This window comes from Arsenophonus sp. aPb, from assembly GCF_029873475.1.
Taxonomy (GTDB): domain Bacteria; phylum Pseudomonadota; class Gammaproteobacteria; order Enterobacterales; family Enterobacteriaceae; genus Arsenophonus.
Map to the genome: position 1 here is coordinate 3114260 of NZ_CP123499.1, position 103666 is coordinate 3217925.

General features: G+C 37.2%; 76 protein-coding genes (1 of these 76 only partly in view). 38 read left to right on the forward strand and 38 right to left on the reverse strand.

From position 1 onward, the window contains the following. On the forward strand, nt 1-499 hold the 3' end of the coding sequence (locus QE177_RS14040; RefSeq protein ID WP_280550570.1) for a hypothetical protein. It extends 728 nt beyond the left edge of the window; only the last 499 of its 1227 coding nucleotides appear in the window; its start codon lies off the left edge, out of view; its stop codon occupies nt 497-499. Between the two features lie 153 nt (nt 500-652). Then, nucleotides 653-1276, forward strand: a complete 624-nt coding sequence (locus QE177_RS14045; RefSeq protein WP_280550571.1) for a sel1 repeat family protein — start codon at nt 653-655, stop codon at nt 1274-1276. Nucleotides 1277-1534: 258 nt separating this feature from the next. Here QE177_RS14045 and typA read toward each other — a convergent pair whose 3' ends face one another. The 6 genes from typA to QE177_RS14075 form a co-directional block, all read right to left on the reverse strand. Then, nucleotides 1535-3358, reverse strand: a complete 1824-nt coding sequence (gene typA, locus QE177_RS14050) for a ribosome-dependent GTPase TypA (protein WP_280550573.1) — start codon at nt 3356-3358, stop codon at nt 1535-1537. Nucleotides 3359-3569: 211 nt separating this feature from the next. After that, nucleotides 3570-4619, reverse strand: a complete 1050-nt coding sequence (locus QE177_RS14055) for a hypothetical protein (protein ID WP_280550576.1) — start codon at nt 4617-4619, stop codon at nt 3570-3572. Between the two features lie 196 nt (nt 4620-4815). Beyond that, nucleotides 4816-5220 carry a hypothetical protein gene (locus QE177_RS14060; RefSeq protein ID WP_280550578.1) on the reverse strand — a complete coding sequence of 135 codons (405 nt, stop codon included), beginning with the start codon at nt 5218-5220 and terminating at the stop codon, nt 4816-4818. An 89-nt stretch (nt 5221-5309) separates the two neighbouring features. After that, complete coding sequence (locus QE177_RS14065; protein WP_280550580.1) at nt 5310-5771, reverse strand: hypothetical protein; 462 nt, start codon at nt 5769-5771, stop codon at nt 5310-5312. A 132-nt stretch (nt 5772-5903) separates the two neighbouring features. Next, nucleotides 5904-8540, reverse strand: coding sequence for a phosphoenolpyruvate carboxylase (gene ppc / locus QE177_RS14070; RefSeq protein ID WP_280550582.1), 2637 nt, complete (start codon nt 8538-8540; stop codon nt 5904-5906). A 394-nt stretch (nt 8541-8934) separates the two neighbouring features. Then, nucleotides 8935-11376, reverse strand: a complete 2442-nt coding sequence (locus tag QE177_RS14075; RefSeq protein WP_280550584.1) for a bifunctional aspartate kinase/homoserine dehydrogenase II — start codon at nt 11374-11376, stop codon at nt 8935-8937. Nucleotides 11377-11797: 421 nt separating this feature from the next. Between QE177_RS14075 and metJ the strand changes: the two genes are divergently transcribed. Then, nucleotides 11798-12115 carry a met regulon transcriptional regulator MetJ gene (gene metJ / locus QE177_RS14080; protein ID WP_280550586.1) on the forward strand — a complete coding sequence of 106 codons (318 nt, stop codon included), beginning with the start codon at nt 11798-11800 and terminating at the stop codon, nt 12113-12115. A gap of 164 nt (nt 12116-12279) precedes the next feature. On the opposite strand, the gene rpmE is transcribed toward metJ, so the two are convergent. Next, nucleotides 12280-12495, reverse strand: coding sequence for a 50S ribosomal protein L31 (gene rpmE / locus QE177_RS14085; protein ID WP_026823326.1), 216 nt, complete (start codon nt 12493-12495; stop codon nt 12280-12282). 224 nt (nt 12496-12719) lie between these two features. On the opposite strand from rpmE, the gene priA reads away from it, so the two are divergent. From priA to rraA, 7 genes are all read left to right on the forward strand, one after another. After that, nucleotides 12720-14909, forward strand: a complete 2190-nt coding sequence (priA, locus tag QE177_RS14090) for a primosomal protein N' (protein ID WP_280550589.1) — start codon at nt 12720-12722, stop codon at nt 14907-14909. Nucleotides 14910-15133: 224 nt separating this feature from the next. Further along, entirely contained in the window at nt 15134-16162 is a 1029-nt protein-coding gene (gene cytR, locus QE177_RS14095; RefSeq protein ID WP_280550591.1) for a DNA-binding transcriptional regulator CytR, read from the forward strand. A 70-nt stretch (nt 16163-16232) separates the two neighbouring features. After that, a complete protein-coding gene (gene ftsN / locus QE177_RS14100) occupies nt 16233-16979 on the forward strand; it encodes a cell division protein FtsN (protein WP_280550593.1) in 747 nt (248 codons plus the stop codon). A 119-nt stretch (nt 16980-17098) separates the two neighbouring features. Then, entirely contained in the window at nt 17099-17629 is a 531-nt protein-coding gene (hslV, locus tag QE177_RS14105) for an ATP-dependent protease subunit HslV (protein WP_026823330.1), read from the forward strand. Nucleotides 17630-17639: 10 nt separating this feature from the next. Continuing rightward, a complete protein-coding gene (gene hslU, locus QE177_RS14110) occupies nt 17640-18971 on the forward strand; it encodes an HslU--HslV peptidase ATPase subunit (RefSeq protein WP_280550596.1) in 1332 nt (443 codons plus the stop codon). Nucleotides 18972-19061: 90 nt separating this feature from the next. Then, a complete protein-coding gene (locus QE177_RS14115; RefSeq protein WP_280550598.1) occupies nt 19062-19985 on the forward strand; it encodes a 1,4-dihydroxy-2-naphthoate polyprenyltransferase in 924 nt (307 codons plus the stop codon). Nucleotides 19986-20094: 109 nt separating this feature from the next. Further along, entirely contained in the window at nt 20095-20613 is a 519-nt protein-coding gene (rraA, locus tag QE177_RS14120) for a ribonuclease E activity regulator RraA (protein ID WP_280550600.1), read from the forward strand. 121 nt (nt 20614-20734) lie between these two features. On the opposite strand, the gene zapB is transcribed toward rraA, so the two are convergent. Beyond that, on the reverse strand, nt 20735-20977 hold the full coding sequence (gene zapB / locus QE177_RS14125) for a cell division protein ZapB (protein ID WP_280550602.1): 243 nt from the start codon (nt 20975-20977) through the stop codon (nt 20735-20737). Between the two features lie 325 nt (nt 20978-21302). Between zapB and QE177_RS14130 the strand changes: the two genes are divergently transcribed. The 3 genes from QE177_RS14130 (at nt 21303) to QE177_RS14140 (ending at nt 28674) form a co-directional block, all read left to right on the forward strand. After that, a complete protein-coding gene (locus QE177_RS14130; RefSeq protein WP_280550604.1) occupies nt 21303-22115 on the forward strand; it encodes an MIP/aquaporin family protein in 813 nt (270 codons plus the stop codon). 48 nt (nt 22116-22163) lie between these two features. Beyond that, on the forward strand, nt 22164-23690 hold the full coding sequence (gene glpK / locus QE177_RS14135) for a glycerol kinase GlpK (RefSeq protein ID WP_280550607.1): 1527 nt from the start codon (nt 22164-22166) through the stop codon (nt 23688-23690). Between the two features lie 334 nt (nt 23691-24024). Beyond that, nucleotides 24025-28674, forward strand: a complete 4650-nt coding sequence (locus tag QE177_RS14140) for a M66 family metalloprotease (protein WP_280550609.1) — start codon at nt 24025-24027, stop codon at nt 28672-28674. 34 nt (nt 28675-28708) lie between these two features. Here QE177_RS14140 and emrD read toward each other — a convergent pair whose 3' ends face one another. After that, the gene (gene emrD / locus QE177_RS14145) at nt 28709-29881 is read right to left on the reverse strand and encodes a multidrug efflux MFS transporter EmrD (RefSeq protein ID WP_280550611.1); all 1173 of its coding nucleotides are present in this window, start codon (nt 29879-29881) and stop codon (nt 28709-28711) included. Nucleotides 29882-30201: 320 nt separating this feature from the next. Here emrD and fpr point away from each other — a divergent pair, with 320 nt between their 5' ends. Then, the gene (fpr, locus tag QE177_RS14150; protein ID WP_280550613.1) at nt 30202-30948 is read left to right on the forward strand and encodes a ferredoxin--NADP(+) reductase; all 747 of its coding nucleotides are present in this window, start codon (nt 30202-30204) and stop codon (nt 30946-30948) included. Nucleotides 30949-30970: 22 nt separating this feature from the next. Here the strand turns inward: fpr and QE177_RS14155 are convergent, their stop codons facing one another. After that, complete coding sequence (locus QE177_RS14155) at nt 30971-31393, reverse strand: DUF805 domain-containing protein (RefSeq protein WP_280550615.1); 423 nt, start codon at nt 31391-31393, stop codon at nt 30971-30973. Between the two features lie 52 nt (nt 31394-31445). Between QE177_RS14155 and QE177_RS14160 the strand changes: the two genes are divergently transcribed. Then, complete coding sequence (locus QE177_RS14160; protein WP_280550617.1) at nt 31446-32081, forward strand: DUF1454 family protein; 636 nt, start codon at nt 31446-31448, stop codon at nt 32079-32081. A 116-nt stretch (nt 32082-32197) separates the two neighbouring features. Further along, a complete protein-coding gene (gene tpiA / locus QE177_RS14165) occupies nt 32198-32968 on the forward strand; it encodes a triose-phosphate isomerase (RefSeq protein WP_280550619.1) in 771 nt (256 codons plus the stop codon). Nucleotides 32969-33226: 258 nt separating this feature from the next. Here the strand turns inward: tpiA and QE177_RS14170 are convergent, their stop codons facing one another. Further along, complete coding sequence (locus tag QE177_RS14170) at nt 33227-38011, reverse strand: inverse autotransporter beta domain-containing protein (protein ID WP_280550621.1); 4785 nt, start codon at nt 38009-38011, stop codon at nt 33227-33229. A gap of 188 nt (nt 38012-38199) precedes the next feature. Then, a complete protein-coding gene (locus tag QE177_RS14175) occupies nt 38200-42651 on the reverse strand; it encodes an inverse autotransporter beta domain-containing protein (RefSeq protein WP_280550623.1) in 4452 nt (1483 codons plus the stop codon). A gap of 1063 nt (nt 42652-43714) precedes the next feature. On the opposite strand from QE177_RS14175, the gene QE177_RS14180 reads away from it, so the two are divergent. Further along, nucleotides 43715-44614: a 3-methyladenine DNA glycosylase 2 gene (locus QE177_RS14180; RefSeq protein WP_280550625.1), complete on the forward strand. Its 900-nt coding sequence runs from the start codon at nt 43715-43717 to the stop codon at nt 44612-44614. Between the two features lie 102 nt (nt 44615-44716). On the opposite strand, the gene QE177_RS14185 is transcribed toward QE177_RS14180, so the two are convergent. From QE177_RS14185 to QE177_RS14205, 5 genes are read right to left on the reverse strand one after another with little or no spacing between them, the layout of a single operon-like run. Beyond that, nucleotides 44717-45418: a molecular chaperone gene (locus tag QE177_RS14185; RefSeq protein WP_280550627.1), complete on the reverse strand. Its 702-nt coding sequence runs from the start codon at nt 45416-45418 to the stop codon at nt 44717-44719. A 30-nt stretch (nt 45419-45448) separates the two neighbouring features. Further along, a complete protein-coding gene (locus QE177_RS14190) occupies nt 45449-46528 on the reverse strand; it encodes a fimbrial protein (protein ID WP_280550629.1) in 1080 nt (359 codons plus the stop codon). A 13-nt stretch (nt 46529-46541) separates the two neighbouring features. Beyond that, nucleotides 46542-49064, reverse strand: coding sequence for a fimbria/pilus outer membrane usher protein (locus QE177_RS14195; protein WP_280550631.1), 2523 nt, complete (start codon nt 49062-49064; stop codon nt 46542-46544). Nucleotides 49065-49085: 21 nt separating this feature from the next. Next, a complete protein-coding gene (locus QE177_RS14200; RefSeq protein WP_280550633.1) occupies nt 49086-49784 on the reverse strand; it encodes a molecular chaperone in 699 nt (232 codons plus the stop codon). A 51-nt stretch (nt 49785-49835) separates the two neighbouring features. After that, a complete protein-coding gene (locus QE177_RS14205; RefSeq protein ID WP_280550636.1) occupies nt 49836-50423 on the reverse strand; it encodes a fimbrial protein in 588 nt (195 codons plus the stop codon). 998 nt (nt 50424-51421) lie between these two features. On the opposite strand from QE177_RS14205, the gene QE177_RS14210 reads away from it, so the two are divergent. The 3 genes from QE177_RS14210 (at nt 51422) to blaOXA (ending at nt 54596) form a co-directional block, all read left to right on the forward strand. Continuing rightward, a complete protein-coding gene (locus QE177_RS14210) occupies nt 51422-52051 on the forward strand; it encodes a bifunctional 4-hydroxy-2-oxoglutarate aldolase/2-dehydro-3-deoxy-phosphogluconate aldolase (protein WP_280550639.1) in 630 nt (209 codons plus the stop codon). Between the two features lie 295 nt (nt 52052-52346). Next, entirely contained in the window at nt 52347-53525 is a 1179-nt protein-coding gene (locus QE177_RS14215; protein WP_280550643.1) for a hypothetical protein, read from the forward strand. 234 nt (nt 53526-53759) lie between these two features. After that, nucleotides 53760-54596: a class D beta-lactamase gene (blaOXA, locus tag QE177_RS14220; protein WP_280550646.1), complete on the forward strand. Its 837-nt coding sequence runs from the start codon at nt 53760-53762 to the stop codon at nt 54594-54596. A 75-nt stretch (nt 54597-54671) separates the two neighbouring features. Here blaOXA and QE177_RS14225 read toward each other — a convergent pair whose 3' ends face one another. Then, a complete protein-coding gene (locus QE177_RS14225; protein WP_280550648.1) occupies nt 54672-55037 on the reverse strand; it encodes a metalloregulator ArsR/SmtB family transcription factor in 366 nt (121 codons plus the stop codon). A gap of 156 nt (nt 55038-55193) precedes the next feature. After that, nucleotides 55194-56690, reverse strand: a complete 1497-nt coding sequence (locus QE177_RS14230; RefSeq protein ID WP_280550650.1) for an MFS transporter — start codon at nt 56688-56690, stop codon at nt 55194-55196. 110 nt (nt 56691-56800) lie between these two features. Between QE177_RS14230 and QE177_RS14235 the strand changes: the two genes are divergently transcribed. From QE177_RS14235 to QE177_RS14280, 10 genes are all read left to right on the forward strand, one after another. Then, nucleotides 56801-57346 carry a TetR/AcrR family transcriptional regulator gene (locus QE177_RS14235; RefSeq protein ID WP_280550652.1) on the forward strand — a complete coding sequence of 182 codons (546 nt, stop codon included), beginning with the start codon at nt 56801-56803 and terminating at the stop codon, nt 57344-57346. Nucleotides 57347-57546: 200 nt separating this feature from the next. After that, nucleotides 57547-58773: a hypothetical protein gene (locus QE177_RS14240; protein WP_280550654.1), complete on the forward strand. Its 1227-nt coding sequence runs from the start codon at nt 57547-57549 to the stop codon at nt 58771-58773. 593 nt (nt 58774-59366) lie between these two features. After that, the gene (locus QE177_RS14245; protein WP_280550656.1) at nt 59367-60482 is read left to right on the forward strand and encodes a hypothetical protein; all 1116 of its coding nucleotides are present in this window, start codon (nt 59367-59369) and stop codon (nt 60480-60482) included. Nucleotides 60483-61144: 662 nt separating this feature from the next. Next, complete coding sequence (locus tag QE177_RS14250) at nt 61145-61711, forward strand: spore coat protein U domain-containing protein (protein ID WP_280550657.1); 567 nt, start codon at nt 61145-61147, stop codon at nt 61709-61711. A 26-nt stretch (nt 61712-61737) separates the two neighbouring features. Continuing rightward, nucleotides 61738-62271, forward strand: coding sequence for a spore coat U domain-containing protein (locus QE177_RS14255; protein WP_280550659.1), 534 nt, complete (start codon nt 61738-61740; stop codon nt 62269-62271). A gap of 17 nt (nt 62272-62288) precedes the next feature. Continuing rightward, entirely contained in the window at nt 62289-63068 is a 780-nt protein-coding gene (locus QE177_RS14260; protein ID WP_280550661.1) for a molecular chaperone, read from the forward strand. Between the two features lie 2 nt (nt 63069-63070). Beyond that, nucleotides 63071-63514: a hypothetical protein gene (locus QE177_RS14265; protein ID WP_280550663.1), complete on the forward strand. Its 444-nt coding sequence runs from the start codon at nt 63071-63073 to the stop codon at nt 63512-63514. Between the two features lie 284 nt (nt 63515-63798). Then, nucleotides 63799-64482, forward strand: coding sequence for a fimbria/pilus outer membrane usher protein (locus QE177_RS14270; protein WP_280552296.1), 684 nt, complete (start codon nt 63799-63801; stop codon nt 64480-64482). After that, entirely contained in the window at nt 64425-65519 is a 1095-nt protein-coding gene (locus QE177_RS14275; RefSeq protein WP_280550664.1) for a fimbria/pilus outer membrane usher protein, read from the forward strand. Before QE177_RS14270 ends, QE177_RS14275 begins: the two co-directional genes overlap by 58 nt. Continuing rightward, nucleotides 65512-66477 carry a spore coat protein U domain-containing protein gene (locus QE177_RS14280; protein ID WP_280550665.1) on the forward strand — a complete coding sequence of 322 codons (966 nt, stop codon included), beginning with the start codon at nt 65512-65514 and terminating at the stop codon, nt 66475-66477. The genes QE177_RS14275 and QE177_RS14280 overlap by 8 nt, the downstream gene beginning before the upstream one ends. A gap of 60 nt (nt 66478-66537) precedes the next feature. Here the strand turns inward: QE177_RS14280 and QE177_RS14285 are convergent, their stop codons facing one another. The 9 genes from QE177_RS14285 to fdnG all read right to left on the reverse strand — a co-directional run bounded on the left by QE177_RS14285 (nt 66538) and on the right by fdnG (nt 79062). Next, entirely contained in the window at nt 66538-67704 is a 1167-nt protein-coding gene (locus QE177_RS14285) for a nucleotide sugar dehydrogenase (RefSeq protein WP_280550666.1), read from the reverse strand. Nucleotides 67705-67734: 30 nt separating this feature from the next. Next, complete coding sequence (locus QE177_RS14290) at nt 67735-68730, reverse strand: NAD-dependent epimerase (protein WP_280550668.1); 996 nt, start codon at nt 68728-68730, stop codon at nt 67735-67737. A 163-nt stretch (nt 68731-68893) separates the two neighbouring features. Then, complete coding sequence (locus QE177_RS14295) at nt 68894-69901, reverse strand: zinc-binding alcohol dehydrogenase family protein (RefSeq protein WP_280550670.1); 1008 nt, start codon at nt 69899-69901, stop codon at nt 68894-68896. Nucleotides 69902-70047: 146 nt separating this feature from the next. Beyond that, entirely contained in the window at nt 70048-71913 is a 1866-nt protein-coding gene (selB, locus tag QE177_RS14300) for a selenocysteine-specific translation elongation factor (protein WP_280550672.1), read from the reverse strand. Then, a complete protein-coding gene (gene selA, locus QE177_RS14305; protein ID WP_280550674.1) occupies nt 71910-73304 on the reverse strand; it encodes an L-seryl-tRNA(Sec) selenium transferase in 1395 nt (464 codons plus the stop codon). Before selA ends, selB begins: the two co-directional genes overlap by 4 nt. A gap of 19 nt (nt 73305-73323) precedes the next feature. Then, on the reverse strand, nt 73324-74256 hold the full coding sequence (gene fdhE / locus QE177_RS14310) for a formate dehydrogenase accessory protein FdhE (protein WP_280550676.1): 933 nt from the start codon (nt 74254-74256) through the stop codon (nt 73324-73326). Nucleotides 74257-74409: 153 nt separating this feature from the next. Beyond that, a complete protein-coding gene (gene fdoI, locus QE177_RS14315; protein WP_280550677.1) occupies nt 74410-75060 on the reverse strand; it encodes a formate dehydrogenase cytochrome b556 subunit in 651 nt (216 codons plus the stop codon). Further along, a complete protein-coding gene (fdxH, locus tag QE177_RS14320) occupies nt 75041-76003 on the reverse strand; it encodes a formate dehydrogenase subunit beta (RefSeq protein WP_280552297.1) in 963 nt (320 codons plus the stop codon). Before fdxH ends, fdoI begins: the two co-directional genes overlap by 20 nt. Nucleotides 76004-76014: 11 nt before the next feature. Continuing rightward, nucleotides 76015-79062 (reverse strand): formate dehydrogenase-N subunit alpha, encoded by a 3048-nt coding sequence (fdnG, locus tag QE177_RS14325; RefSeq protein WP_280550679.1) that lies wholly within the window; start codon nt 79060-79062, stop codon nt 76015-76017. Between the two features lie 187 nt (nt 79063-79249). Here fdnG and fdhD point away from each other — a divergent pair, with 187 nt between their 5' ends. From fdhD to QE177_RS14355, 6 genes are all read left to right on the forward strand, one after another. Next, entirely contained in the window at nt 79250-80056 is an 807-nt protein-coding gene (fdhD, locus tag QE177_RS14330) for a formate dehydrogenase accessory sulfurtransferase FdhD (protein ID WP_280552298.1), read from the forward strand. A 350-nt stretch (nt 80057-80406) separates the two neighbouring features. Then, complete coding sequence (locus QE177_RS14335) at nt 80407-81147, forward strand: Slam-dependent surface lipoprotein (protein ID WP_280550681.1); 741 nt, start codon at nt 80407-80409, stop codon at nt 81145-81147. A 162-nt stretch (nt 81148-81309) separates the two neighbouring features. Further along, entirely contained in the window at nt 81310-82569 is a 1260-nt protein-coding gene (locus QE177_RS14340; RefSeq protein ID WP_280550683.1) for a porin family protein, read from the forward strand. A 35-nt stretch (nt 82570-82604) separates the two neighbouring features. Further along, nucleotides 82605-85748, forward strand: a complete 3144-nt coding sequence (locus QE177_RS14345) for a TonB-dependent receptor (protein ID WP_280550685.1) — start codon at nt 82605-82607, stop codon at nt 85746-85748. 57 nt (nt 85749-85805) lie between these two features. After that, a complete protein-coding gene (locus tag QE177_RS14350; protein ID WP_280550687.1) occupies nt 85806-86546 on the forward strand; it encodes an energy transducer TonB in 741 nt (246 codons plus the stop codon). Nucleotides 86547-87469: 923 nt separating this feature from the next. Next, nucleotides 87470-87895 (forward strand): GNAT family N-acetyltransferase, encoded by a 426-nt coding sequence (locus QE177_RS14355; protein WP_280550689.1) that lies wholly within the window; start codon nt 87470-87472, stop codon nt 87893-87895. Nucleotides 87896-88007: 112 nt separating this feature from the next. On the opposite strand, the gene QE177_RS14360 is transcribed toward QE177_RS14355, so the two are convergent. The 4 genes from QE177_RS14360 to QE177_RS14375 form a co-directional block, all read right to left on the reverse strand. Then, a complete protein-coding gene (locus tag QE177_RS14360; protein ID WP_280550690.1) occupies nt 88008-89279 on the reverse strand; it encodes a cytosine permease in 1272 nt (423 codons plus the stop codon). 269 nt (nt 89280-89548) lie between these two features. After that, on the reverse strand, nt 89549-89986 hold the full coding sequence (locus tag QE177_RS14365) for a hypothetical protein (protein ID WP_280550691.1): 438 nt from the start codon (nt 89984-89986) through the stop codon (nt 89549-89551). A 217-nt stretch (nt 89987-90203) separates the two neighbouring features. Next, nucleotides 90204-90434, reverse strand: a complete 231-nt coding sequence (locus QE177_RS14370; protein WP_280550692.1) for a helix-turn-helix domain-containing protein — start codon at nt 90432-90434, stop codon at nt 90204-90206. A 567-nt stretch (nt 90435-91001) separates the two neighbouring features. Further along, a complete protein-coding gene (locus tag QE177_RS14375; protein WP_280550694.1) occupies nt 91002-92951 on the reverse strand; it encodes an FAD-dependent oxidoreductase in 1950 nt (649 codons plus the stop codon). 632 nt (nt 92952-93583) lie between these two features. Here QE177_RS14375 and QE177_RS14380 point away from each other — a divergent pair. Together QE177_RS14380 and QE177_RS14385 are read left to right on the forward strand one after the other, a co-directional pair. Continuing rightward, entirely contained in the window at nt 93584-94996 is a 1413-nt protein-coding gene (locus tag QE177_RS14380; protein ID WP_280550696.1) for a nucleobase:cation symporter-2 family protein, read from the forward strand. A 1468-nt stretch (nt 94997-96464) separates the two neighbouring features. Continuing rightward, complete coding sequence (locus QE177_RS14385) at nt 96465-96962, forward strand: TIGR00645 family protein (RefSeq protein ID WP_026822405.1); 498 nt, start codon at nt 96465-96467, stop codon at nt 96960-96962. 449 nt (nt 96963-97411) lie between these two features. On the opposite strand, the gene QE177_RS14390 is transcribed toward QE177_RS14385, so the two are convergent. From QE177_RS14390 to rpmH, 6 genes are all read right to left on the reverse strand, one after another. Further along, the gene (locus QE177_RS14390) at nt 97412-98290 is read right to left on the reverse strand and encodes a hypothetical protein (RefSeq protein WP_280550698.1); all 879 of its coding nucleotides are present in this window, start codon (nt 98288-98290) and stop codon (nt 97412-97414) included. A gap of 832 nt (nt 98291-99122) precedes the next feature. Next, the gene (gene mnmE, locus QE177_RS14395; RefSeq protein ID WP_280552299.1) at nt 99123-100487 is read right to left on the reverse strand and encodes a tRNA uridine-5-carboxymethylaminomethyl(34) synthesis GTPase MnmE; all 1365 of its coding nucleotides are present in this window, start codon (nt 100485-100487) and stop codon (nt 99123-99125) included. 113 nt (nt 100488-100600) lie between these two features. Beyond that, nucleotides 100601-102238: a membrane protein insertase YidC gene (yidC, locus tag QE177_RS14400; protein WP_280550700.1), complete on the reverse strand. Its 1638-nt coding sequence runs from the start codon at nt 102236-102238 to the stop codon at nt 100601-100603. Between the two features lie 2 nt (nt 102239-102240). Further along, complete coding sequence (gene yidD, locus QE177_RS14405) at nt 102241-102501, reverse strand: membrane protein insertion efficiency factor YidD (RefSeq protein ID WP_071846856.1); 261 nt, start codon at nt 102499-102501, stop codon at nt 102241-102243. Next, nucleotides 102465-102824, reverse strand: a complete 360-nt coding sequence (gene rnpA, locus QE177_RS14410; RefSeq protein WP_026822410.1) for a ribonuclease P protein component — start codon at nt 102822-102824, stop codon at nt 102465-102467. Before rnpA ends, yidD begins: the two co-directional genes overlap by 37 nt. A gap of 13 nt (nt 102825-102837) precedes the next feature. Further along, nucleotides 102838-102981: a 50S ribosomal protein L34 gene (gene rpmH / locus QE177_RS14415; RefSeq protein ID WP_004906236.1), complete on the reverse strand. Its 144-nt coding sequence runs from the start codon at nt 102979-102981 to the stop codon at nt 102838-102840. Between the last annotated feature and the right edge of the window lie 685 nt (nt 102982-103666).

Genomic DNA, 103666 nt, shown 5'->3' on the forward strand with positions numbered 1-103666 from the left:
AGAGCTATTTGGTGAAGATAGCCTGTTAGCCAATGGTACAAAAGCAAAAGATGGTTTTTCTGCTTTAGCGCCATTTGATAATAATTTGGATGGATTGATAGATAAAAAAGATAATTTATGGTCTGAAATAAAAATATGGCAGGATAAAAATACCGATGGCATAAGTCAAGCTAATGAATTAACCGCAATGGAGTCAATTGGAATCAAGTCAATTGAATTAAATGCTAAACAAACTAATTTTTATGATAAAAACGGCAACTTCCACCAATTAATGGCAAAAGTAAACTGGGATAACAATAAGCAAACTGATATTACTGATGTTTTGTTTCATCAAAATAACCTGAATAACTACACGTCGGGTTTACAGCAAACACTTGCTCAAATTATCGATGCGATGGTCAGTTTTTCCCCTTTAACCCACCATGAATTTGCATTAATAACATCTAAACATTACGAATATAACACTAGTGTTTTTCTGGTGCCTAATAATCTGAGCTAATAATAATAATGAAAATTTTCCGTATAGTGATGATGGGAATGTTGATTATGGTTGAACCAGCATGGGGGCAAAACTACCTTGCACCAAGAGATAGTCGCTTATGAGATAACTATAATGAGCTAGAATTTCGTAATATGCCTGGTTTATCCAAATATGCCCCCTCGCCCAAAAACACGGAAAGACGTGGTTGCGCTTTTTAAAAAGGGAAAAAAAGAAAACGATGAATATAGTAATTATGCTCTGTTTTCTTTATTTTCCATAGGCTGTTTTGAATTAGGTAAACTATATCAAGAAGCTAGAGCAGAAGAAGAGTGTCATATCGCGAACCATTTTTTAAACAAGACATTAGAAATTAATCCTAATAATGTAGTAGCTTTATATTATTCTGCTACCAACTATAAAAAAGGATACGGCGTCAAAAAAGATATTTTAAAAGCAATAGATTATTATGATAAAGCGTATCGCATTGGTGGAAATAAAATTTTTACCGCTATTGACTCACTTTTTGTTATTTTCTTTTATGGGAAACGTGGTGTCCAACAAGATCTCAATAAAGCTAAACACTATATAGAAATAGCGGCAAAAAATGGTAGCCAGAAACACCAACATTTTTTAAATAACTGGGATACTCATGTTTTTCTTTTAAAGACACAGCAAGGATCGGATAAATGTTTAGAAAAAAATAGGGACGAGCCGAAGTGGGTAAATAAGTGTATTCAGCGTTCTGAAAAGGAACTAGCTGAGTACATTGAAAAAAAACAAAGCAACTCAAACTGAAAAGTGGCAAGAAAATGCCTACCAAGATCCATCTGATTGACAGCGCATTAGTATCTGATTAAGCGCGCCCACTACGAATGAAATTAATCCTAATAAAATTCATTTAATTCTAAAAAATTTGCTAATTACAGCATATAGAATCAATTTAACCACAAACAATAAACCCCATTCTTTATGGTTAATATTATATAACCAATAAGAATTAAACAAAGGTGTTATATAACACCTTTGTTTGCATCAAAAAGCCAATGATTTTATTTAGACTTCTTTATTTCGGTGGGCACGACGGCGGTCGTTTTCTGTCAAATAACGTTTTCTTAAACGAATTGATTGTGGGGTAACTTCCACTAATTCATCATCATCGATAAACTCTAATGCCTGTTCTAATGTTTTCTTGACCGGCGGAGATAACGTAGTCGCTTCGTCTGTTCCTGAAGCACGCACATTGGTCAATTTTTTACCGGTTAAACAGTTAACAGTCAAGTCATTAGAGCGGGAATGGATACCAATAATTTGTCCTTCATAGACTTCAGCACCATGACCAAGGAATAACTTACCCCGATCTTGTAAACTATAAAGCGCATAAGCTACTGCTTTACCTTGACCATTTGAGATCATGACACCATTTTGTCGGCGACCGATTTCACCAGGGCGTACATCATCATAGTGACTAAAGGTTGCATACAGCAAACCTGTCCCTGATGTCATGGTCATAAACTCAGTTCGAAAACCAATAAGTCCACGACTTGGAATAATATAATCAAGCCGTACCCGTCCTTTACCATCAGGCAACATATCGCGCAGTTCACCTTTACGTTCACCTAATGCCATCATAACATCGCCTTGGTGCCGCTCTTCAATATCGAGGGTAACCTGTTCAAAAGGTTCTTGTTTACGACCTTCAAATTGACGGAAAATAACTTTGGGTCGAGAAACGGCTAATTCGAAACCTTCACGACGCATGTTTTCAATTAATACTGAAAGATGCAGCTCACCGCGACCGGAAACACGGAAAGCGTCGGGATCTTCAGTCTCTTCTACCCGTAATGCAACGTTATGCACTAACTCTTTTTTCAGGCGATCTAAAATTTGACGGGAAGTTACATATTTTCCTTCGCGGCCACAAAACGGTGAAGTATTAACACAAAAATACATACTTACCGTTGGCTCATCAACGGCCAGAGCTGGTAATGCTTCAATATTATTTGGATCACATAAAGTATCTGAAATATTTAATTCACCCAGACCCGTTAAGGCAATAATATCACCGGCTTGAGCGATTTCAGAATCGATACGCTCTAATCCTAAATGCGTTAATACCTTACCCACTTTACCACTACGTGTTTTGCCTTCATTATTGACAATAGTGATGGTTTGATTTGGTTTCACTGCTCCACGCTTAATGCGACCAATACCAATAACACCCAGATAATTGTTGTAATCAAGCTGAGATATTTGCATTTGGAAAGCGCCCGCCAGATCAACTTGCGGCGGAGCAACATATTTTACTATTGCTTCATAGAGTGGCGTCATATCTGCCGCCATTTCATTATAATCGGTTCCAGCAATACCATTTAAGGCTGAGGCGTAAATGATCGGAAAATCAAGCTGCTCATCAGTCGCTCCTAAGTTGACAAACAGATCAAAAACTTGATCAACTACCCAATCAGGCCTAGCACCCGGACGATCAATTTTATTGACCACCACAATTGGTTTTAAACCGTGGGCAAAAGCTTTTTGCGTGACGAAGCGGGTTTGCGGCATCGGGCCGTCCATTGCATCAACCAATAGCAACACACTATCAACCATTGACATAACCCGTTCAACTTCACCACCAAAATCAGCATGGCCCGGGGTATCAACAATATTAATTCGATAATCATGCCACTTGATGGCGGTATTTTTTGCCAAGATCGTAATGCCACGCTCTTTTTCCAAGTCATTGGAATCCATCACACGCTCATCGAGGTTATTACGTTCACCAAAGGTGCCAGATTGTTGTAATAATTTATCGACCAGTGTCGTTTTTCCATGATCGACGTGGGCGATGATGGCGATATTTCTTAAATTTTCAATAGACACAAATTGTTACCATATTATCTAACTGGAAAGGATTAAATGACTCTGGTCAAGCAGTGGCTTGCCGGTAGGCATCTACACATATGCTGTTATTTTACACATAATATTGGCGGAGTGAAATAAATGTGAACTGCATCAAGTTAAATAATCCGCCTAAATGGACAGATTATTACTTGAAAGGCATTTTATACGATTGAATAAAATTATTCCTCTGTTAGTTGGCAAATGCGTTTCTTACATTATAAATGACCCTTCTTGCAACCGTTAATGACAATAAATTTTCCTCTTTGAGAAGATGTCTAGAGTAACTTTTTTGACACCAATCATTGTTAAATATATCAATAGAATTATTATGTTCTAAGCTACTAAAGTAGGCTTGATAACTATTAAAATAACTTTCTAGTGTACAATAAATATCTTGCTGCTGGTGGTTGGTTAAAAATTTATTTTCTCTATTTATTACTATATCAATAACATCCTCAATAATTTTCTTTTTATTATCCACTTGAAAATAAAATTCAGCTAATGGCTCAATACAATGTTCAATAATGATGTTTTTTTCTTGTCTAATAAAAGAATGAAGCGGAAAATGAAGCAGAGAATAATAAAAAGAATCTTTTTTTAATTGAATAAAATTATCAGCCGCCTTAGACAAACTATTTGAATATAATATCGATTCGGGTGTGACCATATTTGTTAACACCATAACTAATAAATCAGATTGACGTTCGTTAAAATTCATACCTAAAAAAACTTTGTCAGCAATTTCTTTTTGCAAAATAGCTTGCTTATCTTGGTCTAACTGATGATAAAGATAGGAAAATGTGTGCATTGCTTTAGAAAAATTGATTTCATTATTATTAAGCAACAAGAAACCATTATTTCTTAACTCAATCAAATAATTAGCCTTACCCTCTATTTCGGAAAGTAAAGTTTCAATCATTCTTGCTGGCGATTCCAAGTTAAAATCTCGCGGTTTATTTAAATCAATACTTTTTTCTATTTCAGAAATATTGATAGAAATTTTATTTTCAATATCTAATCTGGCTTTAATAAAATGGCAAAGATTATCAAAATTTTTATTATAAATTTCAGAACGTTTCGCTGTTGCAAAAGGGAATAAAAGGGTATTACGAATATCATTCATTTTCTTTATAATATCGTAGCTCTTTCTGACCGCAAATCTATCGTTGGCACTCTCTGTTTTTCCTATAAAGACATCACCGCTAATAATCCTCTGATGATAATTTCCAATATTTGGCATGCAAAATCCTTTTACTTGTAAGTATGCTTGTTTCCATGATCATAATGAGTATTTCATACTCAATAAGGTAAGCAAATTCCTCATAGCAAAAAATAGCTGCTAACGCAGCTAATTTGGCTTTTTTTTGCTAAAGTTGGTTAAGATAAATAAAACCATTAATTAAAAAACTTTCTAAGCTATCAACCCAATCAGATTGTTAGCTTGTTAAAATATTTGCTATTTTCATTTTAGAAAAGCCATCATAATTTTCATGACACCAGGTATTTTTGAAAATATCAATAACGTTACCATTATTCGATTCACATGAATAATTGATGAAATAATCTTCTGCTATTTGACTAAACTCTTCATCTTGCTGCAATATTAACTTTTTCACATCAGCAATAATTTTCTTTTTACCATCATCATTAGCTAAAATATAGAATTCGGTAAATGGTTTAATACAAGTGTTAATATCTTCACTTTGGTCTAGTTTTTCTTTGCGCAAAGTAAAATTTTCAAGGTTTTTTTGTATAAAGATATCTTTCAATAAAGGATCAGATTGCGATTGCTGTAACTGATTTAGATATAGTACAAACTTAGGCTCTACTACTTTTTCCATAGCCTCAGTTAATAGATTAAAATTTTCATTATTTTGGGAAAAAATACTAGTGACTATTTTTTCTTTTAAAATATTACTATTCTCTGGGCTTAATCGTTGATAAAGATAAGATAATGTATAGATCGCTTTGGAAAATTTTTCTCAATATTTTCAGATAATACAAAATCATTATTTTTTAAGTTAATTAATTGGACTGAATTATTTTTTATTTCGGCAAGTAAAGTATTAAAAAGCACCGCTGTTCTTTCTGACTTTAAATAACTGCTCTTAGTTAAATCAATAGTTTTTTCATGACCACTAAAATTGGTCGCAATTTTACCTTTAATATCGATATTACTTTTTATAATGTGGCAAAGAGTTGCAAAATTTTTATCATATCTGGCTGATGCTGAAAGCTGTAAATCTGACGGAATCATCGTGTTACGAATATCTTTAACCACATTAATAACACTACATTTTAGTTGTTTTAATCGACTACCTATATTATCTGTTTTTTTTATAAATGGATTAAGATCATTTATCCTCTGATAACTGCTAATATTATTTAGCATAATGAACTCCTTTCATTATTAAGTATGCTTATTTTCATGAGCATAATGAGTATTTCATACTCAATAATGTAAGCAAACTCACCATTGAAAAAATAGCTGCAAAAGCAGCTAATTGGTTATTTTGAACAAAATTTAGCCGGTGTTACGCATACCAGCAGCAATGCCGGCAATCGTCACCATTAGCGCTTGTTCAATATAGGGATCCGGTTGTTGCTGTTGTCGAGAACGATGCAATAACTCCGCCTGTAAGACATTTAAAGGATCGGTATAAACATTTCTTAAGGCAACGGATTCTGCAATCCACGGTAGATCCGCCATTAATGTTTTATCTTTCGAGATAGCAAGTACACTGTTAATATCTTGCGCCAGCTGTTGACGTAGCTCTTTACCTAATGGCCAAAGCCGTTTTTCAACCAGCCGCTGATCATAATATTCAGCTAACCATAAATCAGCTTTAGCAAAAACCATCTCTAACATCGCAATGCGAGTCTTAAAGAAAGGCCAGTCATGCCACATATCATCAAGCACTGATTTCATACCACTATCAATCACATGCTGCAATGCTGCCCCTGCGCCTAACCAAGCAGGTAACATTAAGCGATTTTGCGACCAGGCAAAAATCCAGGGAATCGCCCGCAGTGTCTCTACGCCACCGTCCTGACGACGTTTTGTCGGCCTAGACCCTAGTGGTAATTTAGCTAATTCAAGCTCTGGTGTAGCAGCGCGAAAATAGGGAACAAAATCCGGTTTTTGGCAGACATAATCGCGATACATATTACATGAGATATCAGATAATATTTCCATAACCGCACGCCATTCGGGTTTTGGTTCTGGTGGTGGCAATAAATTCGCTTCCAGTATTGCGCTAGTATAAATAAATAAACTACTCATCGTCACTTGTGGTAAGCCGTACTTGAAGCGGATCATTTCTCCTTGCTCGGTGGCTCTTAATCCGCCTTTTAAACTACCGGGTGGCTGAGACAGCAATGCTGAATGTGCCGGTGCTCCGCCGCGTCCAACGGTACCCCCACGACCATGGAATAGAGTTAATTTAACTTTTTCTTTGTCACAAAGTTTAATCAGCGCTTCTTGAGCGCAATATTGAGCCCACGAAGCCGCCATCACACCGGCATCTTTGGCTGAGTCCGAGTAACCAATCATGACCATTTGTTTATTATCAATAATCTGACGATACCAGGGAATGGTAAGCAATTTTTGCATTACGCTTTCAGCATTATTTAAATCATCTAGGGTTTCAAATAGTGGCACCACTGGCAGTTTTAATGAACATCCGCTTTCTTTGAACAACAATTTTACCGCTAATACATCAGATGGTACTTTTGCCATGGAGATAACATAAGCGGCTATAGCGTCCGTCGGTGAATCGGCAATCACCTGGCAAGTCGCTAATACTTCTTGTGTTTCTGCACTAGGCTGCCAATTTTTCGGACAAAGTGGCCGTTTAGAACTGAGTTCAGCCAATAGAAAAGTCTGTTTTTCTTCCTCTGACCAATTTTTATAGTCGCCTAACTCAAGGTAATGGAGCAGTTCTGCTAATGCATCAGTATGGCGGCTACTTTCCTGCCGGATATCAATCCGTACTAATTGCAAACCAAAACAACGAATGCGGCGTAAGGTATCCAGTAATTGTCCATTGGCGATAATTGGCATACCGCAAGCAATCAGGGATTGATAACAAGTGTAAAGTGGTTGCCAAAGTTGTTGATTATCATAAAGATAGTCTTCAGGTGGCAAGACCTTTTCACCTTTAATACAACTGTCCAGATAATCGAGTGTATTACGTAAACGACTACGTAAACCTTTAGCAATCTGGCGATAAGGCTCATCAATATCATCACCACCGGCTAATTGTCGGAGTTCAGGCGTTGCTTCTGACATCGATAATTCAGAGACCAAGATTTGAATGTCAGCTAAAAAAAGTTCAGCTGCTTTCCAGCGACTCAGTAAAAGGGCTTCTCTAGTGACATCGGCGGTAACAAAGGGATTACCATCACGATCTCCCCCCATCCAGGAAGTGAAGCGGATCAAATTCGTGTCAACAGGCAAATTAATCGCCAAACTCGTTTCAAGCTGTTCATTAAGTTCACGTAAAAAAGCAGGAACACCTTCCCATAATGAGTTTTCAACAACCGTAAACCCCCATTTAGCCTCATCAATCGGCGTAGGACGATTTTTACGGATTTCATCAGTATGCCAGCACTGTGCAATTAATTGACGTAAACGTCGCATAATATTATTACGTTCATAATCCACTAAATCATCATGATCTAACTGTGCTAGACAGCTATTCACTTCAATCAATTTGTGAATTAAAGTGCGGCGCGCAATTTCTGTTGGATGAGCGGTTAATACTAATTCAATCGATAATTCATCGATCGCTTTTGTTATCACCTTATTAGTAAATCGTTTTTCTTTTAAGCGCGCAAAAAGATTGGCTAATACCTCAGGATTACTGGATGCTTCACCATGAGGAGAAATGCTGTAGTATTGCTCTGCAACATTGGCTAGATTAAGAAATTGATTAAATGCCCTGGCGACAGGCAACAGTTCATCATTAGAGAGATTTTGTAATGTTTTCAATAAAGCTTGACGTTGTGCTTTATTTCCTGCCCGAGAAGATTTTGATAATTTACGGATAGATTCTACTTTATCTAAGATATCCTCACCTAAAGCATCTTTAATTGTATCTCCTAATAACTTACCTAACATACTCACATTACTGCGCATCGCTGAATATTGTTGATCCATTAAGACTCCTAACTTTCACTGCCTAAAACTTATTTATGCATTATATAAGTTGAAACAGTTTTATCAGTAGATAATTAGCTTTTTCATGCTAATAACATAATCGTAAATAATAACATTCTCTTATGATATAACGGATATTGGCTTTATCATCAAACCTAAACCTATATCAAAAAGTATGGCATCTTTATAAAAGTTTATAATTGACTTATTGCCACTATGAAACGTATTTGAGTTCAAGCTAGGGAGTAATTCCAGCAGATTATTAGATTGACGACTAGCTAATATTATTAACTGTCCAGTACTACTTACCCAACTAAGCAGAGTAATGACGCCTCTGCTTTTGTTGGCTATCTGTGCATACGAAAGCACTACGGCTATGCCGTTATTATGGCGATCAAAGCAATTGTGACAAACGATTCAGATCAGACTGAATTGCGCCCGCCGTCACATCACGTCCAGCACCTGGCCCTCTGATTACTAATGGATTATCACGATACCAACGACTTTTAAGGGCAAAAACATTATCACCGGGTAACAAGGCTGCCAAGGGATGATCGGGTAAAATAGCTTCCACACCGACTTTGGCTCGTTTCTTTGTGGCATCAAAGCGAGCAACATAACGCAAGACCATGCCCATTTCCTGAGCAGCCTGGAGACGTTGTGCCATTTGTTCATTAATAATCATACTATTTTCAAAAAATTCATCCAGATCACCAGTTGCCGCTTCGGCAGGAACTAATGACTCGACCCGTACCTGTTCAGGTTCAATTTCATAGCCAGCTTCTCGTGCCAAAATGATCAATTGACGCATTACATCTTGCCCAGAGAGATCAATTCGTGGATCTGGCTCGGTTAAGCCTTGCTGCCAAGCTTGCTCAACCAATTGATTAAACGGTACCGTGCCATCAAATTGTAAAAATAACCAAGATAAGGTAGCAGAAAAAATACCACTAATAGAAAGGATTTTATCACCACTCTCTTTTAAATCACGGACAGTATAATTTATTGGTAATCCCGCCCCAACTGTCGCATTATACAACCAATATCGGCCTGTTTTCGCAAAAGCATCACGGATCTGTCGGTAGTCGTTGCTCGCCAAAGCACCGGGTATCTTATTGGCACTGATTAGATGAAAACCATAACTAGCAAAATCAAGATAATTTTTTGCTAATAGGTCACTGGCTGTTATATCTAATACAACCAGATCATCAAATGGATGATCTCTCATCCAAAGAAAAAGCGCTTCATCTTGATGTATTGTGGCTTCCTGATCAAAAAAAGCTAATACTCTACTTGGATCGATGCCCTCATAATTTAACAGGCTACGGCAACTATCAACTACACCGGCGAGAATAAATTCGAAATCACTACGGGCGGAAATTATTTTTTGCTCGCTGGCAAACAATTCCAACCAGCGAGAACCAATATTACCTTTACCAAACAGAACTAAGCCAATACGTTTTTCCGCCCGAAATAAGCTCTGGTGTAATCCCTGCACTAAATGTGATGTTTGAGTCGCGCGTAAAACAGCTACCAGACTTATTTCTTCTTCAGAGTGCCAAATAAATTCAACCGGTTGATCTTTTAATTGTTGATAGAAACGATGACTATGCAGCGGATTTTTACCCACACCGGCCCCGACAAGGGCAACCAAAGAAAATTGATCACGTAACGATAAATCTTCTACTACCGCCATCTCCTTCAATACTGCCAGAGCACTAGCGGCCACCTCTGAGGTATAACATAACTGGATCAATTTTCGATCTGGATGTAAGCCAGTCGCTAATGGCCGCAATTGTCTTCGCTTTAGCAATAAATCGATTTCTTTATAGGTTTGACTAAAATTTTGCGGGTTTGCCAGATTTAATTCAACCAGACAAACATCATCATGACTGGTAACAATTTTGACGCCCGTTCCTGATGCCAAAACACGCTCTATTTTTGTCGAACCCTGTTCAGGCTGATAACTACATCTAAGTTGTAAATCAATATTAGTGACAGAAATTGGCTGTAACGTGCGAGTATGAAGTACCGGTGCGGCTAAACGCGCTAATTCGCTGGCTTCATCAAGGCGTAATAATGGCAGCAAACAAGCATCTTTGACTTTGCGCGGATCAGCACTGTATACACCAGCAACATCACTCCAAATAGTTACTTTATTAACCTCCGCCAACGCCCCTACTTGGGTTGCTGAATAATCACTACCATTACGCCCTAATAATACCGTTTTACCTTGTTTACTTTGTGCAATAAAACCAGTCACCACCAACCGTTTATTGGGATATTGTTGCAAAAGCTGTTGTAATAATGGGCGTGAGAGGGTTTCATCTACCTGGGGTTGAGCAGCAAATTCTGCACGCAAGAAAAGTCGTGCATCTAACCAATGGCTTGGCAAACCAAATTCTTCCAATACCGCGGACATCAAACGTGCAGACCAAATTTCTCCATGACCAACAATTTCTGCATAAATATCATCATGAATTGTTTTATCGACAAAGGTGCTTAAGCGATCAAGATCAGCTAAAAAAGCTAACTTTAATATCTGGCCTTTTTTGCCTGGTAATAGCCCAATGATCAGATCCTGTTGATAACGGCGTATCTCCTGCCGCACCTGATTGGCTAAAACACGATCAGTTTGACTTAATTTCAGCCAATCAATTAACTGATTGGTTGTTGTTCCTGCCGCAGATACCACCATTAAATCGCCTGGCTGGCTATAATTTGCCATGATATTAGCGACTCGCTGATAAGATTTCACATCAGCCAAACTACTACCACCAAATTTATGTAATTGACGATGGTGATATTTTACTGCTCCTGCTGTCACTGCATTCATGATAAAAAGTTACCTCTTCGCTACTCGCTGAAACGCGTTACCTAAATCTTCAATAGCTACTGAAAAACTTAATAAATTTTTATTGGTAGTTGCTAGCTTACATCAAATAATGCGCTGCTAATATAGCACTTAACCAATGACATATGGTTAACATTGTTGATTTAGCTAACATAATATCCATTCAATAAAAGAATTGGAAAGCTAATCAAACATAACCAAATGGACATCAAGATGTTAATACATCTGGAAATCCAAAATACTTTACGTTTAAATCAAGTAGTGGGATAATTATCAATATTAAAAAATGACAATAAACGATAGAATATTAGAAACTTATTAAACAAATTTTTGCCAACTAAGGCTATATTTATACAGCAACTAAATAAATTCTTCTATTGATTGACTTAACTTAAGGTATCCCATGGCTGAGTGGAATGGTGATTATGTTAGCCCTTATGCTGAACATGGTAAAAAAAGCGAGCAAGTAAAAAAGATCACAGTATCTATCCCATTAAAAGTACTTAAAATCTTGACAGACGAACGCACTCGTAGACAAATTAATAATTTACGCCATGCGACAAATAGTGAATTGCTTTGTGAAGCATTTTTACACGCGTTTACTGGGCAACCGTTACCAAATGACGATGATTTACGCAAAGAGCGTGATGATGAAATTCCAGAAGCTGCAAAAGTCGTTATGCGCCAAAGAGGTATTGATCCAGACACATGGGAATATTAATTATTTGCCTTATTTTTAAAGATCAAATAATTAAAGCTTTTTGTAAAAACTGTTTTGGTTTAATTGAATAATTTTGGTTTTATATAACAGTAACACTCCGATATTAAGCGAAGTGTTACTCCTATATTATCAACATGATTTTGGCTTGTTTCATTGAGCCATTATTATTTTTTCATACCTGGAATATTGAATCGCTGCTTGAAGCGATCAACACGGCCGCCGGCAGCCACATCACGCTGTTTACCTGTATAGAATGGATGGCATTTACCACAAACATCCAAATTCAGATTATGATTAACAGTTGATTTAATTTTCATTACATTACCGCAAGAACAAGTCGCAGTAACTTCTTCATATTTAGGATGAATATCTTTTTTCATAGAAAACCTCTAGTTAGGCCGCATCGCTATCTAACCCTAACGCTAGACACCATACGTCAAATCGATTAACAATAGTGCTTAGTAATCATCAAAATTACTAATAAAGGTGGCGGATCATACAGAAAATCTGCTTATAGCGCAATGAAATCTATTTAAATAATGTGATACTCTATCTTTTATGTCTTATAAATAATATCTATGACAATGATTAGGAACACTTAATAATGGCTATTGTTCAAGTGGCGCTCCCTGTTCCGCTGATGCGCGCTTTTGATTACCAATCCAATCTCCCTTTACCCATCAAAGGTAGTCGGGTATTGGTACCTTTTGGTAAGCGTACTATCTTAGGTATTGTACTATCGCATAGTCAAAATAGTAAACTCAGTTGTGAACAATTAAAAACCATTGAACAAGTTTTAGATCAAGAATCACTCTTTTCGGACAGTTTATGGTCATTACTCCTCTGGGCCTCTCAGTATTATCATCACCCGATTGGTGAAGTACTATTTCATGCGCTACCGGTTTTACTACGGCAAGGCAAAGCAGCAACATTTTCTCCGCTATGGCAATGGCAAATCACGCAGCAAGGTAAAATTTTTGCCCTAAACCAGCTTAAACGAGCACCAAAACAGCAACAGGCACTCGCATTACTACAGCAGCAGCCCCTATATCGGCACCAGATAGTAGAATATGAATTGAGTGAGAATGCGCTACAAGCACTAAAAAAAAGAAACTTAATTCAACTAGTAGCCATCAAACCAAAAATAGACAGTTGGCATGCTGATTTTCACATCGGTGGTGAAAAACCAAAACTCAACCTAGAACAATCAACAGCGGTAGGGGCAATAAGTTCTCAGCCAACATTTACGCCTTGGTTATTAGTGGGGATCACGGGTTCTGGTAAAACAGAAGTCTATCTCAGTGTCATTGAAAATATTTTAGCTCAAGGTAAACAAGCATTAGTCCTGGTTCCCGAAATTAGTCTTACTCCCCAGACTATTCAACGATTTAGTGAGCGATTTAATGCTCCCGTAGATGTGCTACATTCCGCATTAAATGATAGTGAGCGATTGGCAGTCTGGTTGCGTGCACAAAAAGGACACAGTGCGATCGTGATTGGTACGCGCTCCGCATTATTCACTGCTTTTGCCAATCTGGGCTTGATCATTATTGATGAAGAGCACGATAACTCTTACAAACAACAAGACGGATGGCGTTATCATGCCCGTGATCTGGCTGTTTTGCGTGCCAAAAAAGAGAACATTCCAATTATTATGGGCACAGCAACACCCTCGTTAGAAAGTCTCTATAATATTGAGCAAGGAAAATATCACCGCCTAGATCTAACCCAACGCGCTGGAAACGCTAAACCGGCAAGTCAACATTTACTCGATTTAAAAGGCCAGCCATTAAAGTATGGTATGTCAAGACCATTAATTCAGCGTATTGAAGATCATCTGGCAGCAAATAATCAGGTGATGCTATTTTTAAATCGTCGCGGCTACTCACCAACATTAATTTGCCATGATTGTGGCTGGATTGCCGAGTGTTCACGTTGTGATCATTATTACACACTACACCATCATCAACGTCAGCTACGTTGCCATCACTGTGATAGTCAATTGCCAATCCCGATACAATGCTCACACTGTGGCTCAACGCATCTGCTGCCTGTCGGTTTAGGAACGGAACAGTTAGAAGAGGCGATTAACCAGCTGTTTCCTGATATACCGGTTACCCGCATTGACAGAGATACCACTCGGCGTAAAGGAGAATTAGAAAAACAACTAGCAGCTGTCTATACAGGTGGTGCTCGGATTTTGATCGGCACCCAAATGTTGGCTAAAGGACACCATTTCCCTGATGTTACTCTGGTTGCCCTACTGAATGTCGATGGTGCACTTTTTTCCAGTGATTATCGGGCAACGGAAAGATTTGCTCAACTTTATATCCAAGTAGCTGGACGGGCTGGCCGAGCCGGTAAGCATGGCGAAGTTATCCTACAAACCTACCACCCTGAACATCCATTATTATCGACATTATTAGAAAAAGGATATAACGCATTCGCGGCAGAAACACTAGTGGAACGACGTGATGTTTTTTTGCCTCCGCATAGCAGTCATATCATGATCCGTTCAGAAGATCACCATAACCAGTCTGCACCTAATTTTTTAAACAAGCTCCGTCAATATATAGAACAACATAACATGCGCGACTCACAACTTTGGTTAATGGGTCCTATACCTGCGATCCATGCTAAGCGGGCAGGCCGTTTCCGTTGGCAATTACTACTCCAACATCCTTCGCGCGCCTATTTACAACAATTCCTTTCGCATATATTACCTGAAATTATGGCCTACCCTGAGAGTCGAAAAGTAAAATGGAATATTGATGTTGATCCAACCGAAAATTAGTCGTTTTGATTACTCATCTACACCTATCTAATTAAATAAAATTAGCTTTATGCGAAGCTATTCTATAAATAAATCTAATTAAACGATTCAGACAAATTTATTTAAAAATTTGGCGGCTAACGTGCTTAAAATAAGTAAACGCAAAGATTAGATCGACGCGATTAACGATTAACGATTAACGATTAACGATTAACGATTAACGATTAAGAATGCGAGGTGGGGCTATGGAACAAAAGATAAATTACCACAACGCAACGATGAAAGATGTTGCTAATGCAGCCGGCGTGTCTACTGCAACAGTTTCACGAGCATTCACTAAGCCAGATCAAGTTTCTGTCATGACGCGCCAGAAAGTTGAACAAGCTGCCTCGAAAACAGGTTATGATGCCTATTTCCTGACAAAAAATATAAAATCAAGCAAACCTAAAACCATTTTTGTCGCTATACCCGATATTACCAATCCTATTTGTCCTGATATTATTAGTGGCATTGAGCAAGTGGCTGCTGAACAAGGATATATGGTACTCATTGGTAATTGTAAACATTATCAAAAACAACAACACACACTTATTGATATATTTATTAGCCAACAAATTGATGGCATCGTGTTACTCAATGCTGATATTCCGTTTTACCTCACTAATAGAAAACCGAAAGATTTTCCTCCAATAGTTGTTGCAAATGAATTTGTACCTGAATTCAAACTTGCTACTATAAATATTGATAATCTAACTTACTCTTTTAACGCAATTAACTATTTACAAAAACTGGGGCATAAATATATTGCTTGCATAACAGGCCCAGAAACCTTTCGGTCTTGCCAATATCGTTTGCAAGGTTACATGCAAGCGATACAGCGGGCAGGTAATAAGGTGCGACCAGAATATATTATTAACAGTGATTTTAGTTACCAAGGTGGAGCCGGAGGCATAAAAAAACTTTTTGCATTACCTAAGCCACCTAGCGCAATTTTTTGCCATAATGATATTATGGCTATCGGTGCAATATGGCAGTCCAAGCGTATGGGGCTAAAATTACCAAGAGATTTATCTATTATTGGATTTGGCAATCTCAACTTTGCACAATATAGCGAACCCGCTCTCACCACAATCGAGCAACCTCGCTTTGAAATTGGTCGCCAAGCAATGTTACTACTTTTAGCGAAAATGCAAGGCCATGGAATAGATAAAAATGCAAAATTGCTAGACTGTCATTTAATTATCCGTGATAGTGTTTGTCCACCGAAAGACTAGTCAAAAGTAATTAGGTTAAGTAACCTATAACGAATTAATGTAACTTTTTTATTAATCAGCGAATTGAAAAGTGGCACAGAAAGATTACGTAAGACGAGGACGCACAACGTCCCGTAAAAATAAACATTCAGGCAAGAAAAAATCAAATCAAGGATTGCCGAAAACAACCCTTGCTGTCGCTATTGCCATCGTCGTTATCTTTATTGGTGGCTTATATTTCATTACGCAAAATAAACGCGTTCCTGTGCTTAACAGAACAATCTCACCTAACACCAATCAGCCCGTTAGCAGTCTACCGCCTAAGCCAGAAGAACGTTGGCGTTACATAAAAGAGCTGGAAAAGCGGGGCACTGATCTGCCAAACTTTAACCAATCAAACAAATCAAATATCAATAACACAACTGAGTTAACCAATGAGCAACGTCAACTTCTGGAGCAAATTGATGCGGATAGACGCAATCCTGTCACTAATCTATCCGAAGTGCCTAATAATGATAATGTTCCCCGCTCACGCGTCATCATTAATGGCCCGCCAATAGAATCACCTGCGAGCTTAAAACCCATACCACAGACACAAAAACCAACGGAAAGCCAACAAAAAATAGTGGTACAATGCGGTTCATTTAAAAACCTGGAGCAAGCAGAATCGATTAAAGCCAATCTGGCATTCTCAGGTTTAGAAAGTAGAATTAGTTCGATTGATGGCTGGCATCGTGTCGTACTTGGGCCTTACAACAAAGAAACAGCAGAAAAAATGCGTGACCGAGCTAAATCTGTCGGCGTATCCGGCTGTATACTTCGTACAAGTAAGGGTTGAAAAATGATTATTATCCCCCATTTACATTCCTAATAGCGTAAATACAGACTTTTTATGTAATAAAAAAATTAAAAAGTATGTTTACATACTCCCCTAATAAAATAACCAAGGGCTGACTCATGACTACAATCGTAAGTGTTCGCCGTAATGGCCAAGTTGTAATTGGTGGTGATGGACAGGCGACGATGGGTAATACCGTCATGAAAGGCAACGTCCGTAAAGTGCGCCGCCTTTATAATGATAAAGTTATCGCGGGCTTTGCGGGCGGTACTGCTGATGCATTTACACTGTTTGAACTTTTTGAACGAAAACTAGAACTTCACCAAGGACATCTAACCAAAGCCGCTGTTGAACTGGCTAAAGATTGGCGTACTGATCGTATGCTGAGAAAACTTGAAGCGCTTTTAGCTGTTGCAGATGAAAACAGCTCATTAATCATTACAGGTAATGGAGATGTTATTCAACCAGAAAATGATTTGATCGCCATTGGTTCTGGTGGTGCCTATGCACAAGCCGCTGCGCGTGCCCTGTTAGAAAATACAGAAATGAGCGCACGTGATATTACAGAAAAAGCGTTAAATATAGCGAGTGATATCTGTATTTATACCAACCATAATTTTAACTTTGAAGAACTCTCTTCAAAATCTTAAGGATTTAAACATGTCTGAAATGACGCCTCGTGAAATTGTCAATGAATTGGACAATCATATTATTGGTCAAGACAAAGCAAAACGTTCTGTCGCTATTGCGCTACGTAATCGTTGGCGTCGTATGCAACTTGATGAAGCATTGCGCCAAGAAGTAACGCCGAAAAATATTTTGATGATTGGTCCAACCGGGGTTGGTAAAACGGAAATTGCTCGTCGTTTAGCAAAACTGGCAAACGCTCCCTTTATTAAGGTCGAAGCAACAAAATTTACTGAAGTCGGTTATGTAGGTAAAGAGGTTGATTCTATTATTCGTGATTTGACTGACGCTGCTGTCAAAATGGTACGCCTGCAGTCTATCGAAAAGAATCGTTACCGTGCCGAGGAACTGGCCGAAGAACGTATTCTTGATGTTTTATTGCCACCTGCTAAAAATAATTGGGGACAACCCGATCCCCATGTAGAACCCTCTACCGCACGTCAATCTTTCCGCAAAAAACTAAGAGAAGGTGAGCTAGACGATAAAGAAATTGAAATTGAAGTTGCTACTTCACCAGTAGGCGTTGAAATTATGGCGCCTCCGGGCATGGAAGAAATGACCAGTCAGTTGCAATCTATGTTTCAAAATCTGGCCGGGCAAAAACATAAACCCCGTAAGATGAAAATCAAAGAAGCCTTCAAAATATTAATAGAAGAAGAAGCTGCAAAATTGGTTAATCCAGAAGAACTAAAACAGCAAGCAATTGATGCGGTTGAACAACACGGCATTGTTTTTATCGACGAAATCGACAAAATTTGCAAACGTGGAGAAACTTCTGGCCCAGATGTCTCTCGAGAAGGGGTACAACGCGATTTGTTACCTTTAGTTGAAGGCTGCACTGTTTCTACTAAACATGGTATGGTGAAGACTGACCACATTTTATTTATCGCTTCTGGCGCATTTCAGGTTGCAAGTCCATCTGATTTGATCCCGGAGCTGCAAGGCCGATTACCGATCAGAGTTGAACTACAAGCGTTGACGGCAGAAGACTTTAACCGTATTTTAACTGAACCAAATGCGTCTTTAACTATACAATATAAAGCATTGATGGCAACCGAGGGTTTAAACATTGAATTTACACCAGAAGGTATTGGTAAAATTGCTCAAGCAGCATGGCAAGTCAATGAAAAAACAGAAAATATTGGTGCTCGTCGATTACATACCGTTCTTGAGCGATTGATGGAAGATATCTCTTTCGATGCCAGTGAGCGCAATGGTCAAGACATTAAAATTGACGCTGATTACGTGGCTAAGCATCTAGATGAGCTAGTTGCTGATGAAGATCTGAGTCGATTTATTTTATAATCTGGTATCGTTAACTTTGCTGATGATAATCTTGCATGGGGGGCTAAGCCTCCCATTATTTTTATAACAACAAACTTGTGGATTAATTACATGAATTTAATCACATCAAGAAACCCTATACAGATGCAGGCGTGGCTGGAAAGCTTACGTCCGAAAACACTTCCCTTGGGTATTGCACCGATTATAACGGGTTCTGCATTAGCTTATTGGTATGGTGCTTTTACACTCTCAATTGCATTATTAGCTCTACTCACTGCTGCTGCACTACAAATTCTATCTAATTTGGCGAATGATTATGGTGATGCTGTTAAAGGCAGCGATACCGAGCAACGATTAGGGCCATTACGAGGTATACAAAAAGGCATTATTAGCCTAGCAGAAATGAAAGTTGCCCTAAAAATAACTATCTTTTTTTGTTGTCTATTTGGCTTAACTCTGATCATAGTCGCTGGTAAAACGCCAAAGGATATTGTTGGCTTTCTGATACTTGGCGTTATCGCTATAACAGCCGCCATTACCTATACAGTAGGTAAAAAACCTTATGGATATCTGGGACTGGGCGACGTTTCAGTGCTGATCTTTTTTGGTTGGTTGAGTGTAATTGGAACTTATTATCTACATACTAACCACTTTAATTTGATGACATTATTGCCAGCAACCGCTTGTGGATTACTGTCAGTAGCAGTACTCAATGTTAACAATATGCGCGATATAGAAAATGATATTAAAGCTGGTAAAAATACTTTAGCTGTTAGATTAGGCGCCAAAGGCGCCCGACAGTATCACGCGGCACTCATCTTAATTGCAATTTTCTGTTTAATACTCTTTAGCTTGCTATATCTTCATCACTGGACGGGTTGGTTATTCTTGCTCGCTATGCCGATGTTATTAAAGCATATAAAGAAAGTTATTCATGATACCACCGCTGAGGGTATGAAACCTTTATTGGAAAATATGGTAAAAGCGGCGTTACTGACCAATATTCTATTTTCTGTTGGACTTATTTTAAATTAATTATTGTCATTTTGATTTTTCTCAGTGTTTTTATGAGCTATGTTTTTGCAAAAAACAACCAGATAGAGATATACTGAATTTCCCGTGTACTTAAATAGACCGAAATCCTATGAAATATGATACTTCCGAGCTGTGTGATATCTACCAAGAAGAGGTCAATGTGGTAGAACCTTTATTCTCTAACTTTGGCGGGCGTACTTCATTTAGTGGTCAAATCGTGACAGTCAAATGTTTTGAAGACAATGGCCTCATCTACGATTTACTAGAAGAACCGGGGGAGGGTCGGATCCTATTAGTTGATGGTGGAGGCTCCGTACGTAAGGCGTTAATTGATGCTGAATTGGCAAAATTTGCCATGAAAAATCAATGGGAAGGCATTGTCATTTACGGCGCAGTACGTCAGGTTGATGAATTAGCAGAATTAGATATTGGTATTCAAGCAATTGCTGCCATCCCTGTAGGTTGTACCAGTGACGGTACCGGAGAAAGTGATGTTCGCGTCAATTTTGGTGGCGTTACATTCTTTACAGAAGATTATTTGTATGCAGATAATACCGGCATTATCCTCTCCGAGCATCCATTACTTTTAGACGATGGGCCAAATAACGATCAAGATATTGAAGATTAATACCTTTTAGTTGAGAGCAAACATCGTTGAATTGTTCAATATCTATCGATTAAGTAACAATAAGGGCAACAAATTTTGCCCTAATTGTTATTTTTTTCTAATACAATAAAATGTTGGACGATTACTGAACATCTTCCATTCGACCTAATAGACCGCGTAAACGCTCTTGCCAGGCATGCTGTTCTTGTTTTAAATTCTCATTTTCATGAGCTAATGTTCCATGTTGTTCTTTAGCATTCGCGACTTCTTGATACAAATTATTATTTTTCTCTTTAAGTTCATTAACTTCCATCTGTAAAAGCTCAATGGTTTCTAGAGCTTGTTGAACTTTAGCTTCTAATTTTTCAAAAACTTCAAATGACATTCTTTCGTCCCCTTTTTTAGCAATGCTACGATTGTAAGTAGCCTTCTTACGCCTGTCTAGTTGAAAGCTCTCGATAAATGCCGATCTAACCTTAATTATTTCTATTTATCCAACCAATTGCAAAAAAATACATCAAGTAGAATGTCAGTTCGATCACTTTATCAGAGCGATTTCGATCAATTTTTTGACGTGATCCAACAATATTTGATCCCTTTATTTCCGTTTACGTTCATTTAACGATAAATTCATTCAGAGCTTTCTCAGGAAATAATAAAGGAAGACAAATTTTATTGCCTAGTATTCATACTTTTTGCAGGATAAACATATGAGTAAAATTACTTCACCTACGCTTACAGGTCAATGTATCTCTGAATTTTTAGGTACCGCATTACTTGTATTCTTTGGTTTGGGTTGTGTTGCTGCTACGCGTATTGCAGGCGCACAACTAGGTTTATGGGAAATTAGTCTTATTTGGGGGTTTGGCGTGGCTCTGGCCGTTTACCTTACAGCAGGTATTTCAGGAGCGCACTTAAATCCGGCTATTACCATTACTTTTTGGTTATTTGCCCATTTTGATAGAAAAAAAGTACTACCTTATATTATTGCACAAATGTTGGGAGGTTTTATCGCGGCCGCTCTCGTTTATGGGTTGTACTTCGAACTATTTCTAGATTATGAAAAATTACACCAAATAGTTCGGGGTTCACAAGAAAGCTTATTCACTGCGGGCGTTTTTTCTACTTATCCAGCAGGGCAAATTAGCGTCCTACAAGCGTTTGTAGTTGAAGTTGTTATTGCTATTATTTTGGTTTGTATGATATTAAGTTTAACTGATGATAACAATGGCATACCTCGTGGCCCATTAGCACCGCTACTTATTGGTATCCTAATTGCGGTTATTGGTGGTTCATTTGGTCCACTAACCGGCTTTGCATTAAATCCTGCTCGTGATTTTGGTCCCAAATTAGTGGCTTATCTCGCTGGTTGGGGTGATATTGCCTTAACCGGTGGACGCAGCTTCCCTTATTTTGTGATTCCTTTAACAGCACCTTTTGTTGGCGCTATTATCGGTGCTTTTGCTTATCGCAAACTGATTGGCTACCATTTACCTGCTATGACAAATCAAAACAAAAAATAAACGCAAAAATAATCCAAAATATATAATGAAGTAAATTGGACAATTATCATGACAACAGAAACACCAACAAAAAAAAAATATGTTATCGCACTTGATCAAGGTACTACGAGTTCACGCACCATTATCTTTGATCATGATGCTAATATTATTAATATTTCTCAGCGTGAATTTCCTCAAATTTATCCAAAACCAGGTTGGGTAGAACATGATCCAATAAAAATATGGGCAACGCAAAGTGCTACTTTAGCTGAAGCATTAGCAATTTCTGATATCCGCAGTGATGAAATCGCCGGTATTGGCATAACTAATCAACGAGAAACCACCATTGTTTGGGAGAAAGAAACCGGCAAACCCATTTATAATGCAATTGTTTGGCAGTGCCGTCGTACTGCTGATTTCTGTACCGAACTAAAGCGGGATAACCCAGAGCTAGAGAAATATATTCGTAAAAATACGGGTCTGGTTGTTGACCCCTATTTCTCCGGTACCAAACTTAAATGGATCTTGGAGAATGTTGATGGAGCCTATGAACGAGCAAAAAATGGTGAGTTACTCTTTGGCACTATCGATACTTGGCTAGTATGGAAAATGACGCAGGGGCGTGTCCATATTACGGATTATACTAATGCATCTCGCACTATGTTATTTAACATTCATAAGCTGGAATGGGATCAAAAAATCCTCGATGCCTTTAATATCCCACGCGCCATACTACCAACAGTACGTCCATCATCAGAAGTTTATGGGCAAACTAACATTGGTGGTAAAGGGGGAACTCGTATACCAATAGCTGGAATGGCTGGTGATCAACAAGCTGCTCTCTATGGCCAGCTGTGTGTCCAACCGGGCATGGCTAAAAACACCTATGGAACTGGCTGCTTCCTATTAATGAATACCGGCAAAAAGGCTAAAATTTCCGACCATGGCTTACTGACTACCATTGCTTGTGGGCCACATGGTGAAGTGAACTATGCGCTAGAAGGTGCGGTATTCATGGCAGGTGCCTCAATACAGTGGTTGCGTGATGAATTGAAATTGATTGATGACGCTAACGACTCTGAATATTTTGCTAATAAAGTCAAAAATAATAACGGTGTTTATGTTGTTCCTGCGCTAACTGGTTTAGGCGCACCTTATTGGGATCCCTACGCCCGCGGTGCGATTTTTGGTTTAACTCGCGGTGTCAATCGTAACCATATTATTCGTGCAACATTAGAATCTATTGCCTACCAAACTCGTGATGTCCTTGAAGCAATGCAGAAAGATGCTGACACACGCCTGAGTTCATTACGCGTTGATGGTGGTGCTGTCGCCAATAATTTCTTAATGCAGTTCCAATCTGACATCCTAGGTGCATATGTAGAGCGTCCGATTATTCGTGAAAGTACTGCATTAGGTGCCGCTTTACTTGCTGGACTGGCGGTCGGTTTTTGGCAAGATTTGGATGAAGTTAAAGAAAAGATGCGGATTGAAAAAACGTTCACCCCTGGAATTGAAACCACTGAACGTAACTATAAATATAGCGGTTGGAAAAAAGCCGTTTCTCGTGCTAAGGAATGGGAAGAACACACATAATTCCAATTAAGAACGATAAATAATAAAATAGCAGTAAATTATTACTGCTATTTTATATAAAAATATTATCAATTCGATACTAATAATAAATAAAGAATAAACTATATAATTTCTGACTAAGATTAGAAAAAACAAGTTATTTTAATTGTCACTTTTATGCCTATAATATAAAAAAATAATAAGCTGTCATTATTTTATTTATATAGGGTGTTTATCATGAAAAAATAAATCTATTAGTCTTTCAATTATAATTTTGCCTGAGAATATCTCATCGAATATTAATTTTTCGATGTATTAGATTGATTATTAATTAAATAACACAATAAAATAAATTATGAATAACAATCCTTTTATTACTTCAAAAAACCATAGTCAATTACATGTAAATATAAAAAACTTATTATTACAAAAAAAAAATCAATATATAAATTTGTCTGGTAATATTTCACTCAGTCAGACTTCATTTGAAAAATTTAATAACAATCCCACTCAATGTAAAAATATGACTTCCAGTACATTAGAAAGTGAAATATTCACCGCTGGATCACTAACTATAAACACCCAAACTAATTTGGTTTTTATTCAGATCAAATATGGCAATCAATATTATAATGCTAAATATGATGAACAAGGCAATTGGCAATTAAATCTTCCGGTTACAGACGAAACAAATCTACCTATTCCGGTCGAAATAACAGTTTATGGTCAAACAGAAGCTCCCTTATGGCATAAAGAATTCACTTTAACTGCACTGAACTACCAGCAAGATCAGGTTAACAGTCGCAAAAAAAGGGAGTCTCCGTCCTTTTCAGCAAGGGTACCTTTAATATCATCAAATAATTTTACTAACCAAAAGTGGCATTTTGGCCAACAAAAAATGATTTTTGCTTATCAAATGCTCAATTTTACCGATCAAGTGGCCAGACAAGCCAAGGTCTTTTCTATCCGTATGCGAGACAATTTTGGTAATCTAATATTAGATCTTGCCTATATGCCATTAGAAAATATTACTTCAGGTACCACACTTGCTGCTGCTATGGAGAAGCATATCAATCGTCATTTACCTGAAGACATGGGTGTGCAAGTGACTTACCATAATCGCCAGTTGATCATTAGCGATCCACAACAACGAACCATTGAAACGTTAGTATTAGGTAAAACCGCCGCTATCACGCCAATTATTTTATCGGAAAAGCTATTACCCTCTGGCCACGCAAATTATCACCTTTTTTACGATGCTACACAACGCCATCGAATAACCCATTTTTCTTTTACTATAAATGGAACAGAGGAAAATGACTCTCTTTTCTACACCGATATTAACTTAGAACTCCCTCCTGAATTTGATAATCAACAGTTGGCAGAAATATTAAAAAACAAACTCAACAAACTTATGGCGAGTGATGACATCCAGATCCAATGGAACAGTAACGGTCAATATCTGGCAATCAGTGATCGTCAAGGCCGTCAGATAACCAACTTTGTATTACAAACCCATCGTAGCTATGATCAGTTAATAAAGATGGCAGATATTGTCACACCTAATAGCCGTCATACCCAGGCTAAACTTGGCATTATCCGTGGTCAACTGCCACAATCAATGGTTAATGAAGAGTGGTTATGGCAATTACTGGCAGCGCCTCATTTCGGCACAGCACAAATAGATAGCACAACAGGACAATGGGAATATCAGCCAACTGACGATGAGAGTTTTCAGGGATATGATCAATTTCATCTTCAGGCCGTGGGTAAAGAGGGTAATACCAGCCATCCTATTGCTGTCATTTTGCAACACGATCAGGCCCCCATTCCTTTTTTTCCAACCGTAAAAACCTTCACACTAAAAACACCTGATTATCAGGAACCTATCGCTAATCACCAGCCTATCCCTGCTGATTTTAAGCTACATGATGTTTTTATTGCTCAAACCCATGTTCTTCGTCCTCAAGATCCTTATTTGCAGTTGATCCAAAATCGTTGGGCATTAATTAAACTTAATGCCAGTAGCGCGTCTGGCGCACCGGCACCAGATTTTAGCGTTATCGTTCATGGCGCTGACGGTCACGAATTAGGCCGTGTCCTATTAACCGGTGATAAAAAGCTACCCACATCGCTTGATTTACCCAGTCAGGATAATCTTGTTACCTTAAGGGGTCATAATGATCAGGACAGCTATATTGCACCACTCAAAGAAGAATGGATAAAACCAGGAATTTCGATTACTCTGACAGCTAATGGCCAACCCCTTGCTTTACCTCATTACCAAGAAGAAACGTTTGCATTTGAACCTAAAGTTGGGGCTGATCTAAATTTACCTCTGCGTATCATGCGCATAGCACACCATACTGACAATGACTGGACTATTAATGACCAGATTGATCAATGGGGAAATGATATAGTCGCCCGACTACCCATCAAACAATTAACTCTTTATTCCTATCCTAGTGTCCCTTTTGACCAATTTGCCTCTTTTAAGGATGGATTTTATGCCGTTTATACCGGCAATAAAAGCGAGCCAGGCAGTGATCCTCATGCAGGTAATGGCGGATTTAAAGGCGCTATTTCAACCAGCTATAATTTAGCTAATCGTTTACGGCGAGCTAATGTTGGTAATAATGAAATAAGCTATGTTGCTTTCTTCCCCGATCCCTATGGTGGGTTAGGCGGTGGTCAACAAGGTGGTGGTAGTGCGAGCGCTGGTGTTTTCATTCATGAAATAGGCCACGCGTTGGCTCTTCCCCATAGCATAGATGATCCTAACTACCCCTATAAATCAGGTTACCAAGCAAGTTGGGGTTATAATCAAGTCACTCAACAATATTTGCCAAACTTTTCGATTGATAAAAACCATAATCCCTATCCTAATACTGATCCAATGAACACTAGTTTAGGTTCACGATTACCTGGGCAGGTGTTTGCCGCCTTTTCTGATTATAATACTTTGAAAAATTATCAATTTGTCAAACAGCAATATCAATGGTATCCCAATCAGATCAGTGGTGAAGATAGTGAAGATGGTGGTTTTGCCGGGGAAGGTTACTATCAAGTATGGGACGACACTCTTCAGCGATGGGTTACAGTGACACAGGATAATCATATAAGCTATAAAGTCAGTGAAGAAAACGTTGCTTATCAGCATAATCAACCCGTTTATTGGATTACCGGTCATCTGGTACAACAGAATGGAAAAACACTGAAACTGAATACAGAGCCGCATCCACAGAATCAGCTAACGGTTTTTACAACCCAGGGCAACCTGCCTCAGCCCTATCACAATTTTCTGACTAAAAAAGGGCGTCCATTACAGCAAAATTTTCCCTATGCAATTAAAGTGACTTACGCCACAGAGCAAGGATTATTGACTGAGTTACTGCAAATACCGGCAACTTCAGTACAATCGCTAAGCTTACATATTGCCAATAAAGGGGAGCTGGTGCGTTTTGAGATCCTTGAAGCTCCCTCAGGCCAATTAAGTGATCGTGCTGTTTATCGTTATACTAACCCTGAAGCGCTTGCTAATACTCTATTTGATCATCGTAGTGAATTTAGCATTTCACACCCATTGCGTTTAATTAACTACTGGCAAGGTAGAGCAATTAACTGGTCAATCACAGCAGGGGATAAGTTAATTGATGAGAATGATAAAGTAAAAGTGACACAATATCGTCCGGCCAGCGCATTAAAAGCCGAATGGTTTGAAGGAAGAGTACTTAAAAAGCAAATTTTTCCGCTCACACTTCCTCGGGAAGATATTGTTTATTCATCCCTTTTTAATACCCGTCATCAACAGACAAAAACCATTGCAACAGAATCATTAACATTGCCTGAATCTTTTCAACATGGGACTATTAACTGGCATTCCTCTAATCCGGAAGTTATTAATCATCAGGGTCAATTAATTGGTCATGGGGCAACAACCATTACCGCAACCATAACTTATCCATCAGGATTAAACCAAACTTTTAAACATCACTATCAGATTCCAGATCGATCGCAACATGGTGGATTAAATTTAAGTATTTATGATCTCAGTCAGCTAGATTTAGGTAATAAAAGTCTAACGCAACCCCAATTTGATAAACTACTAAATGAAAAAAATTGGTTAGAGAAGGCTCCTCTTTATGCCAAACAGTGGCAAGCAGACTCACCTAAGTATTGGTTGGGAAAAAGAAAATTTGGCCAATTTGATGCCGATTTTAAGTCTAACGTGTTAAATGGCAAACATCTAAAACCCACATTGTGGCTTTTTTCTGGCTTTTTGGCGCCAACTGAAACCAAGCATTATTATTTAAGATTTAAAGCAGATGATATAGGGCGGGTTTATATCCAAGACAAAAATCGAACTCATACACTCGACTACCGAGATTTCCAAAAAATCTATCTAGAAGCTGGCAAACATTATCCCATTTGGCTGTTCTGGAGCACCAATAGTCACACCGTTGGTGATCAATATTGGGATACTATAGAATTAACCTGGCTTCCTGAAGGAGAAAAAAACTACCAGCCAATACCAAAAGAAAATCTCATTGCAATGCCAGTTAATCCATCAGAAAGTTACCCTCGCGATTGGCTACCTAAACCCTTACAGTTAACTACCGATCAAACAGCCACTGTGGCAAAACCAGCTGACACTTTCATCCCAATCCAATTATTCAATCCCAATCATTCCATTTTAGATATTGAAGAGCATATTCTTTATAACGGCGAAAATAGTGAAACAGAGCTGGCAGATATTACCAATTATCAGGAACAGATGACAATCACTGCCTCAATTAAACAACAAGCCTCTGATAACCGAGAAAACAAAGCAGTAAAAACAATGGATACAGCAGAAAAAGATAGATCCATATTAGCTGAATTACTGACAGATCAGCGCTTTTCCCAAAGTAAAGAAGGAACAATTAGCGCTACATTGCTTGAAGAGCGCGTTTCTCACCAACCAAAATCATATTGTCATTGTGTAACAGAAGCCATATTCCACTAATTTTATTATCAAAATACATTTATTGAATGGGTATTTATTTTTTATCCATTTTATATGCCAGAGGCAACCAACATAATAAAATAAGGATAGACATAGCAAACATCATCATCCCCAAACTGAATTGTCCAGTTTGGGGTAAATGTGCCGATAACCAAGCCGCCACACCAGAACCCACATTTTGTAAACCACCAACCAATGCACCGGCGGCCCCCGCTAAATAAGGAAAAGGCTCCATTGCTCCAGTGGTTGCTAATGGAAATAACATACCTGCGCCAAAGAAAAAAAGTCCGGCAGGGATCAGCAATGACCACACATTCATAAATCCAAACCAACCCGGTAACCACATGATAATAGCCGCAGAAACACAGCATAATACTGCTTGCCACATTAACTGATAAAAAGTTCGTCCTTCACGTCCGGCATACCAAGCACCTAAAAATGCCGCAGGAATAGGCAAGATAAATAGAATACTGACGGTAATACTATTTAAACCTAATACGCCTCCCAATAATACGCCGCTACTTGATTCAAATACCACAACACCAGCCAATCCACCAACCAATATTAACAAGTAAGCATCAAAGGTAGGATTTGATAACAACGAATAATAAGCAGAAAGCATATTTCTTTTTTCAGAAGCTGGTGGACACGTTTCAGGCAACCATTTCCACATACTGATCAAGACAAAAGCACCTAACAAAAACAGGAAAATATAAGTTGCATGCCAGCCTAAAAAATAGGCGATCACTCCGCCAATCATAGGTGCCAATAAAGGACTCACTAATATTCCCATATTCAATATGCTATTCGCATAACGCAAGGCTGTTCCAGTATAGAGATCACGCGGCATAGTTCTTGCCATTACGCCAGCAACGCCGACACCTAAGCCTTGCAGCGCACTTGCGATAATCAAGATCTGCAATGAAGGCGAGAAAATTGCTATTATCGTGGCGATCAAATAAATAATTAAGCCGACTAAAATAACAGGGCGACGACCAATGTGATCGGAAATAGGCCCATAAAATAGTTGCGAAAAACCATAAAATAACAGATAAGCGCCCATTACACTTTGTACCGCACCATCAGGTTCAGCAAAATAGGCAGCAATTTCTGCAATAACGGGGACATAAATTGTCTGCGTCATCTGTCCGACGGCAATTAAAACAATAAGCATTAATAGCAAATTGAAGTGTTCTAATTTTCTCATTTTATATAAAAATCAATCGATTAAAAAAGGTTATAATATCTTTGGGGTACAGAAAAACAGTCCCAGCAAATTTATACGTTAATATCAATTAATCTAACAAATTTAAAAAAAAATTCGAGTTAAGCGATTAAATTATTTACCCACCTTGCCGAATCCCATTGACTTATTTTGTAAAGATAACTGTACAATTTTATATCATAATGAAAGAGACATAATTTAATTAAATAGTTAAAACACATTATCGATAATGGTTTTGGCTAAATTTGACATACTATGACCAAACATTAACGCTTTATTTGACACATTGGGAGGCCAGTAGTATGGCAAATTGGGTAACAGGAAAAATTATTAAAAACCACAAATGGACAGACTCATTATTTAGTTTGATCCTCGAAGCGCCAATTAAACCGTTTATAGCTGGACAATTTGCTAAACTTGCCCTGGAAATCAATGGCCAACGTATCCAACGTGCCTATTCCTATGTTAATGCCCCCTTTGATAATCAATTAGAATTCTATCTCGTCACCGTACCAGAAGGAAAACTCAGTCCCCACCTCGAAGCATTAAAACCCGGTGATCCTATCTATATCACTGAAGAGGCGGCAGGTTTTTTTGTATTAGAAGAACTGCCTGATTGTGAAACGCTTTGGATGCTATCGACAGGTACCGCAATCGGACCTTACTTATCTATTTTACAATCAGGCGAAAATTTAGCGCGCTTTAATCAAATGATCTTGGTACATGCGGTACGCTACGCTGAAGATCTGAGTTACTTAGCATTAATGCAAACCCTGGAGAGAAAATATCAGGGAAAATTGAAGATCCAAACCATTGTCAGCCGAGAAAACCAAACTGGTTCATTGACTGGTCGTATTCCAGCGCTAATTGAGAGCAGACAGCTAGAACAGGCAGTAAAGGCAAAAATTGATCCCTTAACTAGCCATGTTATGCTTTGTGGTAATCCACAAATGGTTAAAGATACCCAACAGCTACTAAAAACACAAAGAGGTATGGATAAACACTTACGCCGTAAAGCAGGACAAATCACCAGTGAACAATACTGGTAAGCAAAGGGTAAACAAATATTAATCAGTTGAGATAGTCAACTTGCTCAGTTTTTTTACCATAACGATTTGCTTTATCGAAACCTTTAAAACTACCACAATCTAAAAATAATATGGTAACAATAAATAAAGGTAGAAATCGTCCAATACCCCACTGCCAAAAAGGCGTTAATAAACTAACATCAATAGAAAATAGTAAAAAAGCCAACAATAATAACAACAACCAACCACCAGATTTATCACGATCATGTAGACGTTTGGTAAAAATTGCTGCCAATGGATAGAGCAATAATATGACTAATAACAGGAGAATATAAGGAGAAAATAAGAAAAAGGTTTGCAAACTAAATGTCATCAGCATTAATAAAAACCAAATAACGATACCAAACCAAAATGGTTTTCGACCAATCCGCCCTTTGAATGAGAGTGCCCATTGTTGTAATGTCATTTATTTATCCTAATTAATCCCTTTATGATGAAATTAATACTGCCGAGTAACGATGATGAAAAACTACGATCGCAAATTTGAGTCAACACTAGCATTAGTATTTATTGCATCATTGCCACTATCCCCTGTGCTGGCAAAAAAATTACCTGTTATGCCTGAAACAGAGGTTTTGGTTGCTTATTTATCACCAGATGCTCCCCTATTCAATGAAACTATTCCCATATTTCGTCAAAAATATAATCAAGATAATCCCAGCTATCCAATACATGAATTTAAAGTGATTAAAAGCAAGGATATTAGCTTACCTTATATTCGCGCAGCCAGTCGAATTAATAGCAAAATTTACTCCTCTGCTGTGCTTGAACGGGGAAGTGAAAAAATTAAAAGTCTACAGCTAACCTTACTGCCACCCGAAGATGTAAGGAGCTATAAAATTAATCGACAATTATTCGAACGTTACATTATGGCAATTATTAATCACTTCGAAAAAACCACTTCGATTAACAACCTATCTCAATTAACCGCTGTATTAGATCGTATGTTAGAGCAACATAATCAAGTGCAGAGTGATGAAACCATAGTAGGCGCTATTCGTTATATTTTAGTAAAGAGCAAAGATAATATGATTACTTTCGCTATTGAGCCGGTTAAGCTTTCACTAAATGATGATAACATCACATATGAATGACGAAAAACAAAGTGATTTAGTCATAGCATCTTTATACTATCCGTTTGCAGAAACTGAATAATGATTGATTGTCTTTATCTCATTTATTAATAAATATTTTTTAGTTGGAGGAAAACATGCGGCATCCATTAGTCATGGGTAACTGGAAACTCAATGGCAGTACCAAAATGGTTAAAGAACTGATTGAAAATTTGCGTCATGAATTAAATTGTGTCACTGGCTGTGATGTCGCAATTGCACCACCAGCGCTTTACCTGGCGCAAGCACAACAAGCTTTAGCTGGAAGCAAGATAGCACTTGGCGCACAAGATGTTGATGTCAATTTGTCCGGTGCTTTTACCGGTGATACTTCAGCTGAAATGCTAAAAGATATTGGTGCAAAATATATTATTATTGGCCACTCTGAACGTAGAACTTATCATCAAGAAAGCGATGAGTATATCGCGCGGAAATTTGCCGTATTAAAATCGCAAGGATTAATACCGGTGCTATGTATTGGTGAATCTGAAGAAGAAAACAGCGCCGGCAAAACTGAACAAGTCTGCGCTTGTCAAATCGATGCGGTATTAAATAGCTTAGGTGCTAGCGCATTTGAAAATAGTGTTATTGCTTATGAACCGATTTGGGCGATTGGTACTGGCAAATCAGCTACTCCAGCCCAGGCGCAAGCAGTACATAAATTTATTCGTGACCATATTGCCAAGCAAGATCGCGCCATTGCCGAACAAGTCATTATTCAGTATGGCGGTTCAGTGAATGCCAACAATGCTGCCGAGCTTTTCAGTCAACCTGATATTGATGGCGCATTAGTCGGCGGAGCATCGCTAAAAGCCGATGCATTCGCGGCTATTGTCAACGCTGCTGCCGCAGCAAAAAGCTCCAATTAACATGTTGATATTATTAAAATAATTTAAATTTAACCTGCAATGCAAACCCGGTTCTAACTGTTCATTTATAGAACCGGGTGAGTAATTATCGATAAATCCCATACCCATAAATTTATCTTACCCAATGCCTAATTTGAACTAATAACCAAAAGGTTTATGCAGCAAAATATTTAGCGCATAAACCTTTTTAGGATAACGTAAATTTATCTAATTCTACTAATATTCACTAAATCGGATTCAGGGGTTAATTTGCTTCCTCTAAAGATCGCTAATACAGGTAAAGAATAACTCTTCACTTTCAGCATTAGTACCGATAAAACCACTCACCATGCCGACACTGTCAACACTACTACCCGATTTTGTCGATGTCCAATACATGTGATTATTCCAACCATAAAAACTGGTATTGCCCCATTCACTCCATAATGATCCAATTCCATATTTAAATCTGCCAATACTAATCTGTTTAACTGTTGGCAACCTCGTGTTCCCTGTTTGTCTACTGCACCAGTTAGTTGCCCTATTCCAATTCATTTGCTCACCACTATATACATACCATTTTTGCAGCGTAAATTTATATTCAACAGGATCACCACCGGTATTATGAACCGCCGTTATTATCACCGATTTTTTATTACTAGCTGGTCTATTTTCAAAAACAATCTCTCCGTTGTGGACTGATACCCAATCTTCACTACTGCGCCACTGAAATTCTGAAGCAGGAACGCCATTAGTATTGATGATAAATTTAGCACCACTAAAACCTGTTGTTGGGAATCCATCATCTATCTTGAAATTATGTCCATTGACTCGGAGGTTACTAAAAGAAACCTTGATAAAATTGACTGTGTGATCCGCAGCCTGTTTTGCCGTACTACCATAGTGCGCGCTGACAGTGATATCATCCACCACGGTTTTAGTACTTTTCAGTTTAATAGTTGCTTGCCCAGTAGCATCAGTTTTACTCCGTTCCGGTAAGATGACTGCATTATTATTTTTGTCCTGTTGCCAATTAACTTCTAAATTCGGCACTTTAACCGGGTTATTATGTTGATCAATTAACTTGGCTTTAAAAGTAAAATCATTGTTGCCATCAGCGACTTTACGAACGATTGAATCGACTAATATCACACTACCCACTTTAGCCGTAGCGATATCGGCAATAAAGTTAATGGCCTTGTTTGCTTCCACTTTAGGCGCGGTACCATACTGGCCGCTGACAACCACATTATCTACCGCTTTAGTGGTACTTGTCAGTTTTATAGTCGCAAACCCGTCTTTATCTGTTTGACTTGATGGTGCCGATAAATGAGCATCTTCAGCTTTATCATCATCCAGCAACCAGCTGATATCTAGTTCCGCTACCTTGATAGGATTATCATATTGATCAACTAGTTGTGCCTTAAAGGTAAAACTATTTAAGCCATCGGCGACTTTATTAGTTTCCGTACCATCCAATGTGACCTCTTTTATCTTAGCGGTGTTAATATCAGCAATAAAATTCACTGCTTCAGATTTTTCCTCACCACTCGATCCATATTGCGCATAGATCACCACGTTATCCACGGCTTTTTGGCTACTTTGCAGAATAACCGTAGCACGGCCATCTTTATCCGTCTTACTGGTTGCCGGTAAGTTGACACTAGCCCCACTATCTTGTCGCCATTTGATAACTAACCCTTTTTGTTTAACCGGATTATTATTCTGGTCAACTAACTGAGTGCTAAATTCAAAGCCGCTCTTACCATCGGCGATCTTCTTATTGTCAGCATCATTTAATATGATCTTGCCCACTCTGGCAGTCTTAACATCGCCAATAAAATTCACATTCTTATCGGCTCGTTTCTGTGGAGGTACCCTATATTTTGCATAAACAATAATATCATCGACCGCAATCTTCTTACTATTATTTAAGGTAACCTCAGCAATTCCTTTATCATTGGTTAGGGTTGATTCATCGGATAAGGCAATTTGTTGCTCTTTATTGTGTGACCATTCCACTTTCAGGCCCGCTTTATTGATAGGATGGCCATATTTATCAACTAATTGAGCATTAAAGGTAAAGCTATTATTGCCATCAGCGACTTTGCTAACTTCACTACCAACTAATTTGACATCACCCACTTGAGCGGTATTAGTATCAGCATAAAACTCAACTTCCTGCGCATTGACTGCGGCAGAAGTGCCATACCTTGCATTGACAATAATATTATTCACCGCGGTGGTGGTACTGAGTAATGTGATGGTCGCACGACCATTTTCATCTGTTGGACTGGTTGGTGCCGACAATTTTACTTCGTCGTTCTTATTGTGCGCCCAGTTCACTGTTCTTTGTCTAACTGGATTATCATTGCCGTCTAATACCAATGCAGTAAATGTGAATTTGTTATAACCATTGGCTAATTTATTGTTGGTTTTATCATTAAGGGTCACGCTCTTCACTTTGATTGAATTTTCATCAGCAACAAAAGCCACTTCACGATCGGCATCGACTCTTTTGGTTGAACCAAATCTTGCACTAACGACGACGCCCTCTATTGCGGCTGTCGTACTATACAATGCAATAGAAGCTCGCCCGTTTTCATCGGTTTGACTTTTTGTCGCTAATTTGACTTCATTACCTTTATTATGTGACCAACTAACCTCTAAACCTTTTTGCTTGATTGGATTACCGTTACCATCAACTAATTGGGCGCTAAAGGTAAAGAAGCTATTACTATCGGCTATTTTTTGGTTTACACTATCTTCTAAGGTAACACTATCGACCTTAGCGGTAGCCAAAATATAAATAAAGTTTACCGCTTTATTGGCTGCGACTTTGTTAGCGGGGTTATTATAATTGGCACTAACCCTAACATTATCCACTACAACATTACTGGTCAAAGTAATCTTTGCACGTCCATTGTCATCGGTTTGGCTCTGCTCTGCCGATAGGATAGCCGTGTTACCTTTATCATGTGACCAATTAACATTAACATTAGGTACTGGATTATTAAATTGATCGGTCACTAATGCCTCGAAAGTAAATCGACTTATGCCATCAGCCGCTTTATTCGTCTCATCACCACTTAATGTGACACTTGCTACTTTAGCCGTAGCGATATCAGGTGCAAAACTAACTGGAATGGCATTGCTATTACCATTTTTCATTGCCGCGGTTAATGTACCGGTGCCAACGACCTTACTGGTAATTTTAACCTTCGCCTTACCATCGCTATCAGTTATCACCGTCAGGTTATTAGCACGCTTGCCATCCATATTAAACAGCGATACCTCACTAGACTTGAATCCATCAATGGTAAAAGTAATTGCTCTACCGACCAGTGCTTCATGTTTTTTATTCTGTACTAATGCAGTGGCAACGTAAGCATCGCTATTATTCGCTACCAGGGTATTATTTGGCGTTAATGTTATGGAGCGGATCGTATCTTGTGATGGCGAGACATTAATCACCATAACTGCGGTATTCGATTGATTCCCTTCATTATCAACCGCTACTGCTGAAATACGGTAAGATTGAGCGGCTTTAGACTGTTTTTGGAAAATATAAGCCGGCAAGGTTAAATTAACTGTGGTCGGTGACATAACTTGAATGCTACCGCCTTGAGCAATTAATTCTGGCGCTGTCCAGCTAACTTGCTTTAAGCCATATTTGGCTTTATTAACCGTGACCGTTATCGGTATGGTTTGTGCTGCCTCACCGTTAGTGCTTTCTGGCAAAGAAATAGATAAAAGTTCTTGCTTACGATATTGCATGACAATATTGTAATTACGATCGACAAAATCATAACGGTTACCAGCTAAACTACGCATTAAATCTACATTATCGGGATCAAGCTGTTCCGCCAGCAAGACACCAAACCGATATGCTAACTCCATACCAATGCTACTTTCCTTAGTATCGCCACGGGAAATTTGGCTTTTAAAGGTCAATAATGGGAAAGGAGTATAACTTATGCCAAAGGTGGTAGCAGAAGGATTATCTATCAAGTCACTAGTTGAGAGACCATTATTAAGGCTGATACCATCACCATAATATTTTTCGTATTTTGCATACGCACCTAAATGCGGATAGCTGGGTAAAAATCCTTCCGCACGCAGATCGAACCCATTGGCTGGACGCTCATCATAATCCCGCATCTCATGAAGACGTGATTGATGCCAGTCGGTTAAACGAAAATAGCCATTAATCGCCAGTTTAAGGTAATCGGCCCATAATTCACCACCAACACCGAAACGAGAGTTACTGCCAGTAATATCATAATCATAAAAACTATTAATGCCCCACATCCAGGCATCCTGATACTGGCGATAACCCACACCTAAATTAGTAGTATTTCGATGCTCATTCGCTCTAATACCAATTTGACTAAATAACAAACTATTTGGTTTATCCAGCACCGGTACTAATAAATCCACCTCACCGGTTTTATTGGTGTTAATTTGTACCCGAGCATTACCAAACTGACTCAACCAATCATGGATTTTTTGATTTAACAGGTTTTCACCAATACTGCGTGCATACCCCATATATGCCTTGATGGCATCATCCGTTGACAAGGTCTGGGCTAATTGAGAAATATTTTGCGCCATTTGTTGTTCGCTTGAAACAACCGTTTGTGACTTAGGTTCGCTATCATTGATGCCTAGTGTTGGTAAGGTATTAAAAATAGCATCCTGCTTGTTATTTTTAGCCGTGTGAGAAGGTGCTACTGATTGTTGGGAAGAGAAGTGTGCCTCTAGCATAGATAATGCCGAATCAGAGGATGGACTTGACGCAAATATTTTTACTGCCGCATTATTTTTATTCGATTCTGTCTGCTCTTTATTGACAGCAGGTGCATCCTTGGTCAATGAGCTTTGCATTAGGTTATTCAAGCCATTGATAGTGTCCATCATCGAATTATTTGAGCTACTATTTTGCGCCGCTTTTGCTATTGATGAAGAGGCAACGAAAACCGGCAAAAACAATTGTATAAACAGTAATAGATAGGCGATTATCCGTTTCGTTTTGGTAAAATAACAATTAGCATTACGTTGCATGGATCTCTTCCCTAATAATATATAAATCCTACTACCAATAAATCAAAAAATTATCCCGCCCAAAAAGCCATTTATTGGAATGATTTCTGTTTCGCTAACAAGTTATAGAATGCAATTAAACAAACTTATCATTACACTTTATCTTCCCGTCGTATCAAGACGGGAATTTCTCTCATTTTTAAAGGCAGTTAGATACCTTTAATACAAACGACCTCTTGCAGCTGATTGGTATAATTATCACTAGCAAAACCATCATCTAATTTGACTATTTTGTAGCGCTCATTAGTGACTTTGTTGTTAGTCCAATAGTAATCATCTTTGATCTCGTAATGACTGAATTTACCCCATTCACTCCATAGTGAGCCTACTGCACGTTTTCCTACCCCTTGGCTAAGTTGTGCAACGGTTGGCATAGCCCCACCATTATTTGCACACCAGCGTTGAGCTTCATCCCATTTTTTCTCGCCAGAGAAAATAAACCAATTATTTAGACTAAAGGTATATTCAATCGGATCACCACCCGTTTCATGTCTTGCTGTGATGATGACTTTATTACTTGTCCCATTTTCCGTAAACGTTACCAGCCCGTTGTCAACTGAAACCCAACCTTGATTGCTTTGCCACTTAAATTCTGAAGCCGGAGCCCCTTGCGTCTCGATGGTAAATTTAGCACCACGGAAGCCAGTGGTTGGGAATTGAGCGCTGGTTGGGAAATTATGGCCATTAACAATTAAACGGCTAAAAGAGACGGTTATAAAGCTGACCGGTTTATCAGCGGGTTGTAACGCTGAACTCTTGTAATGGGCATTGACAACCACATTCTGTACTTCTTCGCCTATATTTTCTAAAGTGATAGAAGTATGGCCGTTTGCATCAGTTTGACTGATGTTGCCGCCCTTAAAGCGAACTTTGCTATCTTGATTAGTCGACCAGTTAATCGGTAGATTTTTTACCTTGATCGGGTTGCCATTAATATCAACCAATGCCGCAGTAAAAACAAAGTTATTACTAGGATGAGCAACTTTACGGTCTATCTTACCTTCTAACTTGAGATTTCTGACTTCAGCGGTAGCTGTATTAGCAATAAAACTCACTTTATCTTTGGCCGTTTTTTTATCGCCATTGCCAAGTTTGGCGGAAACTTCAATATCATCAATCGCCATGGTGGTGCTTTGCAGTTCAACCGTAGCAATACCATTTTCCTTTGTTTCACTGGTTGGATTTAATTGGGCTTTACCTGGTTTATCATGTGCCCAATAGACTACCAAGCCAGATTTTTTGATTGGATTATCATTTATATCAAACAGCTGAACGGTAAAAATAAATTTTTCTTTACCATCGGCAATTTTGCTAGTCTTCTGCCCAACTAGCTTAACCTCACCTAACTTAGCCGAATCTTTATTAGCGATAAAACTGACGGTTTTATCGGCTGATTGGCTAGCCGTACCGGCATAACTGGCACTAACTTGGACTGCATTCACCGCTTTTGTTGTGCTGTATAGTGTAACAGTTGTGATACCATTTTCGTCGGTTAGGCTGTGGTCAGCTAACTTAACTTGATCGCCTTTATCATGTGTCCAATTAATTGGCAAACCGCTTTTCTTAATGGCGTTATTATTGTTATCAATCAGTTGTGCGGTAAAGGTAAATGAGGTATTACCATCAGCAATTTTAGTGCGTTCTATACCGTTTAACAGCACACTACCAATATGCGCTTGGCTTTCATTTGCAATAAAACTCACTGTCTTATTGGCATTTATTTCATCTAAGCTACCCGAGCTAGCACTAATCTGTACATCATCGACGGCCTTAGTTGTACTTTGCAGTTTAACAGTAGCTATTCCCTGTTCATTGGTTTCGCTAGTATCTCGTAATAATTTAACGTCATCTTTATCACGGAACCAATTAACTATGATCCCAGCTTCTTTTACGGGTTGACCCTTGCTATCAACAAGCTGAGCGGCAAAAGTAAAGCTCTGTTTACCATCTGCCACCTTTACATTGTCAGAATCTTTTAACTGCACAGCTCCGACTGTAACGACACCTTCTTCAGAGATAAAATTGACCTTTTTATCTGCTTCTATCCTTTCTGACGCCGCAAAGTTTGCACTGACCACTATCTGATTGACGGGGGTAGTCGTACTTTTTAGTTCAATACTGGCAATCCCATTGCTATCTGTTGGACTAGTTGTATCTGATAATAGAACCTCTTTAGGATCTTTATCATGTGACCAATTAACCATTAAGCCACTTTTTTTGATTGGATTACCATTAACATCAACCAGTTTGGCGCTAAAAATAAAAGAACTCTTGCCATCAGCAACTTTATCTGTTGCCCGACCATGCAATGAGACCTCACTAACCTTGGCAGAGCGTTCATCAGCGACAAAACTAACCACTCTATCTGCTGTCATCTCAAGCGTGTTAGCATATTTAGCGCTGACTTCCACATTATCGACGGCAATCAAGGTACTACGCAGCGTGATAGTCGCCCGTCCAGTGGCATCTGTTTTACTCTTACCGTTTAATAAAGTGACCTTATCTTGCTGATTAGTTGACCAAGTAACATCAACATTTGGCAGCGGATTATTAAACTGATCAACCACAAATGCTTCATAGCTAAAACTATCGACGCCATTAGCTACCTTACTGTTTTTCTTATCAATCAGGGTAACATTCCTCACTTTGGCGGTAGTGGCATCAGGGATAAATTGGATAGAAACGGCCTTTTTCTTTCCATTTGCCATGGTAGCAATCAATTCTCCCTGACCGGCCAAGTCACTTTTAACTTTTATGTTGATCTTACCCTCGGCATCGGTGGTCTCAGTTAAAGGATTGCCCATTCTTTCGCCATCTTCGCTAAGCATCACAACCCCAGCATTTCCGCCATGATTTTTTATTGCCAGCGTACTGCCGCTTTTGCTAAAACCAGTAACGGAAAATGTCACTTGCTTGTTGGCAAGTGGTGCCCCTTTATCATTTTGTAGTTGCGCTTTTGCTAAATAAGTTTGGCTACCATCTGCGGGTATTGGCGTCGGATTTTCTAAAGTAAAATAAGCAAAACCATCCTTTGATTGAGTAACATTGATCACCATTACGGCAGCTTTAGATTTATTACCCTCATTATCAACACCAACAGCGGATAAGGTATAAGCCTTACTACCTTGGTTATCTTCATCATATGAGGGTAACATTAGGTTAATGGTTGTGGCTGATGTCTCGCTGATCTTGCCACCTTTTGCTAATAATTCCGGTGCACTCCATAAGATTTTATTGAGTCCGTATTTAGCTTTTTGCACCGTTGCTTTTATTGCTATAGTTTGGGCAGCTTCAGCCGTCGCACTGTCTGGCAGAGAAATAGCTAAAAGTTCTTGCTTACGGTACTGCATAACGATATTGTAATTACGATCAACAAAATCATAACGATTGCCCGCTAAACTACGCATTAGATCAACATTATCCGGATTTAACTGAGCAGCCAGTGGTATACCGAACCGATAGGCAAACTCCACACCAATCAGACTATCGTTGGAATCTCCTTGAGAGACTTGAGTTTTCAATGTTAATAAAGGGAAAGGGGTATAACTTAAACCAAAAGTGGTAGCAGAAGGATTATCTTTTAAATCTTTAGCTGTTGGATTATGACTAAGGCTAACGCCATCACCAAAGTATTGTTCATATTTTGCATAAGCCCCTAGATGAGGATAACTAGGTAGGTAACCTTCAGCGCGTAGATCAAATCCATTGGCCGGCCGCTCATCATAATCACGCATCTCATGCAGGAATGACTGATGCCAATCCGTTAAACGGAAGTAACCATTTACCGCCAGTTTCAAATAATAGGCCCACAACTCACCACCCACACCAAAACGGGCATTTCCTCCGCTAATGTCATAATCGTAAAAACTGTTAATGCCCCACATCCAATTTTGCTGATATTGGCGATAACCTAAACCTAAGTTAGTAGTACTCCGTTGTTCATTAGCTCTAATACCAATTTGGCTAAATAATAAACTGTTTGGTTTATCAATTAGCGGTAAGAGTAAATCAGCATCGCCGGTTTTATTTGAACTAATTTGTACGCGAGCTTTGCCATATTGATTTAACCAATCACTAATTTTCTGATTTAATAGGCTTTCGCCGCGATTACGCGCATAATTGATGGCTGTTTCTGTGGCATTATTATTGGCCAGCCCTTGCGCTACTTGAGTTGCACCTTGCACAAATTGTTTTTCTGCTGACTCGACTTGTTTAGTCTGAGACGTCTCTTTAATACCTAATGTTGGTAATGCTAGATGGTGATCGACTGACGGTTTGTTATTGTTATTTGTTGTTGTGACCGACATCATTGATCTATTATCGGGTAAAGTATGAATATTCCAGCTTGATGCCGCCGCCGCTGCTGCTGGAAGCGATGAAGCTGGCTCTGAAGCGGAATTTTTTAAAGCAGAGTTATTATTCATCAACGCATCAATACCATTGATTGTTTCTAGCATCTCATTGCTAGCAACATCATCCTGCGCCGCTTTAGCAATGGATGAAAAAGTGACAAAAATAGGTAACAGCAATTGTATAAATAACAATATATATGCAGTTAGCCGTTTTGTTTTCGAATAGTAACGATTAGCAATGCATTGCATAAATAATTTCCCTATCTAAAAAATATAAAAATCCTGCTACTATTTTTTGCATAAAATAAAAAAAATATTAATTTCAAGCTATTATTGAAATTAATAAAGACATTGATAGGCAGCTATTTTTACTCCCATATTCAATAAATTTTTATTAGGCTTATCCCTATTATTTTATTTGGATAATTACCGATTAAATAACCATTGGCATAGAGTAAATTAATACCAACAGAGGAGAAAAAATGGACAACGAGGGGTAAAAAAGCGGGCTTCTTGATAATGTTCCATTTGCAATTACTCCTTTTGCTTACTTATATCGACTATAAAGATATAGATAAGTATTATTTAAAAACGTATGAATTTGTTTCCATTTATGAATAAACCTCAAACAACAAAATAGAAACTAAAAATTAACAAAAAATAAAAATTAACATCAGATAAGCCAATGAAACCCAATGGTTTATTAACATTTACCGTTAATAATAAAAAAAACCCATGGTAACTTGGCTTTTTTACTTAAAAAATATTTAATAATCATTAGATTAAATAATATTCTCATTGCTTTAGTGTTAAATAAAAATCAGCTAATCACTATTTTTATTTAAAATAATATTACAAATGGAAATAATTTTATTTAGCTAATCTGTGTCTCATTTATTAATGACCATTAAACTGGATACCAATAGAGTTAATAATTTAATAAGGATAAAATCAGCAAATATACTTAGTGATAAATTTTAAAATATAAAACCAGCGAACTAATTTCTGCTTAAGTAAAAATAAAAGAAGCAGCAACCAATAAAAAATCAAATACTAAGAATAAATGAATAAAAATCGTTAATAATACGTTAGCATATAATTTAGATTTTTATCGGACGGGCAATCTACAATAATGAGTGTTAATATCATCTAATCCTAAGGCAAACAACAGCTATTTTTTAGTTTTTATCTTGCTAACAACATAATTTTATGCATAAATTCTTATCATTAATTTACTTGCTTTTATATTACTATTTTTTATCAATTTAAACGCAAACTGATGACTAAGTTTAAAATTAAATAACCACAAAAAATGCTAGCAAAAAAAACTATTATCCATTTACCAGACAATTTTCACTACCAACACTTTCTTGCCTATCACTTACGAGATAAGCAAAGTGTGGCTGAAATTATCACCCATAACCAATTAAGAAAAGGCATTACCTGTTATGACCAACCGGCTGAATTAACATTTACGCTAAATAAAAATAGCATTTTGTTTTCTCTACAAATTGACAACCCACATACCTTTATCACTGAGGAAGAGCTGGAAAAACTGGGGAAAAATATGCTGGGTTTATATCAACCCGTTGAACTTTTTGAAGATAAATACTATAACCACCCAGTTATTGGTAATTTAATTACTCGCCAACAAGGTTTAAGGGTTTATCAAGCAGCAACCGCATTTGAAGCGATTACTTGGGCAATTATAGGGCAACAAATTAGTGTCGCTGCCGCAATTGCTATTCGTCGCCGATTCATTCATGCTTTTGGTAAACAACACGCGTCTGGAATTTGGTGTTTTCCTTCTCTTTTTGCGATCCATGCTGATGATGAGCAAAAACTAAGGCTATGTGGATTCTCTATCAGTAAAGCAAAAACGCTTATTGCATTATGCAATATGTTAAAAAACAACCATCATCTATTAAATGTTCCTGTATATGAAACTAATTTGTCAGTATGGACACAAAAATTGAGTGAAATAAAAGGAATTGGTCCATGGACAATCAGTTATTCCTTGCTTCGCGGCTTCAATTATTTGAACGGTTCTTTACATGGTGATGTCGCTGTCCAACGTAATCTTCAGTCTTTATTAAAGAGTAGTGAGAAAATAAGCGCAAAAGAGACAGAAAAATGGTTAGCTCAATTTTCTCCCTGGAAAGCTCTCGTTGCTGCCCATCTCTGGCAACAGCAATCTAATGCTAGTTATTGAAAAAAAATTATATTAATCAAAACCAACACAAAAAATATGCACCCATTTGATAACCGAATTAGCGGTATCTAGGCTAAAAAACAAGATAACTGCATCTTAATATTATTTGATTTTTTTAACTTGATTAATAAATTGCCCTTCATCATTAATGTATTCGACCAAAATCTCATCATCGAAAACAACATGGCTTTTATTTTCAACTGTTTGTTGTGAAAAAGGTGGCAACATAATTGTTTTAGATAGAGCATTATTTTTATCTAACCGATTATAAAGTGCGGACAGAGTAAAAAAATTGGCAGTTGGGTTATGAATAGTAAGCACTTCTCCAACCTTAGTTATTTTTATATGCTCAGCTGCATTCTGAGAAGTTTTGTTGATATTTTGTGGTCGATAAAATAGTTTAATTCGTGTTCTTAGCGCCAACTGTAAAATATTCTCAGTTTTTAAGTTGTCGGGTTTTGGCGCAATATCCAGCACATTAAGATAAAAAATAGATTCGCGATCAGTGGGTAGCTGATTTGCTAACTGTTGAATACGAAGTTGCGCCCCCCCTCTAGGTTTTATTTTGACAACCGGAGGTGTCACAATAAAAGGCGCTTGTGTTGTCTCCGGCGTTGAATCAATATTTCCTTCATCAATCCAGCTTTGAACCAGTGATGTGTTATCACTGGAATTAACTAATTGAATAACAGCCTCTTTTCTTTCAGCAGGAAAAATAACTCGCGTTCCTTTAAGATAGACACTACTATTCGTTGAAAAAGCAGTAAAATAGAGTAAGAAAGCTAAATAAATTTTTTTTCTCATTTTCTTTTTTATCCTAATAATTAATCCTATTTAGTCATAAGAAAAGACTAAAATTGCCGTTGAGGTTATTTTTCCGGCAGAAATATTATTTAGATCATAAGCGTAGTAATAGGCTCCCATATTAATGGAAAAAGAGGGCGCTAAAGCACTGCCCGCAGCAACATTAAAAATAGATGTTGCATTGCCTTGTATACTTTCACTACTGGAAAAAAGAATGGGTGATGCAGTTTTATTCCCTTGCACTAACCGAAATCCGACTCCTTTAGCACCTTGTTGCGTGGTATTTATTAATACTGTTTTATCTGTGCTATGTAAATTATTACTGGCCAAAAACATGGCAATATTTCGCGTCGTTTTATTACCAGTCAAAAGATCACTACAGCTAAAATTTAGGCTAAAGGGCTGATAACCAGGTCGGTCAATATTTTTGACATCACTGATACTAACCATAGGTAGATTAACAATTAAGCCTTTATTTGAAAAATCGCAGGTAGTGGCAATAGGATTATATTTAATGGTAATTGGCTGTAGAAAAATATCATTTTCATCAACAGGCCATTGCCAGCTTAATAAAAATTGCACTAACTTAAATACAATTCTAGTTAACCATACCAAAATACCCATCGATGAAGCATCAGATACTAAGATAAAAGGCGAGATAACCGCAGTATCACCAGCCACTTTGGTATAATTACTGCTTGGTTTGCTCTTCAACAAAGTAAATCTTAAGGTAAAATTAGTATTCAAATTTGATGCCGAATGGGTACCTCTAGCTATGCTGGTTATGCGATCCTTTCCTAACGCCGTCATCGTCACCTCAACAAACTGCTTACCACCATTAAATCCTATTGTTGCTGTTCGACCATTAAAGGGCGAAGCGATACCAATCACATTAGGTAAAAGTATCCCAGGGGAGCTACAAGTAAATGTTCCCGGAAAATTGGTTTTATCTGTTTTTGTCACTATCGATGTAGAGCCACTAAAATCAGCAGATAAATCATAATATAAACTCGGTACCGTGATCGTGCTATTGGGTTTACAGTCGGCATAAACCGATTGGCTAAAGGAGCAAGCTGATAATAATAAAAAATTTATTGCTAATTTATTCATATTATTTTCCCGACTATTGGCAAATATTACGCTTGAGGTTTAAGGTATCAACAGGTTGCTGGATGATACATTCTGTTTTACCGTCAATATTCAATTTCACATTCAGTGATGGCGGTAATTGATCACTTTTTATATAAAGCACACTTGACTGCCCAACATGACCAACAAATTCCCCCTGACTATCGGTAACTTCTGTACCAAAAGGTAAATGGCTACCGTCGGCAAAAGTCGCCTTTAACATATAAGTTTTTCGCTGATCGGTTTCCAATTTGATATGACTAACCGCTCCGTCATAAGGGATCACATGCGCTACATTGTCAGTAATCTCTGCACCTGAGGTTTGATTGGTATGAGAAAGGGTATAAACATTTGTACGATATGGTGTAGCATTGGTTACTAATGCTAATCCCCGTTTATTGGTAAGCACCGCTCGATTATTATTAACCGTTAAATTCTCAGCCATTGGGGCTTCAATTACCGTTAATGTATTCGCTGTTTCACCAGAGGTAAGAATATGGTAAGGAAATGCCACGATGGTTCCTCTGGCATTCAAACCTGACTGTCGATAATTATTAGCCTCACTATATGAAGCACCAACTGTACTATAAGGGTTGCGATAATTTAGACTGCCACTAATTAAATTATTCCCACCAGTCTGATTTGAAGCGGTTAAGGTATAATCGATTAAATTATATTTACCCGCTGTACCACTGATACTGATATTGGCTTGTTGATAGTTGGTATTTGTCATGTAAATACCAGAGTTGAGATAAGCATTCCGACTAAATAGATTAATAGGAATACTGGCACTCAAGTAATAACGGGTTTCTTCTTTTTGATCGGTATTTCTTACCCGTGACACGGATAAGTTATAGGTAATATTTTTATAACTATTTGAGTAACCTATTTGATACTCTCGACTGGTACCATCAACATTCCAATAGTTTCTCAGCGTACCAGCCAGAAAAATAACCCCATTATCTTTTCCCAAATGCTGATTTAAATTTAAATTAAATGTGTTTCTGGCGCGGGCCCCCCGCATAGCATCAAAAGTTGCCAAATCTAAATCTGAAGGATTATTTTGATTTTTATCATTAAGGTTATTTTTAATTGTCGCTTGATACTTAAGCCATGCTTGATAATTATCATGGGCATAAATGGAATCAATAAAACTATAATAATCTCCTGTAGAATAACGATAAGCCGCTATAGTCAGATTGGTAGCGGTAGTTGACAAAAACTTGCTATAAGCCAAGCGAAAACTTTGCCCTCGTTTGGTTTCGGTATCTAAATAAGCTGCCGCATGAGTCGCATCAATTGAAACAGCACCAAACGGAAAATTCCAGCCACTGCCAAGTAAAATAGCATTATAATCACGGCTACCAATAAAGCCGGCATAAACGGTGACTAAATTATTGATACCATAATAGGCTTCAGCTTGAGCAAATTTAGGTTGGAAATGGGTATTTGCCATTTTTGATTGTCCAGCCAAAATATTGTAAGCATATACACCCGCTTTCATCATATTAGGTACGGCTGAAAATGGCACCGTAAAAGAGTCTTGACGACCATCGGCTTCCTGCACAATAACCGAAAGATCGCCTGCTCCTCCCGCAGCACGTAGATCACTAAACTCGAACGCGCCTGGTGGAACAGTTTCTTGATAAATTAGATTACCATTCTGATATACTTTTACTAACGCATTAGTTTGGGCAACCCCTCTGACAACCGGCGTAAATTCCTGGCTAGAGTTAGGTAGCATATTCATTTCTGTTGTTAATGCGCCACCCCTAAAACGAATACTAGTAAACAAGGTAGAGGGGGAGTAGAAATCACCTAACATTAAATTAGAAGATATCGCACTAAAAGAACGGCGTAAGTAGCGGGTATTATTTTGCCATTTATGATCACCGCTGGAATAATAAGAATAACTTGACTCATCTCGAAACTGCCAGGCACCTATATTAATTCCGCTATTTAAATTAGCAAAAAAAGCTTCATTACGCTGTTTGTTATTTTTTTTCTCCCGATAGTTATAATAATTAGTATTATAAGAGAGAATAATTGCCGGTACACCATAGTCCCATTTCGCTGGATCAACATAACCTATCTCCGATTTAACTAACGAAATTTGCGGGACTGAAATATTTAGTGCTAACTGATTAACATCTAAATAATAGTTGATATCATTGACCAAATTATCTAACGAAATAGTTGTCTTTTGCTCAATCATCTGTTTTGTCTGAGGTGAAAGTTTTATACCTAATTTATTAGCATCTTTAGCATCAATAGAGATATTTTGATTTTTTTCGCCAATATTAACTTCAAATTGTCCTTTCCAATCATCATTAACATAAATATCGACCAATTGTTTACCTGGCGGGATTTCACTATTTTGATAAAAACGAGATATATCTCCTTGAGCTGATTTTCCTACTAGCAAAGTGGTATCAAATTCCTCTGCAAATAACTCGGGCATATAATCCAATATGCCTAATAAAATTAGACTACTATAAAGATAATATATTTTTTTCACGATTTATCTTCTTATTTAAGATTAATATTTAAGGTTAATATTTTTTGTTTTATAAACACCAAAATCATCAACATAAGTTACGATTATTTTATTATGCTTAACCTTATTTTTTAGCGGAAATTTAAAGCTTGATAACGGAGGGATCATCTTCGATTTTGTCAGATTTTTTTTTGTCTCATTAATATTCGTTATTTTTGCTATCGTGAAATAATATTTAGAATCATTTGTCACTACAATGCTATTATCCTCTAACTTATAACTTATCTTTTTATATACCTCTGCCGGAGGAGTAATCAACCCCTTTGGCCGATAAAATAATTTAACTCTTGATTTAATTGCCAATTGTAAAACGCTTTTACCTTGCGTATTTTCTGGATATGGTGGTATATCAAGAATATTTAAATAAAAAACACTCTCTCTATTTTTAGGTAAATTATGCGATATCATTTTTATTTTTAATTGTTGCCCTTTAAGTCCCGCTATTTTTACAATAGGTGGAAAAACATAAAACGGAGAATGACTCTTTTCTGGAGTAGAATTTATATTTCCATCATCAACCCATGATTGTACTAATGCCGGTAGCTTTCCATGATTTGTTAATTGTACTGTAACATTGCCTTTCCCTTCATAATAAATGATCCGAGTTCCTTGCAGCACAATATTGGCTAATATATTTTTAGAAGAAATAATTAATATAATAAATAACAAAAATTTTTTCATAATAAATAGTCCGTTAAAAACCAGACTCAAAAAGAGCCTGGTTAATGTTATTTACAAATAAGAGATGGTATAAATTAAATTTGCATGCAATGGACCCGCTTTAGCCGGTTCTGCTCGCGTTTTGTAATAACTAACGACGAACGTTAACTCATCAGCTTGCGGTGCTGTTTTATCTCCTTTTAAGCCTGTATCATAAGGGGTATTTAATGGAATAGCGGTCGTTTTAGCATTTGGTGCAGACAAACTAAATCCGACATTTTTTGCTACATTAGGATTATTTTCATCAACAGTATCATTCACCAAATATTGACCATCCGTCGAGATACTACTTGGTGATGAAAAATTAAATTTTAAATTGCTACCTGAGCTGCCAGCAGGTGCACAATCAGAAAAAGTTAATTTAAATGCTTTCTGATTTTTTGCAACAACAGTATATGCTGTTGTTCCGGCATCAGAAACAGAAATGGGATCTAATAAGATAGTAAAGTTTGCACTATCACCTCCATTAATTTTACAAGTAGTATCACTTATAGCACCAGCAACTGAAATTATCCCACCTGCTGAATTAGTCGCAGCTAATATATGCGACGAAAATAAAGTCGCAGATAATAGCAATAACGGGAGTATTTTCTTAAACATAATTAACTCCAAAAAAATAAATGAATAAGCCAATAAAATAGAATTTATTTTATTAGCATAATGAAAAAGGTTAATAAGAAATAACATTAACCTGAATTGATATTAGATGCCTCTATCTAACTTACAAGAAAGGTAAAGTTATATTTTATTTTTTGTGATTTATATCAAAGTAAATATTTTATTTAACTAATCGGTAGATAAAAGTGTTTTTATATTTAATAAATAATTTAATCATTAGCAAATTGATTTAGACTTATAATAATGAAAGTAACTGAATCAAAAAATATTACTCGAATTAATTACTGCTTATAGTGTGAATTGGCAGATATTTTATCTAACTGATTAAATGAATTTTTTATTCCAATCCTACTTTAGAATGATTTAAGATAAAAAGAACAAATAATTGAAATTTTATGCTGAATTTGATCACAAAAAATATTAATTTATTCATATGACAATAAAACACAACATATATCGTTTGTTTTTCTATTTTTTAGAAAAAAATAACTAAACTTTGGTATAATTTTTAATTCTTCTGCAATTTAGTATATAAAAATATTTATGCATATAACTAAATTTCATTAATCAAGGATATGAAGGAATAATAGATTGTTATACGATTTCACCAATGAATTTTTATAAACATATCTAGCATTATTATTTTATATAAAATAATAATAAATAATTACAATCATTAATAAATAATGCATTAAAGTAATTTTTTAGCTATTCCTTATAATTAAAAGATATAAATAGAGAGATTAATAAAAAAATAAATTAACGTTCTATTTAAATAACACGATTATTCATTCTTGCCAGCTATTAATTTTGTTAAATAATTACCTCATCTCTCCTATGAAAATGGTCAAATCGGTATTAAAAATAAGCTAATGATTCAGTTACTAGCAAATATCGTTATTTAACATAAAAGTGCTATCATTCCACTTCAGTAACAAAAAGTATTACTCGCCAATTTCACGACTAAAGGAAAATTGATTATGCTCACACTGATAGATAAATTACGACAATTTAGGATCATTCCGGTTATTACCATTGAACGAGCACAAGATATAGTTCCTTTAGGCAAAACATTAGTAAAAAACGGATTATCAGTAGCAGAAATTACGTTCCGTACGCCAGCAGCAGCAGATGCAATCAAAATACTTAAAGAAGCGATGCCGAACAAAATTTTGATTGGTGCCGGCACTATTATTAACCGAGAACAAATTAGACAAGCAGAAGCTGTTGGCGCTGATTTTATCGTTTCACCTGGTTTAAACCCAGATACGGTAAAGGGATGTCATGAATTAGACATACCTATTATTCCTGGTATAAATAATCCAACTCAAATTGAGCAAGCTATGCAACTTGGTATTAATCTTGTTAAATTCTTCCCTGCAGAACCCTCTGGTGGTTTATCTATGCTCAAAGCACTACTCGCCCCCTACCCGCAATTAGAAATTATGCCAACCGGTGGGATCAGCCCAGAAAATATTCGCCATTATCTTGCTTTGCCACAAGTGGTTGCTTGTGGAGGTTCATGGATGGTGGATAATAAATTAATAAAAGCTAAAGATTGGGCTACCATTGGCCAACTTACCCGTGAGGCGGTTAAATTAGTTAAGTAATATTTATTTGCGCCTGTAATAAGGTCAACATCTGGCCTTATTTTTCCAATTTATTCCCCTCTCAACACCGTCGATTTTTATTGGCTTCAATTCAATCATATCTAGATTTAACAGAATATAATCATAATCTGTCTATCAAAAATCACTTAAACAACCAACTAAAAATTAGTGTTAAATTTTGCTAATCTAGCGATATTAACTAAATAATTTACAACAGATTATTTAACTTAACGGTAGGTTTTATTTAAAAATAAATATTACTATAGAATATATTTTGATTTGTAAAAAATAACTTATGCTATCATCCTATAATACTGTAACTAGTACAAAAAATAGTCCTTCATCTAGCATGGATGTCTATTGTTACTATAAAAAAGAAGACGACATTAAAGATATTAATAGAAAAGGATCTTTTCTACAGAATGTCGAATCAGTATCTAATACGGCTAGCAATTTAGCCTTGTCAGATAAAACAATAATCGTAGGTAAAGCTAAATTAATTGCAGAAAAACCGGCAATTCCCGTAATCATAAAAAAATTACAACGAACATCCAGTAAACTAATACCAATCGAGAGCGTTACACAAGTTGACCGTTCAACAACAGAAAATCTAATTAAAATAGCCGAACCCCAAATTAAGCAAGAGATACGACAGCAAGAAAAAAAAACGCAACAACTATTAGCGCACTTAAAAAAAATAGATCTAATCGATGAAAGTATTGAAGCGATTGGTTTAAATAATATTAAAATTTTAGATCCGATGTTTGGACAAAAATTAGAATTAGCATTTTTAAAAGTAAAAGAAGGCGTTAACTTTGTTAACAATCTATTTAGTAATAAACTATCGACACTAGAGAAACAAGCCATTCAACAAGAAATTGTTAGCTATTTTAGAGATATAAATTATCCTAATCCTGCTACCGATGAATCTATTATTAATTTGGTCAAAATATATATCAAAAAATTTTCAGCATTCGTTAATCGTTATTCACCGGATAAGATAATTAGTGTTAAAGAGAACAAAAAAGATAATCAAAAAGTGGCCTGGATTTATGAGAACGATCCAGAATTCTGTATCTTTATGACCAAATCAGCAGTACATGAATATTCCAATGCTATCGCCTGGAATTTTATTCACGAATTATCACATATTTCGCTAAAAACTAAAGATTTTTGGTATATTGTAAGCGTTCCCCCGCCCTCTAAAATCGGAGCGGTCGGTTTTGATTCTTTTGCAGGCAAAATCGATGTTCTTACTAGAATGCAAACGATAAATTACAGAAAAAATGACTTTCTTGTTAATGGGCCTGACTATGAAAATACTATTTTTAGTGTATTTAATAGTCGCTGTAGCTATCTTAAAGCAGAGACAATACTTAATAATGCTGATTCAATCGCCATGTTCTTATTTTTTGTTAATCAAAAATTCAACGGGCCTTTAGCTGCATTAACAACAATACCTGACCACGACTAATTTTCAGCATGATCACCAGTGGTTGACAAGCATTTCTTTAGTTGTTCGATGTTATCGGTTTGATAGGGAGTCACATGATTTTTTCTCTGTTTTTTACTTAATACTTGAGTGGTAATGAATAAATAGTAAAAAGCAACGTTGTTAACAATAAATAAAAACGAGTCTTATGTTTAGTACTAACCCTGACAAAAGTATGATAATGTCTGCTGTATAAATTATTTAAAGAATACAAATATGAATAAAAAGCTAATTGTTATTATTCTACTATTTTTACCAATTACTACTCAGGCAAGTATCATTTCTAATGATGATAAAAACATGACCAAGCCGCTGAAAAAAACAGCAGAAAGTCATGTTGTTAGCGAAATAAAGAAAATTTTTCAGCAGCAGCATATACGTGGTGTATTAACGATATATGATGGTAAATCAATTAACAATTATGGTAACGACACAAAACGTGCAGCAATACAATATGTTCCCGCATCAACATTTAAAATTGTTAATGCCTTAATTGCTTTAAAAAATCAAAAAGTAACCGTTAATGAAGTTTTTAAATGGGACGGCCAGCCCAGATATCTTAGTAGCTGGAATAAAGATATGAGTATGCAAGAAGCAATGAAATTATCCGCTGTTCCTATCTATCAGGAAATTGCAAAACGTACTGGTCTAGCAATAATGAAAAAAGAACTTTATCGTCTGCACTACGGTAATAGTAAAATAGGTAATGATGTCACCAAATTTTGGTTAGATGGCCCATTAAAAATTAGCCCAACAGAACAGGCACAATTTATTTACAAGTTAGCTACCAAACAATTACCCATTGATAAAACCATTCAAAATAAAGTCGCCACTATGCTACTTATTAAACAGACAGCTAATATTAAAATTTACGCTAAAAGTGGCTTAGCGAATATCAATGGAGAGCGTATTGGCTGGTATGTAGGATGGGTGGAAAACGCTAATGGCAATAAAAAAACTTTTGCTCTAAATATCGCAATCTCAAATGATAAAACCGTGTCAAAACGTGAATCACTGACTTTACAATGTCTAACAAAATTAAAAATTATTTAAAAAATGACTAATCAGAATACTAAGTTATTCTGATTAGTAACAAATAGACAAATAGAAGGTTGCTCACATTACTCGCTATCGCGTTATATTGGAGAGCGGGAAATTAATACTCCGGGCAGGTAACTCTACTAGGATCAATTTATTGATCATTGAGTTGATTAGTTGGTATTGATTTGACCATATAGACTCAATAATTTGCATAACCCATGGAGAAGCCTGAGAAGAAAGTCGATAAAAAACCCATTTTCCTTCTTTACGATTTTGTAGCAACCCACCCTTTTTTAACATTGCTAAATGACGAGATATTTTAGTTTGGGGTTGCTCAAGTGCAATACAAAGATGATAAACACATAGCTCCCCCATTTCTCGGAGCAGTACTAGGATCCTAAATCTTGTTTCATCAGATAAATTTTTAAAAAACTGCAATGCCTCTAGCTCCATATCCAATTTACCTCTAACCAGTTATAATTTCAGTAATAAAACATTAGGATCAATTTACTTTCCCTGAGACAAAAAAACACCAACAACTGGCTTCATAAAAAACAATCACTGAAACTAATTGCGAAATCTAAAACTGCACAGAAAATCATCTCCTCATTATGATTTTTTGATTAAAGGGCGCAACATACGCTGTAAAATCACAATGCTAGCTAGCAATAAGCAAATAATCGTCATAAGAACCATAACAAAAGAAGTGTCAAATGCTTTGCTTGCTTCCATTATCAATACCTGAGCTTGTTGTTTATCCAACGTTGATGCCACGCTTAGTGCTTCATCAATACTGTCATAAACGCGCGTATCCATGGTGACTTGCGCGGGAACAAAAAGCTTACTACTATAAATCGCCGTCATCATTCCACCCAGTATTGTAACACCTAATACACTACCCAATTCATAAGCAACGTCTTCGATAGAAGCGGCCATACCTGACTTTTCATCCGGCGCATTGAGCATAATTGTGGTAGAAGCCGTGGTAAATACCATTCCCATGCCAATACCAATCATGAATAAATTAATTAACAACAAAATAAGATGGCTCTGATAAAACAACACCATCCCCATTACCCCAATCAGCGTTAACATAAAACCTACTACTGCCGTTAATCTCTCGCCAAAACGGGGTAACAGTAAACCGGCTAATGGTGATGCAAGTACGGATCCGATGGGAATGGGAAGGATACAAAGTGCGGCTTGTAAAGGCGTGAATCCAAGTACTAACTGTAAACGTTGACTTAAAACTAATTCAATGCCAACAATTACACTCATGGTAATAACAGCAATGATTACCCCCGCTGAAAACAAACGGTTACTAAATAAAGAAAAATCAAGCATCGGTTGAGATTGTTTGCGCTGGCGCAATACAAAAAACAGCATAAAGATGACACCAATAAAGGCAGCAGCAGAAAACTCAACCAAAGAAAAAGAAGGTTTACTTAACTCTTTTAATGCATAAATTAGCCCAACTAAACCGACTAAGATTAATACTGAGCCTAAAAAATCAATAGCACGCTTGTTGGTTCCACCACAACTTGGGATCAAACTGACTGAAAAGGGCAGTACCAGCATAACAACAGGCACATTAATTAAAAATACCGATCCCCACCAAAAATATTCCAGTAATAAGCCACCCACTAAAGGGCCGACTGCAGCACCACCAGCAGCAACCGCTGACCAAATACCAATCGCTAGTGAGCGTTCCTGAGGCTCGGTAAAAATATGGCGAACAATTGATAAGGTTGCTGGCATCATCATCGCGGCACCAACAGCTAAAAAAACTCTCGCAGCAATCAAACTTTCTGGATTAGGCGAAAATGCAGCACAAAGTGACGCTAATGCAAAAAGAGGTAAACCGGTGATCAACATTTTTTTATGGCCAATGCGGTCACTTAACATTCCCGCGGCAGGCAATAATCCGGCCACCACCAGCGGATAAGCATTGATAATCCACAATTTCTCAGATGCGTTGGCATGGAGTTCATGGGTTAAAGTAGGCAATGCTGTATAAAGCACTGTCATATCAATGACAATTAAAAAAAGAGCACTTGAAATTAAAAGGAGCGCAATCCACCTTCGATTATCATCAGTATTAACCATAAGAATCTCTATTTAGAAAAAAATTATGTAGTATGTTCATCTACCATAATGTTAAAGTTTAGGTTACGATATTAATCCATACGTATGTATTTTAAAAGAGGTTTTATTTAATGGGGCGCCAAAGAAGTATAGACAGAGATAAAGTATTAGATGTAGCCGAAAATATTGTTCATCAACAAGGTGTCACCGCACTGACAATCGATGCAGTGGCAAAAGCAATGGGAATTTCTAAAGGTGGGGTTCAGTATTGTTTCGGCAATAAAGAAGCCTTGATTGATGCAATGTTTGAGCGCTGGGAAAAAGCTTACGATGAAATATTTTTTCAGCAAATTGCGCAGGATAGTTCAGCCGAAAACCGAGTAATAGCGCACATAAAAGCGACCTACCATTTTGAGCAAACTTCTAATACCAAAGGCGCAGGTTTAATGGCGGCATTATTGCAAACACCAGAATATCTTAATAGTACTCGTGAGTGGTATCGCGATCGTATTGCTAAGTTAGATACTTCAACAGAAGCAGGGAAACGTGCTCGACTTATTTTTTTCGCCACAGAGGGGGCATTTATTTTACGTGCTTTTGGATTTATGAATATTGATCAGCAAGAGTGGGATGAAATTTTTACTGATATTGAAACGTTTTTCTCACCCACAACATGAGAAATAAAATTTAAATACTATGAAAATAGCGAATATTTATAGAAATATTTTGAAGATCATCTTGTTTATTCAAACATATCTCTAAATATTCTAAAAATATAGTTAATTTGTCTATATATTTAATCATTATATATATTTTATTGATCTCTGATAATAAATATTGTTAATATCCTATAGTCATATCACTGTAGGTAATAATTATGATTATTGATCGCGCTTTATCTACTGAATTAAATACTGAAATAAAACTTATCAATAATAATAATCCTAGCATTATAAATAATATTATTAATGCGCCTGAAAATTATGTCAATTTTAGTGATAAAGGAAAATTATTATTATCCATAATAACATTAGGAATTAGTCATATTGTAATAAATTTAATTGAAGATCATAGAAAAGAAAAAGTGAGATCAGAATGTATTACCATAACTAAAAACTTACTATCTTCTCTCAATAGTATTGAAAACCAGCAATCTGAAGAAAAAGTAATATTAATTTCTTTACCTAAGGGCGAAAGGTTAAAATTAACACAAAGATTTTCAAATAACGAAAATAGATACGAAACGATTATCGAATATAAAAAAGCGATTATTCTTCATTTGGGTAAATATAATGAAAGTAAATGTTATGTTAATAAGACCTTCGAGGAAATAAAAAATCTTTTAGTTAGTGATATTCTGCAACATGAACATGATTATACCTATAAAGATGAATCTATTTTAACTATCGCCAGACACATAAAACAAAAAACAGATGATAAAATAAATAATCAAAAACATAATGAAGTTATCTTAAAAATAAATACGCCTAATGAACCAATAATATATAACCAAAAAAGTATAGGTGCTAAATTAAGAGAAATTTATCAAGAAGGATATACTAGCTTAGTTTTTATTGATAAAAAAAATAACTTAACTAATAAAAAACATTTAATATTAGGTATTGTCTCGCCTTCTAAGCAAGTTTTCTTATTAAGCCCCGCCAGTGGTGATGACAGAAATATTTATTACGATACCAATATAAGATATGTTAAATTAAATTTAACATCTAAAACTAAAATTTATAGTCGTGAAGAAAAAAATGAATTAATAAAAGAATTTTATGAAAAATTAATAACTAAATTAGAAACTATACCGGCTAATAGGGTATGTATTGAAAATATAATAAAATCCCTTTGTCCAACATGTAAAATTAATACCCTTACGCAAGATCTCAATCAAAAAGAGAAAGTGGCATTTTTAGAAAATATCAAGCATGGCGTTACAGAAATAGTGCAACTTGTTGAAGATAAAAAAGAATCATCAAAAAAATTAATCGCTAGTAGAAAAAATAACTCACAAACACCCAATACTGTTAATACATTAACGCCTTCAGTTACAAAAAATCAAAATTATAACGAGGCATTAAACCCATTTAGTGAATAATTTAAATAAAAATCTAATAGTAGTAAATGATATTCTTAAACAACAACAATTTAACCTGATAAAAGTTAACAAAGATAATTAAAAACCTATTTTTTATTTTACTAATAAATATATTTTACATTAACAAGCAGCAAAGATAGCAAAAAAATATTTTTATTTAAAAAACACTTTCAATATATTAGTTTAATTTAACAATACAATGAATACAGTCACCAATAATCAAATATAAAAATTTAATTTAATTTTATAATAGATAAGAGCTTTACTATTTAGAATGGGTTAAGCGTTTTATTCCTATATTTTTCTGATTGTATTAAATAACCAAAACTAAGGTTTTACTGACTTCTGAGGATATTATGGCAATAAGTTTTTCTTCTATAACAACACCACTAACTATTAGTGATAACAAGTTTAATCAGATATTGGGGGCTAATAGCTTAAATGAAGCAACCAAAATAAAAAACGTATCCGATTTTATTGATTCGATAATCGATTGGTTTAAGGGCGGCGTCAAACGTCAAAAAATAGAACAACTGTTTGACGCTATCCAAGATGTAAAGAATAGCGCTGTTTCTAATCCGGAATCAAATCGGTTGGAAAAATTTATCGAACTGAGAACAATGGCACTGCCTAAATATCATAATCAATTTAAATTAGAAATTACCCCGAAAGATGCCAATGAAGACTGGGGATATCAATTAAAAGTTGGTGACTTTATCTTATATAACTGCGATAAAGTGTTTGAAAAAACCAGGAGTATTGATGAGAGAGATCAATTAGCTAATTTTCATGTTAAAAATATTAGTATGAAATTAGAAGAAGCCCTCTCTGTGGAAAATCCCGATATCAAGCAACTATTAAACTTCACGATTAGATATTCAGCTGGCAGTGAAAAAGAACAAAATAGTTTGCGAGAAAAATTAGACGACAGTGCTTATAGTAAAGATAATTATCTTGGCATTAAAAACAGCAACAAATCTAATGAATTTATTGCTGCATTTAAAAATGATAAGCAACTAGTATTTTCTAGCCGCACAGGCGAATTAGAGAACAATTTTTTGAAAAATACATTAGCAAGCAAAGACTACAATAATCTGCGAGAGATGTTTTTCAATCAATATACCAGCGTAAGTGATCCTCTTTTTATCGATATATTGCAACAAACTAAAGCGGATGTTTATGATGTGATAACACAGGATAGTGCTTACCTAAGCGAACAAGAGCGCGCTATAGTTAATGAAAAACTTAGTGCGATTAAAATTGGTGATCAAACACTTGCTGAATTATGGGCGCTACCATTAAATCAACCGGGTGAATATATTGATGATGATTTAAATCCAGCTGCTATCAACTATTTTCTTAATAATAAAGCCGCAGGTGTCAAGTTTTATAATTTAGAGTTAAATGCTGCTGACTCAGCATTTGAGTTTGATGAGCCAGAATTACAGTTTGATGATGTAGAATTTGAGTTTAATAAACCAGAAGTAGAGTTTGATGATTTAGGATTACAATCTGCTGATTTAGCATCCGATTTTGATGAAATAATGGCTGATAAACCCTTGTTTGAACAATCTCCTCGCGAGCTAAACACGACTCGAACTGATTCAGGTTATGAATCTGACGCTGAATCTATATATGAATATGAAGGTTTGCTTGCTAAGGATTATAAAACTAACAAGAAGCAATATAGCTTCACCTCTGTTAAATAATTTATCAGTTCAAATCAGATCTGACAGAGTTTAATTATGGCTTTCACCCCAGCTTAGCAAAATAGCTGGGGCTTAAATTATTCTCACTGATTAAATAGCAATAAAATAAAAATACAGCTCTTATAATAATAAAAAAGAGACGAAAACTCGACTATATATTTAGTTTACTATTACTTCTGCAACTATCCCCTTAATTTAATTCTTTTTTCCCTAATATAAAACCACCTCGGCTAGCCGCGCGCAATGAACTATTTATAGCCTCACTGACTAATTCAAAATATTTGGGCTTTAATTTAAAAATTGCTTTTATTTCAATAAATTAAATGAAAAATATGACTTAATTTTAGCAGCCTTTATTTAAGAAAAAATGCACAATATATTAATTAATAACTATTTGTTAGCAGAATGAAATAATAACTTCAATTTACTAGATAAAAATAACTTCTTATAGCAAAAAATTAATTCGTAAAAAAAACATTTATTTTATTGGCAATTTTTGACTTTCTACTAAATACTCAAATTAAAAATCATGGTAATAAAATAATTCTTTTTTGTTATAACGCTTAATTACCATAACCAATAGTTACTGTCAGCCATTAATAGCAATAATTATTTTAGCAAATAATTAAACAACTATGTTCGCTATCAGATAAGGAGCCATAATGAAAGGTATACGTTTGATCACGGTTATAGGCTGTTTGTTGGCCTCTCATTCGGCTTTGGCAGCAACTGCAACTGGAACGGTGGGTGTAACTCTAACACTATCTAACGCCTGTGTTATTAACGGTTCAGCTGGTACTTCAGGCATTCCGTTGGGAACACTGGATTTTGGTGCTCAACCGACTACTTTTGGTGTACTGACAACCCAACTTACTAATGGTGGTAACCCAACATTTACGGTACAGTGTCCGCCCAACGATACTCCTTCTGCCGTTCTAACGAATAGTGTAAACACCGCCCCATCAGGTATAGTCGTTGGTACTGCTGGCACCCCACCGCGTTATGCTAACTCATCAGTTACCAACCAAGGCGTTTACTATAGTGTTTATGCGACTACGCCCACTCCGGGCGCCGCCCTTGCGAATGGTGCCACTATTCCCCCCGCCTCAAGCCCAACAGCTGGTACAGAGGTCTATACTTTATTTGGTCAAATTATTGGCAATGGTACAAATGCAGGTATCACAGCAGGAACCTATACTGACACCATTAATATTACTATAACTTATTAATTGATATTATTTTTTCAGGATGAAATATGTCTGGTAACAACGGTTTATGGCTATTATTTGATAATAATCTAGCCTATTTTTTTGTGTTGTTAGTTATTTTTAGTGCACTGCCAAGTCATGCCATTACCAGCCAATCATTTCAGGTTGCCGCCACCATTGCTAATGGCTGTGTAGTATCCGGCGGCAGCCTATTTGGTACTCTTGATTTTGGCACCCATCCTAGTAATGCAAATGGCAATTTTAATGCCAGTTTAACCCCCAATACCTCGTTAACTTTAGGCTGTACCCCCGGTACCGCACTCAGCATGAGTATTAATGGCGGTAATAACTACACTAGCAGCCGCAATGTTAAGCAGAGCGGTTTTACGACCCTACTGCCTTACCTACTGTATGCGGATAATGCTCACACAATTCCAATCGGGCTCAATCAGAATGTCTCCGTCAGTTACAGCAATAGCAATAATATTATTATACCTATCTATGGCGTGTTACAACTTAATGGCGCTAATAACCCGTCTGGCACCTATACTGACCTATTAACGGTAACATTATCCTGGTGATCAGGGAGGAATACTCTATGATTAATGTTTCGCAACCTACTGTTTGGTGTTTCTCCACGTTATGGTTTTTGACCTTATTACTCTTAACGCCCTCAGCTCAAGCCGCTAACCATGTGATGATTTGGCCAATGGATCCGGTATTAACCGCTAAGGATAATGCCACTGAATTCTGGATCGAAAATAAGGGCAGCGAAGCCACCACTATGCAAATCCGGGTGATCGGCTGGCAACAGGTCGATGGCAAAGATCTCTATAGCAATCAGCAAGGGGTGGTTGCCAGTCCGCCTTTTATGCGCATTGAACCGGGCCAAAAACAGCTGATCCGCCTGATAAAACAAGCACCAGTGCCGGTCGGTAAAGAAGTTGCCTACCGCTTGTTAGCTGATGAAATTTTGACCGCTGAAAATTTAGCAGTGCCAAAGTTTGGGCTAAACATGCAGATGCGATATTCCATTCCACTGTTTGTTTATGGTGAAGGTATTAATTATGTACGTAATTCAGGCGATCCGATTCAACTAGATCAAAAATACCTCAGTTGGCAGTTGACCCGATTAAATGGTAAGCCGGCGATCAAAATCATCAATCAAGGCCCAATCCATGCCCGTTTGAGCAAGGTTGCTGTACAACAAGGCAAAAAACGCATTGTACTGGCCGATAGCCTGTTTGGTTATGTATTAGCCGGCTCAAGCTATATCTGGCCATTACCGGCTGCCATTAGCCGCCCACAACAATTAACAGCACAAATTAATACTGATAAACAATTATGGCAAGCATCTAGCGCTGGATTGAACCAGTAAAGATGAAAACTGTCCACTTGCCGGCTAAATTGACCAGCCGATTTACCTTAATGATTACGTTATCTTTGCCGTTGCTATCGATAGCGGCGGGTAATAGCTGGACTGAATTGCCGCCACCGCCGAGCGGCAAAGTTAAACCTCAAAACTTACAATATAGATTGGAGTTAGTGGTTAATCAGTATGCCACTGGGATCATTGCGGTGGTTAATGAACGCAATGGCCATTTTTGGCTATCTGCCACTGATTTACAAAAAGCGGGTTTTCCCGCTTCTCGGTTAACCCAGCCACAACTGGATGTCAGCCACAACTGGATGTTAGTGCCATGGCCGAGGTACAAGTCAAATATGACAGTGCGCAACAACGCCTGTTATTACAAGTGCCAGATAGTTGGTTACCGCAACAAGATCTCATTATTGGCAATGCCCCACCCCGCTATCAGGGACTGAGTAGCCAGGGAGCACTTTTTAATTATGATATCTACGCTAATCGAACTCAGCATAATCACACTCAACTTTCGGTCTGGAATGAATTGCGCTTATTTAGTATGGCGGGCACTCTATCCAGCACTGGGGTATTTAAACAACAAATTGCCGGTAGCGATAATAATAACGATAACCAGGGTTTTACCCGTTACGACACCAGTTACACCAATGAGAATGAAAACCATATTTTAAGCTGGACGGTTGGTGACTTGATTAGTAATGCTTTAAGCTGGAATAGTAGTGTCCGAATGGGCGGCTTGTCACTCTCCCGTGACTTTTCAATTCGGCCAGATATTATTACCTTTCCATTACCAACCTTTGCCGGTAAAGCGGCGGTGCCAACTGCCGTTGACCTATTTATCAATGGCTATCGTTCCAGTAATTACCAGCTACAACCTGGCCCTTTTACCATCACCGATATACCCTATATTAATGGCTCGGGTGAAGCGGTATTGGTCACCACCGATGCCCTTGGCCGGCAAGTTTCCACCACCTTGCCGTTTTATGTTGCCAGTAGCTTACTTAAACCGGGTCTGTCCGATGGCGCCTTTTCTACCGGTGCACTACGCCGCGACTATGGCATTAAAAACTTCTCCTATGGGCCGCTAGCCGCCAGTGGCTCTTACCGTTACGGCGCGACTGATTGGCTGACGTTAGAGTCACATGCTGAAGCGGCCTCTTCACTGGCGCTGGGTGGCTTTGGCGGCTTAGTCAAACTGGGTAATTTTGGTGTGCTGAATGGCGCTTATACCTTCAGCCAAATGCGAGGGCAGCGTGGTGATCAGATCAATTGGGGTTATCAATATAGCCAGTCTCGTTTTAATTTAGCTACCCAACATACCATAAGGGATCGTAAATTTGGCAATTTGGCAATTTGGCACTTTACGATCAACCCAATAATCTCAACGATAACCAACCGATTTTCAGCTTAAGCCGGCGTAGTTCACAATATTCCGCCTCATTATCACTAGACCAATTTGGTAGCATTGGCCTGGCTTACCTGGATATTGACAGTTTCAATGGTGATAAAAACCGGTTGCTCAATTTTTCATGGAGTAAAGGTTTATGGGGCAATAGCAATCTCTATGCTTCAGCCAGCCGTGATTATTCGCAAAATAACTGGTCATTTGCCTTAGTATTACAAATTCCATTCAACTTTTTGGATGCCATTACCTTAGATACACAACGCAATGCCGCCGGGCAAAACATTCAGCGCGTCACCTATAACCACGCCATGCCAAGCGATGGCGGATTCAGCTGGAATATGGCCTACGCCCATCAGGATTCACAAGATGATTATCAACAAGCTTCCTTGGGATGGCGCAACGCCCATGTCCAAATGCAGGCCGGAATTTATGGTTCATCAGGCAACTATAGCCAATGGGGTAATGTAACTGGCTCACTGGTACTGATGGACGGCACTATTCAAGCAGCAAATAAAATTAATGATGGCTTTGTCTTAGTTAGCACCGATGGTTATCCCAATATTACCGTTGATTATGAACACCAGCCTTATGGTAATACAGGCAAATCGGGTTATCTATTGATCCCAAGCGTGCCAGCTTATTACCCAGCCAGTTTTCGTATCAATACCCTCAATTTACCACCCGATATCTATGCCGATAGCACACGACAACGGATCGCAGTCAAACGCGGCCGAGGCTATCTGCTGCATTTCCCAATCAAAATCCGTCATGCCGCTAGCGTGATCCTAACCGATCAATATGGCAAGGCCATACCATTAGCCAGCGTGGTTGCACGGGCAGGCAAACCAGACACTTATGTTGGTTGGGATGGGTTGGTTTATCTGGAAGAATTGGAGCCAAACAATGTGCTCACGGTTCGCACACCGGAAGGTAAGCGCTGCCAGGTTAGTTTGCAATTGCCAGCAAACCCTAACCAACAACTAAAAACTTATGGCCCACTGACTTGCACTTTAGCTGGCAACAGCAGGAGTTACCATGAATAAAGGTTTATTTGTTTCCAGTTTGTTGTTATTGACCGGCCTGCTTAATAGTCCAGTTTGGGCCGCTTGTAGCGCCACCATGCAGAATGCTTCATTTGGTAGTCAGAGTTCTTTTGTTATCAATAGCACCGTGCAAACTACCTCGGCTAATCTGGTTGTCACCTGCGGGATAGTACTGGCTTCCTTGTTAACCACCGATACTATCTCAGCCAAACTGAATAGTGCATCGAGCAGCAGTGGCACACAAGCGGCGATGAAAAATACTGCCAATGCCGACCTCGAACCGATTAATATGTGTAAAGCGTCCAACTGCACGCCAACCACACCGATTGGTAGTACCATCAATTACTCATCAACCGATTTAATTAATTTGTTAGGCGGCAACGTATTTACGATTCCGATCTATTTTAAAACCGTCACCGGCCAAAATTTATCAGCCGGCACTTATAATGTAACGCTAAATCTGACCATCAACTGGAATATTTGTGGGCTATTAGGTATCGGTAATGTCTGCTTAAATCAACAAACCGGCAGCACTATCCTCTCGCCTACCGTCACCTTGATCGTAACCAATGATTGCTCAACTATCACAGCCCCTAACATTAATTTTGGTACTGCGCCATTACTCAGCAGCTTTCCTAATGTATCGCAAACCATCTCTATCACCTGCACTAAAGGTAGTCTTTACAATGTCGGCATCAATAATGGTGTCAATGCCGTTAACAATGTGCGCAATATGAAAAATGGTAGTAATTTGATTAGTTATGATATTTATCAAGGCACCACCACCACCCGCTGGGGATCGAGTGGTAGTGAATTGTGGTCAAGTGCCAATTCCACCACTGTCAGTGCTGATCAACTGACTCGTACCTACAATTATGTCGCGAAAATTCTTAGTGGCCAAAATACGCCAACTAGCGGTAACTATACTGATACACTGGTGGTTAATGTTGCTTTTTAGAATAGAATAATAACAGGCGCCAAATTTAATAATCTGTTGACGCCTGAATAGTGCTGAAAATTAATCGTGACCAAATAGATCGCGGGTATAAACTTTATCTTTGACATCTTCCAGCTCAGGTACCAATCGGTTGGCCAAAATAATATCACACTGAGCTTTAAAGTCGGCCAAATCGGTGATCACTTTGGAATGAAAGAACTCATTTTGTTGTAAAACCGGCTCATAAACCACCACTTCGATTCCTTTCGCTTTAATGCGCTTCATCACCCCCTGTACCGCAGAGGCGCGGAAATTATCCGAACCGGCTTTCATCACTAAGCGATAAACACCCACTTTTTGCGGATTTTGACTAATGATCGTCTCGGCAATGTAATCTTTACGCGTTCGATTGGATTCTACGATCGCATTGATCAAATTGTTTGGCACATCATCATAGTTAGCTAGTAACTGCTTAGTGTCTTTTGGCAAACAATAACCACCATAACCAAAAGAGGGATTGTTATAGTGGCTGCCAATGCGCGGGTCAAATGAAACACCTTCAATAATTTGGCGACTATCCAGTCCGCGACTATGAGCGTAAGTATCTAATTCATTAAAAAAGGCAACCCGCATCGCCAGATAGGTATTGGCAAACAATTTTATCGCTTCCGCCTCGGTGGCATCGGTAAACAATACTGCGACATCCTTTTTCAGCGCACCTTCTAATAACAAATCGGCAAAAATCTTGGCGCGCTCGGAACGTTCTCCTACCACAATACGAGAAGGATAGAGATTGTCATATAGTGCTCTGCCTTCACGTAAAAATTCCGGTGAAAAAATGATATTTTTATACCCTTTCTCTTGCTGCAAACGGGCGACAAACCCCACCGGGATGGTTGACTTAATCACTATGGTAGCGGCTGGATTAATGTGGTTTACATCATCAATCACCGCTTCAACGGAAGAGGTATTAAAATAATTGGTTTTGGCATCATAATCAGTCGGGGTAGCAACAATCACATAATCTGCCCCCTGGTAAGCCTGTTGTTTATCTGTCGTTGCCCTAAAATTCAGTTCTTTTTCTGCCAGGAACGTTTCAATTTCTTTATCCACTATCGGTGATTGCTTGTTATTTAGCATAGCAACTTTTTCAGCAATAATATCTAACGCCACCACTTCATGATGCTGCGCTAACAACATCGCATTGGACAGGCCAACATAACCTGTTCCTGCAATAGCAATTTTCAAAACTAACCTCTCAAATATTTAGGATCCAGGCTAAACGCGATAATAAGTCCGATACCAATCAACAAACGCTTTTACCCCTTCTTTAATCGAAATCTGTGGCCGATAACCGGTTAACGAAAATAAATCTTTGGTATCAGCCCAAGTGGTATGGACATCGCCCGCTTGCATTGGCAGCATATTTTTAATCGCTTTTTTTCCTAATGCCTGCTCGAGGGCGGCAATAAAATCCAATAATTTTATTGGCTGACCGTTACCAATATTATAAATACGATAAGGCGCATCACTGTTAACCGTTAAAGATCTGTCGGTCTTTTTTGGTGGAATGATATCAGCAATTGATAATATTCCTGCAACAATATCTTCCACAAAAGTAAAGTCGCGGCTCAGATCGCCATTATTATATACATCAATTGGCTTCATCTCCAAAATAGCTTTAGTGAATTTAAATAACGCCATATCTGGCCGTCCCCAAGGGCCGTAAACAGTAAAAAAGCGTAATCCGGTGGTTGGCAAATTATACAGATGAGAGTAAGCATGCGCCATTAACTCATTGGCTCTTTTAGTGGCCGCATAGAGAGAGATGGGATGATCAACGGACATATCGGTAGAACAAGGAAATTGATTATTCATACCATATACTGAACTGGAAGAAGCATAGATAAGATGGGGGATTTGACCATAGTAACAACCTTCCAATATAGATAAGAAACCGGTTAAATTACTATCCGCATAAGCAAAAGGATCCTTTAACGAGTAGCGAACACCTGCCTGCGCAGCAAGATGAATTACGCGATCGAATTTGCCAGCGGTAATAACTTCAATCACTTTTTCACGCTCAATAATGTCCAGCCGCAAAAATTCAAATTGCGAATAAATGGTTAAACGTTCAAGGCGGGCTTTTTTTAAAGCAGGATCATAATAGTGATTCAGATTATCCAGACCAACCACCTGATGACTATTTTGTAATAAACGCTGACATAGAGTAAATCCAATAAAACCGGCACATCCTGTTATTAAATATTTCATAGCTTTTTTAACTTCTACAGAGAAATGAAAAATATTTATCTTTTGTGTAGCACAAAAGCGCATCCGGCACTTATTTCCTTCGCCAACATATACAATTAGTCAATAATAAAAAGAAGTGCAAATTCAGCACCGCTAAAGTTAGATCAATCGCCTAATCAGCAAATTAAAACCCCGCCAATACCAGCTTGCCCAAGACCTTACCACTCTCTATCCTCTGATGAGCAAGTCGTAAATTTTCAGCACTAATTTTACCCATTTCTTCACTGATGGTAGTTTTTAATATCCCTTGATCAATCAATTCGGCCACGCGTTGCAATAATTGATGCTGTTTGATCATATCTTTGGTTTGAAAAACCGGCCGCGTAAACATAAATTCCCAATGCAATGAAAGGGCTTTACGTTTCATTGGCATAATATCTAAGGTTTTAGGATCATCGATTAAGGCGAATTTTCCTTGTGGAATAAGAATATCCAATACCTGCTGATAATAATCATCACTGTGAGTTAATGAAGCCACATAGTCGACATGTTGAATACCTAACGCAGCAAGTTGCTGGCTAAACGGTTTTTTATGATCAATTACCGCATGTGCACCTAACTGACTGACCCATTGTTGTGTTTCCGGCCGTGAAGCGGTGGCTAAAACGCGCAACTTTGTCAACTGGCGCGCTAATTGGATCAGCATTGAACCAACACCACCAGCGGCACCAACAATTAATATAGACCTACCGGCAGCGCCATTCTCCGCTACCGCTAACCGGTCAAATAACAGTTCCCAAGCGGTAATTGAGGTCAATGGTAAAGCGGCTGCTTGAACGGCAGTTAACGATTTTGGTTTATGGCCGACAATGCGCTCATCGACTAGTCCATATTCGGCATAACATCCTGGCCGATCAATTGAACCGGCATAATAGACCCAATCGCCAGGTTTAAATAACGTGACCTCACAACCAACAGACTCCACCACACCACAAGCATCCCAACCTAAAATACGTGGCGCATTAGGTTTTTCACGCTGACGGATTTTGCTATCCACGGGGTTTACCGCAATAGCCGCAATTTTCACCAACAGATCACGGGGCTGGGGTTGGGGCTTTGTTAACTCGGTTTCATAAAGTGAATGTATATCGGTGAGTGGTAGGGTAGGATCAGTAAAAACAATCGCTTTCATTGCTGACTACATAAAGCAATAAATTTCAATCAACAAAAGGAGAAGTGAACATATTGCGATGCTAGAAAATTAAGCTAACTTCTTAACATTTTAATAAATTTATAGGCGGCACAAATATGAGCAACTTAAAAATAATGAAAAATAATTTATTCAAACAACCCTTTATCTCTTAAAATATGCGCATCAGATTTACGTCGCGTAAAACCGCTTCGATCAAAAAATTCTAAAATCTGCACCGCTAACTTTCTCCCTATTGCTAACTCATCGCGAAATTTGGCGACCGTAATGGCGCCTTCTCGATGATTATAAAGTCGAATAATGGCAGCAAATTGTTGAATTTGTAAATTATGATAATAACGATCAGACACAATAGCGGTAATCAAACCCATTTTTGCCGCTTTTCGCAACAAATGGCGAACGATCGCTTCATCTTGTTCAATTTTTACCGCTAACTCCCGAACCCACCGAGGCTGTTCTGCCACAAAGTAGGGCTCTAACTGTTGCCATAATTGCGCCTGTTGCTGATCAAATACTAAACTATGTTCGGCTAAATGGAGCCAGCCATGGGTTTGGATGACCTTTTTTTCATCAACCAGTTGATGGAGTAGGGTAAACACCAGCTCATCATTCAACCCAGGTAAAGCCATGCGTTTTAAGCGGGCCCGACCCACGCCTAGCTGATCAGGATGATTTTGATGATACTCAGCTAATGTTTGTATCAAATGCTGTTTAGCCTGCTTGGCATTAACTTTAGAAAAGGCAATATTGTTAACTATAAGCATATCAAATTGCGCAACTAAGGCTTGTAATGCGGAACTCGTCAGTTGACGCGCCCAACCATAATCGCTAAGTAATAATTCACCGGTGGGTAGCTGAAATGCCAAATTTTCTTTATCACCGATCCTCTTAGCTAACTGCGATAACCAACAAAGGAATTTGGCTTGGCGTTTACCACGGCGCGGCGAATGAAGTTTTATTACCCGCGCTCCAGCAAGGGTACGTTGGGCACTAATATCGCGCAAGATTAATCGATCATTATCAACCAACCATAAAGGCGTATCGAAGGATAACTCAGCCAGTAATGGTTTGTCTGAAGATTGGTTTAATAAAGCGATACGTCCGGTTACATGACTGGCAGCATGATAGAGATGTAATGGTTGCCAATTTTTTAAACATTCATTCGCTTCAACTTCAACCAGCACTTTATTAACCGCAAACGCTGGCTGTTCACTCAATAACCAATCGCCACGAGAAATCTGTTTTTTGCTAATATCACCGGTCAGATTTAAAGCAATCCGCTCACCGGCTTGTGCTTGTGATATCGGTTGGTTTTGCGCATGTAATCGCCGAATTTTAACTTGCTTATCTATTCCAGTTAACCATAGGGTATCACCAATAGAGACTTGGCCAGACAAAGCCGTTCCGGTTACGACTAAACCTGTACCTTTGACACTAAACACACGATCGATCGCTAAACGAAATCGATGATTAAGTTTGGCATGCTGGCCATTTTGACCATGTAACATTTGCAAATGTGATCGCAATAAAGGAATGCCTTCTCCAGTCAAAGCAGAAGTAACAAAATAGGGTGCCTGCAGCCACCCATGCTCTGCCAACAATTGTGAAATTGCCAATTGTACCGCTTGAACCTGCTTAGCGGAGACACGATCAGCTTTAGTCAATACAGTAATTACCTGCGGATGTCCTATTAGGCGTAAAATAGCCAGGTGTTCTCTGGTTTGCGCCATAATGCCATCATCGCAAGCCACGATCAGCAATATATGGGATATGCCGCCTATGCCAGCCAACATATTAGCGAGAAACTTTTCATGACCGGGAACATCAACAAAACCGATCGAACTGCCATCTGTTTGTGGCCAATAGGCAAAGCCTAGATCAATTGTCATGCCGCGTTTTTTTTCTTCCGGTAAATGTAGCGTATTAATTCCTGTCACGGCTTGAATCAGGGCAGTTTTTCCATGGTCAACATGACCCGCGGTAGCAAAAATCATTGTTTTAATAAAACCTGTAATAACTTAGCCTCATCATCAAGGCAGCGTAAGTCAAGCCATAGGCGTCCCGCGGAAATCCTACCAATAACCGGGGTAGCTAATTGTCGCCATTGACGAGACAATGAGACTAATAGATTATTGTTATTATTTTTTGGGGTAAATGTTATCGCCCAACTAGCCAGCCGTTCATTTGGCAGTGAACCACTACCAATCTGTGAAAAACAGGCTTCATCTTTAACCGTAAATTTACCACCATAGTGATGCTTTATCGGCTCAATAAGCCGCCGGGCCAATTGGCGAATTTCCGCTTGCGGTCGTGTCAAAAAGTTAAGGGTGGGCAACGAAGTTGTCACTTTTTCACCTTGCTGATAGATCCGCAATGTAGCCTCAAGGGCAGCTAGTGTCATTTTATCCGCTCTTAATGCGCGTTTTAACGGATGTTGTTGAATGGCGTCAATCCAACATTTTTTCCCCAAAATAATTCCCGCCTGCGGGCCACCAAGTAATTTATCACCTGAAATACAGACCAGATCAACGCCTTGTGCCAGATAGTGTTGCGGCATAGGCTCAGCCGGTAAACCATATTGGGTCATATCAATCAGAGCACCACTGCCTAAATCAATCGCAGTAGCAATGTTATATTCAGTACCAAGTTGAGCAAGTTTCTGACCTTCAACCTCAGCGGTAAAACCTAAGATACGGTAATTACTGGTGTGGACTTTCATTAACAGAGCGGTCTCTTCATTTATTGCGCGCTGGTAATCTTGCAGATAAGTTCGATTCGTTGTTCCTACCTCCACCAGCTGACAACCCGCTTGTTTCATTACTTCTGGCAGGCGAAATGCCCCACCAATTTCGACCAATTCTCCTCGCGACACAATAACTTGTCGTCCCGCCGCGATGGTTGCTAACATTAATAACACTGCGGCAGCATTATTATTGACAATACAAGCATCTTCCGCACCGGTTAGTTCACAAAGTAAATCAGCTATTATACGATCTCGATGTCCACGTACTGCGTCATTAAGCGTATATTCTAAGGTCACTGGATAGCGCATCACTCGAGTCACCGCTTCAATCGCTTCTTCTGCCATTAACGCACGACCCAAATTAGTATGTAACACCGTGCCGGTTAAATTAAAAACTGGCCGCAAACCAGAATTCTGCTGCTGTTGGAGTTGATAAGTAAGGGCAGCAATCCAATCACTTTGCCACACTGGTAAGCATTGCTGTTGTTTTATTTGCTCGCGTGCATGCTGCTGCATATTGCGTAATATCTTTGTTACTTGAGTTCGACCATAACCTTCTATCAAGGATAAAACCGACGCTTCATTCAGTAAATAATCGATGGCCGGTAACTGACGATATAATGAAGTAACATCTTTGGACATAACTTATTAAAACCTTAAATTATTCACAAGGAAATAAAAATGGATTAATACTGCTACGGGCAAACCCCTCTTCTTCCAATTTAGCATCCAGAATTAAGGAAGCCAGATCATCAGCAACCGCGTCAACCTTCGCATCTTGTTCCTGATAAAGAATTTTTAAATAACTACCACAATCACCACAACTCTCAGCCTTAATTGCCGCATATTCACTGGCTAAGGACCAATAATCTAATTCTTTCGTTTGCTCACAATTACTACATTTTACCCGTACAACATGCCATTCAGTTTCACACAAATTACAATGCAAATAACGCAACCCCTGATTTGTCCCTATTTGCACAACACTAGAAACTGGAATGCTGCCACATACTGGACAAAATTGACGATGTTCGCCATTTTCAGCAGTAGCCTTACCCGGGATTTGGCTGGCCATTTGCGCCCAAAACAAGGAAAGTGCCGCCCAAATAAAAAGCGCTTGTTCTGAGGGTACTCGGCTAAATTCACCATTGAGTAATGCTGTTGCCATCAACTCCAGTTCATGTATAGAAATTTTGGTTAAATTTTCTAATGCAGGTTTTACTTGTTCGGGTACTACCGGAGCCAATTCAGTAATTAAAGAAGCAAATAATTTGTGCCAATGGTCAGTACGAATAAAGGTCTTACAATCTAATGGTGGTTTATTGGCGACCATCGATTGTTGCAGGATAGCCATGATATCCATCATCAAGGGATGATCATAGAGTGCATTTTGTTGAGCGCGAGTTACATGAGCAGCAAATAGCAGATATTCACTAAATGGGTTTTCTGGCGTCGCTAAGGATTGAAAACGTTCAGCCCGCGATTGATATAGAATGTTTAAATCTGGAAATAATACCGGCGGGATATAACTAATGCCATTTTTGGCTGGCTCATTTTTACCTATCTCTTCTTTAGGTAAAATCCTAATGCTCATAGATGTACTCTCTTTAATGATTTATTTTACCATTATTGCCCAATAAATCTCAGAATAGACCAAAAGCGAACAGGGATCTATAAACGGCTAAATAACATAAAAAAGCAGAATATAATTATTCTGCCCCAGTTATTAACATGCGAAAAAACGCGGTTAACTACGCTTTTCTTGCCGCGGCTGCTCTTTTTCAACAATCTCACGATACCAACGGGGATGATGTTTTTTTGCCCATGCTCGGGTTACCCATCCTTCAACCATTGCTCGAATAGAGCCTTTTACCCATATAGCAGCATACACATGAATAATAATCGTCATTATTAAACCAATCGCCGCAACAGAATGAAGAAGCAAAGCCAGACGAATAATCGGGATGGGAAAATAGTCGGCAAAATAAGGCCGCCAAATAATAATACCGCTAACCAAAAGTAAAAACAGGCAAACGGCTGCTAGCCAAAATACCCCTTTTTGGCCTAAATTATATTGACCAACATCACCGGCTTCTTCATTTTTCAAAATTTTGCCAATATTTTTAGCCCAGACAATATCTTGTTTTTCAATAAAATTATGTTTGAAATATCTAACAAACATGCCAACAAACAGCACAAACATCACAGCACCCAACAACGGATGTAGCACTCTTGAAAGTTGTGGCGTACCCAAAATATTCATTAACCAGTTTAGCGATGGAAAGAAAAAACCTAAGCCGCTAATTGCCGTAAATAAAAAAAAGATAACCATTAGCCAGTGATTAATTCTTACACTAGCAGAGTAGCGGATAATTTTTTCATTCGGTTTTTTTATCATCGGTTATCCCCCTCTTTTTATTACTCACCAATTTCTTGCTTTTTGCTGACGTTGCATCATCACTTTTTGGCAGTTTGTCCGCCTCATCTTCATCAGAAACTCGATTTGGCCCCACCGTCAGATAATGGAAAAATGCTGAGGCAAAAGTAACGGCAAACCCAACGGCAGCTAACGGTTTCCAGATATTTTTCCAAAAGGTGACGGTGGGACTGATAGTCGGATTATTGGGCAGACCATGATACAGTTCGGGCTTATCACCATGATGCAATACATACATAACATGGGTACCTCCGACACCTTGTGGATCATAAAGCGCTGCATTTTGATAACCACGGGTTTTTAATTCTTCAACGCGTTCAGCAGCCAGTTGTTTCATCGCTGCCTTACTACCAAAATGAATTGCACCGGTCGGACAAGTTTTTACACAAGCGGGTTCCTGGCCGGCTTCAACCCGATCAACACAAAGGGTGCATTTATAAACTCGATTATCCTCTTTATTTAATCTGGGGATATTGAAAGGACAACCGGCAATGCAATAACCACAACCAATACAATGTTCTGAGTCAAAATCGACAATTCCATTGGCATACTGAATAATCGCACCCGCAGAAGGGCAAGCTTTCAAACAACCTGGATCCGCGCAATGCATACAGCCATCTTTGCGTATCAGCCATTCTAATTTTCCTTTCTCTTCAACTTCAGTAAAGCGCATCACCGTCCATGATTTGGCCGTTAAATCTAACGGGTTATCATAAACACCGACGTTATGACCAATTTCATCACGAATATCATTCCATTCGGAACAGGCAACCTGACACGCTTTACAACCAATACAGGTGGTTACATCAATTAGTTTTGCCACTGCCTCTTTATCACTGCGTACTTGAGGAGCAGGTGTCAGCGAATTAGTCGCAGAGCGGCGTATAATATCTTGAGAAGCCATCATCTACCTCCTTACACCTTTTCCACATTAACCAAGAACGCTTTAAACTCAGGTGTCTGAGTATTGGCATCACCAACAAATGGCGTCAGGGTATTGGCAATAAAGCCTTTTCGCGTCAAGCCTTGAAATGCCCAATGGATCGGGATACCAATCGTATCAATTTCACGACCATCTACCTTTAAAGTTCGGATACGCTTAGTCACCACGGCCTTCGCTTTGATATAACCACGGTTAGAACTTACCCTAACAACATCGCCTGCTTTGATACCTTTTTTCTCTGCCAATCGTTCACCAATCTCAACAAATTGTTCGGGTTGAATAACCGCATTCAAATGCGCATGTTTTGTCCAAAAATGAAAATGTTCAGTTAAGCGATAAGTTGTGCCAACATAAGGAAATTTCTCAGCATTACCCAATGCTTTAAGATCGTCAGCAAATAGACGTGCCGCAGGATTAGAGATAACATTCGGATGTAAAGGATTGGTTCCTAACGGGGTTTCAAAAGGTTCATAATGTTCAGGAAAGGGGCCCTCTGCCATTTTATCTATGGCAAATAAACGACCTAATCCTTCCGGTTGCATAATAAACGGTCCAACACCGGTATCTGGCGCGGCAGTGCTATAATCAGCGATATCAATGCCTGCCCATTTGCTACCATCCCATTGGATTAATTGACGTTTAGGATCCCAGGGGTTACCAGCTGGATCTGCCGATGCTCGATTATAAAGGATCCGGCGATTAGCCGGCCAAGCCCATGCCCAACCCAATGTATTACCTAAACCAGAAGGATCGGCATTATCACGACGCGCCATTTGATTACCCGCCGGCGTCCAACTGCCGGCAAAAATCCAACAACCACTGCTGGTGGTACCATCATCACGTAATTGCGCAAAAGCTGAAAGTAACTCACCTTTTTTCACCAGAAGATTACCATTGGCACCAGTCAAATCTGCCAACGCATAGCCATTACTTTCTTGCGCAATCTCTTCCGCGGTTGGGCGATAGGGATCATAGTAATTCCAGCGCATGTTCAATAACTGCTCAGGTACTGCGCCACCTTGTTGTTGATAAAGCAGACGTAAACGATGAAAAATTCCGGCTAAAATTTCACCATCGCCAAGGGATTCTCCTGGTGCATCCGCACCTTTCCAGTGCCACTGTAGCCAACGAGCGGAATTAACAATCGAGCCATTTTCCTCGGCAAAACAGCAGCAGGGTAAACGAAAAACTTCGGTCATGATTTTTGCTGGCTGCACATCGTTAAATTCACCATGATTTTGCCAGAAACAAGCGGTTTCAGTATTTAATGGATCAATAGTGACTAAAAATTTTAATTTGGACAATGCACTAATAATTTTATTTTTATTGGGGAAAGAAGCTAGTGGATTGAAGCCCTGACAAATATAGCCATTAACTTCCCCCTTATTCATCATGTCAAAATATTGTAGAACATCGTAACTTTTATCCCACTTAGGTAACCAGTCAAAGCCCCAATCATTCTCTTTTTGCGCCTTATCGCCATAAAAGGTTTTCATTAGACTAACAAAAAATTTAGGGTAGTTACTCCAATAATTAACCTGACCAGGGAGGGTCTGTTTTGGTGTATTTGCAGCTAAATAACTAGCTAAGGTGCTATGTTTTTCCGATGGTAAGGTCATATAACCGGTTAAACTTTGCGACAGCAGGCCAAGATCAGTCAAACCCTGGATATTAGAATGTCCCCGTAAAGCATTAACTCCACCACCGGCCATTCCCATATTACCTAACAGTAGCTGGATCATCGCCATGGTACGAATATTTTGCGCACCGATGGAATGTTGTGTCCAACCTAATGCATAGAGAAAAGAAGCGGTTTTATCTTTTTCGCTGGTTTCAGCGATATATTCACAAACCTTGATAAAATCTTCTTGTGGAGTTCCACAAATATTGGCGACCACTTCTGCTGTATATCGATTGACGTGCGACTTAAGTAACTGCCAAACACAACGTGGATGTTGTAGTGATTCATCTCGTTTAGCAAAACCGTTGCTATCTAATTCATAGTTCCAGGAAGTTTTATCATACTGGCGATTTTTAGCGTCATAACCACTAAATAATCCATCCTCAAAATGATAATCATCCCGCACGATTAAATTGGCATTGGTATAAGATCGTACGTATTCATTATTGATTTTATTATTATTTATCAGATAGTTAATTATTCCTGATAAAAAGGTAATATCGGTACCTGAACGAATAGGAGTATAAAAATCAGCCACAGAAGCAGTACGGGTAAAACGCGGATCTATAACAATCAATTTGGCTTTGTTGTGAATTTTTGCTTCGATTGCCCAACGGAATCCGACCGGATGAGCTTCCGCTGCATTACCACCCATTACAATAATCAGGTTGGCATTTTTGATATCCACCCAATGGTTCGTCATGGCACCGCGACCAAATGTTGGAGCAAGACTTGCTACCGTTGGCGCATGTCAGACACGAGCTTGGTTATCAACCGCTAACATTCCCAGAGCCCGACAAAATTTCTGGGTAATAAAACCCGTTTCGTTACTACTGGCCGAGGCACACAGCATACCTGTTGTTAACCAACGATTAACAGTTGTCCCAGCAGCATCTGTTTTAATAAAGTTAGTATCCCGATCGGCTTTCATTAACTTGGCAATTCGATCAAATGCTTCTTGCCAGCTAATCCGCTGCCACTTATCGGAGCCTGGCGCTCTATACTCGGGAAATTGCAAACGACTTTCACTATGGATAAAATCGATTAGACCGGCGCCTTTCGGACACAAAGCACCTCGACTTACCGGATGATCTGGATCACCTTCTATGTGAAATATGCTTTCTTTGGCATTTTTAGCACCATCACCAAGACTATACATTAATAATCCACAACCTACTGAACAGTATGTACAGGTATTTCGGGTTTCCCTGGCACGTAATAGTTTATATTGACGCGCAGACGCTAAGGCTGTTGCCGGAGCAAAACCCAAAGCAGCAATCGTTGTACCTGCCATACCGCCAGCACAGATCTTAAAGAACTGTCTTCTGCTGACTTGCATTAAAAATCTCCTCATTCACATTACTGACATTGATTTCCATAAAATAAAAAAGTAAAACAGGTCATCATTTTTTTTAATGCGATCTTTTTTCGTCGGATCAAATTCAATTCATAATAATTAATGTAACCTCTTTTAATGTATTCTATTATTAGGAATTCGGCTAATGAGTAATTTTTATGCAACTAAAATGATAAATGATGTTAAAAAAAGTGGAACATCTGAAATAAAAATTTGCAAAAAGGGAAATCTTAATCTTTTTAATCTGGATAATGTTGCACAAGAAGTCCCTATTGCCATGGTCTATAATGGCATCTCTCATGCGGTTATGATGGCAAGCCCAAAAGACTTAACGCTATTTGCCTTAGGTTTTTCACTGTCTGAAGGCATCATCCAATCTGCTGAAGAAATTCGTGATATCAATATAAATAACTATGGCTCAAAGGGCATAGAATTGAATATTGAACTATCTCCTCGCCAGTTTATGGCATTGAAAACACATAGACGCAATCTAACAGGCCGTACTGGCTGTGGTATCTGTGGTACAGAACAACTTAGCCAACTGTTTCGCCCAATTAATCCTCTTCCTTTCACGCAATCATTTTCACTTAATTATCTGGATCAGGCTTTATCGCAATTAAATACGATCCAAAAAATTGGCCAATTAACCGGTTGCACGCATGCTGCGGCCTGGATAACCCCAACCGGTGAGCTAGCTGGAGGCTGTGAAGATATTGGCCGTCATGTCGCCCTGGACAAACTCCTCGGTATGAAAAGCCGTGAAAAATGGCAAAACGGTGCGGTATTAATTTCAAGCAGAGCAAGTTATGAAATGGTGCAAAAGGCAGCAACCTGCGGGGTAGAAATTTTATTTGCTATCTCAGCGGTCACTTCACTTGCTGTAGAAATGGCGCAAAAATATCAATTAACGTTAGTTGGCTTTTGTCGCTCTGGTAAAGCAACTATTTTTAGTTATCCCGAACGCTTAACAGAATAATTAAATTTAAAAATATTATTTATATAGTATTCAATAAATATCATTAAATAAATAGAAGAAAAATATTTTATAAATTATTTTGCTGCTATTTATTGCGGCATTTCTTTAATTGAGATCACATTTTTAAATTTAAATTTTTAATACTTAATAACCACTAATATTAAAAAATAAAATTAAATCATACCGCTATTAAATTCCTTAGTTATATATTTATTTTTTTTACAAGAAAATGAAAATAATTATCATTTACTTGAGTTATTTTTTATTTTAAGGTTTATTTAAGGCAAAACTTTATTTGTCTATCCCATTTTTTATTACATGAAAATTAATATTTTTACAAGGAATTAAAAATGAAGAAATTAAATATTATTACCTTGCTAATGTTATCAATTGGATATATTGGCTTTAGCCAGGCAATAACCGGTTATAATAAATCAAATACCTCTAATGATAATCGTCTAATTATTGGTGAAATAGAAGAAGCTTCTAATGGCTTTCATAAAGCCAAAAAAGGTGATCCGGCTATTGGTTTAACTGATTTACATGGGAGTAAAAAAATCGGCTTTCCCGGTTTAGCACGGTATTCTAACACAGTTGATAATAACGTTTATAAGCTTGTTGCTACCAGCAATTCCCACCATCCCAATATGGGATCATTTACATTTGCCAAACTGGACGACGTTGATGTTTTCTTCGGTGAATGGGCGCAAAAAGATGATATGTCTTCGGCCTCTCACACTGCTTACTATGCCGGTAAAGACATTACGCCAGAGATGCCAAATGCCGGTACCGCCATCTATACTATCAAAGGGATCAACGATTATTCTAACAATGGTTTTATGACCGGTGAATTAACCGCAGATTTTGCCGAAAACAGCTTGAAAGGTTCATTTAGTCATAGTGCATTAACCATGAATATTGATGCAGATATTAAAGAGAATGGCTCTTTCAGCGGCAAAGCTTCTGCTGATTCAATTGAAGGAACCACCACAGGCCACTTCTTTGGTAATAATGCCAACTATTTAGCGGGTATTACTCAATTTGAAAATAATCATCAATTAGATACCGCTTTTGCCGGCACTAAACAATAATTGATTTTTTAAATTTTAAAAGAGCATGGAAACCCTATGCTCTTTTTTGTTATCGAAATAAAAATGACTAACAGGAAACGATTAATTATAATCCTATTTATTTCTTATTTTTTTCATATAAAATTAACTATCGCTAATTCATTGATAATAAATAATACACAAGTGAATAAAATAAATAATAAAAATTATATTACTAATATTTTTATTGCTATTAATAAAAAAGATTGGCAACAAGTTGAAGGTTACTTAAATCAATTAATAAAAAATAATTATCAAGATAAGAGTTTGATCTATTTTATTCAGGGTTGTTTATCATATAAAAATCGAGAGACTCAATCTGCTATGCACTATTTATCCCAGGCGATAACAATAAATCCTCACTTTACACGTGCCAAGCTCGATTTAAGTTATATTTATATTGAAAACCGGGTTTATCATAAAGCAAAACCATTATTAAATGAATTAATAACACAACAAGATTTACCTGACCTGGTTAAGAAAAAAATAAAATATCTTCTCATTCTGATTAATAATAAAAATCCGTTCTTTGCCACACTTTCACTAGGTTACCACCTAACAGATAATCTGAATAAATCGCCTGGTAGCCCACCAGAGTGCTTACAAAAAAATAGTGCTGGCGATTGCCGATTAACTCGTAAAATGCCGAAAAAAATTACCTCATCAGGCTTTTCTTTATTCGGTATGACCCAACAGTCATTTATGTTGCAAGAGCCTCATGCGGTTTTTATTCGCCTAACGGCAAATAGTCAAATCTATCGGCAAAACAACACCTATAATGGCTATCAAGCCAATATTTACGCTGGCTACCACTTTCAATCCTCATACCATTATTTATTAGCCGGCCCCTTATTGGGTTATGAACAAGGGGAAGAAGATCCAAATGCTTATGAAATAGGGGGAAAAATTGAGTGGCGTTATCGTCCTGATATAGCCGCTAAATTAGATTTTGTACTCAATCACCAATTTAAATGGAAAGACTATTACCAAGGACAACATAATAATGGCCTAAAGCATGAAACTTCTTTTTCCATTAATTATCCTCTTAACAATATAGATTGGTATCTCTCTTTAGGTTTTTCTCAACATTTCCATCAATGGCAAATAAACGATTATCACCGCTATGATATTGGTGGTGGCGTTAAATTTAAGTCATTACCTTATCTAGAAACCAGTCTTTCATCACTTTGGAATCAATATCAATTTAAACATTTTGATAATCGATTAGGCGCTATGCGGCGTGATACAGAATGGATCAATGCAATTAAATTAAAACTAACCATAAAAATTATTGGCTTCACACCCTCTCTTACATTTTTTCATCGCAAGAATAATAGCAATGTCGGCTGGCTTTATCGCTATCAAAAAAACGATCTGCAACTCAATTTTGAACGTTATTTTTGATTGTTAATTTAAAAATTATTTTAGGTAAGGAAATCATGTATTTTTTAAACTGCCGCCAAAAACCAATAGCATTTGCTATATCACTTTCTACTTTGGTTATCCCCGCTATTAGCTATGCTGAACAGCAATCTTTGGACAAGCAAGTAAACATGGAAAAAAAACATTTAGGTAAAATTCAGGTTTCTGATATGTCACAACAAGATGAACAGGGTTATGACAATATCTATGATAAAAATATTTCCAACATTTATATTGGCAAAGAGATGATAGAACGTTTCAAGGGGGCTTCCCCTGCGGATCTGTTTCAATCTACGCCGGGTGTATATAGCGGTGAAGCACGTAATGGCGCGGCAATCGATCCCAATATTCGTGGCATTCAAGGACAAGGGCGGATCCCCTTAACTGTCGATGGGACTGAGCAATCAATTACAGTAACCCGCGGCTACAATGGTGCCAATAACCGAAACTATCTTGATCCTAATTTAATCAGTTCAATTGAAATTGAAAAAGGGCCTTCGCTATCACGTCATATTAAAAGTTCGGTCGGCGGTGGTATCACCATCAAAACAATTAATATTAATGATATTCTGCCAGCAAATGAAAACTTTGGTTTTGCGCTTAAGTTAGAGGGCAGCAATAACGCAATCAAACCGCGACTCAAAAATTTACCATTAGGCGAGGACTATCGTAATCTTCCAGAAGGAATGAAAGCTTATGCCTTTTTATTTGATGATCCTTTAATCAATATCCATCCCCATCATTACCATGATAGAAAATTAGGCGGTTTGGATGATTATGCTTATCGGCTTGCCGTTGGCTTGCGCCAAGAGAAATTTGATTTATTGCTGGCCTCAAGTTATCGCAATAAAGGCAACTATTTTGCCGGTACCAGGGGAGCAAATCGTTACCGTTATGCGGTTACTAATGAGAAGAAAAAAGAATTTACCAACCCTAAAATAATAATCGATCCTTATATGCCTTTTGTTGCCAACATTTATCATCCAGGCAAAGAAGTGCCTAACACTTCCAACATGATGAAATCGCTGTTGCTAAAAAATAATTGGCATCTGGCTGATGATTTAACGGTCAATTTTACTTATCGCGATTCCCGACTGGAATTTGGTGATATTATGCCCTCTCGACTGGGTTTTGTTGATGTCGAACGTAATTTGGTTCCGCAATGGCCTTTAGCTCAGGTGCACCAAAAAGCCGGTAGTGCCAGCCTTAAATATCAACCGCTTGATAGTTTATGGTTCGATTTTTATCTGAGTGCTTGGTTTAATCACACAAATGCAAATACCAATAGTGCGGGCGGTTACCCAAGAGCCCCAAAAGACAGAGATGCTGATTGGGATACTAGCACCTTCTATAAGTATGGCACCGCGATTATAGATCCCACTATTGATGGTAGTTTAATCAATAGTGCTAATAATAGTAATGAAAATAATCGCTGGGGTTTGGACATTAGCAATATATTTACCCTGACACCTAATTTAAATCTTACCCTGAACGGCCGCTTTCAGAATGAAAAATTAATTAACCATACGGAATATACTGGTGTAAGGGTTACTTATTTCCAATATCCAGGCAAAGAAGGCCGTCGGCAAGAGTATCAACTGGGGTTTAAGTTCGACTGGCAACCGGTGGAATTTTTAACTTTCTCCGCCGGCGCCAATTATGTGACTTATTGGTCAATTGATGATCTGGTCAATAGAAAAAGAACTGAAAAAATAAGCGGCTACCAAAAGAGCGGCCAGCTTGCCGGCTCTAATGTTCCCTTTTTTCAATCAGTTAATCAACAAGATTATGACAATGATGTTTATGCCGATGACTGGAAGAAACGAATAAAAAAACTAGCTGCCAACAAACACCATATTTATAAGACAGAAATAGCTCGATTAACAGAGGCCTTAGCCGATAATGAAAATCAACTTAATGAGCAGGAAAAAATAGCGCTAACAAACAATATCGATAAATTAAAAAAACAACGCATCGAGCTAACGATGGCAACAAGAAAACAGTATACACAACAAGATGAATACCTGATTCAGATAGGTACTAACAAGCAAGTGCAAATACCCAATAAAAATGGAACCAATTATCGACCAAAATCGATTACCTTACTTTACAACCCTAACGATGGAAAATTGCATAAAAAGGATAATCCTTTCTTTAACGGTAAAATAAATATAGATGAAGAAACGATTGATGCTAAAACTGGAAAAACGGTAAAACGCTATTATTCTAATCAGATTACAGATGGGGATAAAATTCTTGTTGCTCGGCCAGAAGACACGCTATGGCAAAAAGAGAAAAAACGCAAAGATCACGGTATTGCCCCTGTCCTCTCAGCGGGCATATCGATCACGGATGATTTAAATGTTTATCTTCGTTATGCCGAATCAGTCAGAATGCCCAGTTTATATGAAGACGGAGTTGGCTTTTCCGACGAACGTCGAATTGTTATGGGTGAAAAAACCAAACCGGAACGCGCTAAAACACAAGAATTTGGTATTCACTATAATCTGGCAAATCTATTAAAAACAGAAAAACACGCTGATATTAAATTAATCTATTTTGACACCACGATAGAAAATGTATTCGATCGTGATATGGCATATAATTTTACCCAAATGGATAGACAGTTATTATCCGGTATTGAAATACAGGCGCGTTATGATAATGATTTTATTTTTAGTGATATTAGTTACGTTTATAATATAAAAAATAAAGTTTGTGATCTTAATACCAGTCATTATTTAGATCCTTATAATCAACACAATATTCCAGAATGTATTGATGGTGGTTTTCCGGGTGGTTTTTTACGTACTGCAATTCAACCTAAATACTCCTTGAATATGAATTTAGGTGCTCGTTTATGGGATAAAAAAATCAAAATTGGCAGTCGATTTACCTACCATAGTAAAGCAGAAAATCGTGATGAAAAGCATTTGATGATAATTAAACCTAATTCTTATTTAGGTACGAATAATAATCCAATGCGTTGGGATCCAATTTTTACAATTGATGCCTATGTGGATTATAAAATTAATGACAATATGTCAGTAGAACTAACCGGAACCAATTTAACTGATGAATATTATCTCGACCCGTTAACTCGCTCCATGATGCCTGCTCCAGGAAGAACTTTTAAACTTAGTTTTAATAGTAAGTTTTAATTAAATAAACAATAACACAACCATATTAAACCAACTAAAATATTGAGATAAAAAATTATGATAAGACTGTTAGCTTATATTGTGTTATCTATTATTTTACATACTGCTTTAATATGGCTGTGCTTATCGACTTCGGCTAATTCTACGCCGACATTAGCAAGTCACCATAATATTTCTCCTAATACTACAATTACCTTGATCTCAGCCAGTATAGAAACAACATCAGAGATAAATAGATCTTCTAGTGAAGCGCTACCAATGATTCTACCTGATTCACCAGTAAATCCAGTACTAGCCGTTAAGCAGAAACAAGAAAAAATCAATAATAAAAAGAAAATAGCAGTGGTCAAAGAAACTAATAATAAAACCTTCTCAGAAACCACGAAGAGAATAAATAAGAATAAGAATCCATCGGTTTATCCCGCAGAGAATTTCAACGGCGATAATAACACCACCATGCAAGGAGGGGCTCTAAATCATGATCCTTCTCAAATGAAGGTAGGCGAACAAAAAGAAGGTGAACGCTATTATTCGCTAGTCAAACAAGAAATTGAGCGCAATAAAATATATCCACGTCAAGCCAGAAAACAACGCCATCGAGGGCGAGTACTATTACAATTTAATATCAATACTGACGGTAGCTTATATGACGCTAAAATCATTCGCTCTTCTGGTTTCAATACCCTTGATAAGGCGGCATTAACGGCCATTGTAAGGAGTCGTTCCATCGGACCTAAGCCTCTTCATATTAGTTCAACCATGAGTACCGAGATAGAGTTCAACCTAGATAGAAATTAAATATAATACTATTAATAAGCAACCTACATTTTTATCTCTTTTTGAACTAAATGAAAAATGAGTACCTATAAGTATTCAATTAGGTTCTATTTTAACCGTGGTCGACTATGTCATTGTTAACTGAGTCAACACAGCTACCATTAATTGATAAAAATAAAACGCACAACAAGGAAAGAAGTGCGTTTTTGATGTCGATTAACTTACTGAAATTAAGACTAAATTTATTGTTTTTTAACTATTTATTCTACTTAATAAATATCACATACTTTGTACGATCATTTAATAATGATTACTTTTACCACTTTTGCCCATTAGTATTTCATTACCTGTATCGATATAAATCGATAAATTAATCCCTTTTATGTTATTTATACATCCCTTAGCTTTATTATTAATATTTATTCAACGTCAAAAACGATTATTATTGATTTTATTTTTGATAGCTTAAATTTACATTATTAGAATTAATATCCGTATCTCTACTTACTCCATTGTTTATTAAATTTAAAATACAAATATACCCTGGTGTTGGCAAAAGCCTTTAAACAAACTAGAAATTTTCAAACAAAAAATTGCTAAACTTTATAACAAAAATAAATCAGTTATATCTTCTTTTGTTAACTACAGTAAACAAATTCTAAGCTAGAAAAAAGGTTAATATTTAGCCTTGATTATCAGATGATTTTCTGTTAGTAGAATAAAGCAATTACTTTAATCTCAGCAAAATAACATGATAATAGAAAGATAAAAATCAACCTAAAATTAACATAACATTTTAAAATATATAAAAAAATTAAAACTATAAATTTATTTATAAAAAACTAAAAAAATATGATAAAAAAGATTTATAACATGAATAACTAATTGATATACACAAAAATTAAAAAAAATCTTTAGCAACAAATAACAAGGATGATACTAATATGAAACTTATACTTAACGATAAAGAAAATGATGCAGAAGAAAATACCATCATTGATAGCCTGTGGAAACATAATTCCAATTTTACCACTGTAGATATGCATCCGCTAAGAGTGACTTTAATGGATAATGATAATATTGTTGGTGGCTTGATTGCCAGAACATGGTGGGGTGGCTTAGATATCCAATATCTTTGGATAGCAGAAAACTACAGAAAAAGGGGCTTTGGAAAAGATTTAATGAAAAAAGCAGAAAATGAAGCAATAAAAAGAAAATGTCATATGGCTTATGTTGACACTTTTGACTTTCAAGCCGTTAATTTTTATAAAAAATTAGGCTATAAGGAATATGGTCACTTAGACAAATTTGCTCACTGTTACACCCGGTATTATTTATCAAAGCCGCTGAAAAGTACAGATGTTTGCTAAATTAGTTAGTTAACTGTAACGACTAATCTACTATTACTATTTGGAGCGACCAGCTCATTATGTTATGAGTGGCCGCCATTTATACAATTTTTTTCCGTTGTTACATCGTTATTTATCTTTTAATTATACTTAATAAACCATAAATAATGCTCGCAGCGAGTAGAGAATTAACCGTTGGAATGCCTGTTTCCACTGTTATGCCAAGAATACTGGCTATTACACAAGCGAAAACAGCATTCCAACCAATTAAAGGTGTATCTTTATTGGCCGGAATTTTCTCTCCTTGTTGTGTTTCCTTAAGAATATTTCTATGAGTCTTGATAATAAAATAATCCGTTAGCATAACACCAACTATCGGCGGAAAGACAACACCAAGAATAGTCAAAAAACCAACAAATTTATCTAAAATACCCAAAACAGAAAAAGTGGTACCAATGATACCAATAGATAAAGTGATAATAGTGTAATTAACTTTTTTGCCCGTCAATACTGAAATTGAATTAGCAATACTCAATGATGATGAATAAAGATTAATATCATTAACCCGCAATGTAGAGAAGATAACCACCAATAAACCAATACCTCCAGCCGTTTGCGTCATAATGGTTACGACATCGGACGTATTTAGTGCTCTGGCTAATAATATAGCCAGTCCATTAATGACAAATTCACCGAGAATAATTGATACCATAACCATCCAAAATACCTGACGACTATTTTTTGAATATCGACTCATATCTGGCGTAATAAGAGTGGCAACGATACATCCTCCCATAATTAATGTGATTGCAGAAGACAAGGTTATCGTTTCACCATTAGGAACAGACTGAATCAAATCTATTGTATTATGATGCTCAAGAATTCCTGCAGAAATAAATAAAATCACGATGACAAAAAAAGGAACCGCAATCCATGCAGTAAATCGTAGCGCTTTAAAACCAAAAGCAACTAAAATCGTCAAAAATAAACCAGATAACGTTGCTGACCATTCAAAACCTAATTTATTGCCTAATGCATAATTAAGTCCTTTAGCAAAGACTGCATTTTGTACCCCAAACCAACCTACCAAGCTAATAGCTATTGTAAGGCTGACCAAAACTGAACCAATACGTCCAAAACCACACCATCTGGCTAAAAGACTACTGGATAACCCTTCTTTCATTCCCGCAAAGCCTAAAGCAAAGGTAATAACGCCAAAAATAATACTACTAATGAAAATAGCTAAAAAAGCGTCAGTTAAAGCCATTGAATTACCTAATACTGCGCCTAGCATAAATTGATCTAACGCAGTTAACATTCCAGCATGAACTAATGTAACACTCAGAAATGATAAACGTATATTGGTCGGAACACGACTTGTTGGATAGTTATCTATTAAATTCATATAATTAATTCACTTTGTTATGAAGAGAACACCTGGAGTTAAAAAACGTTCAGGTATAAAGTTATCAAGAGAATATGTTTTACAGTATTCAATAAGTTGTCTGGCTGAGTTAACGCCCGTTTTTTGATAAATAACCTGTAATTTATGATTTACCGTTATAGGAGAGAGATTTAAATATTTCGCTATTTCTTTACTCCCGAGTCTTTGTTGAAGTAAAAATATTATTTCAAGTTCTCGTTTGGAAAAAAAACAGCTTTCTTGATAAGTTTTTAATATATTGACAGCTTTTTTTCATGGTAGGTCAATGGGTTTATATTGAGTATTTTTTTTGCATTCCATAAAATTGCAATACATTTTTTATCTTTATTTAAAATAGGTATTTTTTCACTGATATAAGGTATTAAAGTAGGGCTTCCATTCCAGTAATCTATTTCAATCACTCTCGTCGTAGAAGACTCAATTTTCGTTAATTCATCATGTTCTTTAAACTCCTGAAATAATTCACTCCAAGTAGTAGGAAATGCTTCATCCATTTTACCTTCGATAGAAAAATTTTTTGGTGTATTTGTGAAAAGACGGGCAGAATTATTCATATAAATATGTTCTGATTTTATACTTTTAATTCCCCAAGGTTCATCTAGATTTTCTACCATCGTAATAATTGAATCGATAATATTAATGGATTTATCATTGATATTATTACTCATCAACACCTCTTAATAACTTAGGTAAATAATATCATATGTAATTTTATAAGGTGATAAAATGGATTAGAAAATAGTTTTTTCTCAAAAAATATTTAATTTTTTAATCCTAAATTTGAACTTTCTCACATTAAAAAATCACATTAAGATTATTAAATCGAAATAGTCGTTCACAGCAATATAATTTTTTTATTAAGTTATACATTCAATATCAATGCTTCTATTGGAAAGCTTTTGTGCTATCGCAATAATAACTTGGCAAGATTGTAGATGGATGGAGCTTTATGCTAGCAATAATACACTTTTCACCATTTGAAAAAAGGCGAATAAGTCTATTTTTTAGTATTTTTGAGTTTAATCCAAATTGATGGGAAATAGATGATAGGGTTATGTTTTCTTGGAATGCAGCAACAATGTTAGCGCCGTGCCAGTTATAGCTAAAATCAAGCATTTTTACTATCCCTTTTCTTTATGGTGGCGATCCAGATAAGGTTTGCAGACCGGCACTAACTCCGGCGAGCCTTTCGGCTCCCCTACCTGAACCGCCATAAAGGGCGCTACAAGTAGCACTGGTAAAACTTCTTACCAGTGTGTTAGTGAACAAGGCTGCAAAACCTCGGTTATTGGCGTGTTCCAATAACAATATTACTTTAGCTGATTACGTTTTATGACTCAACAGTTAATTAAACAATTTACACCTTTACGTATATGGAAAAAATTATCTTAATTTACTCATTTTATTTAATAGAATACTGTTAATTTAAGATTATGATTTTTACTGTTAGATTATGCTAATTCTTGGCCTTATTTTTCGCTTTTCTATTATCAGGTTAATAGAAAACTAATTTAAAAAATATTAAATCCATCATCTTTATTAACGTAATCAATGGGTTAATATTTTAAAATATTTATAGCTGGCAAAATATCCTAATCCGTTAAACCCTTTATAATTAGTCAACAATTTAAACAATCACGTGCTTTTATCTGCTTTATTATTCATCAATGTCACTTTAGTAACTCATTGGTTGTTAGATGCTTTTCGATCGAGCAAATTAAGTATATCCCGCGCAGCCTGTCGGCCTGCCGCCATTGCCGTTACAACTAAATCTGCACCATGTACGGCATCTCCACCAGCAAATATTTTGTCATTGCTAGTTTGTGTCAACAAACGTCCTTGACCGCCGGTTTGGATCAAACCCCAATCATCAAGGTTAATATTGTGTCCCTGTAACCATGGCATATCATGTGGCTGAAAACCAAAAGCAATGATTAATACATCGACCGCCAGTTCAAATTCTGAGCCGGCAATTAGTTGCGGTCTCCGCCGTCCATCTTTACCTGGCTCCCCCAATTGAACACGTGTCAGTTTCACCGCTGATACTTTTTTAGTGTCATCTAGCACAATGCACTGAGGTGAAACATTAAATAAAAATTCAACTCCTTCTTCTTGTGCATTTGTTACCTCTTTTTTCGAACCGGGCATGCTGGCTTCATCACGGCGATAAGCACACGTTACACTGGCAGCATTGCGTCGCACTGCCGTGCGCAGACAATCCATTGCAGTATCACCACCACCTACCACCACTACTTTTTTATTAGTTATATCAACCCAAGGATATCGAGGATCATCTTCTAATCCCATCACTCGTCGCGTGTTGGCAGTCAAAAAATCTAGCGCTTGTATCACGCCAGAGGCATGCTCATTTTCCAAACCAATGTTCATCAAACCATACGTTCCAGTACCGAGAAAAATAGCATCATAATCATTAGTCAATGTAGAGAAAGAGATATCCTGACCAATTTCGCAATTGAGATGAAACTGAATACCCATCGCACTGAAGATATTGCGTCTAGAGCTCAACAACTGCTTATCAAGTTTAAAAGGGGGTATGCCAAAAGTAAGTAATCCACCGATCTCGGGATGACGCTCATACACATCAGCCTTAACGCCCGCGCGTGCGAGGATATCAGCACAACCAAGGCCAGCTGGTCCTGCACCGATTATCGCCACCCTTTCCGGGCGCAGGCTTACTTGCGATAAATTTGGTCGCCATCCCTGTTCCAGTGCAGTGTCAGTAATATAGCGCTCCAAATTTCCAATAGAGACCGATCCACCATGTTGTTTCAGGGTACATGCTCCTTCACATAACCGATCTTGTGGACAGACGCGACCACATATTTCTGGTAATGAACTAGACTGATGACATAATTCAGCCGCTTCCATAATGTTTCCTTCACTGACTAACTGAATGAAATCTGGTATGTGATTATGCAAAGGGCATGTTAAGTTGCAATGCGCTTTTTGGGCGCAATAGAGGCAACGTGTGCTTTCATAACGGGCTTGCTGCTGATCAAGCCCAATATAAATCTCGGCAAAGTGCTGAATACGTTGTTGAGCAGAAATTTTCTGCGCCCCTTTTCGCAGCGGCTTATTCAATATCTGTTTACGCTGCGGCTGTTTTTCGAACTGGCGATAATCTTTACTATCTATCGTTCTCTGTTGTCTCTCTTGGCGCAAAGTTAACAACGTTTGCTCATCAACAATCCGTAATGCTTGCGTGGGACAATGGGTCACACAAGCTGGCTGGTCTACACTTGTTGTCTGACACATATCACATTTTTGTGCCAGTACGATATTTGAATCCACTGCCGGTACCATATCAATAGCACCAAATGGGCAGGCTATAATGCAACTTTTACAACCGATACAGCGATTTTGATCAAGCTGAACGGTTGCACTAACAAAACGCAATGCATCCACCGGGCAACTGGTAATACAAGGCGCGTTATTGCAATGACGGCAGGTTACAGCAATACTATTTTTCGCATCTTTCAATACTCTGATACGCGGGACAAACTCACGTGTGCTCCGTGGCCAACATTGATGATTATGAGCAACCACACAGGCAATTTCACAAACATAACAACCGATGCATTCACTTGGATCAGCAATAATCATTTTATTCATTCGCTCTCCTAGCTGGTAAGCTCAGGTATATTGTTCCAATAAGGATGCAATAATTGGGCAAATTTTTTTAATAATTTATGCTTAACTTAAAATTTTGCGATTTACTTCAAAAAGTAGTCTTTATCATGTTTAGCCCTATTCATTTTTTTGTCGTAAAGTATTCTCACTTTGAGAATGACGTATCACAGTGAAACAAGAAAATATCTTTTTTCGACTAATAAAAGCCATAAAAAAGTAAATTTTGGCGCTGTTCCATGTAATATTGATCGTGGTTTTAACACTGAGTTGGAAACAAATAGTCATAACCAGCCCCTTTTCTTATATTCTCAAGATGAGAATTAACCTCAAGTATAAAATATGATTATTCAGTGCGTTTTTAACAATACTTTCCCATTTAACAACCTAGCCGACAAAAAACGTGACTTGATTCACGAATGACACCGACACTTTTACCTATTTATTTATATTGGCATGAGTTACGCATAGTTATTGATATTTGCTGAAATGCTGATTGGAGCAATTTAGACCAGTTTGTATGTCAAATACTGTTCTAACATGCACATTAACTGTTCTTTCCAAACACCGATCAGCCCGGTTAACGAAGTACTCACCAACAGGAGTGATGTAACTTTATGAAAGGATCTGTTCTCTCCAAGCACCAATCAGCCCCAGTTAATGAAATCCTTCCCATTGGGCAAATGATACTTTACGGGCTACAACATGTTTTAGTGATGTATGCAGGCGCAGTCGCCGTTCCATTAGTTATCGGTAATGCTGTTGGCTTACCCGTTGAGCAAATTATTCTATTAATTAGTACTGATCTGTTTATCTGCGGAATAGCAACCATTGCCCAATCCTTTGGCTTTGGAGCATGGATTGGTTGTCGCTTGCCATTAGTGCAAGGATGCACATTTGCCGCACTGGTTCCAATGATACTAATCGGTAAACAGTATGGTATTAGCGGTATTTCTGGCGCTGTAATTATCGCGGGATTATTCACGCTGATATGCGCACCCTGGATATGCCATCTTGTACGCTTTTTTCCTAAAGTTGTCATGGGTTCGATTGTAACACTGATTGGACTTTCACTGATGCCCGTAGCGGGCAATTGGATTATTAATGGCAATAATGGTGGCATTTTACCGCTTGTTATGGCGGCAGTCACGCTCATTATTATTCTTCATATCTATCACTTTATGACCGGAATGATTAAAAATATTGCCGTACTTCTTGGTTTAATAGGGGGTACGGTTATTTGGAGTTTCTTTCTGCCACTTGATTTTCATTTCGTTAATTCAACGCCTTGGGTTAATTTTCCCCAAATCATGTGGCTGGCTGAACCAGAATTTCACATTATTCCAGTCGCATTGTTGTCTATGGTTATGGTAGTAGTGATGATAGAAACCATGTCATCAATGATGATGATTGGTGATATGGTTGACAAAAAGGCTGATGCTACCACTTTACGTAATGGTCTCAATGCTTGCGGTATTGCAACTATGATAGGAGGACTATTTAATCTTTTTCCTTACGCTGCGTTTGCACAAAATGTTGGGTTGATTGGCCTTACTGGTGTACGTAGCCGCTTCGTGGTCTCTGTATCGGGTGTGCTCCTTATTTTAATGGGGATGTTTGCCAAAATGGCGGCACTAGTGGTGGCAATTCCTAAACCGATATTAGGAGGCGCCGGCGTCATTATGTTTGGTATGGTCGCCGTATCGGGAATTCGGACACTCAGTAGTATTAGCTATCGACATAATAATAACGAAATGGTGGTAGCATTAACATTAGGTTTAGGCCTAATGCCTATCATGGTACCACATCTATTTGAAGGCTTTCCTCGCATGATGCAAATGTTCCTCCATAGCGGCATCACCATAGGTACAGTAATTGCTATTCTGGCCAATTTAACGCTTAATAAAGCATCGTCCGCGCCCATGCAAGAAGCAGATTCCTCGTCAGCCAATATATCACCATTTGCACCAATAAGAGCAATAAGGCGATGGTTATTATTGAGAAAAGCCGAGAAGAATCAGGAAAATTAGGCAAAATAAAATGGACAATTAACCAATATATCTACATGTTAACGAATTAATCGTTAACATGTAAGCAATATCACCCGATTTGAACCACTATTGGGTGCGCCGTTTTTACTATCCTTTGTTATAAATGGAATACTTAAATATAGGCTAAGTTGGATGAACAACACAATAGCATTATCTGTCAATATCGTAACAACCAATATTAACCCTCTGTTTTCTTATAACTTTAGTTTGTTGATAAAAATAGACGCCTGCTTGTTCATTTTCATAGAGAAAGATAAAGTAGGATGGTGGTTAGCTTGATCCCTCATGCGTCATTACACTGAGATCTAGCTTCACAAGGCGATAACGAACACTATATGCCCGTGGTATATTGCTTGCCATTGTTATGAATATAATAGTTGTATTTACCATCCACACAAAAACCCATTTTGTAAAGTATACCAGCCATCGTGTTATTGGTAGAATAGGTTGTGTGACTTGTATTTGCAGTGGTTGCTTAGTCAATTTTTTCATTAAGCTGCATGCTGTTATACTGACTGAAAATGCATTTATCAGTAAGTAAGCTATATTATACCAAAGTATATTTCTTAATATTAATGAGTTTCGTTATTTTTTTTAATTTAAAACGTTTATATTAATTAACATTATCTTTAAAATAGCTGATAAAATTATGCTTAACTTAATTAATATACTTTTTATTTAAACAGTTTTTCTAAGATAAAATATCTGCTGATGGTCATTTTTAACTACTTTTAAATATTATTTTTTGCTTATTTAGTAGAATAATAAATATGATTGATTTTAATTATTTTAATTTTAATCAAACTTTTTATAATATTTATATAAAAGGTAAATAAATATCTACTCTAGCTAGTCTCTAATATTTATATAAATTTAAAAATTTTCTTTTAAATCTTTGCTTATATTTTCAATTGAATAATTTTATTGTTAAATAAATTAATGTATTCTATCTTTTTTAGTGATAATCAATATAAGGTCTAATGGATTAACATAATGAATAACATAACAATCAATCATTTATTATACTATTTTGAAATTTTTATGGAATAAAAACTATTTGTCATTAACCATATCCAAGTTAGTTTCATTACAACTTATTGATAAAAAATGTACTGATGATAAAGCCAATTTTCTTCTAAAATCGTTTCCATTTTGTTAAAAAAATATTAAAAATAAATTATTTTGCCTAATAGAGAAGAAAGAAAAAGAAGATCCTCAATTACACTTAATGATAAACTAGCTTGAGTTGCTAAAACTGTTTTATGAATGGAGTTTATGATAAAACTTTTACGTTGAATAATTAAGGGAAAATATCTTAATCTGGCTTTAATGATAATTATTAAAATCACAGCTTAAAATAGCATCAACGCTTTGTTTATTTTTAAAGCAAAAGTAATACCGTTGGCAATTAAATTTTAGAAATTCAAATAAAAGAAGGATAAATAACATGGAAAAGTCGATTGAAAAAATCATTTATGCATCAAGATGGCTACTATTTCCTGTTTATATAGGACTATCATTTGGATTTATTTTACTCACTTTAAAATTTTTTCAGCAGATAATACATATCATCCCTGAACTTTTTACTATCACTGAATCAGGATTAATATTAACGGTTTTATCACTTGTTGATATTGCACTGGTTGGTGGCCTTTTAGTTATGGTGATGTTTTCAGGTTATGAAAACTTTATTTTAAAAATGACCGTTGATGATAAACATCAAAAATTGAGCTGGATGGGAAAAATGGACGTTAATTCCATTAAAAATAAAGTTGCCTCATCAATTGTTGCAATTTCTTCAGTTCATCTTTTACGACTGTTTATGGAAGCTGAAAAAGTACCGGATAATAAAATAATGTGGAGTGTTATTATCCACTTAGCTTTTGTTTTATCTGCCTTTGGTATGGCTTATATTGATAGAATGAGTAAAAGTACCAAAAGCTAATCGGCTAATTAAAATCCTTTTATTCAGTCCAGAATAACGATATGAAATAATTATTTTCTTTACGCCACAGCTAAATAAATATGCAGTGGCTACTTACTAACTGCAATAAAATTCTTAGAACAAATTAAAGGCTATTTAAGTAGTAATAATTAAATAAATTTAAAATCTTTATTTGTTTTTATAAAACACGATTAATAAAAAATAGAAAATTTTAAAAATACTCACTTAATATTCAATAATATTTTTATAGATATTATAATAAAAATCATAAAGTTAGGATTTTAAAATTTTATGATAAGATAATAATATTTTAGATAACTTAATAACAATTGAAAGAATAAAGTCATCAATTTTAAAAATAACTACCACAGCTCAAGAAAAAATACTTACTCCAAATACAGTAATAATCCTCGACTTTTAGGCCGAGGTGAAATGTCTACAGTAGACGACTATACCAAATTTTTGAATATCATCTGCTGAAATAAATTTGTCTGCTTATCGGGAGTAATTATTTTCTGTTCAATAAGTTTTACACAATTTTCTGCATTATATTTCAATTCTTGTAAAAGTTCTTCTGGCTCTAATATGTTGGAAAAATTTCTAGGATCATCACCAAAATCAATTGGATTGAATTTGCTTTCATAACGATCCCACAGGATATTATCTTGTTGTAAATCTGAATGAAAAATATTTTTTTCTGCCATAGTCGCCAACATAGATTCAAATTTTTGAATTGCATCCGTCGGTAACGAATCTATCTTACTTAAAGGTATACCGGCAATTTTCTCCATTCTGACAAATAAATTTTCCTCATCATAATAAATTTTTGCACTGTCTTCGCCATAGTAGTGACAAAAAAAAGCAATAGATTTTTCAATGGCACCAAGCTCACTGTCATCCAAGTAGTTGTAGGTTTCATGGTATTTTTTTAAAACATAATTTTCATCCTTATCTTGAAAAACTTCACCATCAACGCCTGAATGGATCGGGTGGTTAGCAAAATAAGATAAGGTATGGACATTTCCCTCTTTATCTATAACTTTCGTTTCAATAGCGGCTATTTTGTATTGCTCTGCCCAATCTGGAATTTGTTCACATTGTAAATAATGAATAGCAAATTCTAATGAGTTATGGCAACTATTTGTCGGAAAATCATATTTAGACAATAATTCTTGCGCCCACTTTCTGTTCTCTGGACTATCAATTCCACCCAGACTTTCAATAAGATAGTCTTCTGGTGTCATCCTTCGAGTAGCCGATAAAAAAGGTAAATTTGTGTTACAATTAGCGCTATTTGTTGCAGTATAATATGACAGAGAAGGGAGCATAGTCTATTAATCCTATTGTTAATCTTATAGTTAGATTGATTAATAATTCATAGAACTGATAACTATGTTACTGTAATCTTTTTTATGTGAAGATAAAAATAGAAAAATGTAAATAAAAATAACATTATTTATCAAAATTCAAATACAACTTCCATTTAAATATTTTATTAATCAATGACGACAAAACTACAGAAAAGAGTTAGTTAATTGATTATATTATGGGCATAATTATGTGCCACTCAATATTATTTCTGCTCCTACCTTCGCACCACATGGTTATACGGAGTGATACCTAAACCATATCGGTTTTTACCTGTCTGATTATATTTCTATATTACTCTATATCTTGTTTTCATTATTTTAGTAGAAATATCTGCCAGTTTACCTAAAGAATCTATTAATTAATCTGATGTTTGGCCAACCCAAAAATAATGATTCATTATTTTTCCACAATTTCCGCATTACTATACTTATTTAGTAAATACTGCTTTCTCTTTCTTTGTTGCATATACTTTCAATATAAAAATAACAGCGACAACTAAAACAATTAAGACCATCAACGCCATTACTAGATACACCTTTAACTTCCAGTAGTGTTACAAATTAAATAAAAGATTTAATTTCTAGTACTATGTCATGTTGTTTATCATACAAAAATATGGTTATAAGTTAATTTTCAATGTGAAAAATAAGCATGACACATAGAGCAATAGAGAAAAGCACAATAATGGAGATATGTAAATTTTCTTAGGCCTATATCGGTATAAAAATCCAGTATAATAATTAGTTATTCTGAATGATGAATTTCAGGAAATCTTAATAAAACCACAAATTACTTACCAATACAGAAACTGGAAAAAATACGGCCTAATAAATCATCAGAGCTAAATTCCCCTGTAATTTCACTCAATGCTTGTTGAGTCAAACGAAGTTCTTCTGCTAATAACTCGCCTGAGTGAGCAACCACTAACTGTTGATATCCTTGCTGTAGATGCTCCGCTGCGATATTAAGCGCTTGAATATGGCGGCGTCTGGCTAAGAATCCCCCTTCAATATGCTGGTTAAATCCAATGCTTTCTTTCAAATGTTGACGTAATAAATCAATACCCTCTTTTAAATAAGCTGAAAGGCATATAAGTGAGTAATCACCAACTTTTGTTATCGCTATTGGTTCATCAGTTATATCTACTTTATTTCTAATGACCGTAATAGGTAAAGACTTCGGCAATCGCGCTATAAATTCTGGCCAAATCTGCTCCGGTTTAGTTGCCTGTGTCGTCGTGCTATCCACCATAAATAAAATATGATCAGCTTGCTCTATTTCCTGCCAAGCTCGTTCAATACCTATCCTCTCAACTTCATCTGTTGCTTCACGCAAACCAGCCGTATCAATAATATGCAATGGCATACCATCAATATGAATATGTTCACGTAATACATCTCGGGTTGTGCCAGCAATATCCGTTACAATTGCCGCTTCACGGCCAGATAGTGCGTTTAATAAGCTAGATTTACCGGCATTCGGTCGTCCAGCAATCACAACTTTCATCCCTTCTCGTAATAAGCTGCCTTGGTAAGCTTGTGAGCGCACACTATCTAAATGAGCTATCACCTCATTCAATTTTGTTTCTATCTTACCATCAGACAAAAAATCAATCTCTTCATCGGGAAAATCAATCGCCGCTTCAACGTAAATACGCAAGTTAGTAAGCGCTTCCACCATTTCATAGATCTGTCGCGAAAAAACACCTTGTAAAGAATTTACCGCTGAACGAGCAGCCTGTTCAGTACTCGCATCAATTAGATCAGCAATCGCTTCCGCCTGAGCTAAATCCATTTTGTCATTAAGAAAAGCGCGTTCAGAAAATTCACCTGGATTGGCAATACGGATTTCATCGATCGCTAAAATCCGCTTAAGTAATAAATCAATAATTACCGGACCACCATGTCCTTGCAATTCAAGAATATCTTCACCAGTAAATGAGTTGGGTGCGGGAAAATAGAGTGCAATTCCCTGATCTAACACTTTGCCATTGCTATCATAGAAAGGAAGATAATCCGCATAGCGTGGCTGAGGTAATTTACCTAAAACAATGCGGGCAACCTCAATAACTTTTGGCCCTGATATTCGCAAAATACCAACACCACCACGTCCAGGAGGCGTTGCCTGCGCAATAATTGTATCATTGGTATATATACTCATTTTGCTCTCAATTGTTACATAAATATGATTAAGGCGGTCATTAGACCGCCTTAATACATTTTCTATTTTGTTATTTTCATCCATAGCAAATAACAAAATGCCAAAACTTATTTTTTATCGCGACTATGTAGGCCACGCTTTTCTAATCCGCGATAAATAATTTGTTGCTGGATAATCGTCACCAGGTTACTAACGATATAGTATAAAACCAAACCAGAAGGAAACCACAAGAAAAATACCGTAAAAATAACCGGCATATAGGTCATAATCTTCTGTTGCATAGGATCAGTTACTGTCGTTGGCGACATTTTCTGAATAATATACATGGTTAAGCCCATTAACAACGGTAGAATATAGTATGGATCCTGGGCTGACAGATCTTGGATCCAACCAATGAAGGGAGCATGCCGTAGCTCGACAGAACCCATCAACATATAATACAAAGCAAGGAAAATAGGCATCTGAATCAATAAGGGCAGACAACCACCCAACGGATTGACTTTTTCTGCTTTATAGAGCGCCATCATTTCTTGGCTCATGCGTTGCTTATCATCACCAATCCGTTCTTTCATTGCTGCAAGTTTAGGCTGCAATAGACGCATTTTTGCCATCGATGTATATTGTGCTTTGGTTAATGGGTACATAATCCCGCGCACAATAAAAGTAATAACGATGATGGAAAAGCCCCAATTACCTATAAATCCATGAATAAATTTCAATAATTTAAATAACGGTTGAGAAATAAACCACAGCCAACCATAATCTACGGTTAAATCTAAATGTGGTGCAACTGCTGCCATTTCCGCTTGTAATTCTGGACCTACCCACAAAGTTGAAGTGTAATTTTCTTTACTATTAGCCGCTACTGTTATCGGCGAACTCTTATAGCCAATAATAGCAATGGCTTTATCTAAATCGATTGTATAGAAAGTGTTTTGGTTCTGATAGCCGGGGATCCATGCAGTCGCAAAATATTGCTGCAACATTGCAATCCAACCACCTTTGGTATTAACGTTTAAGTTATTATCAGTAATATCACTGAAACTATATTTTTTATAGTTCGTTTCATCGGAAGAATACGCTGCGCCGCGATAGGTATGTAAAGCAAAATTATTACTTCCTGTATCACGCTCTTTTGGTAGTTCCGCAGTCTGTTTCAATTGACCAAAAAAAGCCAACGTCAATGATTTAGCACTTTTATTGTCAATATTATACTCAACAGAAATATTATATTTTCCGCGTTTTAATACATAGACTTTCTGATAAACCACACCATCTTTACCTGTGAAGGTAAGAGGAACACGCAGTTCATCTTGGCCATCTTGCAACACATAACTAGTTGCAGTTGAGAGATATAAAGGACGCAATCCGTTATTGTAGCCTGGGTTATCGGGACCATCCTGACCAATCAAGCCGCTCTGTGCTTGATAAATAAAATCTTTACTGGTTTCCAATAAACGAAACGGATCAGATGAGTGTAATTCCTTAGGGTAAAGCAGTAGATCAGCCCCATCAATATCACCTCCGCGGGTATTGATGCGTAATTCAAGCACATCAGTTTTTACGGTGATAAATTTAGCTTGCTCATGACCCAGATTAGCTTGGTCATCATGACTTGGCATATCCATTTGTTTTACGATTTGGTCAGTTTTTATAGGTTGTGTTTTATCACTTTCCCATGTCTGCCAAATCAAAAACGAAACAAATAGCCAAGCGATGAATAAAAGATTGCGTTGCGAATCCATCGTTAATGTTCTCTATTATGGTCATTCTGTCTAGGTGGAACAGGATCGTCACCACCTCTATGTAAAGGATGGCATTTTAATACGCGTTTCATCATTAACCAACCACCTTTTATCAATCCAAATCGATATAATACTTCGATCCCATATTGTGAGCAGGTGGGGTTGAAACGGCAGCGGGGCCCTAATAATGGACTTATTATCAATTGATAACCTCTTATTATCGAGATTAAGAGCCGCGAGCCAAACGACAGTGACGACGCCATAATTTGCCTAATGTTTCGGTGATTTCTTGATTATTCAAATCAGCAACCCCCTTTCTTACTAATATCACAAAATCCATCGAAGGCAACTCATGCTGATGTAAACGAAAATATTCTCTCGTTAGTCGCTTAATGCGATTGCGTTCATGAGCGCGTTTAACATTTTTTTTTGCGATAGTAAGACCAATACGCGGGTATCCCAGCTCATTGAGGCGTCCAAGAATGGTTATTTCTGGAGAACTCGCCCGTTGTGGCTGCTGAAAGACATAATCAAAGTGCCTGGGAGTTAATAATCTTAACTCCCTAGGAAAAGCAAGCATAACCACTTCGATAGGGTTATTACTTTGAAGAAACGGTCAGACGAGCACGGCCTTTAGCACGACGGCGAGCCAAAACCTGACGACCATTTTTAGTTGCCATACGAGCACGGAAACCGTGAGAACGGTTACGTTTTAGTACGGACGGTTGAAAAGTGCGTTTCATAGCGGTTTCTACCTAACTTAACAAAATAGTTATTATTGATTCAGTAAATTCGTGGGTGACCAGTGGAACAAACAATACTGATATATCCAATCGTAACAACACCAATATAGTAAAGAGGCAGGATTGTAATAAAATATCTAGCATTACGCAATGCAGGAGACAAATTCGACGTTTTTCTCCATCATTAGCTACTATAAAACTTAAACTAATACCCTACTTTTCTTTCTTACCAAGTACTGCCAGAAAACTGGAAAGATGATGATATCACACACAAGGTGCAAAATTATACGGATTCTCATGGAAATCTCAAGGATCATTAAAGGATCAAAAATTATTTGGCTCAAGATAGAGACTAATTGCCAAGTTTGATCTAAAGTTATCTGTTACTAGGTGTTATGTATATCTAATATATGTGCTAGTATTCTTTTTGCTTCCTTATTCATTTTATACATCTTGATCCTAAATTTAATCCTGTGGATAAAAAGTGCTAAAACTGTGTAAAAGAGTGAGGATCTTATTCAAATTTTGCGTTATGATCTATTATAGTGTACTGAGATCATAGCTTGTACAAGCTGATATCGTTTATCGCGCAAATTTTCGGTAAATCTTTTCTGAGGTATTAACAGTTTTTATTACCTATTAAATTTAATAATTTTCCATTGGTCTTGTTTTAGGGGAGTCCGTC

Excerpts from the sequence above, each read along its gene's own strand:
- QE177_RS14045 (WP_280550571.1), top strand. The coding sequence starts at position 653 with ATGCCCCCTCGCCCAAAAACACGGAAAGACGTGGTTGCGCTTTTTAAA.
- QE177_RS14055 (WP_280550576.1), bottom strand. The coding sequence starts at position 4,619 with ATGCCAAATATTGGAAATTATCATCAGAGGATTATTAGCGGTGATGTC.
- QE177_RS14060 (WP_280550578.1), bottom strand. The coding sequence starts at position 5,220 with ATGGAAAAAGTAGTAGAGCCTAAGTTTGTACTATATCTAAATCAGTTA.
- QE177_RS14065 (WP_280550580.1), bottom strand. The coding sequence starts at position 5,771 with ATGCTAAATAATATTAGCAGTTATCAGAGGATAAATGATCTTAATCCA.
- ppc (WP_280550582.1), bottom strand. The coding sequence starts at position 8,540 with ATGGATCAACAATATTCAGCGATGCGCAGTAATGTGAGTATGTTAGGT.
- QE177_RS14075 (WP_280550584.1), bottom strand. The coding sequence starts at position 11,376 with ATGAATGCAGTGACAGCAGGAGCAGTAAAATATCACCATCGTCAATTA.
- metJ (WP_280550586.1), top strand. The coding sequence starts at position 11,798 with ATGGCTGAGTGGAATGGTGATTATGTTAGCCCTTATGCTGAACATGGT.
- rpmE (WP_026823326.1), bottom strand. The coding sequence starts at position 12,495 with ATGAAAAAAGATATTCATCCTAAATATGAAGAAGTTACTGCGACTTGT.
- priA (WP_280550589.1), top strand. The coding sequence starts at position 12,720 with ATGGCTATTGTTCAAGTGGCGCTCCCTGTTCCGCTGATGCGCGCTTTT.
- cytR (WP_280550591.1), top strand. The coding sequence starts at position 15,134 with ATGGAACAAAAGATAAATTACCACAACGCAACGATGAAAGATGTTGCT.
- hslV (WP_026823330.1), top strand. The coding sequence starts at position 17,099 with ATGACTACAATCGTAAGTGTTCGCCGTAATGGCCAAGTTGTAATTGGT.
- hslU (WP_280550596.1), top strand. The coding sequence starts at position 17,640 with ATGTCTGAAATGACGCCTCGTGAAATTGTCAATGAATTGGACAATCAT.
- QE177_RS14115 (WP_280550598.1), top strand. The coding sequence starts at position 19,062 with ATGAATTTAATCACATCAAGAAACCCTATACAGATGCAGGCGTGGCTG.
- rraA (WP_280550600.1), top strand. The coding sequence starts at position 20,095 with ATGAAATATGATACTTCCGAGCTGTGTGATATCTACCAAGAAGAGGTC.
- zapB (WP_280550602.1), bottom strand. The coding sequence starts at position 20,977 with ATGTCATTTGAAGTTTTTGAAAAATTAGAAGCTAAAGTTCAACAAGCT.
- QE177_RS14130 (WP_280550604.1), top strand. The coding sequence starts at position 21,303 with ATGAGTAAAATTACTTCACCTACGCTTACAGGTCAATGTATCTCTGAA.
- glpK (WP_280550607.1), top strand. The coding sequence starts at position 22,164 with ATGACAACAGAAACACCAACAAAAAAAAAATATGTTATCGCACTTGAT.
- QE177_RS14140 (WP_280550609.1), top strand. The coding sequence starts at position 24,025 with ATGAATAACAATCCTTTTATTACTTCAAAAAACCATAGTCAATTACAT.
- emrD (WP_280550611.1), bottom strand. The coding sequence starts at position 29,881 with ATGAGAAAATTAGAACACTTCAATTTGCTATTAATGCTTATTGTTTTA.
- fpr (WP_280550613.1), top strand. The coding sequence starts at position 30,202 with ATGGCAAATTGGGTAACAGGAAAAATTATTAAAAACCACAAATGGACA.
- QE177_RS14155 (WP_280550615.1), bottom strand. The coding sequence starts at position 31,393 with ATGACATTACAACAATGGGCACTCTCATTCAAAGGGCGGATTGGTCGA.
- QE177_RS14160 (WP_280550617.1), top strand. The coding sequence starts at position 31,446 with ATGATGAAAAACTACGATCGCAAATTTGAGTCAACACTAGCATTAGTA.
- tpiA (WP_280550619.1), top strand. The coding sequence starts at position 32,198 with ATGCGGCATCCATTAGTCATGGGTAACTGGAAACTCAATGGCAGTACC.
- QE177_RS14170 (WP_280550621.1), bottom strand. The coding sequence starts at position 38,011 with ATGCAACGTAATGCTAATTGTTATTTTACCAAAACGAAACGGATAATC.
- QE177_RS14175 (WP_280550623.1), bottom strand. The coding sequence starts at position 42,651 with ATGCAATGCATTGCTAATCGTTACTATTCGAAAACAAAACGGCTAACT.
- QE177_RS14180 (WP_280550625.1), top strand. The coding sequence starts at position 43,715 with ATGCTAGCAAAAAAAACTATTATCCATTTACCAGACAATTTTCACTAC.
- QE177_RS14185 (WP_280550627.1), bottom strand. The coding sequence starts at position 45,418 with ATGAGAAAAAAAATTTATTTAGCTTTCTTACTCTATTTTACTGCTTTT.
- QE177_RS14190 (WP_280550629.1), bottom strand. The coding sequence starts at position 46,528 with ATGAATAAATTAGCAATAAATTTTTTATTATTATCAGCTTGCTCCTTT.
- QE177_RS14200 (WP_280550633.1), bottom strand. The coding sequence starts at position 49,784 with ATGAAAAAATTTTTGTTATTTATTATATTAATTATTTCTTCTAAAAAT.
- QE177_RS14205 (WP_280550636.1), bottom strand. The coding sequence starts at position 50,423 with ATGTTTAAGAAAATACTCCCGTTATTGCTATTATCTGCGACTTTATTT.
- QE177_RS14210 (WP_280550639.1), top strand. The coding sequence starts at position 51,422 with ATGCTCACACTGATAGATAAATTACGACAATTTAGGATCATTCCGGTT.
- QE177_RS14215 (WP_280550643.1), top strand. The coding sequence starts at position 52,347 with ATGCTATCATCCTATAATACTGTAACTAGTACAAAAAATAGTCCTTCA.
- blaOXA (WP_280550646.1), top strand. The coding sequence starts at position 53,760 with ATGAATAAAAAGCTAATTGTTATTATTCTACTATTTTTACCAATTACT.
- QE177_RS14225 (WP_280550648.1), bottom strand. The coding sequence starts at position 55,037 with ATGGAGCTAGAGGCATTGCAGTTTTTTAAAAATTTATCTGATGAAACA.
- QE177_RS14230 (WP_280550650.1), bottom strand. The coding sequence starts at position 56,690 with ATGGTTAATACTGATGATAATCGAAGGTGGATTGCGCTCCTTTTAATT.
- QE177_RS14235 (WP_280550652.1), top strand. The coding sequence starts at position 56,801 with ATGGGGCGCCAAAGAAGTATAGACAGAGATAAAGTATTAGATGTAGCC.
- QE177_RS14240 (WP_280550654.1), top strand. The coding sequence starts at position 57,547 with ATGATTATTGATCGCGCTTTATCTACTGAATTAAATACTGAAATAAAA.
- QE177_RS14250 (WP_280550657.1), top strand. The coding sequence starts at position 61,145 with ATGAAAGGTATACGTTTGATCACGGTTATAGGCTGTTTGTTGGCCTCT.
- QE177_RS14255 (WP_280550659.1), top strand. The coding sequence starts at position 61,738 with ATGTCTGGTAACAACGGTTTATGGCTATTATTTGATAATAATCTAGCC.
- QE177_RS14260 (WP_280550661.1), top strand. The coding sequence starts at position 62,289 with ATGATTAATGTTTCGCAACCTACTGTTTGGTGTTTCTCCACGTTATGG.
- QE177_RS14265 (WP_280550663.1), top strand. The coding sequence starts at position 63,071 with ATGAAAACTGTCCACTTGCCGGCTAAATTGACCAGCCGATTTACCTTA.
- QE177_RS14270 (WP_280552296.1), top strand. The coding sequence starts at position 63,799 with ATGGGCGGCTTGTCACTCTCCCGTGACTTTTCAATTCGGCCAGATATT.
- QE177_RS14280 (WP_280550665.1), top strand. The coding sequence starts at position 65,512 with ATGAATAAAGGTTTATTTGTTTCCAGTTTGTTGTTATTGACCGGCCTG.
- QE177_RS14290 (WP_280550668.1), bottom strand. The coding sequence starts at position 68,730 with ATGAAATATTTAATAACAGGATGTGCCGGTTTTATTGGATTTACTCTA.
- QE177_RS14295 (WP_280550670.1), bottom strand. The coding sequence starts at position 69,901 with ATGAAAGCGATTGTTTTTACTGATCCTACCCTACCACTCACCGATATA.
- selB (WP_280550672.1), bottom strand. The coding sequence starts at position 71,913 with ATGATTTTTGCTACCGCGGGTCATGTTGACCATGGAAAAACTGCCCTG.
- selA (WP_280550674.1), bottom strand. The coding sequence starts at position 73,304 with ATGTCCAAAGATGTTACTTCATTATATCGTCAGTTACCGGCCATCGAT.
- fdhE (WP_280550676.1), bottom strand. The coding sequence starts at position 74,256 with ATGAGCATTAGGATTTTACCTAAAGAAGAGATAGGTAAAAATGAGCCA.
- fdoI (WP_280550677.1), bottom strand. The coding sequence starts at position 75,060 with ATGATAAAAAAACCGAATGAAAAAATTATCCGCTACTCTGCTAGTGTA.
- fdxH (WP_280552297.1), bottom strand. The coding sequence starts at position 76,003 with ATGGCTTCTCAAGATATTATACGCCGCTCTGCGACTAATTCGCTGACA.
- fdhD (WP_280552298.1), top strand. The coding sequence starts at position 79,250 with ATGATAAATGATGTTAAAAAAAGTGGAACATCTGAAATAAAAATTTGC.
- QE177_RS14335 (WP_280550681.1), top strand. The coding sequence starts at position 80,407 with ATGAAGAAATTAAATATTATTACCTTGCTAATGTTATCAATTGGATAT.
- QE177_RS14345 (WP_280550685.1), top strand. The coding sequence starts at position 82,605 with ATGTATTTTTTAAACTGCCGCCAAAAACCAATAGCATTTGCTATATCA.
- QE177_RS14350 (WP_280550687.1), top strand. The coding sequence starts at position 85,806 with ATGATAAGACTGTTAGCTTATATTGTGTTATCTATTATTTTACATACT.
- QE177_RS14355 (WP_280550689.1), top strand. The coding sequence starts at position 87,470 with ATGAAACTTATACTTAACGATAAAGAAAATGATGCAGAAGAAAATACC.
- QE177_RS14360 (WP_280550690.1), bottom strand. The coding sequence starts at position 89,279 with ATGAATTTAATAGATAACTATCCAACAAGTCGTGTTCCGACCAATATA.
- QE177_RS14365 (WP_280550691.1), bottom strand. The coding sequence starts at position 89,986 with ATGAGTAATAATATCAATGATAAATCCATTAATATTATCGATTCAATT.
- QE177_RS14370 (WP_280550692.1), bottom strand. The coding sequence starts at position 90,434 with ATGCTTGATTTTAGCTATAACTGGCACGGCGCTAACATTGTTGCTGCA.
- QE177_RS14375 (WP_280550694.1), bottom strand. The coding sequence starts at position 92,951 with ATGAATAAAATGATTATTGCTGATCCAAGTGAATGCATCGGTTGTTAT.
- QE177_RS14380 (WP_280550696.1), top strand. The coding sequence starts at position 93,584 with ATGAAAGGATCTGTTCTCTCCAAGCACCAATCAGCCCCAGTTAATGAA.
- QE177_RS14385 (WP_026822405.1), top strand. The coding sequence starts at position 96,465 with ATGGAAAAGTCGATTGAAAAAATCATTTATGCATCAAGATGGCTACTA.
- QE177_RS14390 (WP_280550698.1), bottom strand. The coding sequence starts at position 98,290 with ATGCTCCCTTCTCTGTCATATTATACTGCAACAAATAGCGCTAATTGT.
- yidC (WP_280550700.1), bottom strand. The coding sequence starts at position 102,238 with ATGGATTCGCAACGCAATCTTTTATTCATCGCTTGGCTATTTGTTTCG.
- yidD (WP_071846856.1), bottom strand. The coding sequence starts at position 102,501 with ATGGCGTCGTCACTGTCGTTTGGCTCGCGGCTCTTAATCTCGATAATA.
- rpmH (WP_004906236.1), bottom strand. The coding sequence starts at position 102,981 with ATGAAACGCACTTTTCAACCGTCCGTACTAAAACGTAACCGTTCTCAC.